The sequence below is a fragment of the Pontibacter ruber genome, assembly GCF_023630205.1.
GTDB lineage: Bacteria > Bacteroidota > Bacteroidia > Cytophagales > Hymenobacteraceae > Pontibacter > Pontibacter ruber.
Genome location: NZ_JALPRR010000003.1, coordinates 922,743 through 1,038,085 on the forward strand (window position 1 = coordinate 922,743; position 115,343 = coordinate 1,038,085).

Consider the following 115,343-nt stretch of genomic DNA (forward strand, 5'->3'; position numbering starts at 1 on the left):
CGGCACGCTCACCGAGATCATACTTTGCGGCGGAGCCTCCATCATGCCGTTTACCTGCAGGGCGGTGGCAATGGTCTTGCGTTCCGGTTTGCCGGTCTTAACATTGGCGTTTTTCAGTTGGGCTGGCGTAAGCTGTACCAGGTTGGTCTCCTGTGGCTTTTCAGCAACGGTAGATTCGGCGGGCTGTTCGGTGCTGCAGCCTCCCAGCAGACCAGCCACAAGGGCGAAGTATAAAAATTGTCGCTTTTTCATAAGGTTATCTGCTTCCGGTAAGGGCTTTTATTTCCATTATACTTTGGTTGTAGCTCCTGACGGCGTCGAGGTAGTTGGTGCGAAGGGTAATAGCCTGGTTGGTGAGCAATACCCACTCCAGGTAATCGATCTCGCCGTTACGGAACTGTTCGTCAGCTGTTGTGATGATAGATTTGGCATTGGGCAGGGCTGTCTGCTCAAAGTAGGAGAGGTTCTCGTTTGCCAATCGGTATTGCTCCAGCGCCTTGCGTAGTTCCGTTTCCAATGTCAGCTTACCGGCCTGCAAACTATTATGCGCCACCTGCTCCTGCACCCGGGCAGCCTGTATCCGGGACTTTTGGGCACCGAAGAACACCGGCACGCCCACCCCCAGCATTACAGACGAAAAGCGGTCGGAGGAAGTATAATTCCGTTCTACGCCATCTACATTCTGCAGCCCTTTTATACTTTGGTTGTTGTATCCAATGTGCAGGTCGGGGAGGAGCAGGCTCTGTTCTGCTTTGGTGCGGGCCTGGCTAACTTCCTGCTGTTGCTGCAGCAGTTTAAGATAAGGGTGCGATGCCATGGTAGCCGTATCCGTGTTTATCGGCACTTCTATCTTTAACGGGTGGGCAGCAGGCATGTAAAGGGTGTCGGTATTCAGCAGTAGCTGAAACTGCTGCTGAAGTCCCGCCATTTCCTGCCGCAACTGCTTTAGCTGTATGCTTATCTGCCCGCGTTGTGTCTGGGCCGTGTTTCTCTCAAGGATGTTGCTGGCACCTTTAGCAAAGCGTAGCTCGGCTGTGCGAAGAAATTCAGAGTACAGGCTATCGGCTCGTAGCAGCAGCTTCTGCTTTTCCTGGGTATACAGCAGCTCGTAATATAGTTGCGTTACCTGCCATTGCAGGTTAAAAGCCGTAAGCTCAGATTGCAGCACGCCCTGCTGCCACTCGTGCCTGAGCACCTGCTTTTGCTGGGTATATACTTTCGGGAATTTTATACTTTGCGACACACTAAAACGGGTATCGTTGTAAGCCGTGTTGATCTGGCCATACTCGCCCGAGAACGTGGTCTGCGGAATATCCCAGGCCGTGCCCTGAAGCTTTTGCAGGGCAGCTGCCTGCAGGCGATCGTTTTGTAACAGCGCGTTTTGATGTGCCGCCTTGTCTATGGCTTTATCCAGGGAAATGGGCTGTTGGGCAGCGGCCAGACTGGGGAGTAGTAACAATAGCACCACAACCGCAGCCGGCGCAACTGGTTTGAGTGGTTTCTTTTCGTGATGGGCCGCTTTCTCAAACAGGATGTACAGCGAAGGCAGCACGAACAGGGTTAGCATAGTGGCCACGATCAGGCCACCGATTACCACCGTTGCCAGCGGGCGCTGTACTTCGGCGCCGGCTCCCGTACTTAAGGCCATTGGCAAAAAGCCCATACTTGCCACACTTGCCGTCATCAGCACAGGGCGCAACCTCGACTTTGTACCTTCCAGCACGATCTCCTGCAAACTCATGCCACCGGCAGCACGCAAGCGGTTAAATTCCGCGATCATCACAATACCGTTCAGCACCGCTACCCCGAACAGCGCAATAAAACCTACACCCGCCGAAATACTAAACGGCATGTCGCGGAGCCAGAGGGCGAAAATGCCGCCTATTGCCGACAACGGTATGGCCGAGTAGATAAGCAAACCGTAGCGAATGGAGTGAAAGGCGAAGTATAGCAGCAGGAAAATGAGTGCCAGCGAAACAGGTACCGCAACGGAAAGCCGCTTGCGGGCAGCTTCCAGGTTCTCGAAGGCACCGCCATACACCACATAGTAGCCGGGCGGCAGCTTGATCTGCTGCTGTACTTTTTGCTGCAGTTCATTCACTATACTTTGCACATCACGGCCACGCACGTTAAAACCCACCATAATGCGGCGCTTAGCGTCTTCGCGCTGAATCTGGTAAGGGCCTTGCTCCAGCTGTACATCTGCCAATAAGTATAAGGGCACCTGCTGCCCGGAAGGAGTCGGTACCAGCAGGTTTTTTACGTCGTTCAGGTTCTGGCGCAATTCCCCCTGCAGGCGCACCACCAGGTCAAAGCGCCGTTCCCCTTCAAACACAAGCCCGCTGCTGACACCGGCAAAAGCGGCATTCACCGTCCGGTTGATGTCAACGATGTTGGAGCCATACTGTGCAATGGCAGCGTGGTTATACTTGATCACGATCTGCGGCATGCCGGTTACGGTTTCTACATACAGGTCGGTGGCACCTTCAACAGTGGTGGCCAGGTTGCCCAATTTTTGTGCGTAGCGAGCTAAGGTATCCAGGTCTTCGCCGAAGATCTTACACACTACATCCTGCCGTGCGCCGGTCATCAGCTCATTGAAGCGCATTTGCACCGGGTACTGGAAACCGGCTGTAATGCCAGGCACATCCTGAATGGCGTGGCCCATTTTCTCGGCCATCTCATTAAAGCTTTTGGCCGATTTCCATTCCGTTTTTGGTTTCAGGATCACCATCATGTCACTGGCTTCGATGGGCATGGGGTCGGTGGGAATCTCTCCAGAGCCGATCTTAGTTACCACTTTCTCTACCTCCGGGAAGCGGTCTAAAAGTATGCCCGCTGCCTGCTGCGTTGACCGGATGGTTGTATTCAGGTTACTGCCTGTCAGCACGCGCGTATCCACGGCAAAGTCGCCTTCTTCCAGGCTCGGGATAAACTCACCGCCCAACCTCATCAGCACCAGCACAGCACCCGCAAACAACAGCACAGCTCCGGCAATCACGGTTTTAGGAAACTGGATAACACGGCGCAGGCGCTTCTGGTAGAAGTGCTCTATACGACCCATCATGCGGTCTGAGAAGGTGAGTTTGTGGCTGATCTTTTTGCTAAGAAACAGTGCACTCATCATGGGCACGTAGGTAATGGAAAGTATGGCGGCGCCTATTAAAGCAAACGTTACGGTCTGTGCCATCGGCTTGAACATTTTGCCTTCAATGCCCTGCAGCGTAAGTATAGGCAGGTACACGATCAGGATGATGATCTGCCCGAAAATGGCGCTGTTCATCATGCGGCTTGCCGATTGCTGCACCGTATCGTCCATCTGCGCCTGATCTATGCGGCTGGTCGTGGCGAAGCGCTTGTTATAGTGGAACGTATGCAGCACAGCCTCCACGATGATCACAGCTCCGTCTACAATGAGGCCAAAGTCCAGCGCACCCAGGCTCATCAGGTTGCCGCTCACACCAAAGGTGTTCATCATGGTAATGGCAAATAGCATGGAAAGCGGGATAACGGAAGCCACGATCAGACCAGCCCTTAAATTTCCCAGAAACAGCACCAGTACAAACACCACGATCAGGGCACCCTCCAGCAGGTTTTTTTCTACTGTGCTGATAGCGTTGTTCACCATTTTGGTGCGGTCCAGGAAGGGTTCGATCACCACGCCCTCCGGCAGCGATTCCTGTATCTGGGCAATTCGGGCCTTTACCTCTTTGATCACCTGGTTGCTATTGGCGCCTTTCAGCATCATCACCACGGCCCCGGCTACTTCGCCTTTGTCGTTGTAGGTCATAGCGCCGAAGCGGGTGGCGTGACCATAGTTTACCTCGGCCACATCTCGGATGTATAGGGGAGTGCCGTTTTCGGTGTTTTTGACGGCTATACTTCGGATATCATCTAAAGTGCCCAGCAGGCCCTCGCTACGGATGAACAACACGGCGTCGCCTTTGTCGATGTAGGAGCCACCGGTGTTCTGGTTGTTGTTCTCCAGTGCCGTGAATACATCCGAAATGGTTAGGCCATAGGATTTCAGCCGGGAGGGGTCTATGGCAATCTCATACTGTTTAAGAAGGCCGCCGAAGCTGCTGACATCGGCTACGCCCGGCACGCCCAGCAACTGCCTCCGCACGATCCAGTCCTGGATGGTACGCAGTTCCATGGCGTTATACTTGCCTTCGTGACCGGCTTTGGGGCGTACCATGTACTGGTAGATCTCGCCCAGTCCGGTTGTGACAGGGCCCAATTCCGGCGTACCCACACCCTGGGGTATCTGGCTAGCGACCGTCTGCAATCGCTCTGCCACCTGCTGCCGTGCCCAGTACACATCAATCCCGTCTTCAAACACGATAGTGACCAGCGAAAGGCCAAAGCGGGAAAAACTGCGGATCTCTTTGATACCGGGGATGTTGCTGTTCGCCTGCTCTACCGGGAAGGTAACCAGGCGTTCGATATCCGGTGCACCCAGCGAAGGGGCAATCGTGATCACCTGCACCTGGTTGTTGGTGATGTCGGGCACGGCGTCGATAGGCAGCCGGGTAACGTTGTAAGCACCGATCACGATCAGCCCGATCACGAAAAGCCCTACAATGAGCTTGTTCTGTATTGAAAAGGATATGATCTTGTTCAGCATATGTACCTACTTAATCGTCCTCTTCTTTTTGGTAGCTATCTGCCTGCTGACTTACCTGCTGATCGGTTCGCAGCTCTGTATGCCTGATCTGACCACCCAGGTACCCCACACGTGCCATGGCAACAAAGGCCAGCAGCGCAAGTATGGCGGCAATACTGAAGGGCAGCCTGGAGGCGGAACGGTACTGCAGGAGCAGGGCTGCCAGGGAGGCCACACCTGCCGCCGCCATTACCCAAATAGCCAGTTCGGCGGCCTCTTCATGCTCTTCGATACTGGATTCTGAAACGCCCGGAAGATGTTCTACCCGTTCCTCGGCAGGCTCACCGGTCAGGTATACCGGAACAGCCATAAGGGTCATGCTGATGATGATGGCAGCCGCCACTGCCTTGATGTTTTTTTGGTTTTTCATCATGCCCCAGAGCATAACGAAAGCGCCGATCAAAGTCCCGATAATAGGGAAATGATTCAGCAGCATATGAATGTGTGTTAGGTCCATCGCTGATTTCTTTTTAAGTAAAAGTTCGGTTTAACTGGTGCCTAAGCCACGGAGCCTTTCTATGCAAAGTGTACCTGCCTGAACATCAGCTCTTTTATTCTTACGTTGTATTTCTTTTAACACAACGCGGAGGATTAAAAATTGCTTATACTTTTTCTTAATACAATGATACAAGTCATTCGCAAAAGTGATGTTGTGCAGGATTGCTGAAAGGCTGCGCGCTGCGTAATGGCAGGAATCAGCTGTGGAAGTATAGCTGTTCAGGCAGGCTTCACACGGCTGGTTCCGGCATACGGGCACCTGGAGCAAAAAAATCAGGAGGTTTGTGGCGGCTGCCAGATACCGGAAAGGTAGCGGGATGGGGTAAAATCTTCGTCCAGGGCTATGCCATGTACCTGAGCCAGCAGGGGTGGGGTAAAGATCAGCTCGGGGTAAAAGGCGGGCATAAAAGCCACAGTGCTGGCTGAGGCAACAAAATCGGTTGCCTTAAAGGGGAGCTGCATGTCGCGGTCGTAGTCTGCGTCTTTTACGTTGCCGCTCAGGTAATGCAGCACCAGAAAGTCCATGACCGAAACATCGGTAACGATCGCCTGGTGCTCCCTGTAATGCTCCAGCAGTACAGGTGCTTTCTGCAGCTGTTGCAGGGTGGTACCGGTGCAGGTATACACCACAAGCAGGAATATGGCGATCAGGTGTCTCACTGTACCTAATTTACAAAGTTTCGAGCAGAAAGTAAGCAAGTTGGACTGAAAAATTAGGAGCGGTGACGGCGAGAACAGTATTCGCTGCTGTAGGGCCAGGAAGTGCTGTGTTCAGGAGGAAACCGTGAAAGTATAAATGGCTATACTTTCAGGGCGTAGCTCGATGACATAGTTTCCCGGAAGTGTCTGCTTTTCCGGCTCCTGTCAACACACCTGCGCTTAAAAATAGGAATATATCCATAGCAAATTAGCGGAAGCAACGTATAAATATATGTATAATAATCAGGAGAATGTTATGGAAAAGTTAGTCATCATGCTGGTTCTGGCGCTATATGGTGTAGGGTACCTCGTGTACTACATGTATGGTAGAAAGCAGCCCTCCCGGAAATTCTACGATCATTATTGGATGTAATGGTTTAGCTGTCTTCAAGATTGCCAGGAATACGTGGCCTAAGTTGCTGTTACCTCTGGTTGGGCAGAGGTGTGCCTGATAGTTACCAGTGCATAAATACAAAGCGGGTGCAGGACATTGTCCTGCACCCGCTTCGTTTGGGTTAAAAAAACTATAAATGAAAACAGGAGTCTTTATTCGGTGGCAGTATTTATTTGCAGGTAGTTTACAAAATCATCGATCGAGTATAAGGGCACTTCGTCCGGAATCACCACATTATACTTCTTCTCTACTGCCAGAATAATGTCTACTAAGTCAACTATATCCATTCCGTTTTCCCAAAATCCCTTTGGGCCGGAAAGTTTACGTGGGTCAATTGCTTTCAGCCTGCTTATCAGGGTTAGCACCTCGTTGTACAAGGTTGTTCTGTAATCTGTCATAAGACTAATGATAAAAAGGAAATCTAATCTCTGTTCTGCCTGTTTCCCCGTGCCAGATACTAACCAGCACGGGGAAAGGTAGGCAATAGCTGGATTAAAATTTTAATGCATGAACTCGTGCGCCATCTTCTTTTCTTCGAGCTCTTTGGTTTCGTGCTCCAGTTCTTCCAGCGACTTGTCTTCCAGTTCAATAACAGTTTTCTTATCCATGCCAAACTTGGCAAGTATACGGTCGAAGCCGTAGTAGATAATCGGTACCACGATCAGCGTCAGGAACATCGAAGAGCTCAGACCACCGATCAATGCCCAGGCCAGACCGTTTTTGGTTGCTGACACCGAACCGCCTGCCAATGCAATCGGCAACATACCGATCACCATCGCCAGCGTCGTCATCAGGATCGGGCGGAAACGGATTCTGATCGCTTCAGTCAGGGCTTCCTTCACTTCCACGCCTTCATCTTTCAGCTTGTTGGTAAAGTCAACCACCATGATCGCGTTCTTCGCCACCAGACCAATCATCATGATGATACCCAGGATAGAGAAGATACTCAGCGACTGAGCAGCAAGCGCCAGGGCAAGCAAGGCACCAATGATCGCCAACGGAATAGAGAACAGTACTACCAGCGGGTATACATAAGAGTCATACAGCGCCACCATAATCAGGTACACGAAGATGATCGAGGCCAGCAAGGCAATACCCAGTGTACCGAAACCTTCGCTCTGGTTTTTCAGGTTACCACCGAACTCAATGCTTACACCGGCAGGCATTTTTACTTCAGCTATTTTAGCCTGGATGTCGGCACCCACCGAACCAGACGGACGACCAATTACCTGCGAGTTCACGTTAACCGATGTTACACGGTTGTAACGCTCCAGCTGCGATGGACCAGTAGACTGGCGAACATCTGCAAACTGTGCAAGGCGTACGATCTGCCCTTTGCTGTTCACGAAAGAAAGATTACCGATGTCGGTTACGCTTCGGCGGTCAAACTCATCCAGGCGGATGTTGATGTCGTAGTCTTCGGTACCGGAACGGAAGGTAACATCAGAGTTACCGCTGAAGGCCAGCTGCATACTTGCACCCACATTCTCGAGCGACAGGCCCACGTTAGCCATCTTATCACGGTCCACAACCACTTCAATTTCCGGGTTACCACCTTCTACCGACATTTCCACGTCGGCTGTACCTTGCACGCTTTCCGTAATGCTCATCACCTGCTGTGCGAAGGCCATCACAGAATCCAGGTTTGAACCCGAAACGATGAGCTGGATTGGAGCCTGTGAGTTACCTACCAGACCAACCGGAACAGGCGTTACTTCCACGTCAGGCAGCTTGCTTTCGATGTCGGCTTTGGCCTGGCGGCTGAACTGGTCGGTGCTGAAGCTACGCTCTTTCACATCGATCAGCGACACGGAAACATCCGCTTTATAGGCTGTGTTCTGGCCAGCCTGAGCTGATGAAGTAGTACCTACCGTGGTAAATACTCTCTTCACTTCAGGGATAGACTGCAGGTAGGCTTCGACTTGCTTGGTTGCAAAGTTGGTTTGCTCTACAGTTGAGTTTTTAGGCAATTCCAGCTGTAAGCTTACTTCGCCACGGTCGCCGGCAGGTATAAATTCTGAACCGATAAAGCCGAACGGTACCAGCGCGAACGAAGCAAACAGCATAAGTATCGTTGCAGCCAGCGTGATAAACTTGTGGTTAAATGCCCATTGCAGCGCAGCTGTAAAGCCGTCGATGATTCTGTCCAGCATGCGCTCGAACGAAAGTATAAATCGTCCGAAGATGTTCTTATCCGAGATGTGCTCCAGGCGCGAGAAACGGCTGGCAAGCAACGGAATCAGGGTAAAGGCCACGAACAACGAGATCATAGTTGCAACCGCTACCACCACGGCAAACTGACGCAGGATATCCGATACCAAACCACTTGATAGGGCAATTGGAATAAACACAACCACGATTACGAGCGTGATGGATGTTACTGTCGCCATGATCTCACGGATACCATCGTAGGCAGCCTGGGCAGGTTTCTTGCCCATCTCCATGTGGCGGTGAATGTTCTCGATCACCACAATAGCGTCGTCCACAAGTATACCTACCACCAGCGAAAGTGCCAGCAGCGACATCAGGTTAAGCGAGTAACCCAGCAGGTACATGGCAATAAAGGTTGCCACAAGCGATGCCGGAATAGAGATCATTACGATCACGGCGTTTCGCAGCGAGTGCAGGAACAGCAACATCACCACCGCCACCAGTATAACCGCAATCACCAGGTCGTGCATTACCGAGTCGGCAGCTTCTAGTGTAAAGTCAGAAGAGTCGTTGGCAATGTTGAATTTCAGGCCTTGAGAAGCATACGTTGTCTCCAGTTTGGCAAGCGCCTCTTTTGTAAGGCGGCTCACTTCCACGGCGTTGGCGTCAGACTGTTTCTGGATCGTGATACCTACCGAAGGTTTACCGTTGTTACGGGTCAGAACTTCTGTGTCTTTCTGCGTATCCTGTACCTCGGCTACGTCAGCAAGGCGCACGATTCCTTTATCATCCTGACGGATGATCAGGTTATTGAGCTGCTCCAGCGAAGAGAACTTACCAGCCAAACGGATTTGCGTCTGGCCGCTTTCCTGCTTGATCTTACCGGTAGGGAAATCGAGGTTAGAGTTGCGGATCTTTTGCTGTACCTGCAGGATAGAAAGGTTGTAAGCTTCCAGCCTGTTGGCATCAATGTTCACTTTGATCTCACGCTCCTGGCCACCCAGGATCTTGATAGCAGCCATACCTGGTATGCGCGAAAGCTCCGGCTTGATCTTTTTATCGATCAGGTCATAGAACTCGGTAGCAGACATGTTGGCCGTAGCACCCATCTTGATGATAGGCAAATCGTCGAAGTCAAATTTGTTCAGGGTAGGCGCGTCAGCATCTTCCGGCAATCTGGCCAGAATGGTGTTGATCTTACGCTGCGCATCCTGCAGGCTCAGGTCCACATCGGTACCCTGGTTCAGCTGAATCGTGATGATCGAGAAACTCTCCAGAGAGGTACTTCTCATTTCCTTCACGTTCTCCAGTGATGACAAGGCATCTTCAATTTCCTTTGTTACAGAGTTCTCTACCTCGTTAGGTGAGGCACCCGGGTAAATAGTACTGATTGTTAGTACCGGCGGGCTGAACTTCGGTAACAGCTCGTAGTTAAGCGATTGGTAGCTGGCAACCCCGAGCAGTGTGAGGACGGTAAACACCACCACTACCAGGGTTGATCGCTGTATCGATAATTTGGTTATATTCATTTCTAAATTCTCTTAAGAAAGAAGTTTATGCTATTCAATAGCGCGAGCGTCTGCGCTCGTGATTATTATGGTGTGGCCTCTGGCCGCTTTACTATTTCACCGGGCCAGAGGCCCTCGGTATAGTTAGTCACGAGCGCAGACGCTCGCGCCATATTTGTTTATTACAGCACAGAAACCTTAATGCCTTCGCGCAGGTTGATCTGGCCGCTTTGTACTACTATTTCGCCTGGCTTCACGCCATCCAGTATCTCTACTTTGTCTTGTGTAACCACACCCACTTTAACTTTGCGCATGTTGGCAACACCGTTATTTACCACGTACACGCTTGGGTTCTGGATGCTACCCACAATGGCTTCACGAGGTAACAGCAGGGCATCGCGCTGGTCAGCTACTTCGAAGAATGCAGTGCCATACATACCTGCTCTCAGGTTGTTGTTGGCAGCGTTTTTCACTTCTACTTCCACGTCAAATTTCAGCGTAGGGTCGGCTTGTGCGGCAATGGCAGTAACCACACCTTCGTATTCCTGACCTGCACCGGCATCTGCTTTCACTTTTACATTCTGTCCTTTGTTGATCAGCAATACTTCGCTTTCGTTTACTTTTACTTCCAGCTTCAGCTTGTCCACGTTCACGATGTCGTACAGCTTGGTACCCATGTTCAGGTAAGAACCTACTTCCACATAGATCTCGTTGATCTCGCCGCTGATAGGAGCTGTGATTCTGGTTTTGGTTAAGCGCTGACGCGCAGCTACCAACTGAGCCTGCGTAGATTTAGCAGCTAAACGAGCATCTTCCAGTTGTCTTTTGGTGATGGCGTCGCCGGCAGCAAGGTTCTCGAAACGCTCCAGGTCTCTTTTTGCTTTTTCGGCGTTCGTCTGGGCAGTTGCCAGGTCAGCACTCATGGTGTTGCTTTCTACCTGCGCCAGCAGTTCACCAGCTCTTACTTTATCGCCTTTGCGCTTGTAAACCTTCAGAATTTGGCCCTGCGTTTCAGATAAAAGTGTCAGGCTTTGCTCCGGAGCAAAGTTACCCTGCGCCGTAAATGACTTGTCCAGTTTATCGGTTTTAGCTTCTGTTACACCAACCGGAATAGCATCGCTTTTGATTTCTGCTACCGCAGCATTGGCTGCCATTTTCTCTTTGTTGCTCGTAAGCTTAAAGCCAACAGCTACAAGAACCGCAATAACAAGTACGATATAAATTACCTTCTTCATTTTAGTGTTTCGTGTAAGTCTTATTTAGTTAGTGATGTCAATTCTCCTTTGGCTTGCAGGTAATTAAGCTGTGCCAGTTGGTATTTTAATATTTCGTTGTTTAAGCTTGTTTTTGCCTCTCGCAGGGATACCTCCCCATTCAGCAGATCTGTCAGCGGAGCTAAACCTTCTTTGTACAGGCTGTTGGTGGTATCGTACACTTCCTGCGCCAGCGCCACGTTCTTCTCCTGTGCCGCAATTGAGCTCTGGCTGTTTTGCAGCTGGCTCACTGCGTTGGTTAATTGCACGGCCGTGTTGGTGTTATACTTTGCGATATCAGAATCTATTTTCCTGATCTCCAATTGCGCCTGCTTTACCTGTGCATTCTTTCTGAAACCATCGAAAATAGGAACGTTTACCTGCAGGCCAACTACCGCTGATTTAAACCACGGAATGTCGCTGTTGAACAGTTCGTCGCGCTGGGTCTGGTAGCCATACTGCCCGTAAGCCGACAGCGTAGGATAGTACCCGGCCCTTGTATTCTGGATCTTGTAATCGGTAAGCTGCTTTTGTTTTTGCAGCAACTGGTACTGTGTTTTCTGAGTAATGGCTTCGTTTACAGAAATAGTAGCAGGGTCCACGTTTTCGAGTGCCAGCGATGTATTCTGTACCTCCACTTCCTGGTCTAAAGGCATACCCATGAAGAACTTCAGGTAATTTTTCTGCTGCTCGAACAGCGTGGTCAGGGTCTGCTTCTGGTTCTCCAGGTTTGTGCGGTTAACCTTTATCCGGTTAACATCCACCTTCTTTACCAGATCGTTCTCGTACTGCAGTTGCAGGATCTTTTCAAGCTGCACCAGTCTTGCTAAGTTGGCATTGATGTTTTCGAACTGCTCTTTTGTCTGCAGGATCTGGAAATAAGAAGAGCTGACGTTATAGATCACTTCCTCTTGTGTCATTTCCTTGCGCAGCCGGTACAGGTCCTGAGATGATTTAGCTGCCTGTAACCCTACAAAGTATGATTTGCTGAAAAGCAACTGCGTTAACTGCAGGTTCGCTTTGGCGTTATAGTCTTTACCAAATTTCACTGGAACGTCGGTTCCGGGCTTACCCACGATAGCACCTGGCAGGATCTGTGTAGGTATGGCCGGAAAATAATCAACTCCGCCGGTGGCGTTCAGTTGTGGCAGGCCGTTGCTTTTCGTCTCACGGATAACCTGCTGAGCGATCTGCTCATCATAAGATGCCTTTTTTACATCTTCGTTATGCTCCAGGGCGTAAGTAACCGCCTCCTGCAGCGTCATAGGCTTAGCTGTTTGCGACTGGTCTTGTGCAAAAGACGGTGTCATGCAGAACAGCGCTAATCCTACTAATAAGTGTTTGGTGTTCACGTTTTTAGTTCTTATTGTTTATACTTTATTAGTTAGTTCTGTATTTAATGAACTAACAAGGTAAAAAAATTATACTTTCTCCTTCGTCTGCTCTTTCTCCCATTGCTCGATCAGGTTAGGGAGTTGCTTTTTAAGGTAATCCAGAAAGCTGATAAAGGATTGCAGTTTCTGGTCGTACACCGGGTTCTCTCTTTTCCTGACCTCCAACACACGCTTCAGCAGGTTGTTCAGTTCCCCCAAATCCTCCATTTTCTTGTTGAACAGGTCGCGCCAGTTCGAGGATTTGATCCTGAAATAGCGTTTTCTGTCGCCGGAGAAGGTAGTGTATTCAATGTGCCCGGTGTTGAGCAGCATATTCAGGGCATTGCTGGTGGCGCTCTTACTTATATTCAGCGTTTCAGAGATCTCTTCAAAGGTAAGTTCAGCCTTATCCGACACCAGCAGCAGACCCATAACACGCGCTACAGCAGGCTGAAAACCATTGTTTTCATGGTAGATGCCAATCTCTTCGATCAGTTCCCGTTGTTTATCGCTTAGTATCATGTTCCTAATCTATTGCAGAATCTTAACAGTGCAAAGGTATGGCATTGTTCCGTTGGTTCATAATTTACAGAACTAAATTTTGCTGATATTTCGAAAGTATAGTTTTGACGTCGAATGAGAGGATAAGGTGGCAACCGGTTTTACTTTCATAATAAGAATTTGTCTTTACTTAGCCGCCTCCAGCAACGGTGCCGATGGGTTCTGTACCATTGTTGCGGGTGAGATCAAGCCTTCTATCAGGTTCACCAAACCTGTTGGATAGACCCCGATGTATAGTAGCAGCAAGGCCAGTACAGCCAGGGTACCTGCGCTGGCAAGCAGTATGGAAGGCCGTAGCCGCTCCACCGGCTCGCGGCCGGCTTCAGGCTGCTGAAACATAACCGCAATCAGCTTGATGTAATAATAAAGGCCGATGACTGAGTTGAGTACCAGCATGGCAACGAGCAGCCAGAGCTGGGTATTGACGCCTGCCGCCAGTATGTAGAACTTGCCTACAAACCCTGCTGTGAGCGGAATACCCGCCAGCGACAGCAGCATGGCCGTGAAGACGGCGGCAGTCCAGGGGCGCCGCCAAAGCAGGCCGCGATAATCTTCCAGTTGTTCTGCGTCACCTTCCGAATCAGAAAGCATGGTAACCACTCCAAAAGCACCAACCGTGGTAATGAAGTAAGCTACCAGGTAAAATGTAATGGCCTCTACACCCAGCTCATTTCCTGCCAGAAAAGCCACCAGCAGGTACCCCAGGTGGGAAATAGAGGAGTAGGCAAGAATGCGCTTGACATTGCGCTGCATCAGGGCCAGCAGGTTACCGGCGAACATGGAAGCAATGGCGACAATGGTAAAAATGAGCACCAGCGTCTGGAAGCGGAAACCTTCTACCTGCATGAAAAGCCGGATCAGTAGACCCAGCATACCGCCTTTAGATACCGTGGCAATAAAAGCCGTGACAGGCGCCGGAGCTCCTTCGTACACGTCGGGCGTCCACATATGGAAAGGCACCACGCTGAGTTTGAAGCCAACACCGATGATCATCATGCCAAAACCGGTGAGCATCAGCAGGGGTAGGTCGTAGGCTGAGGCAATGGAAGCAGCGATACCTTCAAAGGTCATGGTGCCGGTACTGGCGTATACCAGTGCCATACCAAACAGCAGGAAAGCAGAGGAAACAGCAGCTAATATTAGGTACTTGATACCGGCCTCATCGGAGCGCTCGCGCATGCGCAGGTAGGAGATCAGTGCGTACAAGGACACGCTTAGAACTTCCAGGCCCAGGAACAGCGAAGCAAAATGCTTGCTGATTACCAGCGTGCAGGCTCCGAGCGTTGCCAGTAATATCAGGATGTAATATTCCTCTTTCCGTTCCTCGCGCTGCTCAAAATAGGCATACGACATCATGCTGATCACCAGCGAAGTGAGCAGGGTCAGGCCAATGTATAATATGGCAAAGCCATCAATTACAAAGAGTGGCTCGACAACATGCCGCTGCAGGCCGCGCAGTTCGAACAGGTAAAGAAATGACCCGATCAGCGACAAGGCCGTGACCACATAAATGATCTTGTGGTTGCGCTTTATGGCTACCACCAGCATGGTAAGCAAGGCTCCACCTGTCAGGATCAGGAGCGGCATAAGGTAATGGAAATCAATCTGTGACATAGGCACCTCCTCGAGTTGAATGATGGGTGGAAAGAGTATCGGCAGGAAGTATAAGTACTGGGGCATTTTGCGCTACTGGAGCAACCACAGGAGCTTCCGGCTCCTGATAGGCCTGCAGTTGCTGGGTTATACTTGGTTTGGCTGTATCAAGCACTGGTTGCGGGTAAAGGCCCAACCAAAGTATAGCCGCTACCATGGGCAATGCGATCAGCATTTCGCGCAGGTTCAGGTCTGGCAATGCGTGTGCGTCAGCATGACTTTCCAAAGCATTCTCTCCGTAAAAAGTTTTCTGCATGAGCCGCAGCGAGTAAGCTGTAGCTAGCACCAGGCCAATGGTAGCAAAAACCGTCAGCCAGTTGTTGGCCTGCCAGGCACCTACCAACGTCAGGAATTCGGCGATAAAGTTGCCCAGCCCAGGTAGTCCCAGCGACGCCATCACGAAGATGAGCATGATTACGCCCATTTTGGGTGCCACAGACCAGAAGCCGCCCATCTGCCGGATGTCGCGGGTGTGCAGGCGGCTGTAGAGGAAGCCGGCAAGTATGAACAGGGCGCCTGTGCTAAGGCCGTGTGTGATCATCTGCATGACCACGCCCTGCAGCGCAAGCTCGTTAAAAGCAAAAACACCCAGTATCACAAAGCCCATGTGACTGACAGAAGTATACGCCACTAGTCGTTTCAGGTCGGTTTGGGAGAAGGCAAGTATGGCGCCGTAAAGTATACCGATCACACCGAGCAGCATGGCCCAGGGAGCAAAGTCCGGGGCGGCAGTAGGGAAGAGCGGGATCACGAAACGCAGCAGACCGTAGGCACCGGTTTTAAGAAGTAAGCCGGCAAGTATAACACTACCGGCTGTTGGTGCTTCGGAGTGGGCGTCGGGTAACCAGGAATGGAATGGCACCACAGGCAGTTTTACCAGGAATGCCGCTAAGAAGCCGAACATCAGCAGGCGTGCCGCTTCCGGTGTAAAGGAAGTGCCCAGCAATTCAAAGTAGTTAAACGTATAGGTACCTGTTTGCCGGCCGTGGATGAAGTATAAACCAAGTATAGCCAGCAGCATGAGCAGCCCGGAGGCTTGTGTAAAGAGGAAGAACTTATATGCGGCGTAGTTGCGGTTGGCGTGCCCCCATATCCCGATCTGAAAGTACATCGGAATCAACATTACTTCCCAGAAGAAGTAAAACAGGAACAGATCCATGGTCAGGAAGACGCCCGCAATACCCGCCAGCACCCACAGCAGGTTGAAAAAGAAGAAGCCCACCCGGTTGTCGATCTCCCGCCAGGATACCAGCACGGCCAGTATCCCCAGGAAAAAAGTAAGCAGCAGCATGAGCAGGCTCAGCCCGTCGAGCGCCATCCTAAAGCCAATGCCCCATTGCGGGATCCAGGGTATGTCGAGTTGCAGCAGCCAGGGCGAAGTAGCCGAAGCCGAAGTGGTCTGCCAGAGGTAGATGGTAAGAGCAAACGGCACCAGCACTGAGAGCAGCGCTACCCAGCGGGGAGCAGCTATACTTGCCCGTTCCGAGATCCAGGCCAGCACCCCGCCAACCATCAGGATTACGATCAGCCATATCATGATCATAGCAGCAGACTTAAGGTTAGAATAAGTACGGCACCCACCACCACGCCCGTAATGTAGTTGCGCAGCACGCCGTCCTGGGTGCGGGAGAGGGCCCGGTTCAGCGTTTCCGCCAGTGAGGCCATACCGGTATAGATCTCGTCGATTACATCGGCTTTGTTCAGTTTAGACAGGTACACGTAGGGCCGCACAAACAGCATGTCGTAGAGTTTATCAAAGCCCCAGCCTGAGAACCAGAAGTCCCGAATGGCCATTGTAACTTTGGACCGCGTTATAGTTTCCTGGAAAGCCGCAGGGCGGGCGTAGAAGAAGAGGAATGCCAGAAAAAGGCCCACAACAGAAACACCGGCAGCCAGCGTCTGGAACATCCATTCCGACTCACCTATGGTTTCGTCCACGGCTATACCTGGCAGCACCGGCTGCAGCAGGTCCGAAAACAAGGTCAGGTGCGCAAAGTTGTGCGGTAGTTCGATAAATCCGCCTACGGTGGAAAGTATAGCCAGAATCACCAGCGGCACCACCATCACCAGGCCCGGCGGGTGGGAGACGTGTGTTTTGGCTTCGCCGTAGAAGGTGATGAACACCATCCGGAACGTATAAATAGCCGTGATAAAGGCGCCTACCAATGCCGCCAAGTATAGCCATACATTACCACGCTCGCCTGCCAGGGCATACCACAGGATCTGGTCTTTGCTGTAAAAACCTGCTGTTACCAGAGGCAGCGCAGCCAGTGAAGCAGCCCCGATCAGGAAGGTCCAGAATACCACAGGCAAAGCTCTGCGCAGGCCGCCCATCTGCCGCATGTCCTGCTCGTGGTGCAGCGCGATAATGATGGCCCCGGCACACAGGAAAAGCAGCGCCTTAAAGAAGGCATGAATCATGAAATGAAAGATACCTGCCGACCAGGCGCCCACACCCAGCGCCAGGAACATGTACCCGATCTGGCTGATGGTAGAGTAGGCGAGCACGCGTTTCAGGTCGTATTGCGTGAGGGCGGTGCAGCCGGCAATAAGCAACGTAACAGCTCCTACTATCGCTACAGCCATCATGGCAGGCGGCGCCAGTTCGAAGATGACGTTGGTACGGGCGATCAGGTATACGCCGGCCGTTACCATGGTAGCCGCATGTATCAACGCACTCACAGGCGTAGGACCAGCCATCGCGTCTGGCAACCAGGTTTGCAGCGGCAACTGACCGGATTTACCCACGGCTCCTCCCAATAATAAAAAGGCAGTCAGCACCGCCTTTTGTGAACCAACCGGCCAAGTTTGGGGAGCTTCAGAAAGTATAGCCTGTATATTAAGCGTGCCGAAAGTCTGGAAAAGTATAAACAAGCCGATAGCCATAGCCGTATCGCCGACGCGCGTGATGATGAAGGCTTTTCGGGCAGCATACCCGTTTGCAGGATTTTTATACCAGAACCCGATGAGCAGGTAGCTGCACAAGCCAACGCCTTCCCAGCCTAAGTATAAAAGCAGCAGGTTATCGGCCAGCACCAGCATGAGCATAGAGCCTACAAACAGGTTCATGCAGGCAAAGAAGCGTGCAAAGTCCTCTTCATCGGCCATATAGCCAGCCGAGTAAACGTGTATCAGGAAGCCGACAAACGTAACCACAAACACAAAGACCAGCGACAGCGCGTCGAGGTGGAAAGCTATGCCGGGGCTAAACCCTGCAACATCAAACCAGGTCCAGACCTGCTGCACGTAAAAGTCAGGGCGTGCCGAAAGGAACTGGAAGCCCAGCAGCAGTGTGATCAGCGCGGAAAAGCCTACGCTGCCGGCACCAAGTATAGCCACCAGGTTGCGCGGCATGCGCCGGCCAAAAAGGATGAGCAGGAGGGCGCCGGCAAAAGGCAAGGCGGGTATTAACCAAAGTAGATTTTCCATAGCTTATCCGAACATTTTATTGGCTGCGTCGCTGTCGAGGGTTTTCAGCTGGTGGTGGAGCTGAAGTATAAGTGCGAGCCCCACCGAAACTTCGGCAGCGGCCATCGTGAGGATGAAGATGAACATCACCTGCCCGTCGGGTTGCGCCCAGCGCGTAGCGGCTACGATGAAGGCCAGTCCGGCTGCGTTGAGCATGATCTCCACCGAGATCAGCATAAAGATGATGTTGCGCCGGATGAGCACGCTGATCAGCCCGAGCGTGAAAAGTATACCTGCCAGCAACAGGCCGGCTTCCATGGGAATATTGGTCATATTTCGCTCCTTTCCAGAAAACGGTGAACCACTTTTTTCTTTTGCCTACCCAAATGATAGGCGCCCACTATACCGGCCATCAGCAGCATGCCGCACAGCTGCACGCCCAGCAGGTAGGGTCCGTACAAAGCCAGGCCTACTTCCCGGGCGTCTACGGGCTGGTTGTTGATGGTCGGCATGTCTTCGGCAATCACCAGGTAAGCCAGTTCAGCCAGCAGCACCAGCGAGAGCAGGGCAGGACCGATCCAGGTTTTAGGCCGGAGCCAGGTTTTTTCCTGCTGCACGTCCTCGTTGGTCAGGTTCAGCATCATGATCACGAAGATGATGAGTACCACAATGGCTCCGGCGTAAATGATGACCTCTAGAGCCGCCATAAACGGAGCGCCCAATGTGAAAAACACCACCGCTACAGCCAGGAATGACACCACCAGATAGAGCAGCGCATGGATCATGTTGTAGTTGGTGATCACCATGATAGTGGCCAGTATGGCGATAGCGGAGGCTACATAGAAGGTCAGTTCCATAGGTTATGGGATTAAGCTTTTGATGTCTACCGGAGGCAGTTCGTTTTCTGCCTCGCCTTTGTCTTTTCCGCCAATGGCCATGCCGGCTACTTTGTAGTAATTGTAGCCCGGATACTTGCCTTCTCCGTTTATGAGCAGGTCCTGCTTCTCGAACACCAGGTTCTGGCGGTTGTATTCGCCCATTTCAAAATCAGGGGTGAGCTGGATGGCGTAAGTGGGGCAGGCCTCTTCGCAGAATCCGCAAAAAATGCAGCGCGAAAAGTTGATCCGGAAAAACTCTGGGTAGCGCCGACCGTGCTCGTCTTCGGTGGGCTGCAGGGCAATGCAATCTACGGGGCAGGCGACGGCGCACAGGTTGCAGGCCACGCAGCGTTCGCCGCCGTCCGGGTCGCGCGTCAGCACAATGCGGCCCCGCCAGCGCGTTGAAAGTTTGGCTTTGTGCTCCGGATACTCGATGGTCTCCCGCTTGTGGAAGGCGTGCAAAAATGTGAGCCACATACTGCGCAGTAAACTAAACATACCTGCTCCTTTCTTTTATACTTGTTGTTTGCCTGTCCCCTTGAAGGGACAGGCTATTCTTTTATTTTCTGTCATCTCGACGATAGGAGAGATCTAAATCAAGCTATACCTGTGTCAGATTTCTCGCTCTGCTCGAAATGACAATCTGAGTTACTCATTCATCAGCACAATTGCTGCCGTTACCATCAGGTTTACCAGGGTGAGCGGCAGCAGGATCTTCCAGCCGTACTCCATCAGTTGGTCGTAGCGGGGGCGTGGTAAGGAGGCGCGCAGCAGGATGAAGATCATCAGGAAAGCGCCTACTTTAAGAATGAACCATACGATCGGCGGGAGGAAGTCCGGGCCGAGCCAGCCGCCGAAGTATAAAGTCACCACCATACAGGAAATGAGCGTTATGCCCAGGTACTCCCCGATGAAGAACATGCCGAACTTCATGCCGGAGTACTCGGAGTGGAAACCCGCTATCAGCTCACTTTCTGCTTCCGGTATGTCGAAGGGCAGGCGGTGCGTTTCGGCTACGCCGGCGATGAAGAAGATCACAAAGCCGATGATCTGCGGAATAAAAAACCACAGCCCCCGCTGCGACTCCACGATATCCACCAAGCTGAAAGAACCGCTTAGCAGCACCACGCCCATCAGTGCCAGGCCCATGAACACTTCGTAAGAGATCATCTGCGCTGCACCGCGCATGGCACCCAGCAAACTATACTTGTTGTTAGAAGCCCAGCCACCCAATATGATACTATAAGCACCCATCGACGACATGGCCAGGAAGAAAAGCACGCCAATGTTAAGGTCAACCACGATTATGCCCGGGGCAAACGGTATAACCACAAAGCTCATCAGCACCGAGATCAGCACGATGGTAGGCGCCAGTACAAACACTATTTTATCGGCAAAAGGGGGTATCCAATCTTCCTTAAAAAAGAGCTTGAGTGAGTCGGCTACCACGATGAACAGACCAAAGGGGCCGGCGCGGTTAGGGCCGTAGCGGTCCTGCCACAGCGCCAGCATGCGACGCTCGACCCAGATCATGCCGGCTGCCACGTTGAGCAGCACGAACAGCACGCCTCCGATAATCAGGAGATAATTTGGGGCTGATTCTTCCATGATGGTTCCTCCTTGTTAAGTATGGCCCAAGCGGGCATTTCTGCGAACGGCACCCCGGCCAAACCTTTCGGCAAGCCGGCAGTTCCTTTTGTCAGGTTATCATCAATGCGTACCTGCAACTGATACACGATGCCTTCTATGCTGAAGGTGAGTACCTGGCCTTCCTGCTTGTCCAGTTCCATAGCGTCGGCACGGCTCAGGGCCACATATGGCTCTGGTATTCGTTGGGCAATGGCCGGCGCCTGTGCGCTCTGCTCTTCCGAGCCAAAAATGTGGTAGAGCGGCAGCATGTACAGGTGGTTCCGAATCGGCTGGAAATGCTCGGGAATTACCGTGAAGTAATGAATTTTACTTTCTTTCGGCGGCTCGATCAGGCGCAGGCCCGGGTCGCCGTGATGCAGGTGTCCGCCCACTTCTTCCTGGTACTTGTTCACCGACTGTGCCGAGTTCCAGCCCGGGTACCAGAAGAATGGATTCACCGGTGCAGGTGCCTCCCCGTGGAAGCCTTCCATAGTATAACTCAGCGGCGAATCCGGATCTTCCGGAGGTTTGGGCTCGTGCACGCTCTGGTTGGCGAACATGGCCGTACGGCCGCTGAAGCGGTGCGACTCACGGGCTATTTTCTGACCGGCCACTCTGAAGTTAGCAGGAGGCGTGATGGCTTCCACCCCTCTAAACTGCACCAGTTCCTGCGCCATCGCCTGTTTGATGTCATCGATGTTATGCCAGTTGCTCATCTGCGGATGTGCCATAACAGTACCTAGATCAGTAAGCCAGCGCCAGCTTTCCTCTATGTCTTCCGGGGTAGGGTATACCTGGTAGAAGCGCTGCGCACGTCCTTCGTGGTTCACCAGCGTGCCGTCTGCTTCGGCAAAAGTGCCGGCCGGTAAAAGTATGGCTGCTTTTTCGGTGTTAGCAGTATGGGTATGGTCGAGTACAAGTACCTGTTTAGCGGAGTTCAGAAACTCATCAACCTTGGTTTTGCAGGCGTGGCGGTAGATATCATTTTCAAGTATGATAACCGTATCAGCGTAACCGTTCTGTACTGCCTCGAAAGCTGAGTCCATCTTGTGGCCGCCCATCATGGCCAGGCCCATGCTGTTGCATTCCGGTACGGTAAGCGAAATGCCGGTTGCCGGATTCTGCTCAAATAAAGCCGTAGCCACATTGGCAGCTGCTTTAAGTATAGCTTCGCTGCCGCTGGAGCAACCGGAGATCACCAATGGTTTTTTAGCCGATCGTAAGGCCATAGCAATCTGCTGCGCCAGTACCTGTTCGTCTTCGGTCAGGTCGGTCATTTCCGGAGCGGAGTCGCTGAGGTAGTGGGCTACGGCAAAGCCTAAACGGGCAATGGTGTCGGGCGAGGCATGATAAGTAGCCGTGGCGACTTCATCGAGTTTGGTATCAGTGAAGGTGGCGATGAACAGCGGTCCTTTCTGGTCCTGTATCAGTTCGCGGGCGGCTGCGTCCTGCCACAGCGGAATTTTAGCCTGGGCCACCTGCTGCAAGGGCTGCTGTCTTATAGACTGCCGTACCGCCAGTGCCAGCATAGGAGCGGTGTTGGTGAGGTCTTCGCCAAGAATAAATACAGCGTCGGCAGTTTCGATCTCTTTTAAGGAGAATGTTCTGGCTGGTCCTTCTTTCAATATTTTCAGCACCAGGCAGGCCAAGTCGTGGTCGTTATCAGCTATACCGTGGTGAAAGTTCTCCTCGCCTACCAGAGTTCTTAATGCATAGTTTGATTCGAGTGAAGCGCGCGGCGAGCCAATACCGATCGCGCGACCCGTTCTAAGTATAGCTACCGCTTCCTGTACGGCGGTAACAGGTGTTACTGCTTCCGGCAACTGGCTTCTTACTAACGCTTTTCTGACACGGCCCGGGTTGTTGACAAATTCATAGCCAAAGCGACCGCGGTCGCAGAGGAAATAGCCGTTGACTTCGCCGTTGTAGCGGTTCACGATGTTACGCAGGGTGCCGTAGCGCTCGCCAGCTGTTATGTTACACCCAACGCTGCAGTGGTGGCAAACAGAAGGCGCCATGGTTAGGTCCCATTTGCGGGTATAATGTTGTTTCAGGGTTTTGTCTGTGAACACACCCGTTGGGCATACTTCGGCCAGGTTGCCGCTGAACTCGCTTTCCAGCACGCCGTCTTCGCTCCGGCCAAAGTAGATGTGGTTATGGGCGGCGAACACATCCAGATCGTTACCGCCGGCATAGTCTTTATAAAAGCGCACACAGCGGTAGCACTGTATGCAGCGGTTCATTTCGTGGTTCAGGAAGGGGCCCAGGTACTGGTTGCGGTACGTACGCTTCTGGTACTCGTAACGGCGATAGTTGTGGCCCGTCATCACGGTCATGTCCTGCAGGTGGCACGAGCCGCCCTCGTCGCATACGGCACAATCGTGCGGGTGATTTGTCATCAGCCATTCGATGATGTGACCTCTGAACTCCACAGCGTCTGCCTCGTTGATGGACAGCCGCATGCCATCGCGTACTGGTTCCATACACGACATGGTCAGCTTGCCCTTGGTGTCTGCTTCGTCTTTAAACACCTTGACGGCACACTGGCGGCAGGCGCCTACCGAGCCCATGGCAGGGTGCCAGCAAAAGTAGGGCAGGTTCATGCCGAGGGTAAGGCAAGCTTCCAGCAGATTCTTGCCCGGCTTTACCTCGTAGGGTACATTGTCTATGAATATGGTTACCATCTAAGACCTCCAGGGACATCGTTGTTCGTGTATATGCCGTTCAAAATCCTCTCTGAAATATTTCAGAGCGCTCTGCAGTGGTTCCATGGCGCCGGGTGCCAAGGCACAAAACGTGTTGCCGGGGCCAAGGTATTTGGTGTGGAAATCCAGGATGTTTAGGTCGGTTTGCTTGCCGGTGCCGTTGTCGATGGAGCCGAGTACTTTCTCGACCCAGGGCAAACCTTCGCGGCAGGGGGTGCAGAATCCGCAGGACTCCTGTGCGAAGAAGTGCTGCAGGTTCTGCACAAATCCTACGGGACAGGTCTGATCATCTAAGACGATCATGGTGCCCGTGCCCATGCGGCTGCCGACTGCGGCAACCGAATTATAGTCCATCTTAACGTCTAAGTGTTCTTCCACCAGAAAGTCGGTGGAAGCGCCGCCCGGTAATGCTCCCCGGAATTTATAGCCGTTCTTCATACCGCCGGCATACTCTTCCAGCAACTCGCGCACGGTTACACCCATAGGTAATTCCCAGCAGCCGGGTTTGTTTACTTTGCCGCTTACACCATAAAGTTTGGTGCCTGCATCCTCAGATTTATTCCTGCTCAATCCTTTAAACCATTCGGCTCCGTTGTTCACGATGTGGGGCAGGCAGCAGAGGGTTTCCACGTTGTTAACTATAGTAGGTTTGCCGTAGAGGCCGCTTACTTGCGGGAAGGGTGGCTTGGCGCGTGGGTTAGCGCGTTTGCCTTCCAGTGCATTAAGCAGGGCTGTTTCTTCGCCGCACATGTAGCGCCCGACGCCGGTATGCAGGTGCATTTCCAGGCTATAGCCGGAGCCAAGTATGTTTTTGCCGAGATAGCCGGCTTCGTAGGCTTCGTTGATGGCTTTGGTAATTTCCTGTGCCGCCAGTTTATAAGCGAACCGTAGAAAAACATAGGATATATCGGCCTGTATGGCATACGAAGCTACAATCATACCTTCAATCAGCTGGTGCGGGTTGCCCTCGAGCAGGAGGCGGTCTTTAAAGGTGCCGGGCTCCATTTCATCTGCATTGGCTACGAGGTATTTTGGCCGTGGTACGTCATCGCCCATCGGCACAAAGCTCCACTTCAGGCCGGTGTTAAAGCCGGCACCGCCGCGCCCGCGCAGGTTCGAGTCTTTCACCAGCGTTTGTACTTCGGCCGGTGTCATCTCTTTCAGCACTTTGCGCACCGATTGGTAACCGCCTACCTGCTCATACTCTTTCAGGCTGAGTGGCGGTCTGCCGGGTACAATATGTTGGGTCAGCGGCTTTTCCATGGGCTTAGTTATACTTGCTGAGGATGTCGTCTAATTGCTCGGGTGTTACATTCTGGTAGAGATCGTTGCCGACCATCAGGGCAGGGGCGCAGTCGCAGGTGCCGAGGCACACGTTGGGCAGTAGCGTGAAGCGGCCATCCGGTGTGGTTTCGCCATACTTTATACTTAGCTTCTGCATGAGGTGCTCCCGCAATCCCTCGTAACCCATCACCCAACAGCTAATGCTGTCGCAGAGTAAGATCACGTTTCTGCCCACCTGCCTGCGAAAAATGAGGTTGTAAAAGGTGGCCACACTGTCGAGTTCGTCCGGTGACATATCGAGCAGAACGGCGGTATCTTTCAGATCTTCATCCGATACCCAGCCCCGGTGCTGCTGCACCACCTTCAGCGCCTCAATGCAGGCAGCCTTTTTGCTCGGCACCAGGCTGATCTCGTGTTCTATCTGGTGTATTTCCTCTTGCGTTAGCATTTCTATTTATTTATAAATTATGAGTGAGCACTATGTCTCGCGATAAACCGAAGTATAGCTTCATTCAAAGCCTGCGGATTATCCAGTTCCATCTCATGCGAGGAGCTCGGGATCATGACACTTTCCGGCTGAGGCAGGCATTTTTTCAATTCATCTGCGATTACATGTAAAAGTCTTAGACTTTTTTCGGCAGTAATTACCAAAGTAGGTGCCCTCACTTTTCTAATGTCGGCGCAGGTGATAAAGGGATAGAGTTCAAAGATCATTTTAGAGCAGATGATCCCTTTCATCTCCTGTATGTTGTCGTTTATCTGCTGCTGTACTTCGGGCGGCATTTTATCATAGAAGCCGGTGTCGGCCATGATGCCATCCAGGAAAATCTTCACTCCCTGTAAGTCATCGCCGCTTTCAAAAGCCTGGGCGGATGGCAGAATCGTTTGTGTTTCCCACTCAAAAAGAAGCCTATTCCCTTCTTCTGAATTTACCAGTAAAGACGCAACGGGAGGTTCGGCCAGGCAAAGGCTTTTTACCAGTTCGGGAAGCTCGATAGCTGTTAGCAATGCGGTATAAGCACCGAATGAATGGCCTACCAGATGCACCTGGTCAAGATTTAACTTCTTTATTAATGCTGCCAGATCATCTGCATGCGGAATAATTGTATAACCTGCCTTATCATCTGTTGACTTTGCCGGATAGGCGTAACGTCTGCTGTAGGAAATAACCCGATGCTTCTCAGAAAAAGGTCCTATTTGTCCTTCCCACATCCGGTAATCACTCAGGTTGCCATGGACCAGGATAATCGGCTCGCCCTCGCCCTGCTCTGTGTAGGAGAGGGCAATGCCGTTTATCTCGATTTCCTTAAGCTCCGTTGACGTTACTTCTTTCATTCCTTTTTCAATTCAAGACTCAGAACTCCTACCTGTCAATATCTGCCAGCACGTAATCCATAGCGCCAAGTATAGACAGCAGGTCGGCTACGGTATAGCCTTTGCTGATGTAGGGCAGCATTTGCATGTGCGGAAACGAGGGAGTGCGGATCCTGACGCGGTATGGCGAGGTGTTGCCATCGCTGGTCAGGTAGTAGCTGTTGGCTCCCTTGGTTGCCTCGATGCAGCTCATGGCTTCTCCGGCTGGTATCACTGGTCCCCAGCTCACGTTGAGGAAGTGTGTGATCAGCGTTTCGATATCGTGCATGGTATGTTTCTTAATAGGAGGTGTGGTGAGCGGGTGATCGGCTTTGTAAGGACCTTCCGGCATGTTCTTCAGGCACTGCTCGATGATGCGCAGGCTCTGTCGCATTTCGGCTACGCGCACCACGGCACGGTCGTAGCAGTCGCCGTTGGTGGCAGTTGGGATGTCGAATTCAAACTGGTCGTAGCCGGAGTAAGGGCGCTTTTTGCGGAAGTCCCACTCCATACCGCAGGCGCGGAGGTTTGCCCCCGTCACGCCCCATTCAATGGCCTCCTCCAATGTAAAGATGCCGATGCCGACCGTTCTGGCTTTGAAAATGCTGTTCTTCATCACCATGCCATCGTATTCTTTCAGCCTCTTAGGGAAGTAGTTGAGGAAGTTCTGCACCAGTGTTTCCCAACCCTTTGGCAGGTCCTGCGACACGCCGCCGATCCGGAACCAGTTGGGGTGCATGCGGCCGCCGCAGATGGCTTCCACAATTTCGAAAATGCGTTCGCGGTCGGTGAACATGTAAAAGACAGGGGAGAGCTGACCGATGTCCTGGGCAAAGGTGCCGTACCATACCAGGTGACTGGCAATCCGGAAGAACTCGCACATCATAATGCGGATCACCTTTACCCGGTCCGGTACTTCGATGCCTGCCAGTTTCTCGACAGCCAGCAGGTACGCCAGGTTGTTCATCACGCCCCCCAGGTAATCGACGCGGTCGGTGTAGGGGATGTAGGTGTGCCAGGACTGGCGTTCGCCCATTTTCTCAGCACCGCGATGGTGGAAACCGATATCCGGTACCGCGTCTACTATGTCTTCGCCATCCAGCTGAAGTATGATTCTGAGTACGCCGTGCGTGCCCGGGTGCTGTGGCCCCAGGTTCATGAACATAAAGTCGCTGTCTTCGCTGTGGCGCTGCAGTCCCCATTCTTCCGGATTGAATTTTAAATCTGCCTGCAATTTATCCACCTTATCATCCCAAAGTCGGAACGGGCCCATTTCGGTGGCGCGGGCCGGGTGCTCTTTGCGGAGCGGGTGGCCTTCCCAGGTGCGCGGCATGAGGATGCGCGACAGGTGCGGATGGCCGGTGAATTTGATGCCGAACAGGTCGTATACTTCGCGCTCGTACCAGTTGGCATTGGCCCACAGTGCGCTTATACTTGGCACTTCCGGGTGCTCACCAAACAAGCCGATTTTCAGCCTGACAAATGCATTGCGCTCGTAAGAAAAGAGGTGGTAAACGATGGTGAAGTCGGCTTGCGGTACGTGGTTGGTAGCCCGGTTGCGGGTTCGTTCGTCCACGGCGGTCAGGTCATAGAGGAAGGGAAAGGGCTGTGGGATCTCCGTTTTCAGATACCGCAGGATTTCCAGCGACTGGTTCAAAGGTATCCAGAGGGTGAGGATGTCATCCTTGGTAGTTTGGGTGGTGAACTTTGCGTCACCAAACCTGGACTGCAATTGCTCTAAAATGCCGCTGCCTTTTTCCATAAATTGGATAGTATAGGCATACCCGTGGTGCAGGTATACTTAGTTCCCGTAATACTTTTATACCTTCATGTACTCTCTCTGCTCTCTATCTCTATTTGTTGAAAGTCTGATTTTATACTTTGCCGCTCCGGTTTATACTTCTGCTACTCTGCCGTAACCGGATCAATAATGGCTTTTACTTCATTGATAGCGTTTGCAGGTATACCAACCTGCGCGGCATGCTCCCGGATCATTTCTGCGTTTGGAGCATTGTAAATGCAGTACACTTTGTCGCCTGTTACATAGCTATGTACCCACTGTATCTGTGGCCCCAGGTTGGTTAGCACACCGCAGGATTTCTGTGAAACACCTTTTAACTGCTCGGCAGTTAAGTTGCCTGCACCCAAAATTTCTCGCTCAATGATATACTTAGGCATAGGTTTATACTTTTTATAGTTCTTAGCTTCAGCTTAACCTCCCTTCCCTCAAGCTCCTTTCAGGATGACAGAAGAAGGAAGTTTACAAAGTATAGTAAGAGGTAAAGTCTAAGTCTTTTATCCTGTGTCTTTTGTCCTTTCATACTTCATCCGGTGAGCGGAACGTGGTCATCTCATCCCAGCGCTCGCGCTTGCGATCTTTCACGGCTATTTTCTCCGGTTTTATGATGCCCTGCTCGCCGATGGTCCAGCTTAGCGGCCGCTTTTCTTTTCCTACCGAATCTGCCAGCAGCATGAGGCCTTCCATAAAGGCATCGGGCCTTGGAGGACAACCCGGTACGTACACATCCACCGGCAGAAATTTATCCACGCCCTGCACTACACTATAAATGTCGTACATGCCGCCGGAGTTGGCGCAGCTACCCATCGAGATCACCCAGCGTGGCTCCATCATCTGCTCGTAGAGGCGCTTGATGATCGGGGCCATTTTAATAAAAACCGTACCGGCAATGATCATCACGTCGGCCTCGCGCGGCGTACCACGAATTACTTCGGCACCGAAACGGGCTACGTCATACTTGGGCGTCATGCTGGTGGCCATTTCCACGAAGCAGCAGGAGAGGCCGAAGTGGAAAGGCCACATCGAGTTCTTGCGGCCCCAGGCCAGCAGGTCCTGCACCGTACTAAGCATAATGCTTTGCTGCACCGTTTCTTCGAAAGAGCTGGTGCCTTTCACGGCATTTGCCGGTTCGTTGGGTTTGCTAAGCCACCATTTCATGGGCGTTGATCGTTATTCGTATTTCGTTTATCGTGTTTCGTGTTTTGGGACTCGGTGACTTATGTCTTTATGTCTTATGTCTTTTGTCCCAGTTTTATGCTGCTGCCGGCTGCCTTTGCTTTAGGCGTTTGTATGCCTGTAGTATCTTCTTGCCATCCGGCCCGAAATCCAATGCGCCGTTGCGCCACTCGTATACCAGCACAGCCACCAGAATACCGATGAACACCAGCACGCCAAAGTAACCGTACCAGCCCAGCTCTTTAAAAGCGATAGCCCAGGAAACAATGAAAACCGTCTCAACGTCGAAAATGACGAAAAGCATGGCAACAAGATAAAATTGGTTAGAGAAGCGGAGGCGGGCTGTGTCGGTGCTCACAATACCTCCTTCATAGGGTTCCTCGGTAGCATGCTCCTTATGCCGCCCGCCCAGCAGGTGCGAGAGCACAAGTATAGCGCCTACCAGTGTCAGGACAATGGCTGCGTACACCAGCAGGGGCCAGAGTACCGTTGTGTTTTCAGCAGATGTCTCCATTGCAGATCCCCCTCCAGAGATCAAAAGAGTTTTGTTTCTACGCCTTTGCGTCAGTAAACACACCGCCAAGTATAAGCTATACTTTGTCAGTGACCGGTGATATAATGCTCGAGATTCTCGATGATAAATTTCTGTTCGTCAATAATATACTTCACCACGTCGCCGATCGAGATCAGGCCAACCAGCTTGCCTTCTTCCATCACGGGCAGATGCCGGATGTAGCGGCTGGTCATGAGCTTCATGCAATCTTCTATGGTGGTATCTGGTGTTACGGTGGCGGGGTGTTCGCTCATAATTTCCCGGATCTGCGTTTCGCGGGACGATTTTCCGCGCAGAATCACTTTCCGGGCGTAGTCGCGTTCGGTAAAGATTCCGACAAATTTGCCCTTATCCTCTACCAGCAACGCGCCAAGGTTCTTCTCTACCATCTGCTCCAGTGCGTTGTAGACAGTAGTTTCAGGTTCAACAGAAAATACAGCATTTCCCTTTATCGCAAGGATATTTCTGACCTTTCCCATAACTCCTCCTCCTGATTATTAAATATATATAGACAAATATTGAATTTGCTCTATGAATCCTTCAGCACGTTAAGAATACATACGTGCACAGTATAAAAAGTTACTTATATAATAAATATTTGTATTATATAATGCGAAAAAGTTATAAAATTTCACCATAGGGTGTGTTTTAGCTCTGAGAATTATTATTGTAAAATGTTGATATGCAAGCATTAAGTCTTAAGTATATGCATTGAAAAGTATGAATTTTAAGGAAAGCAGGTTGAAGCAGGAGAAAACGGAGAGGTATACTAAAATAATTTTTATCCAAATTGCTGCTGTTGCACCAGAAAAGGAACGGCTCCGATCTGTTGCAGATCGGAGCCGTTGCGTTTTTTTGAATAAATAAAATTAGCCTAAAACATCCTGATAATCCGGATGACGCCTTACGTAAGCCTCTACAACCGGGCAGGAAGGTATGACCTTACAGTTCTTTTCGCGGGCATGTTCCAGCCCCGTCTTCACTAGTTTATCTGCAATGCCCTGTCCGCGGTGCGATTCCGGTACAAAAGTATGGTCAAAATCCATAGCCCCTTCCTCAGTGTAAGTATACGTCAGTTCAGCCTGTTCCTCGCCTGTGTTTGCATAAAAGCGCAGGTCCGCTTCATCGTGTATGATATCCATAATCTTTAATTCTGAATGATATAGTGAAAGTATACGGCACAGCAGGGGAGGTGTTTTAACCTATGATCAGGCGCAGTAGCAACACAGCAGCAAGCCATGGCTACATCCGAATAAAGAAAAACACCGATATTTTGTGTATTTTGCCTCCTTAAATACGTAGTCTTACCCTGATTGATTTTTTAGTCTTTAAAAACCATCTGATCATTTTATGAATTTACGCTACACAGCTGGGAAAGCTGGTTCTACGAGGCGCCTGGTGCGCAGATTAAAATTAGTGCTGTTTCTCTGTACGTTTTCCTTCCTGGTAAATGCGCAGGTAATTACTTCTCCGGACAAGAACCTTACCATGAAGTTCGAGCTGAAGGGGAATGGCGTGCCGACCTACCAGCTTACCTACAAGAAAAAGCCGGTTATTAAGGAAAGTAAACTGGGCCTGGAGCTGAAAGACGCCGCTTCGCTGGCTGAAGGATTTACGGTTGCCAAAACAGAGCAGGCTTCTGTAAACAACACCTGGGAGCCTATAGTGGGCGAGCAGAAAACCATCCGTAACAACTACAACGAGCTGCTGGTAACGCTTAACCAGAAAGAGCAGAAGGATCGCCAGATCCTGATCCGCTTCCGTTTGTTCAACGATGGCCTTGGCTTCCGTTATGAGTTTCCGGAGCAGAAGGAGCTGAATTACTTCGTTATCAAGGAAGAGAACACCGAGTTTAACCTGGCTGGCGACCACAAGATCTGGTGGATTCCGGGCGACTACGACACCAACGAGTATGCCTATACTACCTCTAAGATCTCTGAAATTCCGGGCCTGATGAAGAAGGCAACAATAGACGTACACGCACAGTGGCCAATTAAAAACACAGCGGTGCAGACGCCATCTATGATGAAATCTTCTGACGGGATTTACATCAACATTCACGAGGCGGCACTCATCAACTATCCGGCCATGAACCTGAACGTGGACCCGAAAACCTTTAAGTTCAGCGCGCACCTGACACCGGATGCCATGGGCAACAAAGGCTATGTGCAGACAGACTTCAATACGCCCTGGAGAACGATCGTGGTGAGCGACGATGCTACGGACATACTGGAGTCGAAGCTTATCCTTAACCTGAACGAGCCTACCAAGTATAAAGACGTTTCGTGGATAAAGCCGGTGAAGTATATCGGTGTGTGGTGGGAGTACTTTGTGGCAAATAAAAGCACCTGGGCTTACGGCAAAGAGACCAACGTTAAGCTGACCGACGACTTCACAAAGCTGACGCCGAACGGTCGCCACGGTGCTACTACCGAGAACGTGAAGAAGCACATCGACTTTGCAGCCAAGCATGGTTTTGATGCTGTTTTAGTTGAAGGCTGGAACATTGGCTGGGAAGACTGGTTCGGTAACTGGAAAGAAGAAGTGTTCGACTTCGTAACCCCTTACCCAGATTTTGATGTGAAAGGTTTGCAGAAGTATGCCGCTGATAAAGGGGTGAAAATCATGATGCACCACGAAACCTCAGCTTCGGCTACCAACTACGAGCGCCGCCTGGATGATGCTTTCCAGTTCATGAAAGACAATGGTTACAACTCTGTTAAGACAGGTTACGTGGGCAAGATCATCCCGAGAGGGGAGCACCACGACAGCCAGTGGATGGTAAACCATTACATCCGCGTAGCTGAAAAAGCTGCCGATTACCAGATCCGGGTGAACAGCCACGAGGCGGTAAGACCTACTGGTTTGCACCGTACCTACCCGAACTGGTTTGCGCAGGAGTCTGCCCGCGGGACTGAGTTTGAAGCGATGGGCGGTCTTGCTCCGGAGCACGCTACTATACTTCCGTTCACTAGACTGATGGGTGGCCCAATGGACTACACACCGGGCATTTTCCAGACGGATCTTTCTTACTACAACAAAGACAACAACCAGCGCGTGAACACAACACTGGTGAAGCAGCTGGCTTACTACGTAACCATGTACAGCCCACTGCAAATGGCTGCCGACATGCCAGAGAACTACGAGCGCTTCCCTGATGCGTTCCAGTTTATTAAAGACGTAGCAATTGATTGGGATGATACCTGGGTGCAGGAAGCTGAGCCAGGCGATTATGTAACCATTGCCCGCAAAGCAAAAGGCAAGAACGAATGGTATGTAGGTGGTATCACCGATGAGAATGCCCGTACGGCAACCGTTCGTTTCGACTACCTGCCAAAAGGCAAAAGCTACGTGGCTACCATCTACGCCGATGCAAGTGATGCCAGCTGGAACAAGAACCCGCAGAAGTATACCATCCGCAAGGTGCTGGTAAACTCTAAGAGCGTACTGAAGCAGCCGATTGCCCCAGGCGGTGGTGTTGCCGTAAGTATAAAAGAAGGCAGCAAGCAGGATACAAAAGGCCTGAAGAAGCTGTAAGAAGTATAAAGTATAGAAAGAAACGGGGCGCCGTGCATTTGCACGGCGCCCCGTTTTGTTTATGAAGAAGATGTTTTTTAAAGGCTGCTACATATCTTACGCTTATTTTTCAAATGCCCTTGCTGTGTCAGGTAGTTTCTTTCTTATTGTCATCCTGAAAGGATCTTGTGGGCTTATAGCGAAAGCTTAACCTCCGGAGTAGGCAGGGACGTTTCATTCTACTGTTTGCTGGCGCGGATCTGTGATCCGTGACTTTTTATTATGTCGGATTTGCAATCTGACTGGGCCAGAGGCCCACCCTATAGCAAGTCACGAGCGAGGACGCTCGCGCCATAAACACTCAGCTTTCGCAGTATGGGTTTTAGTTGTTGGTGTTTTCACCAACAACGGCGATAAACGGCGACATACCACCAATGGCGGCAAAGCCTTCTTTTCTGAAGAATTTTTTAACGTGCCTCTTCATAAAATTTTCTAAGATCAACAGTCATTTTGTGCATATCATTTAATTTTATTATGCCTCTTCTTGGCCTGTCTAGATCCAGTGTAATATAGGTAACCAGCACCACCAGGAAATGAAAAATCAATATTGACAGCCAATCTCTTTTTTTTCTGCCAATGCCGGAATAACCTGCAAAAAAAGCTGTAGCCAGCGACAGGCTAAATAGCATATACACAACTGGGTCAGGCACGCGGTCCCTAACGGCAGTATGCCTGGCTTCCTGTACTTTCAGCATCTCATGTAACGCAGGTATCATCTGCTCTGAGGCTAGTTGGTTTTCAGGGTTACGGGAGAGACGCACTGCCCTTTTCCAGATAGTAAGGATATGCAGGCGGCTTTTTTCACGAGTGGCAGCCAAAAGCGTGGGGTTGAAATCCATTTCATAATACTTAATTCGGGTATCTAAATACGCTTTGATTTCTTTTCGGAATTCCTGCCGCTCTGCCGGCTCGTAGAGATCGGCCATCATAATAACGGACCGGATGCCACTGTTCTCATCCGAAATACTTTGTCGCCGGGTTTCAAAACGACTACCAGCCATGGCAAAAGTGAATGCCAGAAGTAACCCCTGCAGACCAAGCACTGAGGCAATCACTACTGAATGTTCATCGGTAGCGGCAGCGTATGGTTTTCGTATCAATCCTATCTGCATTCCTACATAAGTAGCTACTACCAACATAACGAAAAGCAGAAGTATTATGAACCAAAGATCTGTAGCATAGAATATGGAGTTGTCTTTCATAATCTGGATATTCGTTTGCACATTAGAGAAGCCATGGTAGGAGTAAGTATTTATCTCTTGATCATCAGGGAAGCATATTAGAGTAACTGATTTCGAGCAAATAATTGAGTACAAACAACTTTATACCTGTACTAAAAGAAAACCTGCTGCTCTCTCAAATTCTGCACATTTATATTATAGTATCATGTGTCAATGTTCGCCTATAGTGTGAGCCTAATTATTTGGTTCATAATAAGCTAAGTCTGGAGTTCTTTTCCCGATCTCGCAATTATGCTACTGTTAATTTTGTTAAAAACAGAAGTAATATCATATTTTAAAGCCGGTCTTTTTTATACGTAATTTTAAAAAACTCCATTTCACCCGCACAAAAATAACCTTTGAGACTGCTTTAAACTCTCCCTGCTCCGAATTCCGCCAGTTTGAGCGAAGCGGGAACTGGTGGGAAGTTATGGCTGCCACTTTGTAACTGGCGATAGTATAGCTTGAATTACACGCCAGTTACAAATTGTCTTCAAGTATACCCACAATTTGCGCTTACGCTAAACTTGCGGGATAAGGGTTTTCACTTTCCAATAAGTACCTCATATTCCTTCGGAACTATAACTCCCCGGAAATGATCTGTTAGACCATAAAATATCAGGACGGTACAGAGAATTCCAAAAGCTAAAATGGTTGTTGCTTGTCTCTTCGGTGATAATCCCAAAATGTCCTGCTGCATCTTTTTGCTGTGTATGGAAGCAATGTGACCGAAGAAGGAAAGTATAGCAAATCCGTAGTATGGAATAAAGAACAGCAGGAATGGAAATGTATTTAAGCCTGCTACTCCAAAATAAAAATTCGTGTCAAGGTTTAGATAAAGTCTTCCGACAAGCACCGCTCCTACATGAATAAAAAAAAAGATTGCCAGGTAAAGTCCTGTCCAAACCTGAAGTTTATCAAAGTTACCAGTTGCTGTTTTTCTGTTTGCTTTAAAAAGTTTCAGGCCTGAAGTTATCTGCACAAGTATAGCCCCTAGCAAAACCATCTCCACGAAGATTTTGCGGTAAAAAAGTCGTAAAGCATTCATCATTTCAATGTGTCTGTCTATGCCAAATACACTCCATACATGATTGAATAAATGAAGCCCAACAAATACCATAATGATCACTCCCGAGGTGTAGTGAAGTTTCCTGATTGGCATAAAGACTTATGGTTAGAAGGGGTTATAAGAAGGTGCAGAATGGCTCGTACAGGCTGTGAGCAAGGCGTAGCTGTAGCTTAAAGCCTGTACCGTGTTAGGTTTTGGTAATTTTTCTTATTCTCTCCTTTTCATCCCATTTCTCTGATTCAGAGCAAACGAAATCTATATTCCAGTCTTCGGCCGTAATATAAGTTGATTGGAAAAAAGGTTTTAAGCCAAAAATCGTTAAATGCACTAGTAAGAAAATCACACAGCTCCTTTAGTTCAGCCAAGGTTACAGCTTTTGCCCTGTTATCTTTACCTTGATGAGCATAGATGTTATTCCTAAGATCGATTACCCTACTTATCAATTCAGCTTTATCTTCAAATGAGGCTTTCAGTTGGCTAACAAAGGACTTTAATTCAGCTCTGTCCTTACAAACCAAAGTAGATGTTTCTGATAGTATTCTTAAATGATTCTTTAAGTCAGGTGTGTATTTATTGTTGATTAGCCTGTTGCAGATTTTAGTAAAGCTTCTCTCTTCAGTGTCCTTTATTAGCTTGTAGAACTGGATTATTGCGATAAATTTTAACTGGTACCAATGGTGCTGAAAGAACCCATGCCTTTTGATCGGCTCTTCAAACTCGTATTTATCAACCCGTATTCTTTCCATATTATTAATGGAAATGTGAATATCGACTATGATATGCCATACATCGGAAAACCATGACTCTAACTCATCAAGACTAATTTGGTTGTCCTTCATCTTTGATTTCTATCACACTTAACAACTATCTAGCAGGAGTACCTACTCCTACTATCTGCACTATGTATGGAGGTTTAGCGCCCTTAACAGGACAAAAATTACTTGCTTTATCAAATATAGCTAATTAACTATAATTAGTCTTTAGTAAGTTATACTTTCTTTACCCTTGCTCATATCTCCTTATTACATCTAGTATACCCAAGTACAAGCCCTTCCCTCATTTCTGAAGCGCTCACTCCAAACCACAACAAAATCTCTATACTTCTATTGAACTCTGTGTTAAAACTTAATTACATTTACCTACACTAAACAAACTAAACTTAACCTTACCTTATGTACAAAAAATTACCTCATCTTCTCCTGGCGACTATGCTGGGTGTGGCAGGGGCACAGGCGCAGCAATTGCCTGCAGATGTGTTCAAGCAGATGAAGGCCCGCAGCATTGGGCCAGCCGTCATGAGCGGCCGTATCACCGCCATCGACGCCGTGGTCAGCAACCCGGACATCATGTATGTGGGCGCAGCCTCAGGCGGTGTCTGGAAAAGCGAGAACGGCGGCGTTTCCTGGAACCCGATCTTTGACGACCAACCCAACATCAACATCGGTTCTATTGCTGTGCAGCAGAGCAACCCGAGCGTGCTGTGGGTGGGCACCGGCGAGGGTAACCCCCGCAACTCCGTGAACATGGGCAACGGCATCTACAAAAGTATAGATGGCGGCCGCACCTGGAAGCACATGGGCCTGAGCAAAACCTTTAACATCCACCGCATCCTCATCGACCCGACTAACCCCGATGTAGTGTATGCCGGCGTGATCGGTTTGCCGTTTGGCGACCACAAAGAGCGCGGTGTGTACAAAACCACTGACGGCGGTAAAACCTGGGAACAGGTGCTTTTCACCAATGAGAAATCGGGTGTGGCCGATATGGTGATGGACCCGACCAATCCGAACAAGCTGGTGGTGGCCATGTGGCAGCACCGCCGTACGGCCTGGGACTTCACCTCGGGCGGAGCAGGTTCCGGTTTATATATCACCTACGATGGTGGTAAAACCTGGAAGAAGAAAACTGAAGCAGATGGATTACCAAAAGGGGATTTCGGCCGCATAGGCATTGCCATGAGTCGCAGCATGCCGAACCGCATCTATGCGTTAGTTGAAGCAGGCAAAAATGGCTTGTACCGCACAGACGATGGGGGAGAGAAGTGGACGAAAGTAACCGAAGACGCTTCGATTGTAACAAACCGGCCGTTCTACTTCAACGAGATCTTTGTTGATCCGAAGAACGAGAACCGTATCTACATGATCTACCAGCCAATCGCTATGAGCGAGGATGGTGGTAAATCATTTAAAGTGATCGCAGATCTGGAGAAGGTGCACGCCGATCACCATGCCTTCTGGATTCACCCGGAGAACCCGAACCTGATCATCGACGGTAACGACGGTGGCGTGGCTATCAGCCGTGACCGTGGCAAAACCTGGGCCTTCCCGGAAACCATCCCGATCGGGCAGTTCTACCACGTAAATGTAGATAACGAAGTACCTTACAACATCTACGGCGGCCTGCAGGACAACGGCTCCTGGACCGGTCCGGCTTACCAGTTCTCGCAGGGTGGTATCCGCAACTATGCCTGGCAAAGTGTGCTGTATGGCGATGGATTTGATGTGATGCCGGACCCGGAAGATGCCCGCTATGGTTATGCTATGTCGCAGGGAGGTAACCTGGCCCGCTACGACAAAGAAACCGGACGCACGCAGTTCCTGAAGCCAACCATTGCTGATTATAAAACCAAGCTGCGTTTTAACTGGAATGCGGCAATTGCCCAGGATCCGTTCAACAAAGGTTCAATTTACTACGGCAGCCAGTTCGTGCACAAGTCCAACGACAAAGGCATGACCTGGGAGACTATCTCGCCTGACCTGACCCTGAACAACCCGGAGCACCACAAGCAGAACGAAAGCGGTGGTTTAACGCTGGATATCACGAGTGCCGAAAACCACAACACCATCCTAACCATTGCGCCAAGTGCGCTGCAGCAGGGCGTGATCTGGGCAGGCACCGACGATGGAAACGTGCATGTAACCCGTGACGGTGGCAAGACCTGGACCAACGTGAGCAAACGTCTACCTGGTCTGCCAAAAGAAGCCTGGATCCCGCAGATCACCGCTTCGCGCCACAACGCTGGTGAGGCTTATGTGGTAGCCAACCACTACCGTGCAGGCTCTGATTTCGCACCGTACATTTACCGCACCACCGACTTTGGTAAAACCTGGAAGCGCTTGGTAGACGAGAAGCAGGTGAAAGGCTATGCCCTAAGCTTTCTGCAGGACCCGACCGAGCCGCGCCTGATGTTTGCCGGCACTGAGCACGGTCTTTGGGTAAGTATAGACGAAGGCAAAAACTGGAAGCAGTGGGAGCAAGGCATCCCGGCTACTCCGGTTATGGACCTTGCCATACAGGAGCGCGAAGCTGACCTGGTGATCGGTACGTTTGGCCGCTCTATTTTTGTGCTGGATAACATCCGTCCACTGCGCAAACTGGCTGCTACCGGTGGCAAGGCCCTGGAGAAACCGCTTGTAGCGTTCGAAGCTTCTGATGCCTACCTGGCTAACTACCGCAATGCCGTCGGTTACATGAACGACACCGACAACCTGTACCAGGCCCAGAACCGTCCGGCAGGTGCTAACCTGACCTACTACATCAAGCCGAAGCAGAAACCCGAAGCTGGGAAAACTTCCGGTGCTGCAAAGCCTGCTAAGAAGAAGGAAAAGAAGGTAACAGTTAACAAAGAGACTGGCGCTAAAATGGCTACTACGTTGCCTGCAAAGCCAGCTGTAGAGGAGAAGAAAACAGCCAAAACCGATACGGTGTACGTGCGCATTTACAACGATGCGAACCAGCACATCCGTACGCTGCAGCAGGTGCCGGATAGCACAATGGGCGTGCAACGCCTGACCTGGAACCTGACTGAGAAAGGACTGCGCCAGCCGGGCAGCAATAAGCCGAAGAAAACCGATGCTGAGCCATCCGGAAGCCAGGTGCTGCCGGGCCGTTACAAGCTGGTGTTCAGTTATGCAGGTGCTAAGGATTCTACGTTCATCAACGTGCAACCGGATCCGCGTGTGCCATTCAACAAAGAGGCGCTGGTAGCACGCCGTGCCATGCAGGATAAACTGAACCAGCACAGCCGCCAGCTTACTGAAGCTACCGACCGCCTGCAGGAAGCTACCGATGCAACGGAACTGCTGCTGACCCAGCTGAAGGATAAAAATGGCAAGGAGTTCGAAGACCTGCGCAAAGCCACCAAAGCCATACAGGATTCTCTTAAAACTGTAAAAGAGGATATTGTAGGCAAGAAGCTAGAGAAACAGGGATATGGCCGGCCAAACGTACTTAATGCAGTAACAAAGCTGCGCGAAGCCAGCTCTTACGTAAGTGGCCGCACCGATGCACCTACACAGACCGAAACCCAGTTGGTAGCCCAGGCTGATGAGATGACGCGTGAGGCACTAACGAAGGTAAACCAGTTCTTTACTACCCAGTGGGCTGAGTACCGCAAAAAGGTAGAAGCGACGCCTATTACAGTAGTTAAAGCTTACTCTGAGATCGCTCCAACAAGCCTTGACTAACCTTTAGCAAGTATAAAATAGCAACAGGGCGCTGTGCAGTAATTGCATGGCGCCCTGTTTGTTTAAAGAGGTGTTTGAATGAGAAGTTGTGCTTCTACGAGTTTAACTGCAGTGCTTCATTTTCTAGGAGTAAATTCCACTCTTCTTTTCTAGCCAATCTTCTCTGTTCATCTCAAACTTGATTTCATTATCACCGTGCAGCCCTGTTTCTGTCCAACCTATTTTTCTATAAAAATTCTCTGCGCGAGTGTTTGGTGATGTTCCCAGCCATACAAATTCTTTTCCAGTAGAGAAATACCAGTCGAGCATTAGTTTGTGTAACTGACGACCGATTCCTCTTCCTTCAAACTCGGGTTTCAAAAATAAAGCCCAAATATTATTGTCTTTTAAGTCTGCTATTGCAAACCCTATAATTAAACCATCAATTTCACAAACCCAGCCTTTTCCTCTCCTTGTTAAAAACTCTTTGCAATCTTCGTCTGTAACGCGGTCAGGGTTTGATAGAATATTCTCCTTTACCGAATGCCTGACAATTTGTATTTGCTTGATGTCTCCGATGGTAGCTTCTCTGTATGTCATATAATTTGCTTTGCAGTTAACGTCTTGTATAAAAGCGAACGAGGCGTAGCCGAAGTTTGACTTGTATACCTTGTTGGACAAAGAAGTTTTTAACCGTCTATTGTTACTGCTTGAGGTTCATGTCTGATGAATTCTACCGTCACTTGATGGTTATCATCGTGTTCTGCATCAAATGACATGCTCCATTCAAACGGTTTATTCTTCTGGTCAGGAATCGACAAGGCGACCAAATGGAACTCTCTGTCGAAGTCTTTGATAGTGAATCCTTCTTTCCAATTCCCGAATTCATCTTCGATTAGTGGTATAGATTTTATAACCAGTTCTCTATAGTTTGCTTGAATCCAGTTATAGAATTCCTTTTGATCTTGGTCGGGACCTCCCTCGTTTGCGTTGATAAAATACTCTATTTCTTTTCCTGTCGGTTTAAACAAACCTTTTCCTTCAAAGTAGCTTTTCCCATCCGCTTTCATTTTCATAAACCTTAGCTTTCCGAAAAAGTCGTCCTCAATTGTCAAAGGCTTTTTGAAGATGTCGAATAATCCCATTTTTATAATTTCTATTTGAGTGTCGTAAGAATACTCTTTAGTTTCCCAAATATATTGACAATAGAATATTAAATTTTATATCCTCTATAGTAAGAATCAAAACTCATTAAGTAGAGCATATTATTATCTAATGATACAAAGCAATGCTTCCATTAGCAGATCCGGGGTAGTTGCTCTCCTGAAGGCATGGGCACTACCCGGCGGCCACCAATCTCTGTTTGCATAACTACCTGACCCGGATGCTCTGCTACCACTGTACCTATAATAGCTGCCAGTTGTTTTGATGTAGCTTTATGCAGTGTCTTCAGCACATTTTCACTTACTCCGGCATCTACCAAGGCGATGAAGATGCCTTCGTTGGCTACGTAGAGCGGGTCCAGACCGAGCATTTCGCAGGCAGCCTGTACTTGTGCATCAACAGGGATCTGTTGTTCTGCAATGGCCATACCCAGCTGCGTTTGCCGTGCTAGTTCGTTAAGCACAGTGGCTACTCCTCCGCGTGTAGGGTCGCGCAGGAAGTGTATATCTGTACCAAACTCATCTAACAGTTCCAGCACCTGTTTGTGCACACATACAGTATCGCTCTCGATCTGCGATTCAAATTCCAGCCCTTGGCGCACGGACATAATAGCCATGCCATGGCTAGCAACAGGGCCGCTGATAATGATCTTGTCACCGATCTTGATGTTATCGGCATCGATAGCAGCTTTCGGGTGTACCTTCCCGATACCGGAGGTGTTGATAAAAAGCTTGTCGCCTTTGCCGCGCTCCACCACTTTGGTGTCGCCGGTTACGACCAGCACACCTGCTGCATCCGCTGCCTTTCGTATGGTTGAAAGTATAGTGGTGAACTCTTCTTTGCTGAATCCTTCTTCCAGTATAAAGCTGAGGGAAAGATATTTTGGAATGGCCCCGCACATGGCCAGGTCGTTTACGGTTCCGTTCACAGCTAGGTCACCGATGTTGCCGCCCGGGAAGAACAGGGGAGATACTACATAGCTGTCGGTGGTAAAGGCAAGTCTGCCAGAGAGTTCGAACACGGCTCCGTCGTGTCGCTTTTGCAGGAACTCGTTGTGCAGCAGTTTAAAAACACTGCCTTCCAGCAGCTGGTTGCTCAGCTCGCCGCCACTGCCGTGGGCCAAGGTGAAACGTTCTGAAGGTGTATCCATAATTTATATTGGAGAAACAGCGGATTCATATGCCTGTGAGAAATGGTAGTAAGCTGCACAGGCGCCCTCTGTGGAGACCATGGGTGCTCCAAGTGGATTGAGCGGTGTACAGGTTTTTCTAAAGTGCGGGCATTGAGCAGGTTTTTTGATTCCTCTCAGAATTTCACCCGCTATACATCCCACGTCTGCATGTGGAAGTGAGGGCGCAATACCTTCCGTATACTTTTGTTCAGCATCGTACTGTCTATACTTTTCCCGTACTTTATACCCGCTTTGCGGGATAATGCCAATGCCGCGCCACTCCCGGTCTGCCACCTCAAATACCTCCTGAATCACCGCCTGCGCCTCTAGATTGCCTGTTTCCCGGACTACCCGGGCATACTGGTTTTCTAACGTAGCGTTGCCTGCCTCCAGTTGTCGTACCGCCATCAGAATTCCCTGTAACAAATCAACCGGCTCAAAGCCGGTGATGACAATAGGTACTTTATACTTTGCAGCTAAGGGATGATACTCCTGCATGCCCATCACAGAACAAACATGCCCCGCACCCAGAAAGCCATGAATGGTGTTGAACCTGTCGTCCAGGATGGCTTCCATAGCAGGCGGTACCAGCACATGCGAAACAAGTATAGAAAAGTTGGACAGCCCAAGTTTGGCAGCCTGCAGTACGGCCAGTGCATTGGCGGGAGCGGTCGTCTCAAATCCGACAGCAAAAAATACTACCTCCTTTTGAGGGTTATCTGCAGCTAGTTTTACTGCATCCAATGGGGAGTATACTATCTGCAGGTGCCCGCCTTCCGAACGTGCCTGCATGAGGCTTTTGCTGCTGCCGGGTACCCGTACCATATCTCCAAAGGAGCATAGCAGCACATCGTTCCTCTTCGATAGTGCCACTGCCTGATCGATCATGGAAACTGGTGTCACGCAAACGGGGCATCCGGGACCATGGACCATTGTGATCTTGTCCGGCAGCATGTTCAGAACTCCATTCTTCACCAGGCTGTGCGTCTGCCCGCCACATACTTCCATCAGCATCCAAGGCTTGGTCACGATTGACCCTAGTTCAGATAATAGTTTTTTCACCACACTGGCATCCCGGTATTCATTTAAATATTTCATAGGTGAGAGCGACGGTCGTTGTTTATATATTCTTATTGAATCGGAGAGGGTACATCATGCAGGAGGCCCCTGTTGCATTGCTTCTTCATCAAGTTCTCCGGTCTCCTTTAGGTACTCAAAGACAGAATTTGCCTCTTCTTCGCTGATCACGCTGAGCGCTATTCCGGCATGCACCAGCACATAATCTCCTGGCTTCGCCTCTGATAGCATGGCCAGGCTAACAGTGCGCGAAATTCCTCCAAACGAGATCTTGCCTGTGCGGAAAAACACATCATTTTCATTGTCTATTGATTCAAGTCTTGCCGGGATGCCTAAACACATAGCCAGATATTAAGGTTATTGTATGGTATACTTCTGTTCACTGGCAGGCTCATCTGCCCGTACTTTCTGCTTATCTTTCAGCTTCATCCAGGCCAGCTGGCCGAAAGAAACACACGCGTCGTTGGGAGGTAGTTGCTGATGAAAGTATAGCTGAAAATTAGGTGACAGTTTCTCCAGGATCAGATCTACCAGCAGGCTGTTCTGAAACACACCACCACTGAAAGCGATCTTCTGCAGCGAGTAGAACGTAGCTATACTTTCAATCATATTTACTAGTGTGTCATGAAATCTAGCTGCTATTTGTTGCTTGATTATACCACGCTGTACATCTTCTATCATCTGACGGAATACATTTTTAACAGGTAAATTGTGACCATCGAAGGCTTCTAAAGTATAACCCACCAGTTCATGAGCTTCAGACGCACGACTTGCTACTGATTCTAACAGCAAAGCGGCCTCGCCCTCGTAGGTGTTTCGGCTGCACAGGCCCAGAAGTGCCGCAGCAGCATCAAATACCCGTCCCATGCTGGTGGTCTGTGAAGTATACTGTTCTGACTGCAGCAGCTTTTGATAAAGCTGCCATTCTACCTCCGTGAAGTATGGTCTCAGTATTTCGGTAGCTCCTTCCAGATTAAAACAAAGCGCAAGAGCAGCAACACGAGGCTCCTGGGCCATTTTATCTCCAAGTAAATGCGGGTATGGTGCGAGCTGGGCCAGGGGGGAAATGCTATTGTTTTCAAACAGCAAAAATTCTCCTCCTCTGATCAGACCAGCATTTCCTAACCCGTTGCCATCCCAGATGACGCCAAGTACAGGCTCTGTGCTTTCCAGCAGTTGGTTCTCGGCCAGCACGGCTGCAAAATGTGCTTCGTGGTGCTGCACTTCTACGCGTGGCACTGATAGTCTCTGAGCCAGCTTTTTCCCGAACTGCACCGAGGCATAAGCCGGATGTTTGTCGGTTAAAATCCGGGAAGGCTTAAAATCAATTAAGTTTGACAGCTGCTTCAGGCTGCGTTCATAGTTTAGTAAGTTTTCATAGTTTGTTAGGTCACCCAGGTATTGGCTTACGTACGTGTTGCCGGCGGTGGTAAAGGCAAAGGTCCCTTTCAAATCTGCTCCTAGCGCTAACGAATTAGTTATACTTTCACTGTTCCCTAATGCTGTCTCAAAAGACGGTGCAATGCCTCTGGACCTTCGGAGCGTTATTTTCTGGCGGTGCTTTGGGGTAAATTGTACTACCGAATCATCTTGGGCAACGAGAATCTCACGGTCATTCGTAAGTATAAAGTCCGCTATACCTACTAGTTGTTCGAAGGCTTCTTCATCGCGAAAAACAATATGACTTCCTTTGCGGTTGGCGCTGGTGGCAACCACCGGTTTTCCGAACTGTGTTAGCAGCAGCTCAAACAGTGGGGTATAGGGCAGCATGATGCCCAGCTTATCCAGGTGAGGAGCAATAAGCGCTGCCTGTATGCCGGAGGTAGGGTGATTTTTGGTTTGAGCCAACACAATGGGTGCCTCTGGCGAAAGAAGCAGTTTCTTTTCTTCCTTGCTAAGTATAACATCCTGCAACGCCATTTCCAGGTTCGGGTACATCAGAGCAAAAGGCTTAGAGGGACGGTGCTTGCGCTCTCGTAACCGAGCAATCGTTTGTGCATTAGTGGCATCGGCCATGAGCAGATAACCGCCTAATCCTTTCACGGCTATTATTTTATCCTCCTGCAGAAGCTTAACAGTGGCCGGAATGATGTGCTGCTGATCTGTGGTGATCAGGTGCTTCCGAGCGTTATAAAAAGTCAGCGTAACAGGACATTGCGGACAAGAGTTGGTTTGGGAGTAATATCGCCGGTTATCCGGGTCGTCATACTCCTGCGCACAGGCCTCACACATCACAAAAGGCACCATGGTGGTATGCTCGCGGTCGTAAGGCAATTTGGCCATAATGGAATAGCGGGGGCCGCAGGAAGTGCAGGTTGTGAAGGCATACTGGTACCTCCTGTTATACCTGTCCTTTACTTCCGAACGGCAATCAGCGCACATTGCCAAATCGGGCGTGAGTACAAGCTTTGCAGTGGTTGCTGTTGGCGCCTTGTGAATCTGGAAGCTGTCAAAAGCCTCGTCTTTTGTTCTGACTACAGACAGGGACTGAATATGAGCAAGGGGAGGTGTCTTTGCTGAAAGGTGCTGGTAAAATTGCTGCACGGTCTGCTCTTTTCCGTGAACCTTGATGTGCACGCCATCCATTTGGTTGCTGACCCAGCCGCAAAGTCTAAATTGCTGAGCCAAACGGTAAACAAAAGGCCTGAATCCAATGCCTTGAACTTGACCGGTAATATGGATTGAATAGGTTGGCACAATAAACTATACCGGTATCCCTGCGTGTTCTAACCGTAGCCAGTTCAGCCAGTTGGCCATACCATCTCCCTTAGTAGCCGAAAGCTCAAAGAACTTTAGTTTATGATTCACCCGTAGCGCGTGTTCCTTCGACTTCTCCAGGTTAAAATCCACATAAGGCAGCAGATCAACCTTGTTGATGACGCAGATATCGGCACTTTCAAACATGTTTGGATACTTCAGCGGCTTGTCATCTCCTTCGGTTACGCTCATGGTTACCACCCGGTACTTTTCACCCAGGTCAAACAAAGCAGGGCATACCAGGTTACCTACGTTTTCGATCATCAGGATAGAATGCCTGGCGGGTTGCATAGTATGTAAGGCTTCGTGCACCATAGCGGCATCTAGGTGGCAGCCCTTACCGGTATTGATCTGTATCACGGGGGCCCCTGTTGCCTCAATGCGGTTTGCATCCAGCATGGTTTGCTGGTCGCCCTCTATCACGTAAAAAGATATCTCATCCTTTAGCGCAAGTATGGTTTTTTCCAATAGCGTGGTCTTACCGGACCCGGGCGAGCTCACCAGGTTAATGGCCAACACATCACTCTTTTCAAAATGCTGCCGGTTGTGAGCCGCATCATGATGATTTTTTTGCAGCACATCCCGCTCCAGAAGATGGAATTGCTTTTGTGGAGGTCCGGCCACGGACAGCGGCTTTGCCTGTAGTCCGGGCTGCGCCATATTGGCTGGCTCGTCTGAGCTGCATCCGCAGGTAGTACACATAGCTTGGAGTTTAAATGATGATCAAAGATTTAATTCTAAGTTCTTTCCCCTGCATCAGCTCTTTCCGGAAATCGCCACAAAAAGGGCATAGGTCATACATAAAGCTTAGTTCAAACTCTCTCTTACAGGCAAGGCATACGGCCCTTCCAGCTGTATTTTGGATAACATATATGGCCTTTTCCAGCACCGTTTGTTTTACAGCCTCCTGCCAGGCAAACGCCAAGGCCTCTTCTTCTATACTGGCCAGGCTTCCTATCTCCAGCACAATCTGCTCTACCTGCGTACCGCCTGCCTTTTTTACTTCTTCTTCGGCAATTTCAACAATGCTCAGGGCAATGGAGAGTTCATGCACAGGCGCTGAGGATATAATGTTAATATAACGTAAATGGTATCAGATTGAATTTTATTACGTTAATACAAACGTAACGCAGGAAGGATTGTTCCGCAATTATACCCTCAGTCGCAATGCAAAAAGAAAGAATGTATTTGCTGGACCACTTGTGGGATTGTCAGAACGCGCGGGGGTACCTGAGCGATGAGGATGTTGTGCAGGTGTCGTCTGCCTTCGGCCTATCGCCTGTAGATGTGGAAGGTGTGATCAGCTTTTATCACTTCTTCCAGCGAAAGCCGGCAGGTAAGTATACCATCTACCTCAACAACAGCATTCTCTCCCGGTTTCATGGTTTTGAAGAAGTGAAAGCCGCCTTTGAAAGGGAAACCGGTGCTCTAACAGGAAGTACCGATCAGACAGGTACGTTCGGACTATTTGAAACGTCCTGCATCGGCCTGAGCGACAGAGAGCCGGCAGCCCTTATTAATTTTCAGCCTTTCACTAACTTGACACCTGAGAAAGTCCACTACATCATACAGGAACTGAAATCCGGCACAGCCCCAGCAGCGTTGGCAGATGCCATTGAGGAGCAGGTACAGTATAAACCGGAGGGAGACAAGGCTATCCTCTTCAGGGAGTTTGAGCCGGGAATAGTGCTGAATAGATTGAGAGATTTTTCTCCTGATCAGGTTATTGCGCAAATCAAGGAATCCGGCTTGTCTGGTAGGGGAGGAGCTTTTTTCCCGACTGGTCTGAAGTGGGAGCTTTGCCGGAAAGCTAAAGGAAGAAAGAAATATATTGTCTGTAATGCTGATGAAGGGGAGCCGGGTACCTTTAAGGACCGGGCCCTGCTCAACCTGATGCCGCAGCTGCTGCTGGAAGGGATGATCGTTGCCGGTTATGCTGTCGGGGCGCAGGAGGGCATCATCTACCTGCGGGCAGAGTATACCTGGCTTTTGCCGAAGCTGAATGAGGAGTTGAAAATTTACCGAAAGAAGGGCTTTCTGCGGCACCGGATACCTGAACTGAACAACTATAAATTCGATATTCGGGTGCAGCTGGGTGCCGGTGCTTATATATGTGGTGAGGAAACTTCCCTGCTGGAATCTTTGGAAGGCAAACGGGGAGAGCCCCGGCTGAAGACGTTCTTCCCCACAGAAAAAGGCTTTCTGGGTAAACCCACCGTGGTCAACAATGTGGAGACGCTCTGCGCCGCAGCCCGCATCTTAGAGTTGGGAGTAGAGAGATTTGAAAAATTAGGCACACCCTCATCAACTGGTACTAAACTGCTAAGTATAGCCGGCGACTGTAAACGCCCGGGCCTGTACGAGATTGAATGGGGGATGCGCGTGGGGGAGTTGCTGGAAATGTGTGGGGCTGAAAACCCAGGGTTTATCCAAATGAGCGGTCCTTCCGGAGAACTTATCTCTGCTGAAGAAAAAGACCGGGTGATTTCCTGTGATGACATCCGTTGCGGCGGCTCGGTGATGATCTTTCATGCGGGAAGAGACCTGTTTACGATCCTGTACAACTTCTCGGCTTTCTTTACCCACGAATCCTGCGGACTTTGCACGCCCTGCCGCGCCGGCAATCCGCAACTGCTGCATTTGTTGGAGAAGGTAATTAGAGGACAGGCCACCGCCGGCGATGTGAGCAAAATGCAACAGTGGTCGGCCATTGTCAAGCACAACAGCCGCTGCGGACTGGGCCAAACGGCCCCCAATACGCTGGAGCAGGCTATCCATAAATTCCCCCAACTATTTCAGGACAGGCTGGTGCAAGAAGACCGGTTCAATCAAGAATTTGACCTGGAGAAGGCGCTGCGAAATTATAACCAACTCACCCATGAAGCATAGCAGGAAAGAAGTGACCATTGTGGTAGACGGGAAAAAGATGGTGTGCCCGGAAGGGGAGAGCCTGCTGAAGGTGGCGCAGGCAAATGGCGTTTTCATACCTGCGCTCTGCTACTTTGATCATGTTGATCCGCCGCTGGGCACTTGCCGGGTGTGCACGGTAAAAGTAAAGGGGAAGTATACGGCCGGCTGCCAGGTAAAGGCGCAGGAGGGCCTGGAGGTGGAAGTGATGAGCCCGGAGCTGCTGGACCACCGCAAAGCCGTGGTGGAAATGCTGTTCACCGAGGGCAACCACATTTGCCCGCTCTGCGAGAAAAGCGGGAAGTGCGTGCTGCAGGCTTTGGGCTACGAAATGGGTATGGACACCCCGCGTTTCACCTTTACCTTTCCGGGCCGTGAGATCGATTATAAACCCAAGCACATCATCATGGAGCACCACCGCTGCATTCAGTGCAAGCGCTGTGTGGAGGAGGTGTTTACCGACGATGGGAAGCCCGTCTTTTACTTTCAGCAACGGGGCAAAGAAACGGTGGTTGCTGTCGATTACGAGCAGGAGGCGCGACTGACCTACGAACAGGCTCATCGCGCGATGGAGATCTGCCCGGTGGGTACCATTCTGCTGAAAGAAGATACCATAGATACACCCGGCTACCGGAAGTATGACAAGATGCCGATCTCTGCGGTGTCGCCTGCTGTGGAAGCAACACTAGCAGCACCAAGAACAGAAAGTGCGCCGGAAGTAAAGAAAAAAACGGTAGCTACGGTGTCGCTGGCGGGCTGCTTTGGATGCCATATGTCTATGCTGGACATGGACCTGAATCTGCTGGACCTGATCCAGCTTGTTACTTTCAACCGCTCTCCTTTTACTGATATTAAGCAATTCACCACCCGCTGCGACATTGGCCTGATTGAAGGAGGCTGCTGCAGCGATGAGAATGTGGAGGTGCTGCGGAAGTTCCGGGAGAACTGCGAAATTCTGGTATCGGTTGGGGCCTGTGCCATTAACGGCAACCTGCCGGCCCTCCGCAACTGGATGCCGCTTGAGCAAACCATGGAGGAGGCCTACCTGCAGTCTGCCACCTCTGACGAAACCGCTGTGATCCCGCACCACGAGGACCTGCCCAAAATCCTGGACAAGGTATACCCTTGCCACGAAGTGGTGAAGATTGATTATTTCATACCGGGTTGCCCGCCCGGGGCGGATCACATCTACAAGGTGGTGCAGAACCTGCTTTTCGGTACCAAGTTCAACGTGCCTTACGAGGAGTTTAAGTATGACTAAAGCGATGAACCGAAAAATAGCGATAGATCCCGTCACAAGAGTGGAAGGACATGGAAAGGTGACGCTCCACCTGGATGAGCATAACCGTGTAAAGGAGGCGCGCTTTCACATCGTGGAGTTCCGGGGTTTTGAGAGCTTTGTTAAGGGCCATCCCTATTGGGAGGCGCCCCTGCTGGTGCAGCGCCTGTGCGGAATTTGCCCGGTAAGCCATCATCTGGCTGCCGGTAAGGCCGTTGACCAGATCGTGGGAGTTGACCCGGAAAACCTGCCACCAACCGCCACCAAAATCCGGAGGCTGCTACATTATGCTCAAGTTTTTCAATCCCATGCCACGCACTTTTTTTATCTGGCTTCCCCTGACCTGCTGTTCGGTGTGGACGCCCCGGCCGAGAAACGGAACATCATGGAAGTGGCGGTAGCCAACAGGGAGCTGGCGCTGAAGGGAATCCAAATGCGCAAGTTTGGCCAGGAACTGATCCAGGCCATCGCCGGTAAGAAGGTACACGGTGTTTCAGTGACACCCGGGGGCGTGCATAAAGGCTTGAGTAAAGAAGAACGGTACTTCTTCCTGGATGGAAAAACTATTCCTTCTGTGTATACCATGATAGAGTGGTCGCTGGAGATGGTGCAGTTTCTGAAGGATTACCGCAGAGAGCACCTACCTTGGATGGATGAATTTGCTTCTTTCCCTTCCAACCACCTCGGTCTGGTTAGTGAAGGTGGCGCGCACGAGCTTTACGATGGCAAGCTGCGGGTTGTAGGCGCTGAAGGCACGCGAGTGATAAATGATCAGGCAGACAGCACCTACCAGAATATCCTGAGTGAAGCAACCGAGCCCTGGACTTACCTGAAATTCCCCTATCTGAAAAGCCTGGGGCGGGAAAAAGGATGGAGCAGGGTTGGCCCACTGGCCCGCCTGAACGTGTGTGACTTTATACCTACGCCGCTGGCAGAAAAAGAACGTCAGCTATTTAAGGCCCTGACCAGTGACAAGCCGAACAACCACTCCATGCATACGCACATCGCCCGCATGATTGAAGTGCTGCATTGCGCCGAGCTGATGAAGGAAGTGCTAGAAGATGAAACGCTTGATCAGGGGGAACTGGTACGGCAGGGGGAAATGCGCAACGTAGGGATTGGCGTCATAGAAGCACCGCGCGGCACGCTCATCCACCACTACGAGGTAGACGACAACGGCATGATTACACGATGTAACCTGATCGTTTCCACCACCCACAACAACGAGGCCATGAACAGAGCTGTGCGTTGGGTGGCAGAGAAGGTGCTGGACGGAAAACCTGAGATAACCGAAGGATTGCTCAACCAGGTAGAAACCGCTATCCGTACGTTTGACCCCTGCCTGAGCTGCGCCACCCATGCCCTGGGGCAAATGCCGTTAAAGGTTTCCCTATTCGATTCGGAAGAGAGGCTGCTGCATGAAAAAACAAGAGGCTAGCAAAACGCTGCTGATCGGGATTGGCAACTCCGGACGCGAAGACGACGGGCTTGGTTGGGCTTTTGTGGAGCAGGTGGAACAAAGCAACTTTTTTGACGGGGATTGTCAATACCGGTTTCAGCTAAACCTGGAAGATGCGGAACTGATCTCCCATTATGAGCAGGTCATTTTTGTGGATGCCCACCAAGGAGAGTTGGCAGCGGGCTTTTTATTTAGTAATTGCGAAGCCAACGCCGGGACGGGTTTCTCTACCCACCAGCTTTTACCAGAAAGTGCTCTATACTTATGCCAGCAACTTTATGAGAAGGTGCCCCAAGCGTGGGTAATGGCTATACAGGGGCATCAGTGGCAACTAAAAGAAGGGCTATCGCAAGAGGCACAAAATAATTTGGGTAACGCCTTAGCCTGGTTCAGGACCATGACTGGTAAACTTAGCAAAACTTTTGCCTGAGGCATATACCTCCTTATACTTACCTCTTTACTCGTGCATCAACATAATCGGTTAGCTCCTTTAGTGTCTGAATCTTTCCGTAGTCTTCCTCCGGTGTTTGTATACCAAACTGCTCATCCAGCGCCACAATAAATTGCAGGTAATCAAAGGAATCTATACCCAGTGTCTGCCGGATGTTGTCGTCCGGTTTAAGTTGAGAAGGTTCCGTATCGGGCGCTATACTTTTGAGCCTTTGCAGCAGCGTCTGTTTTATTTCCTCCTGAGTCATAGTTTATCGGGTTGTTGCAAGTAGTTTTTGATAGCCGTTAGAAAGCGGCTGCCTGTACTACCGTCTGAGGCCCGGTGGTCGGCAGCTAATGTGGCTGTAAGTACCGGGCGAACATCCAGCATGCCGTTTTCTGCCCAGGGTTGCTCTGTAATTCCTCCGAAACCAACCAGTGCTACCTGAGGCGGATAGATCACACCGTAAACTGTTTCTACGCCGCCTTCACCTAGGCTGGTGACAGTGATGGTAGAGTCAGCAAGCTCGGAGCTACGCAGCCTGAGGGCCCGTGCCCGGGGAATGAGGTCATTCAGCGCCTGCATCAGCTCGTCAAGAGATTTGCTATCTGCATCGTGTATGGTTGGCACCATAATGCCTCCTGTACGCAAGGACACCACATAGCCAACATTTATACTTGCTTTCCGCTGAAGGCCATCTTCCCACCATGCATTCAGGTCGGGTACATCGTTTAAAGCCCGAGCTACCGCTTTTATGAGCAACACTGCCGGCAGCAGGCGTTCCCTTACCGGGCGCTGTTTGTTTGCCTCTGACAGCCAGTTGAGGGCGCTGCACATGTCAATCCTGGTCTCGAGGTAATAATGCGGTATTTCGCGGTTTGATTTGCTCATTGCAGCAGCCACAGCCATGCGTACCGTTTCGGTGGAGAAGCCCGGCGCTGAAGTAGGTTTTGTCGGGATTACTTCTACCGGAGCAGACGGTATTGCTGATTTTGTTTCTGATATACCCTCCTTTGGTGCAGTAGGCGGTTCTTTTTGTAATTCCGGTTTCGCTTCAGGAGCCATGCGTGCAGAAATGGCATGTTCTACATCATCCCGGGTGATAGCGCCGTCCGGACCTGTGCCGTGGATTGAGGAGAGAGCTATGCCTTTTTCGGATGCTATTCTTCTGGCAAGTGGTGATGCCCTGATGTGGTGCTCTTCTGCTGCTGCCACTTCTGCAGCAGGTATGCCGATAGCAGCAGGTGCCTTTTCAGCAGTAACAGGTACAGCTTCGCCTGCAGGAATAATGGTTGCCATCAGGGTGCCTACGGGTACTTTGTCATCCACTTTCACCAGCAGTTCACCAATCGTGCCTTCATCGAATACTTCTATTTCAATGATTCCCTTCTGAGTTTCCACTTCGGCAATGATGTCTCCTTTCCGGATCTGGTCGCCAGGTTTTACGCGCCATTCACGCAGAAAGCCGCTCTCCATGTCGGCACCGAGGCTGGGCATTCGATACTCAAGCATGTTGTAGTATGTTTTTGATGGATGATACGATTTGAGCTGGCTGCGGAACAGCCGCATCCTCCAGGTGCTTTGGGTAGGGAATCGGTACCTCGGCGCCACACAGGCGCTTAACGGGCGCGTCGAGCTCGTAAAAACATCTCTCCATGATGCGGGCGCTCACCTCCGAGGATATACTTACAGACTTACTGGCATCTTCAACAATTAGTGCGCGGTGTGTCTCGGCAACAGAGGCAATAATAGTTTCCTCATCCAACGGGCGAAGTATGCGCAGGTCCACCACTTCGGCATCGATACCGGACGCTGCCAGTTCAGTGGCGGCTTCCAAAGACTTGTAAACTCCCGTGCCATAGGTAATGATGGAAATGTCTTTGCCCTCTCGTCGTACTTTTGCTTTGCTGATGTCAATACTTCCGGTGTTTTCCGGCAGTTTATTTTCCAGATTGAGCAGAGAAGTATACTCGAAGATGATTACCGGATCAGGATCGAGCAGGGCAGGGGCAAGCATGTAACGGGCGTCTTCGTGGGTGCCGGCAGAAAGTACGCGCAAACCCGGAAGGTGTGCGAAGAGCGGCTCCCAACTGTGCGAGTGCTGAGCCGCCAGTTGCCGGCCTATGCCGGCACTCATTCGGATAACGAGCGGCACGTTAAACTGGCCGCCGGACATGTGCAGCAGTGTGGCCGCATTGTTTGCGATCTGGTCCAGAGCGAGCAGGCTGAAGTTAACCGTCATGATCTCAACTATAGGCCGCATACCACCTAAGGCGGCACCTATACCTGCCCCGACAAAGCCCGCTTCCGATAAGGGAGTATCCATGATGCGCTCCGGTCCGAATTCCTGCAAGAGGTTTTTGCTCACAGCAAATGCGCCCCCATACCGCCCTACGTCTTCCCCCATCATAAATACGCGCTCATCTCCCAGCAGGGCTTCCCGGATGGCCTGCTTGATACATTCGCGGTATGTGATGAGATTGTCCGGCATCAGCTTGCGTTTTCGCTGTAAGTATACTTTGTTAGCTCCTCTACCGGCTCCCAGCTGCAGGTCTCGGCAAAATCCACGGCTTCCTGTACTTCATTTTCGGCCTGTATTTCCATCGCCTTGAAATCATCCGCTGTGAGCAGCTGTTGCAGCATGAGGTAATTGTAAAAACCGGGTATGGGGTCGCGTTTTTTCCATTCTTCCACCTCGCTTTTTTCACGGTAAAGCTCGGCATCGAACATGGAATGGGCGCGGAAACGATACGTGTTGCATACCAGCAAGTATGGCTTACCGGTGTTGCGAACAGTGTCTGATGCCGTATCCGCAGCCTGCATTACGGCCAGCAAATCCATGCCATCTACAGCAGCGGACGCAATGCCGTAAGCGGCTCCTTTTAGGGTCAGGTCTGTTTGGGCATGGGTATAACGCAGGGCCGTGCCCATGGCATAGAAGTTGTTTTCGCACACAAACAGCACCGGCACCTGCCATAACGCTGCCAGGTTCATCGCCTCGTGGAAAGCCCCTTCGGCTATGGCGCCCTCCCCGAAAAAGCAGCAGGTAAGCCCGTTGCGCTTCATCTTTTTATCAGCAAGGGCCATTCCAACTGCCATGGCTAGATGGCCGGCCACAATAGCGTTGCCACCGTAAAACCTTGTTTTGGCATCGAAGAGGTGCATAGAGCCACCACGGCCTCTGCTGCAGCCTTCCTGTTTTCCATACATCTCAGCCATGATGATTTTTGGGTCAAGCCCCCGAACCAGCGCGTGCCCATGTTCCCGGTAAGTGCACAGTACATTATCTTCAGTACCAAGTGACTGCATCACGCCCACTGCAACCGCCTCCTCGCCGATGTAAAGGTGCAGGAAACCCCGGATCTTCGTCTTTGTGTACATTTCCGCAGACATCTCCTCAAACTTCCGGATCAGTACCATTTGATAAAGCAGTTTTTGCGCCTGCTCCCGTGTGAGTGGTTTAGCTGTTGCTGGTTCCTGTGCCATACTTTATACTTTCAGGGTTGCTCTAAAGTAGAAAGGTCTCCCTCCGGAAGTCCCAGTTCACGTGCTTTAAGCAGGCGGCGCAGTATTTTACCACTGCGGGTTTTGGGCAGGTTATCAATAAAGGCTATCTCTTTGGGTGCCACTGCAGGCCCTAGTTTACGGCGTGCATGGGCTGTTATATCCATCTTCAATGCCTCATCCGCATGCTGGTCTGGTTTCAGTACGATAAAGGCCTTTACCATTTCCCCGATCAACTGATCCGGCTTGCCGATAACAGCTGCTTCGGCCACGGCTGCGTGTTCCATCAGCACGCTCTCCACTTCAAAAGGTCCTACCATATGTCCGGACGTCTTGATGATGTCGTCGGCGCGACCTACAAACCAGTAGTAGCCATCGCTGTCGCGCCTGGCCAGATCGCCGGTAATGTACCAGTCTCCGTGGAAGCTCTTGTTGTAGCGTTCTTGGTCGTGCAGGTAGGTGCGGAACATGGAAGGCCAGCCACGTTTCAGAACCAGCTGACCGTCTTTACCAGGCTCCTTGATGATGTGAAGGTCTCCTTCCGTTATTTCTGCGACAGCGGCTTCAACACCGGGCAAAGGTTTGCCCATGGAGCCGGGCCGGACTGGCAGCGACCGAAAGTTGGCAATCATAATACCTCCTGTCTCTGTTTGCCACCAATTATCCAGGAAAGGCATGCCAAACGTTTTTTCTCCCCATAAAACTGCCTCTGCGTGCAGCGGTTCGCCCACACTCAGCATCAGGCGCAGATTCTCCAGGTTATATTTCTCACGTGGGTTGATGTTCATGCGCATCAGGCGCCGGATGGCGGTCGGAGCAGTATACCAGATGTTTACTTTCTGTTCTTCAAGTATAGAATACCATCGAGTTGCGTCAAACTCCTCCTCATCCACCACATTCGTTACTCCATTAACGAGTGGGGCAATGATGCCATACGATGTACCAGTAACCCAACCGGGATCAGCGGTGCACCAGTAAACATCATCCGGATGGAAATCAAGTACATACTTGCCCGTAACGTAATGCACCAATACGCCTTTGTGCACATGCAGCGCACCTTTGGGCATACCGGTAGTGCCGCTGGTAAAGTGCAGCAACGCCGGATCTTCGGGATCGGTAGGAGGGATGGTGAATTCTGCCGAAGCCTCTTCCATCAGGCGGGGGAGCGAGCGGATCTTTATGCTTTCATCCTGATCAGCATCTGTCAGCAGCACATACTTTAACTCAGGCAGGCGCTCTAGCAGCTGGCGTATTTTCTTCTCGAACAGGTCTTTGGTGGTGACCAGTACCCGGGCATCACCCCGGCTTAAGCGTTGAAACACCGGCTCGGGACCAAACACGTTGAACAGCGGGCAGAAAACCGCCACTTTTTTTAGGGTCCCCAATGCCGAGAAATAGAGTTCAGGTGTGCGGCCCAGAAATGAAAAAATGCGGTCGCCTTTCGTAATCCCAAGTTGACCTAACACGTTGGCAAAGCGGTTCGTCAGCTCCTTGTAATCCTGATAAGAGCACTCCATCACCGACCTGTCTTTATGTATGAAGCGAAAAGCAGTATGGTTACTCAGCGTACCATTGGCATGCCTGTCAATCGCTTCATAGGCAATGTTTAGCCCCTGCCCAGTAGGCAAACCGCTAAGGCCAGACTTCTCCTGTTCCCAACTGAAAGAGGAAGAGAAGGAATCATAATCTGCCAGATTTGGTTCTATGGCCATTACTTTATACTTGATTTAACGGACAACCCAGCCTCCATCTACTACCAGCGCGTGCCCGGTCGTGAACGAGGACGCATCGGAGCATAGCCAGAGAGCGGCTTCTGCTATCTCTTCTGGTTCACCGAACCGCCCTATTGGCTCTCCGCTTGCCATAGCCTCTTTTGTGGTGTTGTTTTTCTCGATGAACCTGTCGATCATAGGTGTCTGGATTACTCCAGGACACACTGCATTGACCCGTATGCCCAATTGCGCATACTCCAGGGCAGCCGTTTTGGTAATACCTATTACAGCATGTTTTGAGGCAGTATAAATTGGTATGTTGGGAAAGCCGATTATACCTGCTATGGAAGAACAGTTGACGATGGACCCTTTTCCCTGCCGGAGCATGTATGGAATTTCATACTTCATGCAGAGCCATACTCCTTTCAGATTCACGCCAATCACTTTGTCAAAGTTCTCCTCGGTTACCTCATGGGTCGGTGCCGATGCTCCCTCAATTCCGGCGTTGTTAAAGGCGTAATCCAGCCGGCCGAAGGTGCTTACTGTCTGCTCTACCATTTTCTTCACATCCGCGTCCTTGGAAACATCGCATTTGATAAAAAGGGCTTCTCCACCCGCAGATCTAATGGCGTTCAGTGTTTCTGTGTCTTCCACCCAATCCACTATGGAAACCTTAGCTCCCCTTTGCGCAAACATAATGGCTGTGGCTCTGCCAATGCCAAAACTCCCACCTGTAACAATGGCCACTTTATTCTCAAACTGTATTCTCATAGTATAATTTAACGTTCTTATTGGAATAAAGTATGAGGTTGTGGCCGATTTATATCATTGCCTGCTTACTGCCGGACGAGCTTCAATTGGTAAGTTTTTACTCCATGTTGCGCCTTAAGCAAGTAGAAGCCTCGTGGGTATTTATCAGAAAGCTTTAAAGTCATCGTATTTTTGCCTGTTTTCAGGTTTTGAGCTGATTCAAGTACTATCCGCCCTAAAGGATCTGTGATTGTAATATTGAGGAGTTCTTCTTTTTCTGCGGTTACTTCCAGTGTCAGATCTTTGGTAAAAGGGTTAGGGAAGGCACGGAGGCCGGCAACAGTCTCTTCATCAAAAGCCAGTGCTTTAACTTCTGAGTAAGTAGCTTTTCCATCCAGGTCCACTTGGCGGAGGCGGTAATAGCGTGTGCCTGCCTTGCCCAATTCCGTATCCAGGTAATTGTAGCGTTGTATTTGATTTGAGTTTGGTGTTTTGCTGGCTACAAAGCCAAGCGGGCGGAATGCAGTACCATTCAGCGACACTTCCACGCCAAAGCCGCGGCTGTTGCGTTCGGAGGCTGTTTCCCACTCCAGGAGAGCGGCTTCTGCCTGCCGTGTGGCGGTAAAAGAAGCGAATGTAACCGGAAGCGGAGCAGTTTTCACTAACTGGTAAGCTCCGATAGAAAATTCCTCGAGACCCTCCAGACTGTTACCAAAGTAATCATACTTACCTATATCAATGCCAAACTCTTTTTTCAGATCAAGTCCTTTGCCTATGAGGCCGGAGCTTTCTTTCAGTTCATAACCAGTAAGAGTGTAAAGTTTTGTTGGATCGCCGATGGTAACTCCCTTTCCTGGATCTTTCAGCTCCGGATCAATGGAGTAGCCGGTTGGCTTGCCATTTAGTGTTTCCTGACCTGTGGCTTCGCGCCACTCTTCAAGAGAGGAGTAGGATTTACCTTCCCATAAGATGAAAAAGTCTTTAGTTAAAGACCAATAATTATTTTGTTCAAATCGGACATTTGAATACCTTAATTTGTTTATTAGCCTTACATTTCCTGCTGTAACAAATATATTGTTTCTAATATTTACTTTATTAGTTGAGTCAACACTTAACCAAATAGCATTAGGGGGGCCATTCTTAGAATTTGATGGTGTAATGAAAAAGGTATTATTATATATTTCAGCTTCAGCAATACCTCCACTTGCACCAGAAGACCAAATTAAAATACTGCCATAAGTATTTTTCCTCGCGTCATTTTCACTTATGTTATATCTAACAACTATAGCCTTCATTGGAGGGGCATTAACATACTGTGCTATTACATATCCTGCACCATCATTGTCATGGGAGTAATTATATTGCAAAGTACAATTAATACAGCCTCCATCTAAGTCGAAGCCGCCTCCATCTGTAACACTATTAGTCTTATTATAATAAGATTCATTAAATTGAATTAATAGATTATTACAGTTATACCCCCATATTCCTATTGGACCAGAATCTCTATAGTTATTTAGCCACCCATTGTTATAAGATTCACAGTATTCAATTAGAGCCCCACTAATTCCTCCCAAAGTAATTCCGCTTCCACTATGATTCCACCATTTATCAGGCAACCCTGAATTATTATAGGACTTACAATATCCTACATAAATATTCTTATGTACAATATTCTTTCCCTGCGCATAAGCAACTATCCCTGCATCTCCATTATCGTGAGAAGATGAATTTGTAATTGAGACATCTTTATAACCTCCCGTGATCTGATCCCAACTCGCGATAGCAATCCCCGCCTCTCGATATCCGAAAACCTCTACATTGTCGACACATATAAACTCGAGAAGGGTATCAGGGACATCCATGTAAAATTCAACACCAAAAGATTCATTGACTGTGCTGCCTGCTCCGCTGAAGATTAGTTTTTCGACTTTGATGCCTGCTGCATTGTATGCCTTGAAGCCAGCTATTTTGCCACTGGATATGGTAGCGCGACCTGTACCGTAGGAGCTAAATACAATCGGGTCTTTGGCTGTCCCATTGATGGGAGAAAGCTGCCCTTTTTCGCTAGCGCCAATGAATATTCCGCCTGAAAATATGCTACCGCCCTCAAATAGAATAGAGTCACCTGGGAGAAAATGTGTAGCATTTACTTTCTCGATAGAGCCCCATGCATTTGTAACAGATGTCCCGGAGTTAGAGTCTTTGCCAGTTAAACTGACATAGTATGTTTTAGCCTTTGCAGGTATGCTGGAAAGTATAATTGCCAACATAGAGGCAATAAAGTATAATTGGTTCATGTACGGTTCTTACTTGTCTTTTTTATCAAAGAATTTGCACAATTAGTTTGCCTTAACTGCTAACTTATTAACAGAAACGGATCTTACGCGCCTTTTATGCTTCCTATATGACTAATTCGGCTGTAATTTTTATTATTTATATTATGTTTTATAATAAAAGTACAAACTCGCATTGAGGGTGAAATATTGTAAAATCGTGGTGTAGGTATCGCTAGTCAATAATATTGTTTATTTGTATGTAGCTATTATACGGTGGCAAAGGATAGTGGAAGGGTTTGCAGTACAATTTTTCGTAGCCTAATGTTTTATGGCGATATATGCAGCTGTAATTTTAGTAAACAGCTTCCTAGATTAATCTAAACTATGGATCTGAGTTGAAGGGAAATAGAAGTATAGTACTTGTTCATTTTATGATAAATCTATGATGATAATATAGTAGCTCAACTAAAATATGAGTCTATAAAGTGCAGGAAATGTATAATCCTGAACGGATGTATGAAGCTATTTTCGTTTTTATACTATTTACCCTCAATTAAAAAGCCCACTCCTTAGGGGAGCGGGCTTTTATATGTTTGTTGACAACAATATCTATTTACGAATCAATTTGATTTGATATGTTTTATCTCCTTGCTTCGCTGTGAGCAGGTAGAATCCGGCAGGATGTTGCGGAGATACTTCCAGGCGTATAGCGTTTCGGCCTATTTGTAGCTTGTTTGTCTGCTTTAGTATAGTTTTTCCATACGTGTCTGTTAAAGTAAGTTCTACAAGCTCAGCTTCTGAAGCCTCTAATTCTACCGTAACCACATCCGAGAATGGATTCGGATAAACGGTAAATGCAGGCGAGGATTTCTTATTCATTACAATCGCTTGTACTGGCGAATAGGATGCACTACCATCCAGATCCACCTGCCGGAGACGGTAGTAGCGGGTGCCGGTCTTGTCTGGTTCGAAATCCAGGTAGCTGTAGCGCTGCTTCTGGTTTGAATCAGGTGTTTTGCTGGCTACAAAGCCAAGAGGACGGAATGCAGTACCATCCAGCGACATTTCCACGCCAAAGCCACGGCTGTTGCGCTCAGAGGCTGTTTCCCAGTTGAGCAATACATTATCGCCTTGTATCGAAGCCTTAAATAGAATCAGGCTAACCGGAAGAGGGGCATATTGACTGCTCCCAACAGAGAATGGTGAAAAGGAAGTAATGCCACTGATACTCGATGTGAAACTCCTTGCGGTTGTATCTGCTGGTACAGAACCGATGCTTTCTATCAGTTTATTCCATTCCGAATCTTCGTAGTGCGTGATGTACGCTCCGTCGCGATTGAATTTGCTTAACTCATCAGCCTCATTCCACTGTAAGGTCAGGTTTACATCAGAGCCGCCGGTTGTTTCTTCTTCTATGTGCCAGGTTTTATTGATGACACCTTCCGTTACAAGCGGACCTATGGTACCGTTCTGTAAGTAGCCTTCCACCACGCTTACGCTGAAGTTGTCGGTAATCCCTTTGTTTTCAAGAATAACCGGCGCGTAGCCTTTCGCTGTACCTACCGGAAAGATGCCTTTACGACCTGCACCTAAACCCAGTTGAGTCAATTTGCCGGCTCCGTCCGTGATCACGTAATTAAGATTCGAAGCATTTTTTATGGTTCCCTGGTCCTTTATGATCAGGTTGTTGTTGCCAAGATATAATTTGCTTTTTCCCAAATCCAGTTCTCCTGCTATGGTCACTGGGCCGGCTAATTTTATGGAACTGCTGTTTTCCAGCACCAGTTTCCCAAACGAACCTGCTATAGCATTCTGACTGCTGCTGCTGCTGAAGATCAGGGTAGAATTCTGCTGTGTCTGAAGACTGCTTCCTGAAAGGCTACCGTATACTTCCAGCGATGCGCCATCAGCTACCACAAGCGTACCGGCTGCATTCAGGTTCTTTGTTACAGCTTTTTGGCCTTCTTTTATACTTGGCGTAGGCAGGTCTGCGGATACGGGTACAGTTGCATCTATTTTGGCAGTCGGGGTGCAGGTGCTCCAGTTTTTGCTGTTAAACCAATTGTCTGTGCCTGCCTTTCCGGTCCATTGGGTAGCTGTTGCGGGCACCACCGTAACCGTATGATGGGTGAGTTGTTGCTGTTTATTTGCGTCAAGGTAGGAGTAGGTGAGGGCATGGTTTCCTTCTCCGGCAATTGCCGGGTTAAACCAATTTCCATCGCTTATCCCGGTGCCACTATACGTTCCTCCTGCAGCTTGCCCGAACGATAACGGGATCAAACCTCCTTCGAGGCAGGCCCGGCTGTTGTCGGTAACCTGATGCGCTCCGATGCACAATTCCTTGCGCTGGGTGAGCTTGTTACCATAAAAGTCTCTTTCACCAATTTTCATTCCGAACGTAGCGGCAAGGTCAAGGCCTTTCCCAACAAGAGCGGACGTTTCTTTTAGTTGGTATCCAGTTAGCGAGTAAAGTTTTGCCGGATTGGTGATGGTGATTCCATTTCCCGGGTTTTGTAGTTCCGGATTCAAGGTATAGCCCACCGCCACTCCGTTAAGTTTTTCCTGTCCGCTTGATGTGCGCCAGTTGTCAAGGGTAGAGTGGGTAGTACCCGCCCAGGTTATTTTTAAATTGCTGTCACTAGCCCAGTAGTTGTTGCCTTCGAACCGAATGTTAGAAGTAACTTCTCCAAGAACTGCCTGCAAGCCTCCGCTTACCTGTATGATATTGTTTCGGAAGGTAGCAATGGTTGTGCCTCCCTGTTGTATCCATACTCCTTTTGGGATGCCGCTGGCAGCAGGTGTCATGTAGATGGTGTTGTTGTAAATGTGCGCGTCCTGTATACCACCGTTGGCGCCGGAAGACCAAAGGTGAATGCCTCCGTAGCCGTTTCTGCGACCGTCGTTCTCAGATATGTTATATCTGACAATGATGCCCTTCATCTCTGGAGCGTAGTTGTACTGGGCGATCAGATAACCTGCACCTTCGTTGTCGTGGGAGTAGTTGTACTGCATGATGCAGTTGGTGCTTCCCCCGTCTATATCAAATCCGCCGCCGTCTTTAGTGGTTCCCGTTTTGTTATGGTGCGATTCGTTATACTGGATAATCAGGTTGTTGCAATGCCAGCCCCAGATGCCGACAGGGCCACCGTCTCTCCAGGCATTCAGCCATCCGTTGTTGTAGGCTTCGCAATATTCGATGGTGCCACCATTCACACCGCCAAGTACAATCCCGTTGCCGCTGTGCAGATCGGTTTTTGTGGGTATACCTGCGTTGTTGTATACTTTATTATAGCCAACATACACATTGCTGTGGCCCAATCTTGCTTCTGCATAACTTTCAATGCCTGCTTTGCCGTTATCGTGCACGGCACAACGCGTAATAGAAACATTATCAAAGCCGCTCGATTGTTTCCAGCTACCTATGGATATGCCAGCCTGTTGATAGCCGTATACTTCTACATTTTCAATAGCTATGTATTCAAGGCGGCTGTAGGGTAAATCCATGTAAAACTCTACACCAGGAGTAGTATTTGTGGTTCTGCCGGCACCCTGAAATACAAGATTCTTCAGCTTAAATCCTGCCGAGTTGTAAACCATTATTCCTTTGCTGGTGCCACTGCTGATCACGGCACGGTCGGTGCCGTAGGAGCTGATCACAATGGGTTTGGAGGCGGTGCCTTTTACATTGGAGCCGAAGTATAAACTACCCGGAAACATCACGCCACCCTCAAAAAGAATGGTATCGCCGGGTAAAAACTGCATGGCATTTACTTTGGCGATGCTTGCCCAGGCTGTGGCTGTTGACGTGCCGCTGTTGCTGTCATTGCCGGTGGCACTGACGTAGTAAGTGGAAGCTTTTGCAGAAAAAGAAAAAAGAACGAATACTAAAGCGAACACTAGAGAAAGAGACCGCATAAAATGTAAAAGTAAAAATGCTTTATAGTTTGTAACCCAATGGTAGTGTGCAGAGCTCAGCTAATTTGCAATCTGTTACCGAAGCAGGTTGTGCATGAGCCATAGAAAGTGTAAATACGATAATTACTCCTGATTTAAGACAATACAAACCATCCTCAACACTTAAAAATATGCCAAAGTGGTGTATGCTGAACTGAGCTTATAATAGAATAAGAAAAAGCTTTTAAACTTTAAGTAGTTGTTCGGAGTGAGAAGAACTCGGAGTTTCTATAAATTGCATTTTAAGTAAAAGTTTTACCATTGTTGTAAAGGATTATCGTTTATTGATACTACAATTATTGAAATTATTTTTGAGATTAAAAATCAATTCTTTTTATATATGGCCCTTCTATTAAAGAATCGTTAAATAGTTTAATGTAAAAACAGAATAGTAGCAATACAGCCTGTATTATAGGTTGTAAACTGTTAATAGTTACTTAAAGCAGCATGTACAAATCCCGCTATTATACAGATGAGAGATCAGTTTGCTTCTGTATTTCCAATTCCTAATAATTAGGTAAGTACAAATAAAAAGTATGTAGAGTTCCTTTACGGGAAATAAAAAAATAAGATTTTATAAAGATTGAAGTGTAAACACTTAATACATGTGTTTTGATAGCCTGCCTTGAAAGGGGGCGTCTGGTTGATAGGGAAGGAAAACGTGGCAGGCAGAGAAAGTACCAAAAGGGATGTTATACTTAAAGCCGGGCCTCCTGCCAGCGCATGCGATAAGCATTCCTGGCTGTAAGGCCAAGTTTTTTGACCAGTCTGTAGTTTACGAGGGCACCAACCGGAGCCCCGATAATAGGTATGAGCTGTGCTAGTTTGGCCAAGTCGATGTAGTCGCGGTATTCCTGCTGAAAAGTACGCCAGTCGAATTGGTGGATGTCTTCTGGCAGTAGGTGTTTTTGGCTTTCCCAATCTACCATTTGCAGATATACTTTCCGGCGGTGTTCTTTGCTGCTGAAGGCTAACTGGAAAATGTGAAGCAGGTATATCCTTTCCCGGTAATCGTCCAGGGAGTAGCCATAGCGGGCTGCAATTTCGTAGAGCAGTTTCAGTTTCAGGCCAAGCAGCAGGGGGAAATCAGCAAGACCCAGCAAAATGCCCCCTGCGCCAGTAATGCCCCCTTCGGCTGCTGCGGCTTTCTGGTAAAAAGAGATGCGCTCCTCTACCAGCCGCTCCCGTACCTGCAAGGGTAAATCTTCCAATGGCTTCCTGGAAATAGCCTCTGCTCCGAACAAGGCAGCTCTTACCATCTGCTTGATGGCGGCAGTTATGGCCTGGTGTACTTTCTCCGGAATAAAGCTGTTAAGCTTGTACTGAGCTTTCCGAGCCAACCTGTCTGCCAGCGAGGGAGGTTGCAGCATGCGCTCCTGCCAGTTTCTTAATTCGTGGAGAGCAAACTCTTCGTAGGAGATCATAGAAGTCAGCGGAATTTTTAAGTACTCGTTTTACGTACTATCACACCTGGGTGCCTTGTAAATCAAAGATAAACATTCTCTTCAGTTTAAAACTATAAAGTATAAGTACAGCAAACTCCAGCCTGTACTAACTGCAGCATTTTATACTTTACTATGTAACATATTAGGATAAAGCGCAGTTACAATTGTATTTGATGAGCATGCATTAGTGCAAATTTATTTGTTAAAAACGGGAGCAATATGGCAGATTCAGTTAGCGTACTGGGGTTGCGGGAACGGTTACGGGATGAATATTGGCAGAAGCATGATCCCATACTTGCCGACAGGCTCATGTGGAGAGCACAGTCGTTCCGCCACCTGGTGCACTTACTGCCCGGGCAAAGTATACTTGAACTTGGCTGCGGACAGGGTTTCTTTACGGAGCAGTTGGTTGAAGTATCCCGGGGGGAGAACCCGATAACAGCAGTTACATTTTCGGCTGATCTACCGGTTGCTCTAGAAACAGTGGAGTATATGCAATCAGCTGCGCTTCCCGGAAATCTTGAGGGACGCCAGTTCGACTATGTGGTTGCCATGGACGTACTGGACAAGGAAAATTGTTCCTGGCTTTTGCAGCAGGTGTACGGGTTGCTAAAGCCCGGAGGGCAGATCATTTTTTACGAGAGCAATCCCTGGAATGTCTTTCTGCAGGGGAAACGGGCTTTGCTCAGGCTTTTCGGCAAAGCGGATCAGCGCCGGCTGCTTAACAGAACCGAGCTCTTCGAGATGATCTCTGAGATCGGGTTTATCCGGATCTTTGCCGCTTTCAACGATTTCGTGTTTGCCCCCTTAACACCAAGAGGCGTATGGCTACTCAGGAACCTGTCTATCATGCTTGAGAACCTTGCCTTTGTACGTACGCTCGCAGGATCCATACTTTTGCATGCACAGAAACCTCCCAAAAACCTGCCTCTGCCTGAAGTTTCGCTGTGCGACCATGCGGAGTTAAAACAGGCTGTATCAGTAGTAGTGCCCTGCCACAACGAAGAAATGAATCTGGAGCCGCTTGTAAGGCAGATAGTAAGCTTTTATGGCGATTACTTGTTTGAGATCATACTTGTAGATGACAACAGCCGGGACAATACAAGAGGTGTAATCGAGCAGTTAACCTTTCAATACCCGATCATAAAGCCCGTGTTCAGAACGCCACCTAATGGCGTAGGCAGAGCGTTGATGGATGGCTATAAAGTAGCTAGGGGCAAGTATGTGTTGTCGATGGACTGCGATTTCCAGCACCTGTTGCCCGAGCTGCGCGATATATTTGATGAAGCCGCTACCGGGTGTGATGTCGTGATCGGCAGTCGTTTTTCTCGCCACAGTGTTTTGCTGAATTATCCTTTTCAAAAAATTGTAGCCAACAGAGGTTTTCACTCGCTGGCCCGTGTATTGCTTGGACGGCGTTTCCGCGACCTGACCAATAACCTGAAGCTTATGCGCAGGGAAGTAGTCGAAAAACTGGAGCTGACACAACCGGGTTTTGCCATTAATGCCGAAACAGGTCTGCTGCCCGTTATGATGGGCTACGACGTTCGGGAAGTGCCGATTTCCTGGATCAACCGTACGCCTGATATGGGCGTTTCTTCTTTTAAACTGGTGAAAGTAGGAGGGGGGTATTGGCAGGTGCTTCTGCGGTTATGGCTCAAGTCGCTTTTCAGGAAAAAGGCATATTACCCGGCTACAGAGTTCCGGCGCTTCCGCAAGCTTGAATCTTTTGGACCAGTATAATAAAGTGTAATTGCTGTTTTCGGGGCACTTCTTTACCAGGTATTATTCAGTTTTTAGCAAAGTTGACCGGCATGTTTCACCTCTAAAGCCATACGCATGGAGCTCGATACTTATAGTCTGAAAAACAGCAGCAAAGAAGAGGTAAATACAGAAAGCCTGCAAGCAGCGCCTGTGCCTGAAAAGTACAGCAGGTGGGAACTGCTCTTGCCTGTGCTTGCCATCCTGTCGCTGCTCATTGCCTGTATCATTATCTCTCCTAAAAAGTATTTCTGGAACGACGAGCTCTATTCTTACTATTTTACCTCGGATCCTTCTTTTTCAGGTATGTTGGCTGCTTTCCATGACAAGATCAACAACACGCCGGTCTTATACTTCGCGCTAGGATGGGTCTGGGATAAGGCATTCGGCTCTTCAGAACTATCGCTCCGCTTGTTCTCTTCGCTGAGCATGGGGCTTGCCTTGCTCGTGACCTGGATAACGGTGCGGCGGCAGTATTCTTTTTGGGCAACATCGATCGGTATACTGGGAGTTTTCTGTACTTCCCAGATCATACTTTTACAGAATGCCGAGGCCCGTATGTATGGTTTGTTCCTTGCCTTATGTGCGCTGGGCCTATACTTTTACGATCATTTCAACAGGAATCAGAAGCCATCAAACCGGATGTTGTTCCTCAACCTGCTGGTGCATGCGGGCATTGTACATACGCACCTTTTCGGCGGGTTCTACAGTGGGGCCATACTTCTGGCCTTGTTCTTATCCGACAGGTATTATTCACGGTTCAGACCAAAGGTGTACCTTTCTGTTATACTTAGCTGGCTTACCATACTCTTTTACCTTCCTTCTTTTTTCATTCAGGCCGACGCAGGCAAACCCCGCACCTGGATACCGGTGCCGTCTGTAACAGATTTACTCGACCTGCTAAACATCCTGGCACCCTCTTTTTTTCAGTTAGGTTTTGTTGTACTGCTGCTGGCAGTGGCAGGCCTGCACATGTACAGGAAGGAAGCTATGACGGATAGAAGTACAACAGCAGGAGCGGAGAAAAATCTCAACACTGAAGTTCCGCTGCTGATCTTAGCCGCCCTGTTTATACTTATGCCTGTGTTTATCTGGGGTTTTTCCCGCACCATAAAACCTATTTTTTACGACCGCTACATGATACCAAGCGCTTTGGGTTGGGTTATTTTCCTGGCCTATTTTGCTTCCAGAACAACGGATTCTCAAAAGATTTTGGAGTTTTCCAGTGCTACCAAAAGCTGGGCTAAAAAAGGAAGCGCAGTTATGATGCTGATCGTAGCGGGTGCATTGATCTACTATCCGGTGCATGAGGCCAGGAAGTTACCCAAACAAACGCCACCGGATGCATTCGCGACAGACGGGTATGATGACCTGCCCTTGGTGGTGTCGTTCTCTCATATCTTTCTGCAGACCCAGCACTATTCACCGCAGCGCAAAAAGTTTTTCTTTATACTGGACTGGGAAGCAGCTGTAGATGAAAACAGCGGTTTGTTCAGTCCTCAGGAGTACAAACACCTGGACGCGATCAGGCGCAATTACCCCGAGCGTTTCGGCAACAACATCCTTACGTCTGATGAATTTCTCAGCCGCTTTGACAGGTTCCTTGTGGCCGATTACCCTGATTATACACGCAAGTGCCCTGCCGAGCCAAGGGGAATGGCTACTGCCCGTGCCTGGATTGATGTGCATTGCCCGCAATGGGTAGAAATGCGATTGCTGAATAACGCCAGGTATAAAGTTACCTACCTGAACAACTCCTATTGGTATACCATGTTATTGGTCGAAAAACAGAAATAGCAGGACGTGCTATACTTCTTTTACAGCTAACCGGTTGGTCCATGCCTGGTATATCTCCTGAAAAGTATCACTCAGGTTTTTGGTAAGATTCCAGTCCGAGTAATGGGATTTGATTTTGGTAAGATCGCTGTAGTAGCAGATGTGATCGCCGATGCGGTTTTGGTCTACATAGCTGTACTTCATCGGTACCCCGGATATACTTTCGATCAGCTTAAATGCTTCCAGAACAGAGATCGCGTTCTCTTTTCCGCCCCCGATGTTGTATACTTCCCCTGCCCGGGGAGCTTCTGCAAAGGCATAGCAAAAGTTGGCCACATCGTAAGCATGGATGTTATCGCGTACCTGTTTTCCTTTGTAGCCATAAACGGTGTATTCCTTCTCCTCCAGATTGCACTTGATCAGGTAACTTAAAAAGCCATGCAGTTCCACTCCCGCGTGGTTGGGGCCCGTAAGGCAACCGCCCCGCAGGCAACAGGTAGGCATGTCGAAATAGCGGCCATATTCCTGAACCATCACATCGGCGGCAACTTTCGAAGCACCGAAGAGCGAGTGTTTGCTCTGGTCGATCGGGAAGTCTTCTGCTATGCCTTTGGTATAAACCGGATCATCATACTCCCACCTCAGTTCTTCCTCTCGTAACAGGATGGAGTTGGGCCGGTCGCCGTATACTTTGTTTGTGGACAGAAAGACAAAGGGCACCTGTTTGCTGTAGCGCCGCACACCCTCCAGCAGGTTAAGAGTACCGACCGCGTTGGTGTCAAAATCTTCGAAAGGGATAGAACTGGCTTTATCGTGGCTGGGTTGGGCTGCGGTGTGTACAACCGCATTCGGCTCTATTGCTTCGATGAGGTTTAGTACCTCGTTCCTGTCCCGGATGTCGAGTTCGTGGTGGGTAAAAGAAGCGAGTTGCTCTTCCAGGCGTTTCTGGTTGCGGCGGTTGTCGCCGGAAGGACCAAAAAAGTAGGCGCGCATGTTGTTGTCTATGCCGTGCACGTCCCAGCCTTTGCTGCTAAAGAAGTTACATACTTCAGAACCTATCAACCCCGATGAACCCGTTACCAATATTCTTTTCATGTATACCTCCTTTTATAGTTGCCATTACCAGAAAGTTTTAAGAGAGAAGCAGTGTGTAGACTGGTGTTTATGAATAAGTTGCGTTGGTTTTGTACCTGTATTAGCAGGTTATTGTTGCGGAAGGAAGTAAACAGTACTAAATGAAGGTTGAATAGTATCTGAATACAGGTTTAGCAACGAACCGAAACAGGCGCAATGATGTTGAATACAAACCCCTCCAACTGAACAGACGGAGTACCAAACCTACACTTTATAAGGTAGCTCTAGCTATGAGAATTAAATTTCTAAAAGAAAGCAGCACACGTTCCGGCTACCGGAAAGCTGTTTCTTTTTTACTCCATAAGTATACCTTCGGGGCTGTCGCAGTCCTGCTCACAGTCGGCCTCTGGGCAGCAGGTCCGCCCTTGGCAGGTACTGAGCCCATCGTGCTCCGATCCGAGCCCATGTCTTTCACCCCAAAGGAGTTTTACATAGTTGATGTACTCGATGAGCGTGCAGATAAAAAGGCTGTAGCTTACCTGTTGCCTGCTATTGCCAGCACGGCACAGGCTGCTAAAGCGCTGCCAGTAGATCTGCAGGGAGGAGGGCATACTGCTATCCGGCAGTTTATCAGGCAGAGCCTGCGCCGCGATACCAAACTGCGCCCCGTAGTGGTGCGCCTGAAAGAATACAAGGCAACCGAAAAACCCGGCGCGAACGGACGCGTGGATGGCCAGGTAATGGTGAACATGGCATTTGAGCTGCAGCGAAAAGGCGAGAATGTTCCGCTGGTGGAGTACAGTGGCGGAGCCCGCTACACCCGTTCGGCTGCGCAACAAATGGCGATAGAACCGCTGTTACGGCAATCATTGGTAGAGGCCGTGCGCTACCTGAACACCTGGATGGACAAAGAGGCGGACCGGAACGAAAAGCTGGCAAAAGGGATAAAAGTCCATTTTAAAGAGCACACACGCAATGCAGATGATGATACGGTTTTTTATTCTGTAGACCGGCCGCTTGCCTGGAGCGATTTTCAGGGGAGTTCTGCAAAGCCCAGCAAGTATGCGGCGACTGTTTTCACCAGTTTTGGCTACGAAGGTAACAGCGAAGTGAAGAACGGGATCATCCATGTTGACTTAGCGCTAAAAGTATATGTGCTGCGTGGCTCTTCCTGGGTAAAAGCGGGAGCCAGTGATGCGTACAGCCTCAACCACGAGCAGCGCCACTTCGACATTACCAAACTGGTAGCCGAGCGTTTCAAGCAAAAGATCCACCCGGACAGTCTGACTCTGGAAGACTACAACAGCATCATACAGTACCATTTTATTGAATCGTTTCGAGAAATGAACCGCCTGCAGGACCAATACGACGGGGAAACACAGCACGGGCTCAATCGTATTGCGCAGGAGAGCTGGAACAACCGCATTGACGCGGAGCTACGTGCCTTTGAAGTGAAGAAATAAGGCTGCCCTGGTAGGTTATACTTGTTGCCGTTATCGCCGTACAAGTCAAAACATACCCTATTTGTAAGGACATCCACTAAACCAGCACAACGAGTATGGAAAGTTTAAAACTCTCACACCTAAACCCTTCTTTCAGAGTGGAGGGAAGCGAAAAGAGAAGAAGTCTGGAAATCGATCATGTGCTGGTTACAAACCCGCCTCAGCCATCCGGTAAACTGAAACTGATGGTACTGGATGAAAAAGATGTAACCATTTACAGCCAGCCGCTCGAGCAAAACAGCAACCAGGCAGATGCCGTTGTGCGGATCGATAAAAAGTTTGTTTTTTACGATCACCTGACGGTACGCGTAACATCCGAGCCTGCAGAAAGCGCCTTTGAGATAACAGTTACCTTTAACTAGCTGCTTTAGTATCTGATACGCTGCTGGCTATTTGCCTGAGTGCGATGCAGTAGTTTTTCGACCTCATCAGCAGCATCTTTCAATCCGTTTTCTCGTTGTATTGCGTTCCCTACCTGGGCAGCTTTATCCTTATAGTTAGAAACAGTAAGCAGCTTTTCGATGGCTTTCCGGAGTCTGTACCTGTTCACCCGTTTCATGGGGATTCCTGTTGCAATGCCTAGTCTTTTTGTCCGTTCCAGGTTATCGTGCTGGTCGTTGCATTCGGGCAGAATAAGCATTGGCGTGCCGCTGCGCATGGCTTGACCGGTTGTTCCGATACCACCCTGGTGCACCACACACGATGCATAAGGAAACAGCCCGGAATAAGGGGCGTAATCGTCGAAAAAGATCTTATCATTACTCAACCTTTTATACTTTCTGAAGTTGGATGCTCCAGTAAGTATAACGGAGCGGGAGTTTAGCTTTTGGGCCACTTCGTAGAACAGGTCGAAGAGGCTACTGTGCTTCATCACGCTGTTTGAGCCCAAGGTAAATACCACGGGTGGCTCGCCACTTTCCAGAAAATGCTTAAGACCCGGAGACAGCTCCTGATGCGTCAGGTTATGATCGAAGAAAACGAAACCCGTTAGCCTGGAATTAGGCGGAAAATCCTGTTGAACACTTCCCAGCAGCGGAGAGTACAGCCCGATATTAAGGTACTCGGAGGTTGCGCCATCCGTCAGCGGGTTTGACTGGTCATCTATACTTTCCTGCCTTCTCAGTTCCTGCACCTGCTTTGTCCATTCATTCGACACCCGGAAGATCTCCCGGAAAAGGAAGCGGTTAAAGTCAGGCCCCACGCGGTAAGCATACTTTATAAATTCCATCGTAGGTATCACCGGCGGGTCGTAGATGGACCAGAATGTCATCGGCGAAAGCATAACGGCTGCCCAGGGCTTGTTTAATTTCTTGGCACAAAGCGGAGCAAAGTAGGAGAGAATGCCGCTGATGATCAGGTCTGCGTCCTGTGCCACTTCCAAGAACGTCCGGTAGCTTTTTTCTACATCCGGAAAAATGATCTCCCGGTGGAAGCGTTCAGGTCCCCGCTTCGGATCAAGTACCGTATGAATGATCTCTTTGTTGTTGGGGTCGAGGTTCGGAAGCACCTCATGAAATCGAATGCTGTGCTTTTCGATGTGCGGCCGAAAATACCTGGACGTAGACAGGCTAACCTCGTGTCCGCGGTCCCTGAGTTCGAGCGCGAGCCCAAGCATCGGGTTTACATCGCCCAGACTTCCTAATGTTGTTAAGGCTATTTTCATCCCCATCTCAGCTTCATCTTTTCAGGCATTCAAGGCTTCTTCAAAAGGTTATAAATGCTGTTTAGTTTGGTAGTGGTGCTATGTGCAATTGTACTAAGAACGGCAACTGCAAAGCGGCTGTTTCTAAAGGGGGGGTAGGTTCTTTGAAACAGGAAAGTATACTTGCTCCATGGGATAGCTCCAGACAAACGAAAGGCCCCGGAAACGGAGCCTTTCGCAGCTTTACATTAACTCATCTTTCAGATATTATTTTACCTCTTTTTCTTTGGCTGCTATGATCGGTTTGAAGGGGCCATACTTGTGCTGCTCTTCGGTAAACTGATCTGTGAACGGACCGAAGGGATGATCAAAGGGCTTTTTAGAAATATCCGGCCAGTCGTTTCGGATATCCTTTTTTGGTCTCGGCATGGAGTTAACAAAAGCTGCTAGGTCCCAAGCCTCTTCATCGGTTAGTTGCGGACGGTCGTAGGATGCACCAAGCGGCATGTTGGCTTTTACATACTTAGCAAAATTAGAGATGCGGTACAAGCCAGCTCCATCGTTGTAGCTGTTTTTTCCCCACAACGGCGGGAACTGATAGGCTGCGCTTCCTGCTGGTTTTATACCTTCGCCGTTTTTGCCATGGCAGGTCTGGCATTTCTGCGCATAGATGGCTTTACCGTTCTCCGGGCTGGCTGCCCTGTCCAGCATGGCGATGTCCATAAGCCCTGTGCCTTTTACTTTTTCATCTTTCTGCACGTCCTTGCCTACCCATTTTATGTAAGCTACCATGGCCTGCATTTCTTTGGAGTCTGCTTTAAGGGGCTTTCCGTTCAGGCTGCGCTCAAAACAATCGTTCACGCGCTTTTCAACATCCTCTTTCGTACCGGACCGTGCCCGGAATTTTGGGTAAGTGGATGCCACAAGTGCGTAGTTGTTGCCATAAGGCTTTGTGCCGGCATCGAGGTGGCAGTTCTGGCAGTTCATGCCGTTGGATATATGCAGCACACTTCCCTGTGGCCCCAGGTAGTCGGCGGTATGTGCCACCAGTTCACGGCCGTAGCGTATCTGATCGCCTTCGGGAGTTGCCGGAATGGTAGCCAGGTCAGGAGAGCGCCACATCTCATCAGCAGCAGGAGTTTTTTCTACAGTTGAAGCCGGTGCCGGAGCTGCCGTTTCTGCAGGTTCGCTGAGGGTAAGTTGTGGAAGTGAGAGATCGGATGGGAGCACGAGCAGAAGTACGACCACTCCCAGCAGCAGAATAACGGCTGCCGTACTCAGGCCTATCACGTTGGTGACTTTCACCAAGAAGCCTATAAATTCATGATCCTGGTTTAGTTTCATACTGGTGTTTATAAGGGTAGAGAGATATACAAGCTAACTTATAATCTTATCTTAGTATGTGATATTTGTCACAATGCCAGCAGAAAGGTGCTATTATTTAAACGAAGAGCAGTGATAAAGATCCTGCCTGTAGCGCTATTATCTCCAAAAAGCGACAGCAGAAGGTAGTAAAAGCAAGTGCAGGAAGCTCAAGCTCCATGCACTTGCTTTTTGTGATTATCTGAAAACATAGTCAACATTAGGCAGCTGCGACAACACGGGCGCAGGCAGGTCCAGGGCTCTGGCTCTTCCGTCTGTTTTAGGTGCTACCGTGCCGTGCACTTTCAGGTACTCTTCAATCACGTCATGGATGGTATAGTCGAGCACTTTCGGGTCTGTGGCTCCCGGCATGCGGCACAGCATGTCGTCTGGCTCGCCTCTGCGCAGGCAGGCACCCATGGTGTATACTTTGTTCGGGTCCAGGGGTTTGCCGCCTACTGTGATGGATTGCACGCGCTGGCCTTTTGGGGCATTGGCATTGAAGGTCATTTCCATACCGGAGAAGCGGATCACCCAACCACCGAAGCGCTCCAGTGGCTTTTCGGCAAACACGTTGTGCAGTTCCTTTTCCATCCAGTCCTGGATCTGCTTGCCGGTGGCCTTGCCTGTTTTAACGTTCTCGTTTACAGGCAGCATGTTCCACAGATCGCTGTAAGTGATGGCAGCTTTACCTGAAGCATCCGGCACAATCGGGGAACCAAAACGGAAGCCGTTTGAGATGGCAATATCGACGCCTGTTTTCCAGCGCACGGCATCGGTGATCATGTTATCCATCGGGTTTTCTACTACCAGGTAGCGGTAGAGTGGGGTAGAAGTATAGCCCAGTACTCGCGCCATCTTTTCTGTATACGGTGCCATCTGCTCGTCTACTATTTTCTGAACCACAGGGTCAGCAGGGTATTTAGCCGGGTCTACATCAATTAGTTCGTAGCGCTGGTCAACGATTTTACCATCTTTCACGTCCAGGTCCAGTCGGCCCACAAAGGAAGCAAAGGCTCCCGGCTCCACCACTTGTGCATACTTGCCCTGCAGCGGCTTGCGGATGCGCTCGTGCGTGTCGTTGCCAAGTATAAAATCAACTCCTTTGATCTCTTCCTGGTCGGCCAGGTACAGTTGCTTCGAAATGCCCAGGTGCGTTACCAGAAACAGGATGTCTACTTTTTGTTCTTCTTTTAGCTCTTTAATGAGTGGCTGGATATTATCCTCCAGTTGCTTAAAGATCAACCCCTTGCTGAAAGCCGGGTTTTGGCGAACAGGCACTTCCGGGTCGTTGTAGGAAATAAAGCCCAGTTTCACGCCCTTCACTTCTTTTACCATGTAGGGTTTGTAAAGCATCTCCGAGGTAGCCTCATCGTAAATATTGGCGCAAACTACCGGTTTTCCATACGAGGCCAGCACGTTGCGCATTTTCTGGCTTCCGAAGATCACTTCCCAGTTACCGGGTATCAGGAAATCGTAGTCCATGGCTTTGATGACCGGGCCGAAAACTGCTCCTTCGGAGAGTGCTGCCACCGCACTGCCCTGGATCAGGTCGCCGCCGTCTACGATGACGGTGCCCCCCGGATTTTCTGCTTTTACCTGTTTGAAGATGGTCTGGATGTTGGCTATGCCGCCGCGCTCTTTGAAGACGAACTCGCCGTTTTCGATGAACATTTCTTTGTGGGGTAACAGCTGCCCGTGGATGTCGGCCGTTTGCAGAATGGTAATGGTTTCGACTTTATCTTCGGCTGTAGCCTGGTTTTCGGCTTGTTCCTGCACGTTGGAGGATTGGCAGGAAGTGACGAACGCAAGCCCGAGTATTGAGATGGCTGATAAGAAAGTATGTTTGCTTTTGAGTTTCATGGTGCAAATATTATGATAAGTAAAGGGTGCTGAATTGCTGGTATTTCTACTGTGCAGCTGTCTGCAAGTATGCTTTAAACCTACAGGCACAGTCAAGAATGATTAACCGGATTTAATTTCCGCAACATACCACATGCATCAATTCCATATTTTGACAGAAACTGTACAGAGGAGTGGCAGATTAAATCAAAACGTAAAGTATAAATCAGCTGATTTTTGGCGGTTCAGGTTCAGTAAAGGAAGTAAGGGAAGTATACGCTAATTGAATATAGAGCGGTTCCTGATACCGGAACAGGGGAGTTGTAATAGCCACTGCATAGGACGCTGCAGTACAGTATAGTTTTACAGAGCAGAGCTTGATTTCGGTTTCAGCTGCCGGTGCTTTTGCATCCTCAGCCACCGAAAGCAAGAGGCTTTCTACATTATATTTACCGGCAGCCGTAGCAACAGCTTCCGTTCGTGCCTCTTCCCGAAGGCAAACTTTTTTAAAAGCAACACCGGCACTTTCTCCTGGCAAAAAGCTGATAATTGCCAGCGACGAAAGATGTATAAACAACATCAGTAGGGCCAATATGTTACGTGTTTGCTTCAAAAAGAGTACCGCTTTAGAAAGTGCATGTAAGTATTATTGTCATATTCAAATATGAACAGATTACCCCAGTATTTCAGTGATATTAGTCACATAGAGCAAAATGTGCGGCACAAACTTGCAGTTGCTTACACTACCAGAATGTAAAAAGATTTCCTCAACTATAATTGTGAAGGTTTTTTTCGGAGCGTACTATTTTACAACACTACCTGCAGTGGCATTTGCCAGTTCCTGCTGCTCCTCCAATAGAGCCTTCTTTCTGGTAGTTCGGCCTTCTCGAAACGGGTGCCACTGCTGCTCAATAAAGGATTGCGGATAGTGTTCCACTTCGTCAAAACCAAGCTCGATATCTCGCCCGTTTTCCGGCTTGTAGGCAGTGCCAAAGAGGTAATCCCACACGCTCAGGCTGATGCCATAGTTGGCGCCATACTTTCGGGGCATGTGTTTGGCGTGGTGCCAGATGTGCATTTGCGGATTGTTAAGCAGGTAGCGCAGTGGCCCCAGCGGCAGGTGGAAGTTGGAGTGGTTGAAGTGCCCGATCGCTGTCGCAAAAATATGAACCAGGAAGAAATCCTGAATGCCAAATCCGATCATGGCCAGTGGAATATACTCCAGGGTACGGTACACGATCGTTTCGCCCCAATGGAAGCGCAGGTGTGCGGCAAAGCCCATCTGCTGAACCGAGTGGTGTACTTTATGAAACTTCCACAGGAAATCAGAGCGGTGCAGCAGGCGGTGTATGTTCCACTGGATGAAGTCGCGCACCATAAACAGGGTGAGCAGCTGCGCCCAAACCGGCCACGATTGTATTTCAAAAGCTACCAGGTTGTTTAGGCCAAACAGTGCAAGAAAATCGCTGAAAGCTTCTACGCCAATGTTGGATATGGCATTAAATCCGACAAGCGAGAACAGGAAGAAATTGAACAACATGTAAAAGCCATCGAGCCAGAAGTCCTGCCGGATTTTGGCCTGGTGCTGCCGCCACGGAAGCAGAATTTCCAGAAGCCAGAAGAAAAGGGAGAGCCCCAGCAGCCAGTAAAAGTAATTGCCCCAGCTAGGGTTCAACACTTCACGCCACAGGTAACTCCCGTAATCAGTGAACGAGGAAATGAATATGTCCCGGTATTTTTCCATCTAAGCCTTAAAAAGGAAGCGATCAGTACTTGATATAGCCCCAGCCTTCTTCCTGTTTTGTAATGATCTCACCAATACCCATCGGCACGGTAATAACGTTTGGCAACAGCTGCTCTTTTGTAACCTTGCGAGCACGCATTGTGTTTTCGCAGGCTGCAAAAACTACGCCTTTGACCTGCAGCTCTTTGATGGCATCTGGTTTATACGACTTGCCCGTTACCAGCAGGTCCATTGCCTTGCCGTGTACCACTACTTCGATCTGCGCTTCCGGCCAGCCCCGTTTTATGTTGTTCAATTGGCGCATAAGGCCCGCATGTTGTGCCGTATCGGCAGCAGACATGTCGTACACAATGCGGTGTACTTTGGTCTGTTCAGTTTTGGCTTTCGGTGCTACCTGGGCAAAGGTGGAAGAAGCTGCCAGTGTAAAAAAGGTCAGCATCAGCATAAGTTTAAGTTTCATGGCGTTCAGGTTAAATTTGAAAACAAGTATAAACTGTATTGCTCATTTTACGAGGTATACTAATGTATAAGCTTAAAAAATAAGCTGGCTGATACGATAAATCAGCCAGCTTAGATCTGCTTATTTTTTGACCATACTTTGCAGAAAATCGCGAACCTCTTTGTTGTCGTAGTCAGCCATACCTTCCTGCTTGGCTACGATCTTGCCTTCCGCCGAGATGATGAAAGTAGTAGGGATGGAGTTGGAGTAAAACTCCTGCGGGAACTGGCTAGCCGGCATGTATACCGGAAAGGTGAAGCCTTTTTTGTCGATGAACTTCTTTACCTTCTCCATTCCACCTTCATCCACGGAAAGCATCACAAAGGCAATTTTATCAGAGCCGACTTTCTCGTATAGTTTCTGGATGTTGGGCATCTCGGCTACACAGGGTGGGCACCAGGTCGTCCAGATGTTCATGAAAATAACCTTGCCCTTCAGGCTCTCGAAAGCCACTGGTTTGCCGTCAAGCCCCGCCATCTGGAAACCCGCACCTGCCATTACAGATGATCCTGTAGCAGCTGTTTCCGCAATTTCGGTTGCGCTTGCCACGGCACCTGGTTCTGGTACATCAGCATTTTTAATGCCTGTGGCCAGCAGAAGCCGTTGCACCTGGCCAATGGCCTCCGTGTGCAAACCTGTTAAGTATAAGATCCCGAAGATAGCCAGCATCACTGCCCAGCCCGGTATGTCTTTGATCGAAAATTTATGTTTGCTCATGATGTTCTTGTTTTAGTTAAAGGTAGTGAAGTATGCGGGGATCTCCCTTTTATACATTAATTTATAGTTCTACTGTGGTAAAGCCCTGCTGCTGCAGGTCGAACATATAGGTTAAGCCATTCGGAGTGATTTCTACACCCTCTGCCAGCGTGTTCGGGTCGATGTTGAATTGCCTGAGCGACATGCCACATATTTTATAGGTGACGCCTGCCGCTTTGCCTTTCTCGATTTCTTCAGTCATTCCGCCGTCTTTTTTGAAAGCTTCTACTGACTTGCCGCAGGCCATCACCACAAACGCTTCGCTGTTATACCTGCTGTCTTTGGTAATGGTCTCCGCCGTGTTAACGGCAGCTTTCAGGTGGTTAGGCTGGCTAATGAGTACTGCGTATTTCTTTTTTGCAGCAACGCTTTCTGTCCCTTGCTGCTGCTGAGCTGTTTGCGAGGCTGCTGTACCAGCAGTACAGGAACCAAGCAGTACCATCAGGCTGATAACCAGAGTGCCCAGGTAGGTGCTGTTGCGGGTAGTTTGAATGCTTGCCTGTAGTTTCTTTTTCAGCTCCAGCACCTGGTCAAGACCATAATACACGGCTCCGTTTGCAACGAAGAAAACAAGCACACCCAAAAGCGCAATGTTCTTGAACAGGGGGCCATTGCCCGCGGCATTACCCACCTGTACTGTCAGTGTTATCGGAATAAGTATGGCCAGCAGCAACAGGGCTGCCAGTTTAGTTTTAAATCCTGCCATCAGTAGAAAGCCGCCCAACAGCAGGCCAATGCCCGACAGGATGATCAGTGTTTCGGCTGGAGCGATCCAGGTGGCTAATTGGGCAAAAGGCGCTTTTTCGAGTCTGGCCGTAGCACCGGCAGTTTGCAACAGGTGGTTCAGACCTGCAATGATAAATATCAGGCTGCTCATCAGGCGCAACGCCAGAAAAGATAGCCTTTGCAGAGGAGTGAATTCCATAATGATGTATATTCTTAAAATGATTGAATAGGGTATAAGTATAACTTTTCTGTTTCCTGAAGAAGGATACAGGTAAGATCGGGCAGCTTCGTTGGCTAAAGTATAGCTCGTCTGAAGTTTCCCGTGGTACTGGTACTAAATCATTTTAATATAGCCGCGGCGGTTTTGGGTAATCTACCAGGTCGGGTGACAGGTGTTTCCGGATAGAAGGAAGCATAAGGGTTGGTTGTGCAGGTAAAGAAAAGAGCAACCTTGGCTGCAAAGGAGTAACGACAGCAAAGAGCTGTTGGCTACAGTCGGTTGCCAGGTTCGCTGCATTCTGCTGGTCGGAATGGGTCTGGTGCTTCAGGCATTTCTTTGCGCAGGTGCGTTTTACAAGCCGTTTGTTCTGGCAGGATTTACGGATCATACTTTGTTCAGACGCAGACAGGCTGCTACCCACAAGGCCATTTTTTGGCAACGTGAACAGCAGAAGCAGTGTGCTGAGTAACAAAAGCAGATACGTCTTCATTCTATCTTCAAAAATCGGACTGATGTTCGTGTACTATCAGCCATTTTCCGGGTAAAAGGGTAACAGGCATTTTAACCTGTTACTTGTAAATATATACTTCTCTTCGCCGCGAAACAAACCCTGTACTTCCGGACATCAGCAAAGTATAACGTATCAGAAACTGATCTGTGTTACTAAGTCCAAGTTGTGGTAATATGGGCCGGAGCGCTGCTGCATGCGCTTTTTTATAGTACATGGTACTCTATGTATCGCAGAGAGGCGCAACCGAGTCTGACAGAAAATGTTCTTTATTTTAAGTGATACGTTAGCAGCGGACGGATACAATGGTTTACCAGCGTTTCGGCGATACTGCCGTAGAACAAGTGCCTGAAGCCTTTGCGGCCATGCGTACCAATTAACACCAGGTCCATTTCATTTACCTGGTTAAAGTTGCGAACTCCTTCCGGCACTTTGTAATCGCGGCGCAGGTGCAGCTCGTAGTTGACCAGCCCCAGCTCGGTGGCAAACTGGTCCATGCGCTGCAGTACCTGCGCTTCCCGTGGCTCGTCTTTCTTTTCAATGATCTGCAACAGGTGAAGTGTCGCTCCGAAAAGCTGCTGCAGGGTTTTGATGGTCGTGATAGAGCGTTCCGGTTGCTTTTCGGCCTCAAAGTCAGCTACCCATAGTATGTTGTGGATCGGTGTGATGGTAGCAGACTGGTGTATGGTAATAACAGGCACATCCGTATGGCGTACCACGTGCTGTGCCTCTGAACCGGAGATCTTCTCATACCAGCCTTCAGCACCTTCAGTGCCCATAATTACAAGGTCGATCTGGTGCTTGGCAGCGTACTCAGACAGCGAAGTAGTAAGGCCACCATATACAATGTCACTGGTGAAACTGAAGTCTGCCTGCTGTCTCAATTCAGCAAATTGTTGGGTTGCTTTCTGCTCCAGTGTTTTGATCTCATCCTTGTCGAGGGTTTCAGAAGATTCTGTTGCGCCTGCCCATTCGGCGGCATTTACCTGTATTACATGCACCAGGTGGGTTTCTACAGGAGTCTTTTCTTTCAGTAGGCGCAGGAACTCCATTGCTTTGAAAGAAATCGGCGTAAAATCTACCGGCACCATTATGTTCAACGTGCTTTTCATTTGACTATAGTTTATGGGCGGATCTGCCGCCTTTTAATGTTTAAAAACCGTTACAAAGTTTTGAAAGTATAGCAGTGTTTAAGGCTTTGTTGCCACCATCCTGGTTACATAACCGGCTCCCTGGTGGTATGTGCCTTCGTTCAGCTGAATTTCATTCTCTTCCAGCAGCTCTATCCAGAGACCTTCAAAATCAGAGCGCAGCATAGCGGCTGTATACAACATTGCTACATCTTTAGGACCTCCTGACGTATGGGCTGACTGGTTCGGGTGAAATGCTTCCAGTATGATTTTCCCGCCGGGCCGTAGCCACTGCACCACTTTTTTATGAAAACTTTGCCGTAGGGCAGGAGGAAATTGTGCATAGATCAAGGCGATAGCGTCCATACTTTCCGGATCACAAGTATACTTTTCAGCGTCTGAAAGCCGGTAGTTTATACTTACCCCGCATTGTTCTGCCAGGCGCATGGCTTTTTCACGACCTGCATCGCTGTAGTCGAACGCCTGCACCTGCCAATCTTTGAGCGCGGCATACACAGCGTTGCGTCCTTCGCCCTCGGCTGGCAGCAAGAGCTTACCCGGCTCAAGGAGTTTTAACTGCTCCCGGAAGAAGGTGTTTGGCTCGCTGCCATATACCATTGCTTCCTGACTGTAGCGATCGTTCCAGAATTCCTGCATCATACTTGGTTTGGTAAGACATCGACCAGAGCGCATTTTCAGTACTGTTAATCCTTTGTTGTAAGACGCTCGGGTGTCTGTGTTCAGATAACTATGAGACAAATATCGGCTAATGTCACGGGGTGTTCAGTGACATTGGTTACACAAGGCAGGTATCTGTAGAAATGTACGATCAGAATGAAAAAAGCAGACAAATGACCGCTGGTTTATAATTTTTTCCAGGCATATCCTGAATTTAAAAAATACACTTACATTTACTTCAGGCGAAAGCGATAACTCTATGCGGTATACACTTATCCTTTTGATCATGATGGGTTTACTTTCTCAGGCCCAGGGGCAGGAACGCAAGCGGGCACGTGCCTTCGGTATCTCCATCGGAGTGCTTCCGACGGGTAAAAACAACGCGATCACGGATGTGGCGGGCCTACGGGTAGGGCACACGACCCTTATCCGGGGCAACGATGTCCGGACGGGCGTAACAGCTATACTTCCGCATGCAGGAAATCTATTCCAGCAGAAAGTGCCTGCTGCTGTTTTTGTAGGGAACGGTTTCGGGAAACTGGCCGGAAGCACGCAGGTGCAGGAGCTGGGAAACCTGGAGTCGCCGGTTATACTTACCAACACGCTGGGTGTCGGCACGGCCATGAATGCGGTGGTTGGGTATACCCTGCAGCAACCCGGCAATGAGCAGGTGCAATCGGTAAATGCGCTGGTGGGCGAGACAAACGACGGCCACTTGAATGATATCCGGGGCAGGCACGTAAGCGAAGCAGATGTACTGGAGGCTATAAAGCAGGCTAAAGACGGAGCTGTGGCCGAAGGGAACGTAGGCGCTGGTACCGGCACAGTGTGTTTCGGGTTTAAAGGCGGTATCGGCACGGCATCACGCAAAACTCCTGACGCAACTGGCGGCTACACGGTGGGGGTACTGGTGCAGACAAATTTTGGAGGTGTGCTGCAGGTAAACGGCGTGCCGGTAGGGCAGGAGCTCGGTCAGTATTACCTGAGCCAGCACCTGCAGGAGAAAGCCGATGGCTCCTGTATGCTCGTGGTGGCAACCGATGCGCCTGTGGATGCGCGAAACCTGGAGCGGATAGCAAAACGTGCCATGATGGGACTGGCTAAAACCGGCGGTATTGCCTCCAATGGCAGCGGCGACTATGTAATTGCATTCTCTACCCATGAAGCGTTGCGCGTACCGTATACCTCCAAAGAAAAAACACAAACCATGACCTTGTTGCGAAACGATGAAATGTCGCCTTTGTTTATGGCGGTTATCGAAGCAACGGAAGAAGCCATCATCAATTCGCTGTTTAAGGCCGAAACCATGCAGGGAAAGGAGCAGCATGTTGTAGAAGCCTTACCACTTGATAAAGTTCTAAAGCTGTTAAAGAAACACAATGCGCTCAAACACTGAACTATTCGCCTATAACCAGGGAGAGATCATGCCCCTTGAGGCTGCCTTTCTGCATGTGAGTGACCTCGCCATCCAGCGGGGGTATGGCATTTTCGACTTCTGCAAGGTGCAGGAGGGTATACCGCTTTTCCTGGACGATTACCTGGACCGCTTCTTTGGTTCGGCTACCATGATGGAGCTACCCGCTCCGTTAACAGAGGAAGAGCTGAGATCCACCATCACGCAGCTTATCCTGAAAAATAACCTGGGCCTTTCCGGTATAAAAATGATCCTGACCGGGGGCTATTCTGCCAATGGGTACGACCTGGCAGAACCCAACCTTGTGTTAATTCAGCAGCCGCTTTCCCTGCCTCCGCAGGAGCAGATCGATAGGGGTATCAAGATCATTACCCACGAGTATGTGCGCGAAATACCTGCAGCTAAAACCATCAACTATACCATGGGCATACGGCTTATCAAGCGGGTGAAAGATCAGCGTGCGGATGACGTTTTATACTATAAAAATGGCGTGGTGACGGAGTTTCCACGCTGCAACTTCTTTATCGTAAGGCAGGATGATACGGTGGTTACCCCATCCGAGAACGTATTGCGTGGCATTACCCGGAAGAACGTACTGGAGCTGGCCGGCCGAAAGTATAAAACCGAAGAAGGAGCAATTACTCTGGATGATATTTACCAGGCTAAAGAAGCCTTTCTGACAAGTACCACTAAACGGGTATTGCCAATCGTGCAGGTGGATGACGTTGTGATTGGAACGGGTAAACCGGGAGAGGTAACGCTTGATTTGCTTCAGGATCTGGTGGACCTGGAGCAGAAGTATAGACTTAGCTAACCCAGCTGACTGAAGCATAAGCGCAAAGTATAAATTGAGCCAACATTTTCCTTTAAGTATAAAGAAGGAGCCCCGTTGCAGAGGCTCCTTTCTTGTTATAGCTCCAAATCAGTTGCTTTCGGTAGCAGTCGTTATCTTTTTCAGGTACCAGAAGTCTTCATCTATTACCGGGGCTTTTGATGAGGTCACTTCAACCGGTTTTGCCGACAACTCCAGGCGCTGGATGCCTTTGTCTGTTCTTACATCCATCGGCAGGGTAAAATCAATGTTCGGGACCTGGATAGTATAGCGGTTATTACCGCTTCTTTTTACCACTACCTCCGGCAGGTTAGTGGAGCGGAGGTAAAAGTTAAGCATGGGCGCCATGTCCTTTCCCGACACTTTGTTCACGTAGCTGATAAAATCGGCTGTTTTTACCTGGTGTTTGTAGGTATAGGCCTCGTCTGTAGCAAAGCCTTTGAGTATCTTAAAGAACACCTCATCGCCCAGGTTGTAGCGCAGCGAGTGCATGATAAAGGCGCCTTTGGTATAAACCTCCGGATGGTAGGCCTCGTCAGAGTCAGCCTCATCGTGTATGATCACAGGTTTGTTGTTCGGGATCTGTTCCCCGATTTCGCGTACATGCTCCATGTATGCTTTCTTGCCGGCGTGTTCTTCTGTATAAAGCCAGTCTCCGTAGGAGCAGAGGCCCTCGTGTATCCAGAAGTCGGCCCAGTCGCTAACAGTTACTTTGTTGCCCCACCACTCGTGGCCAAGCTCGTGGTGCAGCAGCCAGTCGTGGTTTTTGCCGCCCACTTTGGTATACTTGTAGTTGTTGCCGTAGGCATTTATGGTTTGGTGCTCCATGCCCAGGTAAGGCGTTTCCACGATGCCGATCTTTTCTTTCGGGAAGGGATACTCGCCAAAGTATTTCTCCTGTGTACGTACACTTGTTTCCAGCACTTCCATCAGCCCCGGTGCCTTTGCTTCGTTTTGTTTTAGCAAATAGATCACCATGGGTACTTTGTTGCCCTTCACGGTGGTGTATTCTTTCTGCTCTTTTATAAAATCACCGACAGTGAAGTTGATGCTGTAGTTGTTGATCGTATAGTTCGTCTTCCAGTGGTAAGTGACCTTGTTGGCCTTCTTTTTCTCGGATACCAGTACACCATTAGCTGCTACCATGTAGCCGGCGGGAACGGTAATGAACTGATCAACCCCTTCGTCAGGCTCATCGGACGGATGGTCTTTGCAGGGCATAAATATTTTGGCGCCCTCGTTCTGCGACGATAGACCCACCCAATGTTTGCCATTGGCATCTTTGGAGAAGGTAAAACCTCCCTGCCACGGCGGGCGCACAGCCTCGGGTGTTTCGCCAGCATAGGCCACCGTGATGGTTAGCCGCTGGCCCGGCTTGTAGCTCTTCCCCAGTTGCACGTTTATCCGGTTCATCTCACGCGTAAAAATTGCTTTCTTTCCATCCAGGCGCACGTCACTTACTTTGTACCTGTCAATCAGGTCCAGTTTAACTACGTCTATTGGAGATTTCACTTCCAGCACTGCGTCCGCACTTCCGGAGATGTATTTCTTGTCCGGCTCCATGGCCAGGTTCAATGTATAATGCTTGACATCGTAGGCTGCCTGGTTTGGGTCCAGGGGACCGCCCCAGGTCCAGTTTTCCTGGGCAGAGGCAGAACTGAGCGTAATGCCGAGAAGCGAGAGCAGCAGGAGTTTTTTCATAGCTAGCAAAGGATTAGTTTTTCTTAAGTATGAGCTGAGTGCCTTAGCTAATATATGAAATATTCTCCTGAATACAGCTACAAAAACAAAAGCCGCCCGGGTTTATATCCGGGCGGCTTTGCTGCTTTTCTTGATTATTTACTAACCGTAGATCTCGTTTAGGAGGCCAGCTAAACGAACGCCTGCCTGCAGGATGCGCTTTTCCAACGTATCGAAGTTATCGTAGCTGTAGCGGTAGCTGAGTTTTCCATCTTCCGGCAGGTTGTATACCTGCGGGCGATACGTCATCGACTCATAGGCCCAGTCTCTGACGGTGGTAGACTGTAGTTCTTTTACCTGCTTCTTGTTGGGGTTGCCGGCAAAGCGGGCCAATTCGGTAAAGCTCAGGTCTTTGCTCTCGATCATATCGCTGTCCCATACGCGGTGCAGGTTTGAGGGCTTTCCGAACCACTGCAATTTTATGGCATTGCCACCGGTATCGCCTTCTTTACCCACGTGCAGCGGCTGGTGCAGGTCACCTACCAGGTGCACCAGGTACTTGAGGTATTCTCCCTGCTGCTTCTCGTTCAGGTTGCCTGCTTTCAGAGCTTTGGTCAGCTCTTCGATTTTCATGATGATGTCGCCGTTCGGGTTCTTCTGCGTTTGTTCGTAGCGCATGTTCTCCGGTATGGTTACCCAATGCCAGTCGTGGGTATGATTGTAGGCTGTGTCGGATTTGATATCGTCCATCCAGACAGAAGCTTCAGCCAGCGAAGTTTCGTGCAGAACTTTAGCGATCTTCTTCTTGGCTTTTTTGCTTAGGTGCTGCTCTGCTATCAGGCCCACTGCACGGTGGCCATTCTGGCCCCAGGCAAAAACCTGTCCCGCAAAAAGGGGAATAAACATCAGCGCACAAACTAATTTTTTCATGGGTATTTTGGGAAGTGTTGACGCTGCAAAATTAATGCTTTTCTATGACAAAGGAGTAGCCTGCCCTGAATCTGTAGTAGAATTATACCCTAAAGATGGTAGTAAGAAGTATAAAAACAGCCGCCCCATACCACGGAGCGGCTGTTACACCTAATGTCGTAAATGTTTACTTCTTACGGATACCTGTTGGACCTACCCAGGCTTAACTCTCTATTTGGGTTAATAATGTGTTGTGAAATAGCTGGAGAACGCTTCGAGCATTGTTTTACTATTTCCAGATCAGGATCAGGGTGCCGGCCAGGATCGTGCCCATGCCGATGAGGAGCCTCGGGGTGAGCGGCTCTTTCAAAAGGAAATAGGAGAGCAGCACGGTTACGATGATACCGGCCCTGTCTATTGTTGCCACGATCGAGACATCTGCTGTTTTGAGTGCCTTGAAGTATAAAATCCAGTAAATGGCCGTGCAGGCACCCGCCAGCATCAGCCAGGTAAGGGTTTTGTTATCTACTGCTTTCACTCCTTTTAGTGCGCCGGCATACCAGGCATTGCCTACCACCATGGCAAATAATACCCCTGTCCGGATCACGAGGGCCACGTGCTCGTTGGTGCCTCCCATTCCCATTTTTGCAAACACCATGGCTACCCCTCCGGTAAGCATGGCTATTACTGCATAACTAAGCCACGGCTCCATACTTCTTCAATGCTGTTTTTATCATGCCGCAATAGTACAGCAAGTTTTAGTCAAGTCCGTGTGCCTGAAGGAAAATATTTTGCAGCGGGGAGAGTGTGCGTGTATCCGACTTATTCTACCTGTTGTTGCTGCTCTTTTCTGCAGCAGGATGCGCAATCAGAGCCAGTTTCCTGTTGTACTTCAGTTTTCGCTGAGGAGGCCTCTTCCTGCAGGCCATACCATTGTTTTACCTGTCTGGCAGAAGTGTAAATGTACATCGGTTCCATGTCTTTCAGGATGTTAGTTTTTAGAACTGTTATGTCCTGATGACGGGGAGAGAAAGCAAAAGACGCAACATGTGAAGAGAACTTTCTAGATACTCAAGGGCGAGAAATTATCATACTATCTTGCTTTATGGAACACGTACAGCATTTCCCTGCCGATCTGCAGGGCGCGCTCCAGATATTTTTCTTTTTCCTGTGAGGTGCCGTCGAAGGCCTTGGGATCGTCGTAAGTTATGCCAATTCTTATTTCAGCGCCTTCTATAAACGGGCAATTCTCGTCTGCATCGGAGCAGGTCATGATGGCGCAAAAGCCTGTTTTTGGATTGGCAGCGTCATTAATTTGTTTCGACCATACCTCTAAAGGATCTGCCTCTTCAGAAAAAAAAGCTTTATACTTCGGGTTATCTGCGTCATCTTCTCCCTGTATGTCAAAGCCTAGCCTCTGCATGGCAGTAATGGCTTTCGGATTGAATGCGGTTGCTTCGGTGCCAGCGGAGTAGCACTTTACAGCAGGTATGTTATAATAGGAGGCAGCAGCCTGGGCCCAGATTTGCGCCATGTGACTACGGCGGGAGTTGTGCGTGCAAATAAATACAAGCTTTATTGCCTCGCCAGCTTCTCGTTTTCGACTGATAAATTCAATGAGCTGGTTCAGCAATGCCTTCCGCCCGGATGGTATGGTTTGGAAGGTATGCTCCAGTTCCCGGGCTGTCTGCTGAAGAGTAGGTAGTAGAATCATGCTGCTTTTGAGGTTACAGGTTTCGCATATAATCTTTTACGGAGCCAGAACGCTACATTTACGAGTGCAATAAGCGCCGGTACTTCCACTAACGGACCCACCACACCGGCAAAAGCCTCGCCTGAATTTAGACCAAACACGGCAATGGCTACAGCAATGGCCAGTTCAAAATTGTTGCCCGCTGCCGTAAAGGCTACCGAAGCATTCTCAGCGTAATTGGCACCGGCCGCTTTGCCTACAAAAAAGCTAACCAGGAACATGATGACAAAGTAAATGACAAGCGGCACGGCGATGCGCAGCACATCAAACGGAATGGACACGATCAGCTCACCTTTCAGGCTGAACATTACCACAATAGTGAAGAGCAGTGCAATAAGCGTGATAGGGGAGATGGCAGGTATGTATTTGGTCTGGTACCACTCCTGACCCTTCAGCGATACTAGCACCAGCCGGCTGATGATGCCAGCCAGGAAAGGGATGCCTAAATAAATGGCCACGCTTTCGGCTATAGTCGTAATGGAAATATCCACGATAGCGCCTTCAAAACCGAACAGCGGCGGCAGTTTGGTAATAAACAGCCAGGCATAAAAGCTGTAGAGAAACACCTGGAATACGCTGTTTAGCGCTACCAGTCCGGCTGCGTATTCACGGCTGCCATCCGCCAGGTCGTTCCAGACCAGTACCATGGCAATGCAGCGGGCCAGCCCGATAAGTATAAGACCGGTCATGTACGCGGGGTAATCGCGCAGGAAGATAATGGCAAGTATGAACATCAGCAGTGGGCCGATTATCCAATTCATGAATAACGATAAACTAATCACTTTTACATTACCGAATACCTTAGGCAGCAGGCGGTAGTTTACCTTTGCCAGCGGCGGGTACATCATCAGAATTAGGCCAATCGCAATAGGTATGTTGGTGGAGCCGCTGGAGAGGGAGTTGATATAGCCGGAGCTATCAGGTATAAAATAGCCTACCCCTACGCCCAATAGCATGGCCAGGAAGATCCAGAGGGTGAGGTAACGGTCCAGAAAGCCTAGCTGCTTTCGGTTATGTGCAGGTGCACAGTGTTCCATATACAGGGGTATAAATAATCCCTCGCATACCTGAGTAAGTATACGAGGGAATGTTCAATTATTAATTTTTAGCAGCAGCCGGAGCCAGGTTCACAGAGGAGTGTTTCGAAAGGCTTATCTCCGTATACCGTGATACTAAAAATGCCTGTGTTGCTTTCCCGGAATTGACGGATACCTGCTTCATCCAGGAAATCTTTGAGAATTTCATCCGGTACATGTATTGCCTTTTCTTTCTGCACCGTGACATTTTCGAAGCCTGTTTCGCGGATGATCTGCAGGTATTCTTCTTTTTGAATGGCTCCGGAAACGCAGCCGGCATACATCTCAGCAGCATTCACCAGTCCTTCCGGCAGATCACCAATCAGCACTACATCTGAAATGCTGAAATGGCCGCCCGGCTTCAGTACACGGTACGTTTCGGCAAAGGCTTTGCGCTTATCCGGCACCAGGTTCAGCACGCAGTTGCTGATCACCACATCGGCTCGGTTGGCAGCTATGGGCAGGCGCTCGATCTCGCCTTGTCGAAACTCGACGTTGTTGAAGCCGAGCTTGTCTGCATTTTCACGTGCTTTGGCAATCATGACCTCAGTCATGTCTACGCCTATTACTTTACCGTTTTCACCAACAAGGGCACGGGTTACAAAGCAATCGTTGCCGGCACCGGAACCTAGGTCCACAACCGTATCTCCTTTTTTGATCCGGGCAAACTCTGTAGGAACGCCGCAGCCCAGGCCCAGATCAGCATCAGGGGTGTAGCCTTCCAACTCCGTGTAATTTTCAGCAAAAATGGCATAATCAACGGTGCCGCAGCCCGTGGCCCCACAACAAGAGACTTCGTTCTGCTCTTTGCTTTGCAGCGCTATTTCGCTGTACTTATCTTTTACGATCTTCTTTAGTTCTTCTGATGTGCTCATAGTTCTAAGTGTTTTAATTATCGGTATATTACGATTAAAATGATTAAAAAATTTTTAACAGCAAGATGTGTTGCAGGAAGTATAGCTGACAAACATACTTTGCAGCAACTGCTGTGCGTGCCGCCAGTTATTTTCATTGATACAGTAGCAAACCTTCTTGCCTTCGATGTCGCCTTTGATCAGGCCGGCATCTTTCAGCTCTTTCAGGTGCTGCGAAACGGTAGACTGTGAAAGGGGCAGTTCTTCTACAATGTCGCCACAGATGCACGTGTTGCGTTCGAGCAGGATACGAAGTATGGCAATGCGCGCCGGGTGACCCAGCGCCTTTGCATACTTGGCCAGCGTAATATCGGCCTGTACAAATTCTTCTGTTTTGGAAAGTCCCATAATTGATTTTATTATCGTAATATTACGATTAAAGTTTCAAGTATGCAAACAAAGCTGAAAATTTTTAGTGAACGAAGCGTTCATTGTCCATACTTCAGGATCAGGGCAATTTGGCCAGTGTGGTAAGCAGTGTGGGTGGTGATCCTGCCTAAGGCTTCTGCTTTCGTTCGTTCTCCGAACTCTTTTGTAGCAATTTTTTCATCCCAAGAATCATCAGATTGCAGGGCTATAGCTTCCTGCAGTTGCTTATAAGCGTACTGCTGTAAGTTTATTAATTCCTCTAGATTAGTCCATTGCCCGTTGTCCTGCTTCTCGATAACAGTTTTGGCAATCACTTTTACATTTGGTGCTTTGAAGATGTTTTTGGCATACAGCAACTCCACTTCGGCGATGTGCCGCATCAGGAAGCCAATTGAGTTGGGAGCAGGGGCCAGCTTCTTACTTAAATCAGCAGCTGTAATAGCTGGTAACAGGTTGCTGAATCTGATTCTGCCTTCGGCCCATTGCTGCAGTAAAAATTTTGTTGTCATGGTAGCTGTCTTTGCTCTTTATGATTCTACGTAAAGCCTTTAAAGTATAGCAGTGACTGGTATAAGGCAAAACTTAAACTGTTGAAAATGAAAAAGCCGCCCCGGTTGAAGTGGGGCGGCTTTCAGTTATTCTAAAATAGAAATTACCAGATTCTGATTCTTTCTTCAGGCGATTTGTAAAGCTTGTCGCCAGGCTTCACATTGAAGGCTTTGTACCAGGCATCCATGTTTACCGGCGCACCGATCGTTCTGTATTCGCCCGGAGAGTGCGGATCTGTTACGATCAGCTGAGCAGCCGTTTCAGGAAGCGTGTTTGATCTCCAAACCTGTGCCCATGACAGGAAGAAACGCTGATCCGGCGTAAAGCCATCGATCTTTTTCTTTGACTTACCTTGCTTGGTCATTTTGAAGGCTTCGTAAGCGGCACTCAGACCACCCAGGTCACCGATGTTCTCACCCAGCGTCAGCTTACCGTTTACATGAACGGTATCCAACACAGTGTAAGCATCATATTGCTTTGCAAGGGCAGCAGCTTTCTCCTTGAACTTAGCTAAGTCTTGTTCGGTCCACCAATTGCGCAGGGTACCGTCTTTGTCGTACTGGCTACCAGAGTCGTCGAAACCGTGCGATATCTCATGACCGATCACAGCACCGATACCACCGTAGTTCACCGCATCATCCGCGTTCGGGTCGAAGAACGGGAACTGCAGGATACCTGCAGGGAACACGATCTCGTTCATTACCGGGCTGTAGTAAGCATTTACGGTTGGAGGAGTCATGCCCCACTTGGTTCTGTCAACTGGCTTGCCCAACTGGCTTACCATGTCGTTGTAACCCCACTCGCCGGCATTGCGCACGTTCTGGAAGAAGGTATTACGGTCGATTGCCAGACCTTCGTAAGTCTTCCATTTCTCAGGATAACCAACTTTTGGTCTGAAAGCGTGTAGTTTCGCCAGAGCTTTCTCTTTGGTCTCTGCGCTCATCCAATCAAGGCCTTTGATACGGATTTCGTATGCCTTGATCAGGTTAGCGATCATCTCGTCCATACGGGCTTTTGCCTCCGGCTTGAAGTGTTTCGCCACGTACAGCTGGCCCAGCAGTTCACCAATAGTGCCGTCTGTCAGAGACGACATACGCTGCCAGCGCGGCGTCTGTACTTTCTGGCCTGTCAGCGCCTGCGTGTAAGCAAAGTTAGCGTTTACAAAGTCATTGCTCAGGTAAGGCGCTGAAGATTTCAGTACGTTCCACTGCAGGTATGTTTTCCAGTCAGCTACTGGTGTGCTTGTCAGCAGGCCGTTCAGCTCTGTGAAGAATTTAGGCGAGTTAACCAGGATCGTATCCTGACCTGTTACCTTCATTTTCGCCATCAGCGACTTCCAATCCAGGTTCGGAGTAGTCTTGCTGAAATCGGCTACGGCAAATTTGTTGTAGGTTTTGTAGGGGTCACGCATTTCTACGCGAGCCATCTGTGCCTCAGCCATTTTCTTCTCCAGGTTGAAGATGGTTTCAGCATTTTTCTGTGCTGTTGCCTGATCAACACCTGTTAAAGTGAACAGTTTTACGATGTAGTTCTTATAGGCTTCCTGAATTTTGGTGCTGCGGGCATCGTTTTTCAGATAGTAGTCGCGGTCAGGCAGGGTAGTACCGCCCTGGCTTAGCTGCGGAACCATGTTCTCTACGTTCTTGCGATCCTGGCCCACGAAGAAACCAAACATCGGAGAACCGGCGCCGGAAGTTCTAAGGTAAGCTACCTCGTTCAGCACGCCGTTCACATCTTTGATGGCTTTGATGCGCTCCAGGTCAGCTTTGATCGGCGTATAGCCCAGTTTTTCGATGGCAGCGCTGTCCATGGCAGCAGCATAGAAATCGCCTACGCGTTTCTCAACAGAGCCTGCAGGAGCTTTGGTTTTGGCAGCAGACTCGTTCAGGATAGCTTTTACAGCATTGATGTTGAAGTCACGCAGTTCGTTGAAGCTGCCCCAACGGGTTTCCTTTGCAGGAACCGGGTTGTTACGAAGCCACACGCCGTTGGCGTAAGTATAAAAATCATTGCCCGGCTTCACGCTCAGGTCCATGTTAGCCTTGTCGATGAAGGCCTTTCTAGGTGCTTTTGAGCCATACTGTGCAGAGGCATCCATTGTGATTACAGTGGCAGCACCCAGCAACAGAAGCTTAAAGTGGTTTTTCCAAACAAACATGCCTTCCGCGGACTTTCTGGAAGCCATAACCTTGTCTTTCGTTACTTTCATTCTTAGTGATTGAGTTGTTGTTGATTAGTTTATTTCCTTCAGAAGGTAATTTACTACCTCTAAAACTAATGGATTGAAATGAAAAATGTGCAAATATTTTTTAGTCAGACTGTAAATAAGATTTAAGGTTTAATTATGCCAAGTATAAAAATGCATTCCCGGCAGCTTTGATTGCAGCATATACTTTTAAGGGTATTGCATTGGAAATTGTTCCTGTTAGTCTATTTCCTGTGTTATGGGATAGGGTAATCTTAGGTATTGGGGAGTATACCTATTTAATGTCTCATACCTTGGCATGCTGTTTTCGGGATTAGGTTCTTGTTTTATTGAGGCGGAGGGTTCTATTGTTGCTATACTTTGAAGTATAAATTTCATTGTGGTCCAACCACCCCTAACCTCTCCTTAACCAAGGAGGGGAGCTTCTGTTATTTTTATACTTGAAGGTATTAGTGTCATCGCTGCTGCAGATCATCCCCCATCCCCTTCAAAGGGGGACCTGGTTCCAGTTGCATAGCGGCTTACGAAGCAGTATCGTTTCCAGTCCTTGGGTTGAGCGCCTTCTGGGTTTCCGGTGCCCGCCAGGGCATTGTGACCGAAGGGTAGCAAAGGAAAGCTAGACAGCGCGATGCCCTTTATCGAGGGCCCCTACCCCCAGGACGAGGCCCCGCGGCCTCAGAGCGCACCAAAGTATAAGTGAAACTATTGGCAAGTAAGACTGAGGAATACAAGCAGCTACGAAGCAACAGGCTTGCCGGCAAAAAGTATAAACTTCAGGTATAGGTATAAGATTTCTCACTGCCGTTCGAAAAGACAATATAAGTTACCCTTCATTATTGCTTCCTGCTAACCTTCGCCTTTGGCATTTTTGAACGTTTACCTTCTCCTTGGCTTTGCCCGCTCATACTGCTCCGGCCATTCGATGTCGTGGCCTAACTCCAGTGCGGCGTGGAGAGGGAAATAAGGGTCGCGCAACGATTCCCTGGCCAAAAACACTATGTCGGCCTGCTCGTTGGTGATGATCGCTTCTGCTTCCTGAGCTGTTGTGATAAGGCCTACTGCACCTGTCATCATACCCGTTTCCTTTTTAATCTGTTCTGCAAATGGCGTCTGGTAGCAGGGACCAACAGGTATCTGGGCATGTGGTACGTTACCGCCGGTTGAGCAATCGATGAGATCTACACTGTGCTTTTTAAGTATAGCAGCTAGCTTAACAGAGTCATCAGCAGTCCAGCCTCCTTCTGTCCAGTCTGTTGCTGAAATTCTAACGAACAGCGGGTATTCTACCGGCCATACTTGCCTGATCCCATCGGTAACTTTCAGCAGTAAACGTATCCTGTTTTCAAAAGTGCCGCCGTAGTTATCTGTGCGATGGTTACTCAGCGGAGAGAAAAATTCATGCAGAAGATAACCATGTGCCGCGTGAATCTCGATCACCTTAAAACCTGCTTTCAATGCCCGTAAAGCGGCTGTTTTAAAATCTGAGATCACTTTATCAATGCCTTCATGCGTTAAAGCCAAAGGTGTTGGTTCTGAAGGTATAAACGGCATAGCGCTGGGCGCTACAGTCTGCCAGCCTCCTTCTTCTGGGGGCAATGCTTTGCCACCTTTCCAGGGGCTGCTATGGCTTGCCTTTCTTCCGGCATGCGCCAGCTGTATGCCTGCCACTGCACCCTCTGCTTCTATAAAAGTCACAATACGCTGCAGCATGTCCAGGTGCTCGTCTTTCCAGATACCTAAGTCGTCCGGTGTGATGCGTGCCTCAGGCGACACTCCTGTTGCCTCTAAGATTATCAGGCCGGCGCCACCTACTGCCCGGCTCCCCAGGTGCACCAGGTGCCAGTCGTTGGCAAAGCCATCCACGCTGGAGTACTGGCACATAGGCGAAATAGCGATTCTGTTCCTGAAAGAAACGCTTCTTATCGTGAGCGGGCTGAAAAGGTTTGCCATGGTTTAAAAGTATGGATGGTACGTATTTGCTGCTATGGGGCAAAGTTTAAATCAGCCTCTTAAACGGAAATGGTGTCCGGAAGTAAGAGTAAAATAAAGTTAACCCAGAAAAATGTTTGTGCTTAGCGTTTGATCTGCCCTCTTAATTCACCTCCGGTATTAGCATTTGAATGGATGTCAAGGTACCACTTGCCAGCGAGCAAGTCGGCTTCCTGTTCTGCTGTAAGAGCTGGGGTAGAGCCCTGTACCGGGCTCTTATAAGGATTTGAGCTGGAGTAGGGGGCTCCTTCGGGAAGGATTTCGATAATCATATCTCCTTCTTCACCCGCCTCTCCCTTATGAAAATGCATGGCATTGGGGATTATACCTGCAAACGTGATGGTGTAGCTCAGCAGCTTGGTTTCCGGGTCGTAGGTGCCTCGGAAGCTACCGGTTGCCTTGGAAGTAGCAGGCGGCACCATTTGGTCGCCACTTAAACTACTGGTAAAAGTTACCAGATCCGGGTTGAGCGTGGTAGGCTGTTCATCCTCCTCCTCACAGGACGTTGTAAACAGCAGTAGGCTTAACAACAGCGTGAACAGGTATCTGTATTTGTAAGAAATTAGTTTCATAATATGGCAGGAAGTAAATTAACGTACTAAAGCTTGTTTTTTTAATACGTTAATTCTGTGTATTTAACGTAATAGCAGGAAATCGTTTGATACTGTCCATTATATTGGCTAACTTAAACAATTGATTAATAATAGTATAAGAAGATTTTAGCTTGGTTGAGGCGACAAAGACTGTACTTTTTATTTGAAGATAACAGGGCAACATCTTCTTGATAAAGAGGGAATTCAGACCGCTTTGAAAATATTATGTTGTAAATATATACGAACTGCTGAATCTTACCCGTTGCATATTTCGTTTAAGAGCTTTCCGAAACAGCACAATTTTATGCTACCTGACTTAGGGGCTAAAGCTGGAATAAAAATTGTTACCTCTTTTATAAAGTATGTTTTGTGCACGATAACCTTATTCAAGTTTTCTAAGTATTCCCCACGGCTAAACAAAATAGTGCATGCTCCTAAAAAGGTCTGTAAGTAACATCCAAATACTGCTGCTCTGCGGCACCCTTTTATTTTCCGGCTGCTTCAAAAAGCAGTCCGGCAACGAAGAAACCGACCCCGAGGCCACCAAAGCTCCGGCGCAAACTGAAAAACCTGCTGCTACAGGCAAAGCTCCGACAGCAACTACAACTCCGGCAGAAACGGCTGCTCCCTCTAAAGTAAACGTGAACGTATACCTGGAAATCTCGAACGGAATGAAGGGTTTTATACCGCCTCCAGCGGCAGGTAAAGAGGCTACCACGTTCCAGAACAACCTGAACAAGCTGATCTCGGAAGTAGAGGACGGACGCTACGTGGCCAGCAAAGCTTTTTACCTGGCGAAGGAAGACGCGCAGAGCCGGCCGGTACTGGATAGCGTGTCATACAATACCATGAAAAGTTATATCGTTAGTGGTATCAAGGATGATGTTCGAGGCACACCGCTTCCGGCTATGCTAAAAGCAGCTTTGCAAAAGTCTATTGATCAGGAGGCGGTAAGCATTATCATTTCGGATTTTATACACGGCCCTGACCCACGCGACCAGGGGCAGTTTATTTCACTTGATTCGGATATCCGAAGCAGCCTGAGAGAAGCCGAGCACCAGGGTTTGGCCATTGCCATACTTGCCAATTCATCACCTTTTTATGGTACTTACCATCCGGCTGTTAAGAAACCGGAATTAAGAAGAACCCTGAACGGGGAGGAGATTCCTTACTACATCTGGGTGATCGGCAAGCAGGAAGAGGTGCAGGTAGTTACAAATAAAGTGCTGCGCAACCTGCCGGCGCAGCAGGCCTACTTCGGTTTTGAGTATAAGTCTATACCTCATTCTGCTTTATTGAAGGAGAAACAGTTTTATCCTTCCGGAAATATTTATTGCAGCAGCCGAAATGCCGATCCGTGTACTTCGGTAAACCTGCAGCCTGAAAAGAAAGAGCCGGTAGAGTTTACCATAGGCCTAGACCTGAGTGGCCTGCCAATGTCGATGCAAAGTATAGATTACCTGAAGAAGAACTTGAAGGTAAGCAGCACGGGCAGCAGGCCGAGTATAGTTTCGGTTACAGCCGCCGATGAAAGTATAAAAGCCACGCCTGACCTGGCAAAGTATAGCCACTTTGTGCGGGTGCGCGTACCCGAGCTAACTGCTAATTACGGAACAATATCTGTGCAACTGCCGCAGGTTACGCCAACCTGGATCAAGGCCTGGTCTACCGACAACGACAATAACCCGGCCGCTGCTCCGAAGAAGACTTACCAGTTAACCAAGATAATAGATGGCGTTCAGGCGCTTTACCGCGATCAGAGCGACTTCATTTTTAACGCAACCATACAATTTAACAAAGCTGACTAACAAGCATGATACAAAAGTTTTTTTCTGGACTCTACGAACTGGTTTTAGGCCGGCCAATCCCTGCTAACTTCACCAACGACTACCGCGAAGTGGTTTTCCCGAATACAGGGCTGATGTTATTCATCATTACACTGGGCATCGTTATACTTTACTACTATGTGCTGAACCGTGCCATGAGCACCGGCCTGTATAAAACACAGCACTGGGTGATGTTCCTGATTCTGAACGCGATCATCGCCTTCATCATCCCGATCTCGCAGGTAAGTGGCAACGATATCGAGACACACTCTTACACGTACATGTTCGCTTTTGTGAACGTGATATACAGCCTGATCCTTTTTTTCGTTTTCTCTATACTACTCAAGAGGGGTTCTGTGCAGGCATGGACAACTCCTATGAAATGGCCCAATAAAAGATAACTATGGCAAAGCTTTTTGTATTCGGAATAGGTGGCACCGGTTCCCGCGTGATCCGTTCGCTGGTCATGCTGATGGCCGCAGGTGTCAAAATTCAGAACTGTGATAAAATCGTACCGATCATCATCGATCCGGACACCCAGAACGGCGACATGAACCGAACCGTGGAGCTGCTCAAGACTTACAAGCACATTCACGATTCCCTTGGCCGCCGCGACGAAGGGTTCTTCCATACCGATATCAGCACGCTGTCAAGTATAGCCGGCGATGGCACTGCCAAGATCCGCGATAGCTTTGTGTATGATTTTGGTGGTATCAACAAGCCTTTCAAAGATCATGTGGGTTACAACCAACTCGATATCGAAAGCCAGGCGCTGATGGATTTGCTGTTTACGCCCGAGAACCTGAACAACAGCCTGGATGTGGGTTTCCGCGGTAGCCCGAACGTAGGTAGCGTGGTGCTGAACGAGATCATCGATTCCCCGGAAATGCGCTTCTTTGCTTCGAACTTCCAGCCGGGCGATCGTATCTTCTTTGTAAGCTCGATCTTTGGAGGAACAGGAGCCGCTGGTTTTCCGCTGTTGCTGAAGAATTTTAAAGACCCTCGCACTACACTACCTAATGCTGCAAGTATAAATACGGCCCTGACAGGCGCTATGGTGGTGCTGCCATACTTCTCGCTGGAGCAACCTGCCCAGGGAGTAGAAGCTGATTTTATTGATTCTAATACCTTTACCACCAAGGCAAAAGACGCGCTGTCGTATTACCAGAACCACCTGAACGGGGTGAATGCGGTATACTATATGGGCGATGCGCCGGACAAGCCAATGGAGAACAACCCCGGCCGTGCCAGCCAGCGAAACGACGCACACCTGGTAGAGCTTTTAAGCGCACTGGCGATCGTGGACTTTATGGATTACTCCGACAATGAGCTTTCCGGTAACGAAGTATACCACGAGTACGGCCTGCGCGAAGACATAAACCACGTGCAGTTCCAACACCTCGATAATGAGACCAGGGACCGCATTGCCAAGCAACTGATCCGTTTCCATTACTTCGAGCGCTACTATACTACGCACCTTCCAGGCGACGCACAAGCCGCTTATGCCAAAGGCGTGGATTTAACAAGCGCCATCCGAAACGAGCCGGTCTTCCGCGAACTGAACAAATTCCTGACAAATCCAGAGTTCGGCTACCAGGCATGGCTGCGTGAGCTTAGCCGCAAGGAAAGAACCTTTGCTGCCCTTAACCTGAACGAAACAGACTTCAACCGCATGGTGTCGGATAAGCAGATCGAGACAGGATTCCTGAACAAAGGTATCCACCAGGGTTCCTTTGTAAAAGAACTCAACCGCGCTTCTGAATCCATCTCCGACCGCGACGCTTTCAAGGCAACTATCAAAGCTTTTGAAACTGCGACGAATGCGCTGGTAGAGGAGAAGTTGAAGTATAGTTAAGCACATTTTATAGCGCGAGCCTCCTGGCTCGTGTTTATTATTTTGCGGCCTCTGGCCGCTGTATACTTAAGGGCCAGAGGCCCCGCTATAGTTAGTCACGAGCGAGGACGCTCGCGCCATACTTGGTAAATAATACTAAAACAAACTAAACGAACATGCCGAAAGTACTTCGTCTACATAAAACCGGATCTAACGTGGAAGGCTGGGCAAAGACCAGCCAGATCACCAGCACCGAGATTAAAGATATAACCGATGGTGCCGGTGGAAGAGCCTTGAAGATCAACGCCTCCATACCTACGCCGTTTGCCCGCATGCACCTGTTCGAAACCGCTTTCGATTTTGTAAAGCGCGGCGTGGCAGGCAATAACACCAATACCATATACCATAAGTTCGTCACGCACTTCTGGGATCTGTGGGAGCTGCTCTACAACCACCAGAGCTATGCGCAGGCCGGCAACAAGATCGTCATCCGCCGCTGGAACAAGCACCAGCAACTGGGTGCCATGCATTCGAATCCAAACACAAGTTTGCTGGGCCGCACGCTGGAGCTGTTCATGAATGACAGCCGCTTCCAGGGGGTGGAAGATATTTTCCTGATCTTCTTCGAATCAACTTCGCCACGTGGTGACAGACACATGCAGCTGATTGGAGGTACTTCGCCGCTGACTTTCCTGTTTGTGGCGCCGAACGTGCAGCCGCTGGGTATGAATCGTGCCCAGAACATTGGTACCTACTTCGACCACAACTATGTGTCGCTGGAAGACCGTGAGCCGGATTTCAGGGAGTATGTGCACAAGCTGTTCGTTTCGAACCCTGCCATGATCCAGGCGTTCCCGGCAGTGTATAATGCACTGGACGAGAACCTGCTGCGCAAAATCAACATGGCCGGTAACGTAGGGCAGAATGCCATCGCTTCGGAGTACCTGCAACTGGTAGATTACCAGCAGAACCCGGTGCATGTGGGTCATATCAACTTCCTGGTAAAGAAAGACCAGACCGCCGTTACGAGCAGCGACCTGTTCATCCGCCCAACCCACACTGGTTTTGCCGGCGAATGCCCAATTGTGCTGAAGCCGGATCTGCGCCTGGCGCCAAATATCAAGTATGTAAACAACCTGGCCTGGCCAACTAATACGGTAGTAGGTTACTCCGATGAAAAACCGCTGGAGAATCGCTCGCTGCCAGGGGTTGGCTTCAACTATCCATACCTGACCATCAACGACCTGCTGCAGGAAACGCTGGTGCAGGTGCCGTACGAAGTAAACACCGACCGTTTCTACAGCGGTACCGTGGTATACCAGCCGGGTGTAACGGAGAAATCCTTTAACTACCTGCTGCCGGTTACCAGTTTATACTTCCAGTTCTTTAACCCGGAAGACCTGGCTAACCACCTGACCTTCCACATCGACGTGAACCACGTACGCGTAACGCTGCGTGTGCCAACTGAAAGAGGGGATGTAGTGTATGAGCGCAGCTACTACGACAATCCGCTGAACTCGAAAGACGCACACGGCAACGTAATCCCGGAGAAAGGCCACATCCTGAAATCCAGAATTGGTTTGGGTGTGTTCCCGTTCTACAAATTCACCGACGCGGTACAGTACAACGACTTCTACAAAGTCATGCTGGTGGATGAAGACATCGATCCGCTGCTGGTGAACAAGAACCACTCGCTCAGCTTCTTTGTAGGAGGCAAGCAACTGGAAGCAGGCGGCGGTATTACATCAGCTGTTGCGCACCGCAGAACCAAGAAAAGCAACAGCAGCGCCGGCAGCACTTATTATGAGGTACGCGGCACCCACTTCGATTATGCTGAGTTCACTCACGCCGGTGTAGACTTTACCGGTAAGGCGCTCATCGTGCCGAAGTTCCAGGAAATGCAGCAGGGTATCCATAACTTTACCTTTGCCATCGACTTTGGTACCTCGAACACGCACATCGCTTTTACTTCCGGCGCTAACCAGCCTCCGCGCGAGTTCTCCATTACGGCCAACGATCAGCAATTGGTTATGCTGAACAAGCCTTCCGATGATCCGTCGCTGACAGATTACCAGCGTTTCCACAAACGTGGCTTCGGCCGTCTGTTTGCCGTAGAGACCTTGCTTAAGCGTGAGTTTATTCCTTTGATCATCGGTTCCGGTGGATCTTTGTATAACTTCCCGACACGTACGGCAACCTGCGAGTCGCTGGATTTTGAGAACCAGATCACCAACCTGTTTGGTAACATCAACATCGGTTTCTCGATCAATACAGAAGGTACGCACCAGGATCAGTATAAGCAGACCTACCACACCGACCTGAAATGGAGCGAGACGCTGACCAACACCGGTAAACGTCGTATCGAAGCGTTCTTTACCGAGATAATGCTGCTTATCAAGAACAAGGTGGTACTGAACCATGGCAACGTGGCCAGCACTAAGATCGTGTGGTTTGCGCCGCTGAGCTTTGATGAATACTCACGCAACATGTTCCAGAACGTGTGGGATACCGTGTATAACAACGTGTTCAAGAATGGCAGAACAACCGTGTGCATTACCGAGTCTGTAGCGCCGTTCTACTTCCTGTCCAGAACCGGTGCGGTGGTGCCGAGCCAGGACGAGAACCTGATCAATGTGGATATAGGTGGTGGTACGACCGACGTGCTGCTGTTCACAAACCGCAGACCTTCGCATAGCTCCTCGTTCCGTTTTGCCGGCAACGACCTGTGGGGCGATGGCTTTGCTACGGTAAAGACCCAGAAAGACAACGGTCTGCTGCAGTATGGGGTAGATCATGTGCTGCGCATTCCCCTGACCGAAGAAGGACGTGAGTACCGCAAGTTCCTGGAAACTGCGCTGGATAACCCCGACTTCAATTCTGCCGATATCAGCGCTTTGCTGTTCAGCTATGACAAGGAGCTGAACTATAGTTCACAGCTATTGCAGGCCCGTCAGTTACGTTTGATGTTCTATCTGCACTTCGGATCCTTGATGTACCACCTGGCACAACTGGTGCAGCAACTGGACGTGAAGGTGCCGCGCTATATTTCGTTCAGTGGTCGCGGAAGTTTGTACATCAAGCTGCTGAGCGCCGGCAATAACCTGTCGAACGTGGAGCGCTACGCCAAAGCCATCTTCCATAAGGTGACAGGGCAGGAACCTCCAGCTAACTTCAAGCTGGTGCTGGTAGACAATCCTAAGCAGGTAACAGCCAACGGCGGTGCTATGGCACTGGAAGGAACCGACCTGAACGACCTGACCAACATCCCGATTATGCGTCCAACTGGCTCGGCTAACATTGCAGACGCGCTGACGCCGGTAACCAAAACGCAGATCACGGGCCAACTTCGCCAGGAAGTGATGGACAACGTGATGAACTGCCTTACAATGCTGCTCGACGATCCGGATATTTCGCCGCTGATGCGCTCGATGGGTGTGGAAGTAGACCCAAGACGTGTGCTCGAATTCATGCGCGCTAACCTGCAGGATAGCTACACCATGGTACTGGAAGACACTGTACGTGGCCTGACAGACCGTGAGCCGCTGCACGAGACCATGTTCTTCATGCCGCTGAAGCAGTCGCTATACTTGCTGTCGAAAGAGCTGTACAAACAGCAGGCACAGGTAACGGCTATTTCCTAAAGTTAAGTTAGTTCACTGAAAGGAAATTTGTCATCTCGACCTTCGGGAGAGATCTGGAGAAACAAGTATAATTCAGATTTCTCCCGAAGGTCGGAGTGACAAAACAAGAGCCTGCCGGATAGGTATGAGAGCTGGCAACACACCACAAGTATAATTTAGAACAGACAACATTGATACATGGACTACATTGCAATCATTATAAGTATCATCGCGCTGGCAGGAGCAGGTTTTGCTTTTCTCAGGGCTAACAGCACCCACCATATTTTATCAAAAAGGATAGAATCGCTGAAAGATAAGAACGCTTACCTGGAGGAAAGGCTCCGCAGGGTGGAAGGCAAAGCTGGCAGAAGCAACAGACCAGCAGAAGAACCAAGTGAGCCTAGTCGAAGAAACCAGCCCCGCCAGGAGCAGCACGAGCAACGCCAGAAGCAACGGGACAGACAGCAGTCTCAGCAGCAGGAGCGCCGCCAACAGCAGGAAAGGCAACCTCAACAACAACAGGAAAGACCACAGCAACAGCAGGACTCTTTTCAGCCGGTACAGCCCAGAAGAAAGAAAGAAAACAGAAGACGCAACGAACCAACTATGGAAACAAACAAGTATGAGCAGATAGGAGACGAGCAGCCAGTACCTTCCAGACCATTAAACCTGGAGATAGCAGGAGGCGATCTTTTAGATGAACTGGAACAGGCTGCCAGCCATACACAAACAGCCCCTGTGCAGGCCGAGGAACCTATGCAGGGTGGCAAAAAGTATGCGATTATTCCGGAAGACGGCGTGATTCGCCAGTACCAGTTGCAGCAGCAACCCGATTCGGACAGCTACATCGAGGTGGATGTGCCGGCCGATGGCAGCAACATGACGCATTACCGTTTTAACCTTTCCGGCAACCATGCTTTTGTAATTTCGCAGGGCATTGACAGGCTGGAAAATGCTTTTGACTTTGAAAAGCCATCCAACCGCATGGTGAGCCGCGTAGTGCTGCAGGGCGACGGTATTCTTTCCAGGGTAAACAATGGCTGGAGAATCCAGGAAAAAGCTAGAATAGATTTCAGATAACAACATCTGCTCTTTGAAGAAAAGAGCACATACATGATGTAAATCCGGGGCCATTGGCTCCGGATCACGTTTATTAATGGTGGTTGAACCTCCCGCGCTACAGAACACAACATTCACATGGAAGGCATATTTATTTTAGAGGCGCTCATTGTACTGGCTATACTTGGCTACCAGCTGTATGTGTACAGGGGGAACAGGGATAAGATCAGAGCCATTGAAAACCTGTTTCCATCCGAGTCTCAGTTATCTATCCGGGAACATGTACTGGACAACACAAATGCAGCACCTGCTGAAGGATCAAGTATAGAGAAACAGCGGACTGCTTTGCTGGCCGGGAAACCGTTTCGGGAGTATACGCCTTCCAATCCGGTGGTAAAACGAATTATATCGAGCCAGGATGGTGTGCTGCAGATCGAGGCAAAAGGCGGTCCGGTACCTGTTTATACCATTGCTACCGATAAGTTCGAAAAGCTGCTCTCAGGAGGTAACATTTTCCTGGTAGAAGGCGACCCGGAAGCGCTCGTAAGCACCGCAGCCACAGGCGGAAGAGGCAACGGCACTATCGACGTGATCGAGGTGCAGAATCCGTCGGAAACATTCGGTAAAATTCTGCGGAGTACCAACGAATACCTGAAGCGCAACAAAGGTGCCGCCGCCGACTTTGACATTCTGAAAGATGTGGCAGAGCGCCATTCGGAGGCGCTTGATTCGGAAGTGCAGTCTACCGTGGCCACACCGCTTTATGTGGGTTTGCTAGGTACTTTTTCCGGTGTGATCATCGGTCTTTCCAGTTTGATCTGGTCGGGCATGCGTGCGCCGGATGAAGCGGCCGGAACTTCGTTTATTACGGAGAATAATATCCCATCTTTCCTGTTCGGTGTAATGATCGCGATGGCAGGTAGCTTCTTTGGCTTGCTCACCACGCTGCTCGGCAACCATCACCTCAAAAACGCCCGCAGCACCCGCGACAAGTATAAAAACGAGTATTATACGTTCCTGCAGACGCACCTGCTGCCCAAGCTTAACTCCGACATGGCCGCCAGCCTGGGCAACCTTAAATCGGTGCTCGATTCCTTCAACAAAGATTTCCTGGACAAGGTCTTGGGCTTTCGCCCGATCGTCGATTCCCTTTCTGATAATATCCGCACACAAAAAGAATTTATTCAGAAGCTCGACGAAATAGGTTTTACGCAGATGGCCAATGCCAACCTGCAGGTGTTTGATAAGCTGAAAGAAAGCGAGCAGCTGTTCCAGAATTTTATGAACTACCAGGTGGCGCTGAACGAATCGGTCCAGAAAGGTGGGGAACTGACGCACAACATCGAGCAGGTACTGAGCCGACTTATTGGCTTACAGGAAGGCTTTGACCAGGTGCCAGGTTACCTGCAGAAACACGACGAGTCGATACAGCGGCAGGTGGACTTTTTTGGTCGTCACCAGCAGGACATGGATAACATTGCGGCCCGAATTGAGCAGTATTTCGACAAAGCGGCCCTGCGCCTGACCGACCTGATGGAAGCACGCCTGCAGCACCAGGAACGCGACGCCCAGAATGCCTACGAGAAATGGCAGGAGCATTTCCGCCGCCTGAACGAAGACAACGTGTACCAGCGCATACTCGATTACATGCAACCTTTCGAAAACCTGAACCAGCAGCAGGAAAACCTAAACACCAACCAACAGCAACTGGCGGGGGAGATACGGCAAACCAACGAGCGCCTGCTGCAAAAACTCGAAGCCGATACTGTGGTGCAACAGCAGCTACTGAACCAGCTGCAGACCATGAACGCGTTAATGATGAAAAGTATGGAGCCAGGGCCGTTGAAAGCAGCTTTCCAGCGCATGTTTGGCGGTGGCGGACAAATCAGAAGATAGAGAATAAATATGAGCAAGGAAAGCAGAGACTTCTTCTGGCCCAGTTACGTTGATTTGATGACGGTGCTCTTTCTGGTAATGCTGGTGCTTTTTATCCTGAGCTTTAAAATGTTTCAGGACAAGGATACCGAGAACCGGGAAAACATAGCGCGGCTGCAGGTGGAGGTGCGCGAGAAACGCAAGCTTGATGAGATAAAAGCGGCCCTTTCGCGGCTGGATGAGAAGTATTTTCAGTATAACCAGAAGTATAAACGCCACGAACTGCTGGTAGATGTGCTGTTTGAACAGAGCAGTGCCGTAATACCGGATCGTGCGCGGGCCCCTTTACGCCGCGCCGGTTTCAACCTTAGCCAGGTCATCAATTCCATCAAAGACAAAGACGTTAAATACCTGATCGTGATCGATGGTCGCGCCGCCAGCTTTCCGAAAGGTGATCCGCGTAACATCACGCAGCGTGAGTATGCCTTGCAGCTGAGCTACCAACGGGCGCTGGCGCTGATGAAATTCTGGCAAAGTTCCGGCATCTATTTCCCCAAAGACAGGGTAGAGCTCGTAGCAGCCGGAAGCGGTTTTGAAGGAGCGGGTCGTACCGGCGACATCCGCGACAGACGCTTCGTTATTCAGATCCTGCCTAAGGTGGGTACCCTTGGCGATTAATGCTATAATTTATACTTGAGTTGTTCCTACGCGATAAGGTAGCAAGGAACCAGAAAACGGAACAATCTCAATATAGGATTCAAGTAAAAAACTAAGCTACAAAGCACATCAACTTATACTTTGCTATGCTTTTTTCTTTTGCATTGCAACACCCAGTACAGGCCCTTCACGTCAGCTTTCCACTCAGGCAGTACAAGTACCAGCATCATCTCTTCCAGCAACTCCATACTTATAACCAGTGCTGTCAGGTAAAATAAAGTATAAACCGGCTGCGGAACCAGAAAGATCAAGACCAGAAAGGCAGCCACCAAAACGCTGGCAATTTTGGCAAGGTACGTATGAAAACTGCTGATACGGCGGTAGCGAAGGAGCGCCATGATCGTCTGCCCTGCATACAAGGCAATCACAAAAGCAATGATGGGCGCGTTATCCTGAATAAAACCGGTCCGGAAAACAAACAAGCCTGCCACAGCTGCTACCAAGGTTAACTGGTCGGCAACAGAATCGAGTTTAGAGCCTAGAATACTTACCGCATTATACCTGCGGGCAAGGTAACCATCAATGGCATCTGTAAAAAAACTCAGGGGTAGCAGCCATTTAAAAACATCCAGATTTTTGTTCAGGAGCAGGTATGATAAAATAAAAGCTGCCAGTAGCCGGTAAAACGTAATGCCGTTGATTAAATAAAATGTCCACCTATTCATTTAGCGTCAGGATCAGGTAAAGGAACACAAAAGGCGCTGAGCCCAGCAGCGAATCGAAACGATCGAGGATGCCGCCGTGCCCGGGCAGTATGGTACCGGAATCCTTGATGGCCAGGCTCCGCTTCATCATCGATTTGAACAGGTCGCCATAGGTGCCAAACACAACGACAAGTATAGCAATGGATAACCAGTGTGTCAGGGTATGTATGTGGAAGAGTTGCGCATTCAGGAAAGCAACCAACAGAGCACAGCACGCACCACCGGCGCTCCCTTCCCAGCTTTTATGCGGTGAGATCCGCTCGAACAACTTATGCCTTCCCAGCCACCTGCCAAACAGGTAAGCACCACTGTCGCTGGCCCAAAGCAAAAAGAAGTACCCAAGTATAAACGAGCGCTGGTAAGCATTGGCAGGCCAAGGCAGAAAAGCTGTACCAAGAAAGAAGGAGAGAGGAATAGAGACGAAAAGTATACCCAGAAACGTATAAGCTAAGTTCTCGAATGGCTTCTCGGATGTAAGGTAAAGTTCCTGCACAAAGACCAGGAATACCAGCGGCACAGTCAACAGCAGCAAACGAACAGGCAGGTTAAAGAGAAACACCAGTGCTAGTACAAGTATAGAAATGGAGGCTACTACCAAACCGGCAACCTTGCGCGGGGTAACGCCAGCAGCCTGAAAGAGCCGGTAAAACTCCAGCAGGCCCAGCAGGTTCAGCAGCAGTACCAGCAACACAAACGTGTAGGCACCCGCCCCTACACAGCCGGAGATTATGGCTATCAGCACCGCTCCGGTTAGGGTGCGCTGGGCTAAATTGCTCTTGCCCGTTTCCGGTTTTTGAAGAAGCTGATCTGCCACAATCGTATTTTATCACTTGATATACATTGTCAAATATCTCTGAGAGATAGATAATCTTCCCGCCCGTCTACAACAAGTTTTCGTCACTTCTACAAGTATAAAGTTTGATCTTGCCTGAAAGAATTTGGGCGCAACCTACTTACTGACTAAGTTTTCTAACGTAGAAATTCAAGAAGGAGTAGCATAATTATTTGACCAAGTATAATATTAACAGCAACACGTATGCTGGAGATAAGGCATTGGATCAAACGACCACAAGTATATTGTCACTTCTAAAACTTGCAGCGTATGTTCAGGGACCGGAAAGATGCAGCCTTGCAATTAGCCAAAGCACTCGAAAAGTATAAAGGAACAGGTGCCATTGTGCTGGGTATTCCGCGAGGTGGCGCCGAGACGGCTTATTATGTAGCCAAACATCTGGATGCGGAGCTCTCATTGCTGGTATCCCGCAAACTGGGCCACCCCATGAACCCGGAGTATGCCATCGGAGCCATCGCCGAAGACGGCAGCATTTACATCAACAAAGGGGCAGAAGCCGGAATTTCGCAGGAAGCCATAGATGAAATAGTAGCGCAGCAGAAAAAGGAGATCGAACGCAGGATCAACATTCTTCGGAAAGGGGAGCCACTGCCGGAGCTTAAAAGTAAAACCGTCCTGATCGTGGATGATGGCATTGCTACGGGCTCAACCGTTTTTGCTGCTATCACTATGTGTAGGCACAAAGGCGCCGGCAAAATAGTGGTTGCCGCACCGGTTTCGGGCAAAGACAAGTTAAAGCAGTTGCAGCACGTTGCCGACGAGGTTGTAATACTGGAGATGCCTGATTTCTACCACGGTGTATCGCAGGTATACGAGATCTTTTACAACCTCTCCGATGAGGAAGCACTGGAGTTTATGGAGAAATTTAAAAAGGAGCAGTAACAGGAGGTACGCACACTTTCCGGAGACCCTGGCAATTTCTGCAGCTCTGGTTTATACTTACTCCTACTGCTTTTTCTGGTACAGCTATGGCTTAAGCACAGGCAGCCTGCCTGCGCGACCTGCAACATACTTTTACCGCACGTATACCTTAGCTGCTGTGGCCTGGTTATCCGGCCAAAGGGCATACTTCCGCGTATACGCTTTAAAAAGCTGCGCACGTAGAAAATTTGTGGAAAAATACACCATTTGTTGGGGCTAATCACTATTTTTAATAGCTTTAGATAACCTGATCAGAACCAGATTTGCTCGCTTGTAGTTACATGTATACATACCCAGGCTTAAACTATTTGATTTACCTATGTTGATTTTTTGGGCATCCGTACTTGCAGCATTTTTAGGCTATGTTTATGGTTATTACATCCGGCCAAATCAGCGGCTGCGCCAGGCGCTGAACGATGCCAGGCAGAAATGCATTGCCGTGCTGGAAGAAGGAAACAAAGGCGTGTATCGCACCATTGTTACGGATAATAATAAATCGTCGGAGCTGGTGGTGGAGGTAAAAGAACTTGCTGTTACCAAAAACGGGCAGGTGAAGGTGCAATACCTCAGCGCCTTTTACAAGAACCCCGATTTCAGAACCAAGAAAGGCGAAGCGTTGCTGAAGGAGGTGCATGGGCTGCTGGGCGAATACCTGCCCCTCAGCGAGATCGAGTGGTACGAAACGACCGAGCAGCACGAAAACATCCGGAAGTACCTCAACTCATTACAAGTCACACAAACCAACCTACATAGCTAAAGAGCACAATGGAAAAAACTAACCTGACGATTGCCGAAAACAAGGAGCAGATCCAGCAAAAGGCACTGGCCATATCGAAAACCATTGACCCGGCCAAGCCCGAAACACTGAGCAGCTTTGGGGTAGAGACGCAGCGCAAACTGGGTTATTACTCCAACGAGCTTTTAACGAAGGTACGGGCCAAAGATTCCGGTGACGCCGGTACGGCCATTAACGAGCTGCTGCACCAGATCAACATGGTTAAGATTGACGAGACGGAGAAGCCGGGCATCTTTTCCCGTTTGCCTTTCGTGAAGAAATTTGCCGACAAGTCGAAGAAGCTGGCCAGCCAGTACAACACCATTTCAGAGAATGTAGACAGCGTGGTGGTGAAGCTGGAAAAGACCCGTCAAAGCGTAATGAAAGATACCACCAGCCTGGAGGTGATGTTCAACCAGGCAGTAGAATACATCCACGAGATCCGGGCGGTGATTGCAGCCGGCAAGCTGAAGATTGAAGAGATTGAAAACGAGATTATCCCGCAGCTGCAGACAGAGGTGGAGGCGAGCGGACAGGATGAACTGGCCGTGCAGCGCCTGAGCGATATGATCGCCTTCAAGGATCGCCTGGAAAAGAAGGTGCACGATTTCACGCTCTCCCACACCATTGCCACGCAGGCCATGCCGCAGATCCGCATGATCCAGACTACGAACGACGTGCTGGCTCAGAAGATCCAGAACTCCATCGACACCGTGATTCCGGTGTGGCGCCAGCAGGTAGCCATTGCCCTTGGGCTTGAGAAACAGCGCAAAGCCCTCGAAATACAGAAAAAAGTAACCGATACCACTAACGAAATGCTGCGCAAGAACTCCGAACTGCTGAAAGGCAATGTGGTGATAGCAGCCCAGGAAAACGAACGTGGCATTGTGGACGTGGAAACGCTTAAAAAAGTGAACCGCGATATGGTGGAAACACTCGATGCCGTGATCAAGATCTCGGAAGAAGGCAGCAAAAAACGCGCAGAAGCCGTGAAAGAGCTGGCAGCCGTCCAGGAAGAGCTCAACAGCAAGATCATCGGTACGTTCGGCAAATCAAAACAGATTGAGGCATAAGCATGGCAGGAGGAGAGAAGAAGACAGTGCAGCCACAACAGGCCATCCTGAACGAGGAGCAGGAAGCGCTGCTGGACCTGTACCTGCAGCAACTGGACCGGTATACAGAAGAGCTGAAATCTTCTGAGAAGATTCAGGTAGAGATCGAGATGGTGCACCTGCGGAAAATGATTTCGAAATAATGGGGTGGTTGCGATCCTTCTTCGGCCTGAGCGATTCCTCTGAAAACAGAACGGTGGTAGGCAATGCTGTGAATACGGATGCTGCAGATGCGCACTATATCCGCGACTCCAATGCCAGGCTGCATGCGCTGCAGAACCTGTGTAACAGGTATGCGGGTACGCCCCACGCAGCCAAGCTGCAGCAGGTGTTCGAAAAGTCAAAGTATATCCACCGCTACCTTCTCTCCAAGAAACGGGCACAGGCGCTGGAGCTGTTTCATCTGCAGCACACGGACCATTTCATCACTGCCTTTACGGTGATCCTGGATGTGCACCAGCAACACCTGGCACATGCCCACGAGCCTGTGCGGGAGCAGCCAAGAGCAACACAGGCACAACCTAAAGCACAGCCAAGCACCGTGGGTACCGATGCGCCTTTTGAAGCAAAGGTGGAGAGCATGCTGAAAAAGATCGAGTCTGAAACGATAAAAGGCATTTACACGGCCCATAAAGTAACGGAGATGGTGAAGCGGGTGGCAGGGCAGGCGCCTTTTGTGCAATCCGATGTGCTCCGGCCTCCCATGCCGGCGGTTACGGTTCCCATTGTTGCCATCGATACCTACTCCAAGATCTCTTATGTGCGGCAGAAAGCAGCCGGTTTTACGATGTCCGGTGAGATCAGTTTCACCTCGCCACCTCAAGACATTGAAGCGTTTTTATCGCACCTTTCTGCACGCCTAGGCATTGATAAAAGTACGCTGTCGTATCATGGGAATGCCTTGCTGGTGATACCCGACGGCAAAGGTCCCAGTCCGGAAAAATGTGTTCCCATCATACACTGGCAGGGCTGCGCCTATGCCATCAACCTGAACGATTATCGCCTGTTCCCGGTCCGGACATATAAAAGAAGCCTCTGATTTTTCAGAGGCTTCTTCGTTAAAATTATACTTTGTTTTATACTTAGTTCGATCCGCCTGCTCTGCTCTTTTCTTCTTCGGCACCACCGGTGCGGCGGCGGGCTGGAGCTCCTTCTGCTTTACCAAATCGATAGTTGAAGCTGATTGTTGCCACGCGTGTGTCGCGGCTCTGGAAGAACTTTTCGGAATAGCCGGTCAGCTCGGTTGTCGCTTTTACCCGGTTGGTGTAGAAGATGTCGCTGATGTTAAGCTTCACGCTTGCCTTCTTATCCCAGAGCTGCTTCTGAACGCCAGCTGATGCAAACCACAGTGGCTCCACGTCCAGGAACCCGTAGATCTCGCTTCCCCTAAATACACCAGTTATTTCGGCTGACCAATCCTTAGGAAGTTTGATGGTGTTATTGGAGTTAATGTTGAACGTAGGTTTGCCGTTGCGCAGGTTGGTGTTGGCCAGGTTGCCCCGGTACAGGCCATAGTAGAAGGTGCCGTTGTTCATGCTGTTGAACCAGTTGCCGATGGAGAAAGGTACCGTAACGGTCATGCCGTAGTAATCATACTTAGCCAGGTTCAAAAACGTCTGCGCTACCAGTTTCTCTTCCGACAGGTCCGGCGACAGTACCTGTACCATCAGGTCGGTGGTGCGGCTGTAGCTGAGTTTGGTAATAAAACGTTGGTCGTAAGTATGGGTCAGTTCAAAGTTGTAAGATAGCTCCGGTTTCAGGAAGGGGTTACCCGCTGAGTAGGTGCTGGGATCCAGGAAGTTCTTGAACGGATTGAGCTGGTTGTAAGACGGACGGTTGATTCTGCGGCTAAGCGACAGGCCCAGGTCATTTTTCTTGTTGAGCGTGTAGTTCAGGAAAGCGCTTGGGAACAACTGGGTATAATCGCGGTCGAATTCTTTGCCGTCGGTTAGCTGCTTGCCATTGGCAATGGTGTTCTCGAGGCGCAAGCCCAGTTGCAGGCTCAGTTTATGCATTTTGGTATTGGCATTCAGGTAAGCAGCATTGATGTTCTCCTCATACAAAAAGTGGTTGCTTTTGCCCAGGTCCGGCACGTTGCCGCCGTTGCTGCGGTCAAAGAACTGCAGGTCGTTATCAGAATTAACAAGGCTGCTCTTTAAGCCGGCTTCCAGTGTGCCTTCAACTGCTTTCCAGGGCTGTTTGTAGTCTACTTTAGCTGATTTGATGTTCAGGTTGCCGTCCAGGGTTCCATACAGCAGGTATGGGTCGCGTATCTGTTCGTTGCGCAGGTTGTAGAAATTTGTTGTGAAGTCCTGCAGGTCCTGGTTCTGGTACGCGATGTAGTCCAGGTCGGCAGTGATCTCGCGGCCTGCACTGTCAAGGGTATGTTTAAAGTTCAGGTTGATCGACTGGTTGCTTCGGTCGTGTTCTGCTACAGCGTCAGTCAGGAAGGAGGACTCGGGCTGCTCCTGTGCATTGATCACCAGCGATCGGTTGGAGTTGGTCCTGTCAAAGTCAGAAATAAACCCATTGGTAACTATACCTACAACTGTTTTTGGGCCAAGGAAATAATCTGCTCCCAAGCGTAGGGTGTGGTTGTTGATTTTAAACTGAAAAGGGTTCTGCTGGTCGTAGGCTCCGGTAAACGCATCTCCTTCGTAAAACCGGCGGTAGATATTCAGCTGGTTATAATCGCGGCGGTACACGTAGTTGTAGCTGCCAAACAGGTTAAACTTCTGGGTGCGGTGGTTTACCTGCAGGCCCTGGTTGGATTTGGCATACTCACCATGCCCGAAGGATGAGTTG

At 49.5% G+C, this 115,343-nt stretch carries 97 protein-coding genes (2 of these 97 cut by a window edge); 24 read left to right on the top strand and 73 right to left on the bottom strand.

The features are described from left to right. From MJ611_RS15760 to MJ611_RS15885, 26 genes are all read right to left on the bottom strand, one after another. Positions 1 to 252: the start of an efflux RND transporter periplasmic adaptor subunit gene (locus MJ611_RS15760; protein WP_250431062.1), read on the bottom strand. Its footprint begins 894 nt before the window's first position; only the first 252 of its 1,146 coding nucleotides appear in the window; the start codon lies at positions 250 to 252; its stop codon lies beyond the left edge, outside the window. A gap of 4 nt (positions 253 to 256) precedes the next feature. Then, positions 257 to 4,627 carry a CusA/CzcA family heavy metal efflux RND transporter gene (locus MJ611_RS15765; protein WP_250431064.1) on the bottom strand — a complete coding sequence of 1,457 codons (4,371 nt, stop codon included), beginning with the start codon at positions 4,625 to 4,627 and terminating at the stop codon, positions 257 to 259. Positions 4,628 to 4,637: 10 nt separating this feature from the next. Next, positions 4,638 to 5,102 carry a hypothetical protein gene (locus MJ611_RS15770; protein ID WP_250431066.1) on the bottom strand — a complete coding sequence of 155 codons (465 nt, stop codon included), beginning with the start codon at positions 5,100 to 5,102 and terminating at the stop codon, positions 4,638 to 4,640. Between the two features lie 335 nt (positions 5,103 to 5,437). After that, complete coding sequence (locus tag MJ611_RS15775) at positions 5,438 to 5,824, bottom strand: hypothetical protein (protein WP_250431067.1); 387 nt, start codon at positions 5,822 to 5,824, stop codon at positions 5,438 to 5,440. Between the two features lie 585 nt (positions 5,825 to 6,409). Continuing rightward, positions 6,410 to 6,655 carry an acyl carrier protein gene (locus tag MJ611_RS15780; protein WP_250431069.1) on the bottom strand — a complete coding sequence of 82 codons (246 nt, stop codon included), beginning with the start codon at positions 6,653 to 6,655 and terminating at the stop codon, positions 6,410 to 6,412. 102 nt (positions 6,656 to 6,757) lie between these two features. Beyond that, positions 6,758 to 9,937: an efflux RND transporter permease subunit gene (locus tag MJ611_RS15785; protein WP_250431071.1), complete on the bottom strand. Its 3,180-nt coding sequence runs from the start codon at positions 9,935 to 9,937 to the stop codon at positions 6,758 to 6,760. A 161-nt stretch (positions 9,938 to 10,098) separates the two neighbouring features. Continuing rightward, positions 10,099 to 11,151 carry an efflux RND transporter periplasmic adaptor subunit gene (locus tag MJ611_RS15790; RefSeq protein ID WP_250431073.1) on the bottom strand — a complete coding sequence of 351 codons (1,053 nt, stop codon included), beginning with the start codon at positions 11,149 to 11,151 and terminating at the stop codon, positions 10,099 to 10,101. A gap of 20 nt (positions 11,152 to 11,171) precedes the next feature. Then, positions 11,172 to 12,521, bottom strand: a complete 1,350-nt coding sequence (locus tag MJ611_RS15795) for a TolC family protein (RefSeq protein ID WP_250431075.1) — start codon at positions 12,519 to 12,521, stop codon at positions 11,172 to 11,174. 69 nt (positions 12,522 to 12,590) lie between these two features. Beyond that, a complete protein-coding gene (locus tag MJ611_RS15800; protein WP_250431077.1) occupies positions 12,591 to 13,064 on the bottom strand; it encodes a GbsR/MarR family transcriptional regulator in 474 nt (157 codons plus the stop codon). A 165-nt stretch (positions 13,065 to 13,229) separates the two neighbouring features. Next, a complete protein-coding gene (locus tag MJ611_RS15805) occupies positions 13,230 to 14,717 on the bottom strand; it encodes an NADH-quinone oxidoreductase subunit N (RefSeq protein WP_250431079.1) in 1,488 nt (495 codons plus the stop codon). Then, a complete protein-coding gene (gene nuoM / locus MJ611_RS15810; protein WP_250431081.1) occupies positions 14,704 to 16,299 on the bottom strand; it encodes an NADH-quinone oxidoreductase subunit M in 1,596 nt (531 codons plus the stop codon). Before nuoM ends, MJ611_RS15805 begins: the two co-directional genes overlap by 14 nt. Next, complete coding sequence (gene nuoL / locus MJ611_RS15815) at positions 16,296 to 18,185, bottom strand: NADH-quinone oxidoreductase subunit L (protein WP_250431083.1); 1,890 nt, start codon at positions 18,183 to 18,185, stop codon at positions 16,296 to 16,298. Before nuoL ends, nuoM begins: the two co-directional genes overlap by 4 nt. 3 nt (positions 18,186 to 18,188) lie before the next feature. After that, entirely contained in the window at positions 18,189 to 18,497 is a 309-nt protein-coding gene (gene nuoK, locus MJ611_RS15820; RefSeq protein ID WP_242929270.1) for an NADH-quinone oxidoreductase subunit NuoK, read from the bottom strand. Beyond that, positions 18,494 to 19,021, bottom strand: coding sequence for an NADH-quinone oxidoreductase subunit J (nuoJ, locus tag MJ611_RS15825; protein WP_250431085.1), 528 nt, complete (start codon positions 19,019 to 19,021; stop codon positions 18,494 to 18,496). The genes nuoK and nuoJ overlap by 4 nt, the downstream gene beginning before the upstream one ends. Positions 19,022 to 19,024: 3 nt before the next feature. Then, positions 19,025 to 19,540, bottom strand: coding sequence for an NADH-quinone oxidoreductase subunit NuoI (gene nuoI, locus MJ611_RS15830; RefSeq protein WP_242929268.1), 516 nt, complete (start codon positions 19,538 to 19,540; stop codon positions 19,025 to 19,027). Between the two features lie 150 nt (positions 19,541 to 19,690). Beyond that, the gene (nuoH, locus tag MJ611_RS15835; protein ID WP_250431087.1) at positions 19,691 to 20,650 is read right to left on the bottom strand and encodes an NADH-quinone oxidoreductase subunit NuoH; all 960 of its coding nucleotides are present in this window, start codon (positions 20,648 to 20,650) and stop codon (positions 19,691 to 19,693) included. Next, a complete protein-coding gene (gene nuoG, locus MJ611_RS15840) occupies positions 20,620 to 23,355 on the bottom strand; it encodes an NADH-quinone oxidoreductase subunit NuoG (protein ID WP_250431089.1) in 2,736 nt (911 codons plus the stop codon). Before nuoG ends, nuoH begins: the two co-directional genes overlap by 31 nt. Then, positions 23,356 to 24,639 carry an NADH-quinone oxidoreductase subunit NuoF gene (nuoF, locus tag MJ611_RS15845; protein WP_250431091.1) on the bottom strand — a complete coding sequence of 428 codons (1,284 nt, stop codon included), beginning with the start codon at positions 24,637 to 24,639 and terminating at the stop codon, positions 23,356 to 23,358. Between the two features lie 4 nt (positions 24,640 to 24,643). After that, complete coding sequence (gene nuoE, locus MJ611_RS15850; RefSeq protein WP_250431093.1) at positions 24,644 to 25,108, bottom strand: NADH-quinone oxidoreductase subunit NuoE; 465 nt, start codon at positions 25,106 to 25,108, stop codon at positions 24,644 to 24,646. Between the two features lie 17 nt (positions 25,109 to 25,125). Further along, the gene (locus MJ611_RS15855; protein WP_250431095.1) at positions 25,126 to 25,995 is read right to left on the bottom strand and encodes an alpha/beta fold hydrolase; all 870 of its coding nucleotides are present in this window, start codon (positions 25,993 to 25,995) and stop codon (positions 25,126 to 25,128) included. A gap of 28 nt (positions 25,996 to 26,023) precedes the next feature. Then, the gene (gene nuoC / locus MJ611_RS15860; RefSeq protein ID WP_250431097.1) at positions 26,024 to 27,775 is read right to left on the bottom strand and encodes an NADH-quinone oxidoreductase subunit C/D; all 1,752 of its coding nucleotides are present in this window, start codon (positions 27,773 to 27,775) and stop codon (positions 26,024 to 26,026) included. A 143-nt stretch (positions 27,776 to 27,918) separates the two neighbouring features. Then, positions 27,919 to 28,191 carry a DUF4242 domain-containing protein gene (locus MJ611_RS15865; RefSeq protein WP_250431098.1) on the bottom strand — a complete coding sequence of 91 codons (273 nt, stop codon included), beginning with the start codon at positions 28,189 to 28,191 and terminating at the stop codon, positions 27,919 to 27,921. 139 nt (positions 28,192 to 28,330) lie between these two features. Then, the gene (locus MJ611_RS15870) at positions 28,331 to 28,969 is read right to left on the bottom strand and encodes an NADH-quinone oxidoreductase subunit B (RefSeq protein WP_250431100.1); all 639 of its coding nucleotides are present in this window, start codon (positions 28,967 to 28,969) and stop codon (positions 28,331 to 28,333) included. Positions 28,970 to 29,063: 94 nt separating this feature from the next. Further along, complete coding sequence (locus MJ611_RS15875; RefSeq protein WP_250431102.1) at positions 29,064 to 29,501, bottom strand: NADH-quinone oxidoreductase subunit A; 438 nt, start codon at positions 29,499 to 29,501, stop codon at positions 29,064 to 29,066. A gap of 86 nt (positions 29,502 to 29,587) precedes the next feature. Continuing rightward, a complete protein-coding gene (locus tag MJ611_RS15880; protein WP_250431104.1) occupies positions 29,588 to 30,019 on the bottom strand; it encodes a CBS domain-containing protein in 432 nt (143 codons plus the stop codon). Between the two features lie 390 nt (positions 30,020 to 30,409). Then, positions 30,410 to 30,682 carry a GNAT family N-acetyltransferase gene (locus MJ611_RS15885; RefSeq protein WP_250431107.1) on the bottom strand — a complete coding sequence of 91 codons (273 nt, stop codon included), beginning with the start codon at positions 30,680 to 30,682 and terminating at the stop codon, positions 30,410 to 30,412. A gap of 208 nt (positions 30,683 to 30,890) precedes the next feature. Between MJ611_RS15885 and MJ611_RS15890 the strand changes: the two genes are divergently transcribed. Then, positions 30,891 to 33,077, top strand: coding sequence for a glycoside hydrolase family 97 protein (locus MJ611_RS15890; protein WP_250431109.1), 2,187 nt, complete (start codon positions 30,891 to 30,893; stop codon positions 33,075 to 33,077). A gap of 446 nt (positions 33,078 to 33,523) precedes the next feature. Here MJ611_RS15890 and MJ611_RS15895 read toward each other — a convergent pair whose 3' ends face one another. From MJ611_RS15895 to MJ611_RS15905, 3 genes are all read right to left on the bottom strand, one after another. Beyond that, entirely contained in the window at positions 33,524 to 34,318 is a 795-nt protein-coding gene (locus MJ611_RS15895; RefSeq protein WP_250431111.1) for a bestrophin-like domain, read from the bottom strand. 562 nt (positions 34,319 to 34,880) lie between these two features. Next, positions 34,881 to 35,498 (bottom strand): hypothetical protein, encoded by a 618-nt coding sequence (locus tag MJ611_RS15900; RefSeq protein WP_250431113.1) that lies wholly within the window; start codon positions 35,496 to 35,498, stop codon positions 34,881 to 34,883. Positions 35,499 to 35,644: 146 nt separating this feature from the next. Further along, on the bottom strand, positions 35,645 to 36,244 hold the full coding sequence (locus MJ611_RS15905) for a hypothetical protein (RefSeq protein WP_250431115.1): 600 nt from the start codon (positions 36,242 to 36,244) through the stop codon (positions 35,645 to 35,647). Positions 36,245 to 36,577: 333 nt separating this feature from the next. Between MJ611_RS15905 and MJ611_RS15910 the strand changes: the two genes are divergently transcribed. Further along, entirely contained in the window at positions 36,578 to 39,871 is a 3,294-nt protein-coding gene (locus MJ611_RS15910) for an exo-alpha-sialidase (RefSeq protein ID WP_250431117.1), read from the top strand. 123 nt (positions 39,872 to 39,994) lie between these two features. On the opposite strand, the gene MJ611_RS15915 is transcribed toward MJ611_RS15910, so the two are convergent. The 8 genes from MJ611_RS15915 to hypA all read right to left on the bottom strand — a co-directional run bounded on the left by MJ611_RS15915 (position 39,995) and on the right by hypA (position 47,073). Continuing rightward, complete coding sequence (locus MJ611_RS15915; protein ID WP_250431118.1) at positions 39,995 to 40,450, bottom strand: GNAT family N-acetyltransferase; 456 nt, start codon at positions 40,448 to 40,450, stop codon at positions 39,995 to 39,997. An 89-nt stretch (positions 40,451 to 40,539) separates the two neighbouring features. Then, positions 40,540 to 40,926: a hypothetical protein gene (locus tag MJ611_RS15920; protein WP_250431120.1), complete on the bottom strand. Its 387-nt coding sequence runs from the start codon at positions 40,924 to 40,926 to the stop codon at positions 40,540 to 40,542. A gap of 221 nt (positions 40,927 to 41,147) precedes the next feature. After that, positions 41,148 to 42,164, bottom strand: a complete 1,017-nt coding sequence (gene hypE / locus MJ611_RS15925; protein WP_250431122.1) for a hydrogenase expression/formation protein HypE — start codon at positions 42,162 to 42,164, stop codon at positions 41,148 to 41,150. A 3-nt stretch (positions 42,165 to 42,167) separates the two neighbouring features. After that, positions 42,168 to 43,283 (bottom strand): hydrogenase formation protein HypD, encoded by a 1,116-nt coding sequence (gene hypD / locus MJ611_RS15930; RefSeq protein WP_250431124.1) that lies wholly within the window; start codon positions 43,281 to 43,283, stop codon positions 42,168 to 42,170. A gap of 54 nt (positions 43,284 to 43,337) precedes the next feature. After that, a complete protein-coding gene (locus MJ611_RS15935; protein ID WP_250431125.1) occupies positions 43,338 to 43,604 on the bottom strand; it encodes a HypC/HybG/HupF family hydrogenase formation chaperone in 267 nt (88 codons plus the stop codon). Between the two features lie 15 nt (positions 43,605 to 43,619). Further along, positions 43,620 to 45,959 carry a carbamoyltransferase HypF gene (gene hypF / locus MJ611_RS15940; RefSeq protein ID WP_317233147.1) on the bottom strand — a complete coding sequence of 780 codons (2,340 nt, stop codon included), beginning with the start codon at positions 45,957 to 45,959 and terminating at the stop codon, positions 43,620 to 43,622. A gap of 6 nt (positions 45,960 to 45,965) precedes the next feature. Then, positions 45,966 to 46,721 (bottom strand): hydrogenase nickel incorporation protein HypB, encoded by a 756-nt coding sequence (hypB, locus tag MJ611_RS15945; protein ID WP_250431129.1) that lies wholly within the window; start codon positions 46,719 to 46,721, stop codon positions 45,966 to 45,968. Positions 46,722 to 46,731: 10 nt separating this feature from the next. Beyond that, the gene (gene hypA, locus MJ611_RS15950) at positions 46,732 to 47,073 is read right to left on the bottom strand and encodes a hydrogenase maturation nickel metallochaperone HypA (protein WP_250431131.1); all 342 of its coding nucleotides are present in this window, start codon (positions 47,071 to 47,073) and stop codon (positions 46,732 to 46,734) included. 113 nt (positions 47,074 to 47,186) lie between these two features. Between hypA and MJ611_RS15955 the strand changes: the two genes are divergently transcribed. From MJ611_RS15955 to MJ611_RS15970, 4 genes are read left to right on the top strand one after another with little or no spacing between them, the layout of a single operon-like run. Continuing rightward, positions 47,187 to 48,908, top strand: coding sequence for an NAD(P)H-dependent oxidoreductase subunit E (locus MJ611_RS15955; protein ID WP_250431133.1), 1,722 nt, complete (start codon positions 47,187 to 47,189; stop codon positions 48,906 to 48,908). Continuing rightward, positions 48,898 to 50,187: an NADH-quinone oxidoreductase subunit B family protein gene (locus MJ611_RS15960; RefSeq protein ID WP_250431135.1), complete on the top strand. Its 1,290-nt coding sequence runs from the start codon at positions 48,898 to 48,900 to the stop codon at positions 50,185 to 50,187. Before MJ611_RS15955 ends, MJ611_RS15960 begins: the two co-directional genes overlap by 11 nt. Continuing rightward, a complete protein-coding gene (locus MJ611_RS15965) occupies positions 50,180 to 51,643 on the top strand; it encodes a Ni/Fe hydrogenase subunit alpha (RefSeq protein WP_250431137.1) in 1,464 nt (487 codons plus the stop codon). The genes MJ611_RS15960 and MJ611_RS15965 overlap by 8 nt, the downstream gene beginning before the upstream one ends. Next, positions 51,624 to 52,094: a hydrogenase maturation protease gene (locus MJ611_RS15970; protein ID WP_250431139.1), complete on the top strand. Its 471-nt coding sequence runs from the start codon at positions 51,624 to 51,626 to the stop codon at positions 52,092 to 52,094. Before MJ611_RS15965 ends, MJ611_RS15970 begins: the two co-directional genes overlap by 20 nt. A 19-nt stretch (positions 52,095 to 52,113) precedes the next feature. Here MJ611_RS15970 and MJ611_RS15975 read toward each other — a convergent pair whose 3' ends face one another. The 9 genes from MJ611_RS15975 to MJ611_RS16015 all read right to left on the bottom strand — a co-directional run bounded on the left by MJ611_RS15975 (position 52,114) and on the right by MJ611_RS16015 (position 65,717). Continuing rightward, positions 52,114 to 52,362, bottom strand: coding sequence for an acyl carrier protein (locus MJ611_RS15975; protein ID WP_250431140.1), 249 nt, complete (start codon positions 52,360 to 52,362; stop codon positions 52,114 to 52,116). Further along, complete coding sequence (locus MJ611_RS15980) at positions 52,359 to 53,606, bottom strand: dihydrolipoamide acetyltransferase family protein (RefSeq protein ID WP_250431142.1); 1,248 nt, start codon at positions 53,604 to 53,606, stop codon at positions 52,359 to 52,361. Before MJ611_RS15980 ends, MJ611_RS15975 begins: the two co-directional genes overlap by 4 nt. Continuing rightward, positions 53,599 to 54,585: an alpha-ketoacid dehydrogenase subunit beta gene (locus tag MJ611_RS15985; RefSeq protein WP_250431144.1), complete on the bottom strand. Its 987-nt coding sequence runs from the start codon at positions 54,583 to 54,585 to the stop codon at positions 53,599 to 53,601. The genes MJ611_RS15980 and MJ611_RS15985 overlap by 8 nt, the downstream gene beginning before the upstream one ends. Further along, positions 54,585 to 55,580 carry a pyruvate dehydrogenase (acetyl-transferring) E1 component subunit alpha gene (pdhA, locus tag MJ611_RS15990; protein WP_250431146.1) on the bottom strand — a complete coding sequence of 332 codons (996 nt, stop codon included), beginning with the start codon at positions 55,578 to 55,580 and terminating at the stop codon, positions 54,585 to 54,587. The genes MJ611_RS15985 and pdhA overlap by 1 nt, the downstream gene beginning before the upstream one ends. A gap of 11 nt (positions 55,581 to 55,591) precedes the next feature. Continuing rightward, the gene (gene acsA, locus MJ611_RS15995) at positions 55,592 to 57,310 is read right to left on the bottom strand and encodes an acetate--CoA ligase (RefSeq protein WP_250431148.1); all 1,719 of its coding nucleotides are present in this window, start codon (positions 57,308 to 57,310) and stop codon (positions 55,592 to 55,594) included. Between the two features lie 15 nt (positions 57,311 to 57,325). Beyond that, entirely contained in the window at positions 57,326 to 58,081 is a 756-nt protein-coding gene (locus MJ611_RS16000) for an SDR family oxidoreductase (RefSeq protein ID WP_250431150.1), read from the bottom strand. Positions 58,082 to 58,146: 65 nt separating this feature from the next. Next, positions 58,147 to 60,360 (bottom strand): T9SS type A sorting domain-containing protein, encoded by a 2,214-nt coding sequence (locus MJ611_RS16005; protein WP_250431152.1) that lies wholly within the window; start codon positions 60,358 to 60,360, stop codon positions 58,147 to 58,149. A 588-nt stretch (positions 60,361 to 60,948) separates the two neighbouring features. Next, a complete protein-coding gene (locus MJ611_RS16010; RefSeq protein WP_250431153.1) occupies positions 60,949 to 64,254 on the bottom strand; it encodes a T9SS type A sorting domain-containing protein in 3,306 nt (1,101 codons plus the stop codon). 737 nt (positions 64,255 to 64,991) lie between these two features. Next, the gene (locus tag MJ611_RS16015) at positions 64,992 to 65,717 is read right to left on the bottom strand and encodes an EcsC family protein (RefSeq protein WP_250431155.1); all 726 of its coding nucleotides are present in this window, start codon (positions 65,715 to 65,717) and stop codon (positions 64,992 to 64,994) included. Positions 65,718 to 65,957: 240 nt separating this feature from the next. Between MJ611_RS16015 and MJ611_RS16020 the strand changes: the two genes are divergently transcribed. Further along, positions 65,958 to 67,481: a glycosyltransferase gene (locus MJ611_RS16020; RefSeq protein ID WP_250431157.1), complete on the top strand. Its 1,524-nt coding sequence runs from the start codon at positions 65,958 to 65,960 to the stop codon at positions 67,479 to 67,481. 96 nt (positions 67,482 to 67,577) lie between these two features. Beyond that, positions 67,578 to 69,296 (top strand): glycosyltransferase family 39 protein, encoded by a 1,719-nt coding sequence (locus tag MJ611_RS16025; protein WP_250431159.1) that lies wholly within the window; start codon positions 67,578 to 67,580, stop codon positions 69,294 to 69,296. 9 nt (positions 69,297 to 69,305) lie between these two features. Here the strand turns inward: MJ611_RS16025 and MJ611_RS16030 are convergent, their stop codons facing one another. Next, on the bottom strand, positions 69,306 to 70,370 hold the full coding sequence (locus tag MJ611_RS16030) for an NAD-dependent epimerase/dehydratase family protein (protein WP_250431161.1): 1,065 nt from the start codon (positions 70,368 to 70,370) through the stop codon (positions 69,306 to 69,308). 269 nt (positions 70,371 to 70,639) lie between these two features. Between MJ611_RS16030 and MJ611_RS16035 the strand changes: the two genes are divergently transcribed. Together MJ611_RS16035 and MJ611_RS16040 are read left to right on the top strand one after the other, a co-directional pair. Continuing rightward, positions 70,640 to 71,812, top strand: coding sequence for a hypothetical protein (locus tag MJ611_RS16035; protein ID WP_250431163.1), 1,173 nt, complete (start codon positions 70,640 to 70,642; stop codon positions 71,810 to 71,812). 95 nt (positions 71,813 to 71,907) lie between these two features. Next, a complete protein-coding gene (locus MJ611_RS16040) occupies positions 71,908 to 72,213 on the top strand; it encodes a hypothetical protein (protein WP_250431165.1) in 306 nt (101 codons plus the stop codon). 5 nt (positions 72,214 to 72,218) lie between these two features. Here the strand turns inward: MJ611_RS16040 and MJ611_RS16045 are convergent, their stop codons facing one another. The 11 genes from MJ611_RS16045 to MJ611_RS16095 form a co-directional block, all read right to left on the bottom strand. Continuing rightward, entirely contained in the window at positions 72,219 to 73,514 is a 1,296-nt protein-coding gene (locus tag MJ611_RS16045) for a glycosyltransferase (RefSeq protein ID WP_250431167.1), read from the bottom strand. Positions 73,515 to 73,760: 246 nt separating this feature from the next. After that, the gene (locus MJ611_RS16050) at positions 73,761 to 74,837 is read right to left on the bottom strand and encodes a c-type cytochrome (RefSeq protein WP_250431168.1); all 1,077 of its coding nucleotides are present in this window, start codon (positions 74,835 to 74,837) and stop codon (positions 73,761 to 73,763) included. 216 nt (positions 74,838 to 75,053) lie between these two features. Then, positions 75,054 to 76,718 carry a bifunctional metallophosphatase/5'-nucleotidase gene (locus MJ611_RS16055; RefSeq protein WP_250431170.1) on the bottom strand — a complete coding sequence of 555 codons (1,665 nt, stop codon included), beginning with the start codon at positions 76,716 to 76,718 and terminating at the stop codon, positions 75,054 to 75,056. A gap of 205 nt (positions 76,719 to 76,923) precedes the next feature. Further along, entirely contained in the window at positions 76,924 to 77,310 is a 387-nt protein-coding gene (locus MJ611_RS16060) for a hypothetical protein (RefSeq protein WP_250431172.1), read from the bottom strand. 189 nt (positions 77,311 to 77,499) lie between these two features. Continuing rightward, a complete protein-coding gene (locus MJ611_RS16065) occupies positions 77,500 to 78,441 on the bottom strand; it encodes a sterol desaturase family protein (protein ID WP_250431174.1) in 942 nt (313 codons plus the stop codon). Positions 78,442 to 78,463: 22 nt separating this feature from the next. After that, positions 78,464 to 78,901: a DsrE family protein gene (locus tag MJ611_RS16070; RefSeq protein ID WP_250431176.1), complete on the bottom strand. Its 438-nt coding sequence runs from the start codon at positions 78,899 to 78,901 to the stop codon at positions 78,464 to 78,466. A gap of 120 nt (positions 78,902 to 79,021) precedes the next feature. Then, positions 79,022 to 79,657, bottom strand: coding sequence for a TlpA family protein disulfide reductase (locus MJ611_RS16075; protein ID WP_250431178.1), 636 nt, complete (start codon positions 79,655 to 79,657; stop codon positions 79,022 to 79,024). A 61-nt stretch (positions 79,658 to 79,718) separates the two neighbouring features. Beyond that, on the bottom strand, positions 79,719 to 80,621 hold the full coding sequence (locus MJ611_RS16080; RefSeq protein ID WP_250431180.1) for a DsrE family protein: 903 nt from the start codon (positions 80,619 to 80,621) through the stop codon (positions 79,719 to 79,721). 145 nt (positions 80,622 to 80,766) lie between these two features. Next, entirely contained in the window at positions 80,767 to 81,132 is a 366-nt protein-coding gene (locus MJ611_RS16085) for a hypothetical protein (protein WP_250431182.1), read from the bottom strand. A 287-nt stretch (positions 81,133 to 81,419) separates the two neighbouring features. Continuing rightward, entirely contained in the window at positions 81,420 to 82,262 is an 843-nt protein-coding gene (locus MJ611_RS16090; protein ID WP_250431184.1) for a universal stress protein, read from the bottom strand. Positions 82,263 to 82,340: 78 nt separating this feature from the next. Beyond that, complete coding sequence (locus MJ611_RS16095) at positions 82,341 to 82,940, bottom strand: class I SAM-dependent methyltransferase (RefSeq protein ID WP_250431186.1); 600 nt, start codon at positions 82,938 to 82,940, stop codon at positions 82,341 to 82,343. A gap of 277 nt (positions 82,941 to 83,217) precedes the next feature. On the opposite strand from MJ611_RS16095, the gene MJ611_RS16100 reads away from it, so the two are divergent. Beyond that, complete coding sequence (locus tag MJ611_RS16100; RefSeq protein WP_250431188.1) at positions 83,218 to 84,354, top strand: DmpA family aminopeptidase; 1,137 nt, start codon at positions 83,218 to 83,220, stop codon at positions 84,352 to 84,354. Continuing rightward, the gene (locus MJ611_RS16105; RefSeq protein ID WP_250431190.1) at positions 84,338 to 85,186 is read left to right on the top strand and encodes an aminotransferase class IV; all 849 of its coding nucleotides are present in this window, start codon (positions 84,338 to 84,340) and stop codon (positions 85,184 to 85,186) included. Before MJ611_RS16100 ends, MJ611_RS16105 begins: the two co-directional genes overlap by 17 nt. A 108-nt stretch (positions 85,187 to 85,294) precedes the next feature. Here MJ611_RS16105 and MJ611_RS16110 read toward each other — a convergent pair whose 3' ends face one another. From MJ611_RS16110 to MJ611_RS16165, 12 genes are all read right to left on the bottom strand, one after another. Further along, positions 85,295 to 86,905 (bottom strand): M1 family metallopeptidase, encoded by a 1,611-nt coding sequence (locus tag MJ611_RS16110; RefSeq protein WP_250431192.1) that lies wholly within the window; start codon positions 86,903 to 86,905, stop codon positions 85,295 to 85,297. Positions 86,906 to 87,046: 141 nt separating this feature from the next. Further along, a complete protein-coding gene (locus tag MJ611_RS16115; protein ID WP_250431193.1) occupies positions 87,047 to 87,814 on the bottom strand; it encodes a S1/P1 nuclease in 768 nt (255 codons plus the stop codon). 268 nt (positions 87,815 to 88,082) lie between these two features. Then, a complete protein-coding gene (locus MJ611_RS16120) occupies positions 88,083 to 88,505 on the bottom strand; it encodes an EamA family transporter (RefSeq protein WP_250431195.1) in 423 nt (140 codons plus the stop codon). A gap of 110 nt (positions 88,506 to 88,615) precedes the next feature. After that, on the bottom strand, positions 88,616 to 88,771 hold the full coding sequence (locus MJ611_RS16125) for a hypothetical protein (protein ID WP_250431197.1): 156 nt from the start codon (positions 88,769 to 88,771) through the stop codon (positions 88,616 to 88,618). A gap of 115 nt (positions 88,772 to 88,886) precedes the next feature. Further along, complete coding sequence (locus tag MJ611_RS16130) at positions 88,887 to 89,507, bottom strand: arsenate reductase/protein-tyrosine-phosphatase family protein (RefSeq protein WP_250431199.1); 621 nt, start codon at positions 89,505 to 89,507, stop codon at positions 88,887 to 88,889. Further along, complete coding sequence (arsB, locus tag MJ611_RS16135) at positions 89,504 to 90,583, bottom strand: ACR3 family arsenite efflux transporter (RefSeq protein ID WP_250431201.1); 1,080 nt, start codon at positions 90,581 to 90,583, stop codon at positions 89,504 to 89,506. The genes MJ611_RS16130 and arsB overlap by 4 nt, the downstream gene beginning before the upstream one ends. Positions 90,584 to 90,651: 68 nt before the next feature. Beyond that, positions 90,652 to 91,497: an arsenite methyltransferase gene (locus MJ611_RS16140; RefSeq protein ID WP_250431203.1), complete on the bottom strand. Its 846-nt coding sequence runs from the start codon at positions 91,495 to 91,497 to the stop codon at positions 90,652 to 90,654. Positions 91,498 to 91,551: 54 nt separating this feature from the next. Then, a complete protein-coding gene (locus MJ611_RS16145) occupies positions 91,552 to 91,884 on the bottom strand; it encodes an ArsR/SmtB family transcription factor (protein WP_250431205.1) in 333 nt (110 codons plus the stop codon). A gap of 80 nt (positions 91,885 to 91,964) precedes the next feature. Then, complete coding sequence (locus MJ611_RS16150; RefSeq protein WP_250431207.1) at positions 91,965 to 92,414, bottom strand: DinB family protein; 450 nt, start codon at positions 92,412 to 92,414, stop codon at positions 91,965 to 91,967. 143 nt (positions 92,415 to 92,557) lie between these two features. Further along, on the bottom strand, positions 92,558 to 94,489 hold the full coding sequence (locus MJ611_RS16155; protein ID WP_250431405.1) for a M13 family metallopeptidase: 1,932 nt from the start codon (positions 94,487 to 94,489) through the stop codon (positions 92,558 to 92,560). 1,047 nt (positions 94,490 to 95,536) lie between these two features. Further along, positions 95,537 to 96,610: an NADH:flavin oxidoreductase/NADH oxidase gene (locus MJ611_RS16160; RefSeq protein ID WP_250431209.1), complete on the bottom strand. Its 1,074-nt coding sequence runs from the start codon at positions 96,608 to 96,610 to the stop codon at positions 95,537 to 95,539. Positions 96,611 to 96,732: 122 nt separating this feature from the next. Beyond that, positions 96,733 to 97,221, bottom strand: coding sequence for a CHRD domain-containing protein (locus MJ611_RS16165; protein ID WP_250431211.1), 489 nt, complete (start codon positions 97,219 to 97,221; stop codon positions 96,733 to 96,735). 449 nt (positions 97,222 to 97,670) lie between these two features. Here MJ611_RS16165 and MJ611_RS16170 point away from each other — a divergent pair, with 449 nt between their 5' ends. From MJ611_RS16170 to MJ611_RS16200, 7 genes are all read left to right on the top strand, one after another. Continuing rightward, positions 97,671 to 99,050: a hypothetical protein gene (locus MJ611_RS16170; protein ID WP_250431212.1), complete on the top strand. Its 1,380-nt coding sequence runs from the start codon at positions 97,671 to 97,673 to the stop codon at positions 99,048 to 99,050. Between the two features lie 5 nt (positions 99,051 to 99,055). Then, positions 99,056 to 99,469, top strand: coding sequence for a hypothetical protein (locus MJ611_RS16175; RefSeq protein WP_250431214.1), 414 nt, complete (start codon positions 99,056 to 99,058; stop codon positions 99,467 to 99,469). A gap of 2 nt (positions 99,470 to 99,471) precedes the next feature. Then, entirely contained in the window at positions 99,472 to 100,923 is a 1,452-nt protein-coding gene (locus MJ611_RS16180; protein WP_250431216.1) for an FtsZ/tubulin family protein, read from the top strand. A 155-nt stretch (positions 100,924 to 101,078) separates the two neighbouring features. Next, a complete protein-coding gene (locus MJ611_RS16185; protein WP_250431218.1) occupies positions 101,079 to 104,543 on the top strand; it encodes an acetate and sugar kinases/Hsc70/actin family protein in 3,465 nt (1,154 codons plus the stop codon). 177 nt (positions 104,544 to 104,720) lie between these two features. Beyond that, positions 104,721 to 105,602: a hypothetical protein gene (locus MJ611_RS16190; protein WP_250431220.1), complete on the top strand. Its 882-nt coding sequence runs from the start codon at positions 104,721 to 104,723 to the stop codon at positions 105,600 to 105,602. 117 nt (positions 105,603 to 105,719) lie between these two features. Further along, the gene (locus MJ611_RS16195; protein ID WP_250431222.1) at positions 105,720 to 107,477 is read left to right on the top strand and encodes a hypothetical protein; all 1,758 of its coding nucleotides are present in this window, start codon (positions 105,720 to 105,722) and stop codon (positions 107,475 to 107,477) included. Positions 107,478 to 107,486: 9 nt separating this feature from the next. Continuing rightward, complete coding sequence (locus tag MJ611_RS16200) at positions 107,487 to 108,134, top strand: OmpA family protein (protein WP_250431224.1); 648 nt, start codon at positions 107,487 to 107,489, stop codon at positions 108,132 to 108,134. Between the two features lie 113 nt (positions 108,135 to 108,247). Here the strand turns inward: MJ611_RS16200 and MJ611_RS16205 are convergent, their stop codons facing one another. Then, positions 108,248 to 108,838: a CDP-alcohol phosphatidyltransferase family protein gene (locus tag MJ611_RS16205; RefSeq protein WP_250431226.1), complete on the bottom strand. Its 591-nt coding sequence runs from the start codon at positions 108,836 to 108,838 to the stop codon at positions 108,248 to 108,250. Continuing rightward, entirely contained in the window at positions 108,831 to 109,691 is an 861-nt protein-coding gene (locus MJ611_RS16210) for a phosphatidate cytidylyltransferase (protein ID WP_250431228.1), read from the bottom strand. The genes MJ611_RS16205 and MJ611_RS16210 overlap by 8 nt, the downstream gene beginning before the upstream one ends. A gap of 288 nt (positions 109,692 to 109,979) precedes the next feature. Here MJ611_RS16210 and MJ611_RS16215 point away from each other — a divergent pair, with 288 nt between their 5' ends. The 5 genes from MJ611_RS16215 (at position 109,980) to MJ611_RS16235 (ending at position 113,577) form a co-directional block, all read left to right on the top strand. Continuing rightward, the gene (locus tag MJ611_RS16215) at positions 109,980 to 110,612 is read left to right on the top strand and encodes a phosphoribosyltransferase (RefSeq protein ID WP_250431230.1); all 633 of its coding nucleotides are present in this window, start codon (positions 109,980 to 109,982) and stop codon (positions 110,610 to 110,612) included. A gap of 358 nt (positions 110,613 to 110,970) precedes the next feature. Next, complete coding sequence (locus MJ611_RS16220) at positions 110,971 to 111,408, top strand: hypothetical protein (protein WP_250431232.1); 438 nt, start codon at positions 110,971 to 110,973, stop codon at positions 111,406 to 111,408. 8 nt (positions 111,409 to 111,416) lie between these two features. Further along, positions 111,417 to 112,499, top strand: coding sequence for a toxic anion resistance protein (locus MJ611_RS16225; RefSeq protein WP_250431233.1), 1,083 nt, complete (start codon positions 111,417 to 111,419; stop codon positions 112,497 to 112,499). Positions 112,500 to 112,501: 2 nt separating this feature from the next. Further along, positions 112,502 to 112,681: a hypothetical protein gene (locus MJ611_RS16230; RefSeq protein ID WP_250431235.1), complete on the top strand. Its 180-nt coding sequence runs from the start codon at positions 112,502 to 112,504 to the stop codon at positions 112,679 to 112,681. Further along, positions 112,681 to 113,577, top strand: coding sequence for a hypothetical protein (locus MJ611_RS16235; protein ID WP_250431237.1), 897 nt, complete (start codon positions 112,681 to 112,683; stop codon positions 113,575 to 113,577). The genes MJ611_RS16230 and MJ611_RS16235 overlap by 1 nt, the downstream gene beginning before the upstream one ends. A gap of 43 nt (positions 113,578 to 113,620) precedes the next feature. Here MJ611_RS16235 and MJ611_RS16240 read toward each other — a convergent pair whose 3' ends face one another. Beyond that, on the bottom strand, positions 113,621 to 115,343 hold the 3' portion of the coding sequence (locus MJ611_RS16240; RefSeq protein ID WP_250431239.1) for a TonB-dependent receptor domain-containing protein. The gene runs 713 nt beyond the window's last position; only the last 1,723 of its 2,436 coding nucleotides appear in the window; its start codon lies beyond the right edge, outside the window; its stop codon occupies positions 113,621 to 113,623.

Bases quoted from the DNA above. Each gene is read 5' to 3' on its own strand.
- MJ611_RS15910 (WP_250431117.1), top strand. From the start codon at position 36,578: ATGTACAAAAAATTACCTCATCTTCTCCTGGCGACTATGCTGGGTGTG.
- MJ611_RS16190 (WP_250431220.1), top strand. From the start codon at position 104,721: ATGGACTACATTGCAATCATTATAAGTATCATCGCGCTGGCAGGAGCA.
- MJ611_RS16160 (WP_250431209.1), bottom strand. From the start codon at position 96,610: ATGGCAAACCTTTTCAGCCCGCTCACGATAAGAAGCGTTTCTTTCAGG.
- MJ611_RS16110 (WP_250431192.1), bottom strand. From the start codon at position 86,905: ATGAAAAAACTCCTGCTGCTCTCGCTTCTCGGCATTACGCTCAGTTCT.
- MJ611_RS16015 (WP_250431155.1), bottom strand. From the start codon at position 65,717: ATGATCTCCTACGAAGAGTTTGCTCTCCACGAATTAAGAAACTGGCAG.
- MJ611_RS16065 (WP_250431174.1), bottom strand. From the start codon at position 78,441: ATGGAAAAATACCGGGACATATTCATTTCCTCGTTCACTGATTACGGG.
- MJ611_RS15980 (WP_250431142.1), bottom strand. From the start codon at position 53,606: ATGCTTGAGTATCGAATGCCCAGCCTCGGTGCCGACATGGAGAGCGGC.
- MJ611_RS16215 (WP_250431230.1), top strand. From the start codon at position 109,980: ATGTTCAGGGACCGGAAAGATGCAGCCTTGCAATTAGCCAAAGCACTC.
- MJ611_RS16195 (WP_250431222.1), top strand. From the start codon at position 105,720: ATGGAAGGCATATTTATTTTAGAGGCGCTCATTGTACTGGCTATACTT.
- MJ611_RS15870 (WP_250431100.1), bottom strand. From the start codon at position 28,969: ATGAAATGGTGGCTTAGCAAACCCAACGAACCGGCAAATGCCGTGAAA.
- MJ611_RS16025 (WP_250431159.1), top strand. From the start codon at position 67,578: ATGGAGCTCGATACTTATAGTCTGAAAAACAGCAGCAAAGAAGAGGTA.
- MJ611_RS15895 (WP_250431111.1), bottom strand. From the start codon at position 34,318: ATGAAAGACAACTCCATATTCTATGCTACAGATCTTTGGTTCATAATA.
- MJ611_RS16070 (WP_250431176.1), bottom strand. From the start codon at position 78,901: ATGAAACTTAAACTTATGCTGATGCTGACCTTTTTTACACTGGCAGCT.
- MJ611_RS15905 (WP_250431115.1), bottom strand. From the start codon at position 36,244: ATGAAGGACAACCAAATTAGTCTTGATGAGTTAGAGTCATGGTTTTCC.
- MJ611_RS16000 (WP_250431150.1), bottom strand. From the start codon at position 58,081: ATGAGAATACAGTTTGAGAATAAAGTGGCCATTGTTACAGGTGGGAGT.
- MJ611_RS16010 (WP_250431153.1), bottom strand. From the start codon at position 64,254: ATGCGGTCTCTTTCTCTAGTGTTCGCTTTAGTATTCGTTCTTTTTTCT.
- MJ611_RS16150 (WP_250431207.1), bottom strand. From the start codon at position 92,414: ATGACAACAAAATTTTTACTGCAGCAATGGGCCGAAGGCAGAATCAGA.
- nuoC (WP_250431097.1), bottom strand. From the start codon at position 27,775: ATGGAAAAAGGCAGCGGCATTTTAGAGCAATTGCAGTCCAGGTTTGGT.
- MJ611_RS16220 (WP_250431232.1), top strand. From the start codon at position 110,971: ATGTTGATTTTTTGGGCATCCGTACTTGCAGCATTTTTAGGCTATGTT.
- MJ611_RS16120 (WP_250431195.1), bottom strand. From the start codon at position 88,505: ATGGAGCCGTGGCTTAGTTATGCAGTAATAGCCATGCTTACCGGAGGG.
- MJ611_RS15785 (WP_250431071.1), bottom strand. From the start codon at position 9,937: ATGAATATAACCAAATTATCGATACAGCGATCAACCCTGGTAGTGGTG.
- hypB (WP_250431129.1), bottom strand. From the start codon at position 46,721: ATGTGTACTACCTGCGGATGCAGCTCAGACGAGCCAGCCAATATGGCG.
- MJ611_RS15885 (WP_250431107.1), bottom strand. From the start codon at position 30,682: ATGGATATCATACACGATGAAGCGGACCTGCGCTTTTATGCAAACACA.
- MJ611_RS15865 (WP_250431098.1), bottom strand. From the start codon at position 28,191: ATGCCTAAGTATATCATTGAGCGAGAAATTTTGGGTGCAGGCAACTTA.
- MJ611_RS16140 (WP_250431203.1), bottom strand. From the start codon at position 91,497: ATGAGCACATCAGAAGAACTAAAGAAGATCGTAAAAGATAAGTACAGC.
- MJ611_RS15985 (WP_250431144.1), bottom strand. From the start codon at position 54,585: ATGCCGGACAATCTCATCACATACCGCGAATGTATCAAGCAGGCCATC.
- MJ611_RS16030 (WP_250431161.1), bottom strand. From the start codon at position 70,370: ATGAAAAGAATATTGGTAACGGGTTCATCGGGGTTGATAGGTTCTGAA.
- MJ611_RS15765 (WP_250431064.1), bottom strand. From the start codon at position 4,627: ATGCTGAACAAGATCATATCCTTTTCAATACAGAACAAGCTCATTGTA.
- MJ611_RS16115 (WP_250431193.1), bottom strand. From the start codon at position 87,814: ATGAAAAAATTAGTTTGTGCGCTGATGTTTATTCCCCTTTTTGCGGGA.
- MJ611_RS15960 (WP_250431135.1), top strand. From the start codon at position 48,898: ATGAAGCATAGCAGGAAAGAAGTGACCATTGTGGTAGACGGGAAAAAG.
- MJ611_RS16040 (WP_250431165.1), top strand. From the start codon at position 71,908: ATGGAAAGTTTAAAACTCTCACACCTAAACCCTTCTTTCAGAGTGGAG.
- nuoH (WP_250431087.1), bottom strand. From the start codon at position 20,650: ATGGAAGAATCAGCCCCAAATTATCTCCTGATTATCGGAGGCGTGCTG.
- MJ611_RS16130 (WP_250431199.1), bottom strand. From the start codon at position 89,507: ATGATTCTACTACCTACTCTTCAGCAGACAGCCCGGGAACTGGAGCAT.
- MJ611_RS16145 (WP_250431205.1), bottom strand. From the start codon at position 91,884: ATGGGACTTTCCAAAACAGAAGAATTTGTACAGGCCGATATTACGCTG.
- arsB (WP_250431201.1), bottom strand. From the start codon at position 90,583: ATGGAACACTGTGCACCTGCACATAACCGAAAGCAGCTAGGCTTTCTG.
- MJ611_RS15970 (WP_250431139.1), top strand. From the start codon at position 51,624: ATGAAAAAACAAGAGGCTAGCAAAACGCTGCTGATCGGGATTGGCAAC.
- MJ611_RS16230 (WP_250431235.1), top strand. From the start codon at position 112,502: ATGGCAGGAGGAGAGAAGAAGACAGTGCAGCCACAACAGGCCATCCTG.
- MJ611_RS16090 (WP_250431184.1), bottom strand. From the start codon at position 82,262: ATGAAAAGCACGTTGAACATAATGGTGCCGGTAGATTTTACGCCGATT.
- MJ611_RS16200 (WP_250431224.1), top strand. From the start codon at position 107,487: ATGAGCAAGGAAAGCAGAGACTTCTTCTGGCCCAGTTACGTTGATTTG.
- nuoG (WP_250431089.1), bottom strand. From the start codon at position 23,355: ATGGTAACCATATTCATAGACAATGTACCCTACGAGGTAAAGCCGGGC.
- MJ611_RS16095 (WP_250431186.1), bottom strand. From the start codon at position 82,940: ATGATGCAGGAATTCTGGAACGATCGCTACAGTCAGGAAGCAATGGTA.
- MJ611_RS16155 (WP_250431405.1), bottom strand. From the start codon at position 94,489: ATGGACCTGAGCGTGAAGCCGGGCAATGATTTTTATACTTACGCCAAC.
- MJ611_RS15900 (WP_250431113.1), bottom strand. From the start codon at position 35,498: ATGCCAATCAGGAAACTTCACTACACCTCGGGAGTGATCATTATGGTA.
- MJ611_RS16205 (WP_250431226.1), bottom strand. From the start codon at position 108,838: ATGAATAGGTGGACATTTTATTTAATCAACGGCATTACGTTTTACCGG.
- MJ611_RS15855 (WP_250431095.1), bottom strand. From the start codon at position 25,995: ATGAAAGAAGTAACGTCAACGGAGCTTAAGGAAATCGAGATAAACGGC.
- MJ611_RS15790 (WP_250431073.1), bottom strand. From the start codon at position 11,151: ATGAAGAAGGTAATTTATATCGTACTTGTTATTGCGGTTCTTGTAGCT.
- nuoI (WP_242929268.1), bottom strand. From the start codon at position 19,540: ATGTTTAGTTTACTGCGCAGTATGTGGCTCACATTTTTGCACGCCTTC.
- MJ611_RS16085 (WP_250431182.1), bottom strand. From the start codon at position 81,132: ATGAAGACGTATCTGCTTTTGTTACTCAGCACACTGCTTCTGCTGTTC.
- MJ611_RS15780 (WP_250431069.1), bottom strand. From the start codon at position 6,655: ATGACAGATTACAGAACAACCTTGTACAACGAGGTGCTAACCCTGATA.
- MJ611_RS16125 (WP_250431197.1), bottom strand. From the start codon at position 88,771: ATGGAACCGATGTACATTTACACTTCTGCCAGACAGGTAAAACAATGG.
- MJ611_RS15935 (WP_250431125.1), bottom strand. From the start codon at position 43,604: ATGTGTTTAGGCATCCCGGCAAGACTTGAATCAATAGACAATGAAAAT.
- nuoK (WP_242929270.1), bottom strand. From the start codon at position 18,497: ATGACCAATATTCCCATGGAAGCCGGCCTGTTGCTGGCAGGTATACTT.
- nuoE (WP_250431093.1), bottom strand. From the start codon at position 25,108: ATGCTAACGCAAGAGGAAATACACCAGATAGAACACGAGATCAGCCTG.
- MJ611_RS15880 (WP_250431104.1), bottom strand. From the start codon at position 30,019: ATGGGAAAGGTCAGAAATATCCTTGCGATAAAGGGAAATGCTGTATTT.
- MJ611_RS16080 (WP_250431180.1), bottom strand. From the start codon at position 80,621: ATGGAATTCACTCCTCTGCAAAGGCTATCTTTTCTGGCGTTGCGCCTG.
- hypE (WP_250431122.1), bottom strand. From the start codon at position 42,164: ATGGATACACCTTCAGAACGTTTCACCTTGGCCCACGGCAGTGGCGGC.
- MJ611_RS16055 (WP_250431170.1), bottom strand. From the start codon at position 76,718: ATGAAACTCAAAAGCAAACATACTTTCTTATCAGCCATCTCAATACTC.
- MJ611_RS16075 (WP_250431178.1), bottom strand. From the start codon at position 79,657: ATGAGCAAACATAAATTTTCGATCAAAGACATACCGGGCTGGGCAGTG.
- pdhA (WP_250431146.1), bottom strand. From the start codon at position 55,580: ATGGCACAGGAACCAGCAACAGCTAAACCACTCACACGGGAGCAGGCG.
- MJ611_RS16235 (WP_250431237.1), top strand. From the start codon at position 112,681: ATGGGGTGGTTGCGATCCTTCTTCGGCCTGAGCGATTCCTCTGAAAAC.
- nuoF (WP_250431091.1), bottom strand. From the start codon at position 24,639: ATGGAAAAGCCGCTGACCCAACATATTGTACCCGGCAGACCGCCACTC.
- nuoL (WP_250431083.1), bottom strand. From the start codon at position 18,185: ATGGAAAATCTACTTTGGTTAATACCCGCCTTGCCTTTTGCCGGCGCC.
- MJ611_RS15890 (WP_250431109.1), top strand. From the start codon at position 30,891: ATGAATTTACGCTACACAGCTGGGAAAGCTGGTTCTACGAGGCGCCTG.
- MJ611_RS16175 (WP_250431214.1), top strand. From the start codon at position 99,056: ATGATACAAAAGTTTTTTTCTGGACTCTACGAACTGGTTTTAGGCCGG.
- MJ611_RS16165 (WP_250431211.1), bottom strand. From the start codon at position 97,221: ATGAAACTAATTTCTTACAAATACAGATACCTGTTCACGCTGTTGTTA.
- MJ611_RS16225 (WP_250431233.1), top strand. From the start codon at position 111,417: ATGGAAAAAACTAACCTGACGATTGCCGAAAACAAGGAGCAGATCCAG.
- MJ611_RS15915 (WP_250431118.1), bottom strand. From the start codon at position 40,450: ATGACATACAGAGAAGCTACCATCGGAGACATCAAGCAAATACAAATT.
- nuoJ (WP_250431085.1), bottom strand. From the start codon at position 19,021: ATGGAACTGACCTTCTATGTAGCCTCCGCTATCGCCATACTGGCCACT.
- MJ611_RS16180 (WP_250431216.1), top strand. From the start codon at position 99,472: ATGGCAAAGCTTTTTGTATTCGGAATAGGTGGCACCGGTTCCCGCGTG.
- MJ611_RS16185 (WP_250431218.1), top strand. From the start codon at position 101,079: ATGCCGAAAGTACTTCGTCTACATAAAACCGGATCTAACGTGGAAGGC.
- MJ611_RS16050 (WP_250431168.1), bottom strand. From the start codon at position 74,837: ATGAAACTAAACCAGGATCATGAATTTATAGGCTTCTTGGTGAAAGTC.
- MJ611_RS16105 (WP_250431190.1), top strand. From the start codon at position 84,338: ATGCGCTCAAACACTGAACTATTCGCCTATAACCAGGGAGAGATCATG.
- MJ611_RS15955 (WP_250431133.1), top strand. From the start codon at position 47,187: ATGCAAAAAGAAAGAATGTATTTGCTGGACCACTTGTGGGATTGTCAG.
- MJ611_RS15875 (WP_250431102.1), bottom strand. From the start codon at position 29,501: ATGGAGACATCTGCTGAAAACACAACGGTACTCTGGCCCCTGCTGGTG.
- MJ611_RS15770 (WP_250431066.1), bottom strand. From the start codon at position 5,102: ATGCTGCTGAATCATTTCCCTATTATCGGGACTTTGATCGGCGCTTTC.
- MJ611_RS15805 (WP_250431079.1), bottom strand. From the start codon at position 14,717: ATGTCACAGATTGATTTCCATTACCTTATGCCGCTCCTGATCCTGACA.
- acsA (WP_250431148.1), bottom strand. From the start codon at position 57,310: ATGGCCATAGAACCAAATCTGGCAGATTATGATTCCTTCTCTTCCTCT.
- MJ611_RS16170 (WP_250431212.1), top strand. From the start codon at position 97,671: ATGCTCCTAAAAAGGTCTGTAAGTAACATCCAAATACTGCTGCTCTGC.
- MJ611_RS16100 (WP_250431188.1), top strand. From the start codon at position 83,218: ATGCGGTATACACTTATCCTTTTGATCATGATGGGTTTACTTTCTCAG.
- MJ611_RS15800 (WP_250431077.1), bottom strand. From the start codon at position 13,064: ATGATACTAAGCGATAAACAACGGGAACTGATCGAAGAGATTGGCATC.
- MJ611_RS16020 (WP_250431157.1), top strand. From the start codon at position 65,958: ATGGCAGATTCAGTTAGCGTACTGGGGTTGCGGGAACGGTTACGGGAT.
- MJ611_RS16045 (WP_250431167.1), bottom strand. From the start codon at position 73,514: ATGAAAATAGCCTTAACAACATTAGGAAGTCTGGGCGATGTAAACCCG.
- MJ611_RS16005 (WP_250431152.1), bottom strand. From the start codon at position 60,360: ATGAACCAATTATACTTTATTGCCTCTATGTTGGCAATTATACTTTCC.
- nuoM (WP_250431081.1), bottom strand. From the start codon at position 16,299: ATGATCATGATATGGCTGATCGTAATCCTGATGGTTGGCGGGGTGCTG.
- hypD (WP_250431124.1), bottom strand. From the start codon at position 43,283: ATGAAATATTTAAATGAATACCGGGATGCCAGTGTGGTGAAAAAACTA.
- MJ611_RS15975 (WP_250431140.1), bottom strand. From the start codon at position 52,362: ATGACTCAGGAGGAAATAAAACAGACGCTGCTGCAAAGGCTCAAAAGT.
- MJ611_RS15965 (WP_250431137.1), top strand. From the start codon at position 50,180: ATGACTAAAGCGATGAACCGAAAAATAGCGATAGATCCCGTCACAAGA.
- MJ611_RS15920 (WP_250431120.1), bottom strand. From the start codon at position 40,926: ATGAAAATGAAAGCGGATGGGAAAAGCTACTTTGAAGGAAAAGGTTTG.
- MJ611_RS16035 (WP_250431163.1), top strand. From the start codon at position 70,640: ATGAGAATTAAATTTCTAAAAGAAAGCAGCACACGTTCCGGCTACCGG.